Genomic DNA, 115,343 nt, shown 5'->3' with positions numbered 1-115,343 from the left:
CCGGTTCAAAACTCAAATCTGCTCTTGAGTTACGCCAAAAATCATAATGCTCAACCGGGTAGGCATAAACAGCCTTATATTCACCACCATGAACTTCGAGATTAGCTTGCTGATCACCTTCAATATTATGCTTAACCACTCTCACCGGCCCCGAAACCAATTCTTTATAAATGCTTGTGGAAATAATTTTACCATTATAAGGTACGTCTTTAGGCTTTCCGACGAAAATAGAATTGAGTTGCATATCACAGTGGTTTTAATTGAAGATAAATTAAAAGTGACGAAAAGTTACTTTATTTACACAGTTGATCCTCAAATAACTTAAAATACATTAATCCTTAAATCACTGGCTCAAGCGTCTCGCTTGTGCCTTAAAATGTTTCAAATCCGCTCTTCGGGATTTGCAATCCTGATGGTCTATCATAGGATTTGAAATCCGACTATTGGCAGTTTCAATTAACTTAATTGGTTTCTAAGACTCTATCTACATGACAACCACCTACCTCATATTCTTCAATATTTAAAGTCCTTCCTGAGATGTTATAACTTATAACTACTTCACCAATACCATCATTAATTATATTATTTTTATCATAAAAAATCTGATTCCCGTTTTTTTGATATGCATACTGGTAGATTGTCTCTTCACCCATTGAGTTATATTCATAAATATTTAAAACATTATCCCTAAATATGTACTCAGTACAATATTCTTTTTCGCAATCATACTCCTCATAAACAAAATCATCTGGGTTACAATCTCTTCTATAACTAACCATAGTCCACCAAATGCCCTCCAAAGGAACAGCCGGCCCGGGCTTATAACAAGACTGAAAAGTTGATGCAATAGTCACTGCCATTAATACCTTAATTAAAATCTTCATAGTTGTCTCTTTATGCTCTAAAAAATAACCAAATATCGAATCGATACTTCAGTTTTCAAAATTCCGTAGGGTTATTATAATTATTTTAATTTCCCCCCTCCGTTAAATATGCTTACGCAAGCTTCTCGCTTGTGTAAAACAGATGTTTTGCTTTAAAACCACCCTCAAATAGTATTTTCAGGGTAAATATCTGTATTCTTTCCCCATTTTAATAAGCTTAATCCCGTTTTATCGCTTTATTATCTTAAATATACTAGCTTTACTTTTCATCGAATCTTAAATTAAGAATGATGATCCGCCAGCTACTTTTTTATATTATTATACTTGTATCTTTTTCTGTTTCAGGACAAAACAGAATATTTAAGCTTGTTGAAAAAACGGATACACTCAAAGCAACTGAGTATATCCTGAAAATCAATGAAAAGGATCCAAACAATCCGGACACAAAGCTTGCCACTGCTTACTATCTTCAATGGCTTCATCCCAACGACCTCAAGCTTCTCGATAGCGCCGGCTCAATGCTTTCAAAATACCTGAACATTGCTTCTGAAGAGTCTAAGCTCAGCGAATCAGTCCATCCTGACAGTCTGAAAATTCGTGTCGACTCATTGGCTTTTCAACAGCTGGTGCCTCCTCATTCACAAAACAGGTTTATAAGCTTTATAACGATTCATAACACTTCGGAATATTCATCCCAAGCAAGGGTAATGTGGGAAGAGTGGGCTTATAAAACTGCCCTGACAACCAATACCGAAGCTTCCTATAATAATTTTAAGCGTTGGTTCCCGAATAGTAAATACAATAATAAAATCGATGAGCGTTTAGCTGACCTTGAATTCAGGCAGCACTTTACCAACTTCACAGAAAAAGAATATGCCAATTTCTTAAGAAAAAATCCAAGTAGTCCATATGCTAAGGAAGCAGAAGCTAAACTTGCTGAAATTGTAACTCGTTCAGGAACGAAAGAACGATTATCATATTATGCAACAGCCTATCCCCAACTCAAATCCGCACAAAACGCACAGCTGATTGTTGATGCTCATTATGACAGCACCAATGAAATCGAGGCTCTTTTCCCTTTCATGGAAAACTCCAAAATCGGATTGATTGATTCGGCGGGAAACCATATTGTCCCTGCTATTTTCGACAGTCTTGAAGTAAATGACAATTGTGAAGGATATCTGGCAAGATATATCATCGGGTACATCGGAAAAGCAACGGCTGTGGTAAACCGTAAGGGGAATTTCGTATTTCGGGGTCCCGCAGAAAAAATCAATGAGCTTTCGCCGGCATTTATTTCTTTCGTTCAAAATGGTAAATCAGGACTCCTTCTTTCAGACGGAACGATTATATTACCGCCAATTTACGATGAAATAAACCTCCCTCACAAAAATTTTATTTCAGCAAAACGCGATAACAGCATTGAATTCAGGTCGCTTCTAGGTCAAATGTTGTTATCCGTTCAGGATGGAGATCTTTATTCAGAAAATGATTTCATTTTTCTTGAAACTGACGATCAATTAAAAGTCAGTCATGCCTCTCTGCTTTCCAAAAGTAAATCAGATCAATTTCCATGGATAAGGAATGTTTACGATTATGAGGTTATCGACAATTCGAAAATTATTATCGAAAATGAAAACAGGTGGTTTGGAGTGTTAAATAATTCTCTACAATGGCTGCGATCTCCTTCCACAGATAAAATAACTAATTCATCATTCGGAATAATTATTAGCGACACTTCTCAGGTAAGACTAGCCTATGGTGAGGTAAACGACTTATCGGAGCCCTATCGTCGTTTAAATAGCAATACAAAATGGCTTTTAGCTGTAAATGATTCCTCTTCAATAGTTTATAACAAATCCTGGTCTGAGCCATTGACTTTAGATTTAGACACAGGATACATTCTGGGAGAAAGTTTTTTCATAGGAATAAAAAATAACATTCCGACTATATACTTTTCAGATAGAACTGATAAAAAGTTTTACCGAACTACAAATTTCAAATTAGTTTCAAGCAGCAAATCAGGCCTGTTACAGGAAGTAATTATAACTGAAACTGGTAGAAATCATGTGGTATTTAACTCCAAGGGGAATCAGGTATTTGAAGGAGATGGTAAAAGTTATTCTATACTCAGCGATTCTCTTATCTCGATCATGTTCAGGTCAGGAAATTACATGCTAAAAACTCTAAGTGGAAAAACTATCCTACCTGGTGTTTATGATGGTTTTGCAGCTTTAGACAGTAACCATCTGACAATCGTGAGAGATGGAAAGTTTGGCTGGGTAAATACAAAAACATTTAAAACTGTCGCTCCGAGATATTCAAGTCTTCCAAAAATTGATGGGAATAAGATCGTAACCACTTATGGTCGATATCAATATCTATTAAATTTTGATGGATCAACCTTTTTCAGGTCTGTTGCTGATGACATCAAGGCATGGAATGATTCAAGTGTATGGATTAAAAACAACTTCAGGTGGGCACTATGGGATATCCAAAAGAATGATTCTCTAGGTATTGAAGCCAAACTTTTAGAAACCTTTGACATTAATAACACCGAAAGAGTTGCTGTTTATCTAACTGACAAAGGTTATGGGGCTGTTTCATCATCAAAAGGAGAAATTTTAGCTCCGGAATATACAAGCATCGAGTTTAGAGGAAATAGTAAAAATTCAGTTCTGTTTGCATTCAAAGACTTTGAAGAAGCAGGATATCGAACAATCGTCTATATGTCTCCGAAAGGAATTCAACTGATTGAGGAATCCGAAAAAATCACAACCTCTGATAAAATTCTGTGCGATTAAACTCGTTGTAATATTATTCAAATTAAATTCTGAATTTCAGATATTCTGCAAAACTTACTCTGTAAAATCTTGAATTTAACAAAAGATATTACTACCTCGTTTACCTAATTGATTCTTATATAAAGTCAATTTTGATTAAAGTAAAACAACCCTTAAAACTACGGTAGCTTTCAACCTCCACTTCTCAAAAGAAGATACAAATAACTAAAAACCAAATGTTTATATTGACAACAATAATAAACTAATGGCAGTTTTCATGGAAAAATTCAATTCAACACAAATCAATCACTTTTTCTTAGAATTCATACACAATAATCCTACTCGGTAAGTTTTGGCGTATTCCTGACAGGAAAATTTTATTTCATAAGATTATTATTGAATTAAAACCACCTGCCTATGTCTGATATAAAAATCATTACACACAACGGAAAGCTGATTGTTCAGGAGGAGTTAATATTTACTGATCAGAAGCTACCAAACGAACGAGATGCATTCTTAAAATATTGTGATCCGAATTCTGCTCTTGTATTAACAACAATCTCAAGAAAGTCATTGTTAAAAGCATTTTTCAACTTATTAAAAATTAAATACAGATCACATGTCAAAGCTCAAGCTGTTATTGCTCTTAATAGCATTGATGCATATATAATTAATATGATCGCACTGATTACTGGTTCACCGGTTAGAGTTTTCAGGGATACTGAAAAGGCAAAGCATTGGCTTACTACCGAATAGACGGTTTTGTCGATTTTAGTCAATTCTTTTTATGATCCCATCCCGTAGTTTTTGCTTATACGACAGTACTTCTTTCTTCACCTCTGGGAAGAGGAAGTAGAGTCCGATAAGGTTTGGAAATGCCATCAATAATACCAAAGCATCAGCTAATGAAAACATCGCTTTCAGGCTGAGGGATGACCCAACGACTACGGCAATACAAAACAGCACCTTGTAAATGAGGTCTGCTGTTTTGTTTTCTCCAAACAAAAACGTCCATGCTTTAAGTCCATAATACGCCCAAGCAACCATTGTTGATAAGGCAAATAATATCACAGCCACTGAAAGCACATAAGGAAACCAGGTTATAACACTTCCAAAGGCTTTACTTGTCAGACTAATTCCTTCAGTTGCATTTGGATCATAATTATTGGTCACCACAATTACCAGAGCAGTAATTGTACATACGATTACAGTATCAATAAATGGCTCCAATAATGCTACGAGACCTTCGGAAAGCGGCTCATCGGTCTTCACTGCCGAGTGAGCAATTGATGCCGAACCTAACCCCGCCTCATTGCTATAAGCTGATCGGGTTAACCCGACGATCATTATTCCAATAAAGCCACCTAATCCGGCTTTGAAAGTAAATGCTTCAGAGATTATTTGCCAAATAGCAGGTAAAATGCTATCAAAATGTGCCCCCAGAACAATAAATCCTGCAAGCAAGTATATCCCTACCATGAATGGGACAATTCTCTCCGTAACCTTAACAATACTTTTAATTCCACCGATAATTACCAGCGCGACAATTCCAGCCATTAGCAGACCAAACATCCAGCCATTACCAAAGAGAAAACTTTCCTTGCCTCCGGTTATAGCAATCATTTGTTCTGTAGCCTGGTTTACTTGTGCCGGGCCACCACTACCAATTGCTGCACCAGCACAGGCGATGGCAAAAAACACTGCCAGGAATCGACCAAACTTAGGTAAATTTCTTTTTGCAAGTCCTTTCTGCAGGTAATACATTGGGCCACCGGATACAGTACCATCTTCATAAAGATTCCTGTATTTTACACCTAATGTACATTCAACAAATTTTGTTGTCATCCCGAATATACCAGCAAGGATCATCCAGAAAGTAGCTCCGGGACCTCCGGTGGAAACCGCAATAGCGACACCTCCGATGTTACCGATTCCAACGGTGCCTGAAAGAGCCGCTGTCAGCGCCTGAAAGTGACTAACCTCTCCATCATCATCCGGCTTATCATATTTCCCTCTCACTACATCAATGGCATGTCTGAACATACCAATGTTTATAAACCTGAAGGTAACTGTAAAAAAGATAGCCGAAATCAAAAGAAGAGCCACCACAACGGGCATTTCTATTGAATCTGTAAGAGGAATACTAAAAAGGACGATATCGTTTACTTTGTCGGTAATTGGTGCCAAAACATCATTTAACCAACTATCGAAACCTCCTTCAATTAAAAAATCACTCATTCTGAGAATCTATTTCTTGCAACTGTTTATCTAAAATGGCTATCCCTTCATCAAATGACCGAGGGGAATAGCCTAACAATTCTTTTGCTTTGTTAATTATAAAACCTGTTTTTGGCGGACGCTTAGCCGGCTGTGAAAAAGTCGATGCGTCAGCCTTACTAATCAATGACTTATCAAGATTAAAATAATCTGCTGTTTTCATGGCCATATCATATGGAGTAAGCATTTCTTCTCCGCTAATATTAAACACTCCTTCAGCATTATTTTTTGCAATGGCAATGCATCCAACAGCCAAATCTTCAGCCAAAGTTGGTGTACGCCACTGATCTGTAACCACATTGATTTTTTTACCTTCTTCAAGGCTATTTCTAACCCATAAAATAATATTAGACCTGCTCATTGATGGTGTAATTCCATATACAAGAACTGTCCTGGCAATAGCCCATTTTCCTTTATAGGAACGAACAATCGTCTCTGCGTCAAGCTTGGACTGCCCATAAATTGAAATTGGGTTTGGCTCATCAGTCTCTAATAACGGACCATGTGATCCGTCAAAGATAAAATCTGTACTGACAAACACAAAGAAAGCTCCAACCTTATATGCTGCATCTGTCAGGTACCTTACAGAATCAACATTTAATTTTTTGCAGTTTTCAGGTTCCTGCTCACACTGATCAACATTTGTCATTGCCGCTCCATGGATAATCACATCCGGAGCATAAGCTTCAATCGCTTTATCTACTTCACTTTTACTTGTAATATCAAGACTGTGATATGTATAAAGATTCTGGTCAATATGCTCAATACGGTTTTCACCTCTTGATGTAGCAATAAGTTCTGTATCAGGATCATTAGCTAATATCCCTACAAGCTTTTGTCCTAATAATCCATTAGAACCAGTGATCAGTATTTTGGTTGTTGCCATTTTTAATTATTATAAATATCCCCGTAAGTCTTTTCCAGCTTTTTTACCTTCCACTCTTCAATCTCCACTTCTACTTTTATATCTTCTTCAGGTCGGTCGCTATAATTAGTCTTTACTTCACTAATCTTGTCAACCACATCCAGACCATCAATCACTCTTCCAAACACAGTATATTCACCATCAAGGTGTGGTGTACCACCCAACTCTTCATATGTCTTAATGTCCTCAGCAGAATAGCTAACTTCTACATAAGTATCATCCTGGGCAATTAATTGTGGCTTAATGCTTACCAGCCAATTTTCAAACGCCTGATAGTCATTCATATCCCGATACTCCTGATATTTTGCAGCTAATGTATCTCCACCAGGGCTTTTAGCACATTCAGCCATCACGCGAAACAGGTTTTTAACATTCTTATCTTTAGCCATAGTTACAAGTTCAAGAGAATCAACCTCGGTTCCTTTTACAATGTAAAATTGGCTACCACTACTTTTTCTTTTAGGGTTTGCCCTATCGCCCTGTCTAGCTGCTGCCAAAGACCCTTTAAAGTGTTTGTGGCCTGCACCAAATTCAGCATCAATAGTATACCCAGGACCTCCGGCGCCATCATTTTCAGGAATCGAATCCTTAGAATTAGGGTCTCCTCCCTGAATCATAAAATCTTTTATCACACGATGAAAGGTTGTACCATCATAGACTCCCTCTCTAACCAACTTCAAGAAATTTTCTTTATGTTTAGGAGTGTCATCATATAATAAAACCAGCATATCCCCATATACTGTTTTTATTCTGACCAACTCATCTTTTTTCTTCTTCTGTGCATTACCGGCAAAAGCGATAAGCATAAAAAATATAACAAGATAAAATGCTGTTCTGTTATTCATTTGAAGTATTTGATTCGTTATTATTTATCGCTCCTTCCGAGCCAGTAATTTCCATTGTAACAATAATATCCTTTTCAGGCCTGCCATTTGGTCCTTTCTTAGCTTTCATGATTTTTTCAAATGCATCAAAGCCATCTACAAGTTGACCGAATACCGTATACTCTCCATCCCATTGAGGCATACCGCCTGCTGTTTTATATATATTTCTCGCCTCCTCGGAATAAGTAATAGGCTTAAGGTCAAATTTGTTTATGATAACCTTCCTTATTGAGTCTGTAACCTGGTTAAATTCATCTGTCTTTTTTTCATTCGACAGTTTTACCATCCTGTCACGAATCTTACTATTCAATGAATCTCCCAGATATTTGGCTATATAAAAATTTTCAATATCAGAGGTTCTTCTATTTGCCAGGCTATCAATCGATTGATCAGTCCAGGTTTTACCATAAACAATAAAAAACTGAGACCCATGTGCGGTTTTATCAAGTTTATCTTTACCTATAACCCTGGCTGAAACCAATGCTCCTTTTTGATGAATAAGCTCCGGAAAGATTTCAGCAGGCAATTTATACCCAGGTCCACCCATTCCGTCATTAAAGCGATCATCATCTTTAGTATTCGGATCCCCTCCTTGCACCATTTCACCATCAAGAATTCTATGGAAGGTAGTGCTATCATAAAACCCGTCTTCGATCAAGTCATGGAAGTTTTCTGTGTGTTCTTCAGGCTGTTCGTAAAGCTTAAAAGTCAAATCACCATATTCTGTATGAACAACAACCAGTGAATTATCAGTTTCACCTAAAAAATCACAGGAAATGATTAGCAAAAATGATGATATGAATAATAAAAAGTGAAGTTTATGCATAATTAAAGGTTGCTTTTAATCTCTTGTAACAATTCTTTTCCTCCAAGGTCAATCAGTATGTTTCCAAGTTCAGATCCAATTTCTTCTGCCCTGTTTATATTTCCTTTAATTATATCATTTATTATTTTTTTCCCATCAAGACTCACAATCCCTCCACTTAGGTTTATTGTATTATTTTCGAGTTGCGCAAGACCATATACCGGCACACTACAGCCACCTTCAAGCTTTTTCAAAAATGCTCTTTCAGCTACCAGACACGCATGTGTTTCTGCATGATCAACGGCTTTTACAATTCTTGATTTTAATTCCGGGTCTAGTGATGTACTCGCCTCAATTGCAATACTCCCCTGACCTACAGCAGGAGTAAAAATATCAAGGTCAAAATGATGTTGAATCATATCTTCATAACCCATCCGATGAACACCTGCAAAAGCTAAATGCAAAGCATCGCATTGACCATCTTTCATCTTTGCGATTCTTGTTTGCAGGTTACCACGCATATCCACAATATTAAAATGAGGATTAAACCTCTTATGCATTGCCACCCTTCGTGTTGAAGAAGTCCCGATTGTTAAAGGTTTGGTAATATCAATTTCTTTGTTAGCTACAAGGACATCATGCATTCTTTCCCTCTCGGTAAAAGCTATTAATTCTAGTCCCTCAGGTAGCTTACTTGGCATATCTTTAGCAGAGTGAACTGCAATATGTGCTTCACCGGCGTGTAAAGCAGCCTCTAATTCCTCAGTAAACACTCCTTTACTTCCAATCTTATTTATTGCTACATCAAGGATCTTATCACCAATCGTTTCCAGCTGAATAATTTCAGTTTCCATACCAGCATTATTGAGCAAATTCTCAATATGATATGTTTGCCACATTGCCAGCTTACTTTTCCTCGTTACAATCTTAATTACTTCTTTCACCTTAATGCTTTTACCAGATTCAGAGATAAATTTAAAAACATCAACCTTGCATTGACATTACGTTCGATATGATAAAGAGATTCATTTAATAACTCATATACTCTCTCAATCTTCTTAGTGTTTAATACTTTTTGAAAATTCTCGATAAAGTCTCTTTCACTTCCGGATAATCTGTACAAATCTTCTGCCTGGCTAATGCCAATCAAACTTTCACGCATCATATGAATACCATACTCAAGAAGACTTTTCTGATTCATTTTCCCTAGCTTTTGGTATTTATCGGCCCAGTCTACTAATTCAGAATAATCTCTTTTATAACAGGTCCTCATCCATTCCTGAAATAGCTTATGCGTATCCTGATCTGCCTGATCCATGTATGCCAATGCTTTGCTGACATTTCCATCTGACAAACGAGCTAATTGAATAGCCTGAGATTCCTCAACTCCCTTTTCAACCAGAAGGCCTTTTAGTTCTTCCTCAGAAAAGTTACTTACAGTCAGAATTTGTGTTCTTGATAATATCGTTGGAAGAATTGCTTCAAGGTCACATGAAACAAGAATAAATATTGTTTTCCCTGGTGGTTCTTCAAGTATTTTTAATATTGCATTGGCTGCCGATGGATGCAAATATTCCGGCAGCCATATTATCATCACTTTATAACCTGAGCCAAAAGTAGATAATGATAAGCTTCGGACAATATTTCTGGACTCTTCCTTAGAAATACTCAATTGCTTATCCTGACCACCATAAAAAGCAGCCCAGTCATTTATAACCGGATAAGAATATTCTTTAAGAAAAGACCTCCACTCTGTCATTAACGCACTACTAACTGCATCTTTCGAAGCAAGTTTAGAAGTACCTCCTGTTGGAAAAATAAAATGCAAATCCGGATGAGTAAACTGAGTAAATTGCCGGCAACTTGCACAAGTACCACAGCTATCTGTTTCACTTGGGTTTTCACAATTTATAAACTGCCCAAATGCAATTGCCAATGCAAGATTAGCTCCACCTTGTTTGCCTGCAAACATATGGGCATGAGCCAGATGATTATTTTTTACAGCGTTTGTTAACGCCTCTTTCTCTTCTTTAAATCCCGGAATATCTGAAAACTGCATAAATTATACTTCCCAATTTCGATACTTACTTGTTTCTTCAAAAATATGAGTCAAAATCTCTCTTTCGACTTCATCGAGTTCTTTACCTCTCCTCTTCATCACAATTTCTGCCGATTGCAATGCCTTATTAATATGAAAAGTAGTTAACCCTTGAGGGCCTCCCCATGAATAAGATGGAATAAAGTTCCTTGGAAATCCTGCTCCAAAAATATTTGCCGAAACTCCCGTAACTGTTCCGGTATTAAACATTGTGTTTATTCCGCATTTGGTATGATCACCCATCATCAACCCACAAAACTGCTGGCCTGTTCTAATAAATCCTTCCTTTGCATAACTCCAGAGTTTCACCTGATCATAATTATTCTTCAGATTACTATTATTAGAATCAGCACCCATATTGCACCATTCTCCGATTACGGCATTACCAAGAAAACCATCATGAGATTTATTAGAATAACCTATAAACACAGAATTCGAAACCTCTCCACCTACTTTACAATAAGGTCCTATTGTACTATCACCTCTAAATTTTGCTCCCATGCTAACATGAGAGTTATTTAATATTGCACAGGCACCTCTAATTATCGCCCCCTCACCAATTACAACATCTTTACCAATATATATTGGGCCCGACTCTGCATTGATTACTGCAGCCTTTACATCAACACCTTCTTCAATGAATACATTTTCCTTACCATAAATAATAGTATGCGGATCAGAAATTTCAGCTGATTTTCTTCCGGAAGTGATTAATTCAAAATCTGATTCAATTTGAGATCTGTTCTTTTGAAAAATCTCCCATGGAAAATCAATAACATCAACATCGAGATCCATCTGATCGCAACTTGCAGCTTTTGATTCGATAGTCTGAAAATCAGTTATTGATTCTGAAGATCTCCAAACTACCACACGATCATCAATCTTAAATCCTGATTCAGGCTTTAAAGCATTGACTTTCTTTATCAATTCATTTGTAGGACACAATGCCCCATCAATATATAAATTATCATCAGTATGATTGAGTGGGAATTTCTTAGTCAGATATGACTCAGTTATGAATGATACATCACCATTTAATCGCTTACCCCATTTTTCAGATATTGTCAGAATACCGATACGAATTTCAGCTACCGGACGGGTAAATGTGAAAGGCAATAAACTCTTTCGCGTGGAATGATTGTCGAACAATACTATATTCATATAGCAAAAATAAAAATCCTGCTCGCAATCTAGAAGAAATTATAATAAAAGGATAGTTATCCGAGTTAACTTTCGATTACCTGCATTGGAGATCTCACCTTATTATACAGGTAGATCCTAAATATTGCTCCTTCTCCAGGTCTACTTTTTACAGCTACAGACCCACCATAAGACTCAGCAATAGACTTTACAGAGTATAATCCAATACCTGACCCTTCTATTTGTTTATTGAATCTGGTAAATAATCCAAAAAGAGCTTTACCATGCAGATCAAGATCTATTCCCATACCATTATCTTTCACCTCGAGATATTCATTACCCTCGTTGACACCAGTGGTGATTTTAATTCTCAACTTGGCATCAGACCTTCGGTACTTTATAGCGTTGGTAATCAGATTAAGCAAAATACTCCTTAAATGAACCCTGTTATACTTAATATTAATAATTGGATCAAAATCAGTTTCTATTTCTGCTTCTGACTTTTCAATTTGCTCAAAAAGAGACTCTTTAATATCTTCAAAAACATCCTCTACATTAACCTGATTATCTTCGATTTCCACATCTTCCTGATGATCCTTTAACAGGGAAATCATTTCATGAATTGATCGATCAAGCTTATTACTTGCCTTCTTCAATGCATTAAACAACTCAAGTTCGGAGCTATCAAGCTTTCCTTCAATATTCAACAGATCAATTAGAGAAAGAATATTATTTACAGGACTTTTCAAGTCATGAGATGCGATATAAGCAAACTGCCTCAGGTAGTTATTTTGCTTTTCCAACTTGGCATTAACCATTAACAGATTGTTTTGCAACTGCTTATGGCCTGTTATATCAATTATAGTGATTAAGGTAGCGTTCTGCCCTTCATAATTGATATCCATTGTTCTTATTTCTCCAACTCCCAGCTTGCCACCCTTAGTGGTTATCTCCACTTCATGATTTTGATTTGGTTTAAAATCAAAATGAAGATACATATTACTAAGCTCACTCATCTTTACATTCAGAAAGATTGTAGCGGCCTCATTTGCATAAATAACCTGATTATTTTTATTTAATATAAGTATTCCATTGGGGCTTTTAGCACGTTCTCTTACAAGGTAAACTTGTCTTTCAAGCTTGGTTTTTTCCAGTGAATACCAAATAGATCTATAAAGCTGATCTCCTGTGATGTCATTTTTAAGCAAATAGTCTGCTGCACCAGCCTTTAATGCTTCCTGCTCAAGTCGCTCATTTGAGTAACCTGTTAATAAGATTATCGGGCTTAGACAGCCACAATCAATTGCATTTCTCAGCAATTGAAGTCCATTCTCCTCTCCAATTCTATAGTCAAGAAGATAAATATCATAGCTGTTTTCACAAAACGACTCAAGTGCGTCTTGTGAATTATCAATCCATGATAATTCAAAATCTTTTAGTTTTGATGAATTTAGAAGATCCTGAATGATTAGGTAATCTTCGAAATCATCATCTACAAGAAGAATTTTTGTTGACATCTGTTCAATTTGAAATTCGACTCTCAAATTAACTAGATATTATGACTTAAATAATCTTAAAAGTTGAGGTTTTATACCTTTTTTACCTGATGTAAGATTTCAAATATAATTTAGAATTTTACGGACATTCAATATTTCAATGGATCATTTTTAAACGCTAGTTTAACCATTGTACCGCCATTTTCTGCAGGAAATATCTCAATTTCACCATTAAGATCGACCATTATATCTCGGCACGCTGCCAAGCCAATTCCGTACCCTTTTATCCCAGAAACTTCTTTCCCACGGGTAAAAAATTCAAAAAGCAAATTATTGTTACTTTTATCAACCCCAATTCCATTATCCTTAATTAGAATATGAGTCTCTTCACTTACTATCTCATCACTGATTTTGATCTTTAATTTTCTACTATCTTCACGATATTTTATAGAGTTGGAAATGATGTTTTGAAAAAGCCTGTACAATTCTTGCCTGGTGGCATAAACGGATGAATTAAGATCTATTTCGACTTCAGCATCAGCTTCCTTAACTGCAATTTCCAGATCATCTAAAACATCTAAAATAACAGATCGGACAGAGGTGTTTTTTCGGTTATCTTTTGTGCTTTTTTTACTTTCTTCCAGCAGCTTATTAACCAGATCTTGCATCCTTTCTGAAGAATTAACCATTCTTTCCAGAAGTTCCAGATCGTGCCCCTCCATTTTACCCATTAAATTTCTTTTTAGCATATCACCAAAAGCCTTGATTTTCCGAAGAGGTTCTTGAAGGTCATGCCCAATTAATGATGCAAAGTTCTCCAGATCCTCATTACTCTTTTCAAGTTTTTGCGAATACCGGGTTAACTGATCAGCCATTGCAGCAATTTTTAATTCTTTTTCTTTAAGGTTTGTTACATCTTCAGCATAGAGAATTATCCCACCTATTTCTTTATTTGGATAATACCACGGACCAACAGCCCATGATATATATGAAAAGCTTCCATCCGGCCACTGAATAAAATCATTTTCTTTATTCTGACTTTTACCATTTAATGCCTCCTGATGCCTTTGCTTCCAATCCTCTTTAATCCCCGGAACAACATCATAATGTTTTTTCCCAATGATAGAAATATCAAGAGCATAATCAGCCAGCCACCTTTCACTTACCATGATATATCGCATCTCAGTATCAAACATAGCCACAGGAACAGGATTACTTCTTACGAATTCTTCGAGCAATGCTTTATACTGATTTCTTTCTTGTCGCAACTTCCTGTCCTCATCGATATTTTGAATGGTTCCCCTCACAGCAATAAGCTCACCCTGTTCATCATACACCGGCTCACCTTTAATTAGCATCCAAACTTCCTTCTCACCATTTGTCAATCTAAACTCGCATTCATAAGGCTGACCGGTTTCATAAGACTCCTTTCGTTCAGATTCTAATAGTAATGCATCATCCGGATGAACAAATTTTAAAGCTTCATCAAGACTCACAGAATCACCCAAGGCAGGAATGCCGATTGCTTTGACCGCTCCCTTTGAAGTAGTAAGTCTATTTGTTTTAGCATCCCGATACCAAACACCCATTTTATTCAACTGCTCAGAAACAATATATTGCTCCATTTGCTTCTGCAATTCCTCGCGATATTGATTTTGAATTTCTCCCGAAATTTTTAATTCCAATACTTTTTCAAATGAATTAGAGATTAAATAAACCAAATCTTGTAAGTGCTCCTGCAAAAGTGGTGAGTTCAGCTTCTTTGATGACGACCAACTAATAATCCCTCTCTTTTCTCCAAAAATCCACACAGGGATATGAATAAACGACCTGATATTTTGCTTTAAAAAAACTTTATACTTTTCAGGTATATGTTCTAAAGTAAGGTCTTCAAATACCAGTATATCGTCTGAATCCCAAGCATCTTCGGCCATTGACCCATAATATGGCAATTCCTTCATCTGAACCTCAGCTAAACCATTTGCCATGGTACTATAAATAAACCTGACAATAATCTTTTCCCTGACCACTTCCACATAAGAAGCATTATCCATATTAAACAGATCTATCCCTACCCTGAAAAGCTCTTCAATTTGTTTTTCAGGATCATTAAAAAAATGGGTGAATGCAATATGTATTCTTTTTATAGCCTGAGAGTACAGCTCCTGTTTTTCGATTTGCCGGTCTTTCATTTACGGAAGTTGTTTGAGCTCAATATAATAAATACTTCCGGTTTGATAAAAGGGAATAAAAAAAGCCTCCGCTATTTCTAACGAAGGCTTTAATTTCTTTAATTCGAAGACTAGTTCTTCTTGTAACGCTTGTTGAATTTCTCAACACGTCCAGCGGTATCCACAAACAATTTCTTACCAGTGTAGAATGGATGTGAAGCAGAAGAAACTTCCACTTTTACCAACGGATATTCGTTACCGTCTTCCCACTTGATCGTTTCGCTGGTCTTGATTGTTGATTTTGTCATGAACGCAAAGTCACTTGACGTATCTTGAAAAATCACCTCTCTATAGTCCGGATGAATATCTTTTTTCATTATTGTATCAGCTTTAAATTACTTTCCCTTTTTCAAAATGAGGCACAAAGATAACTACATCAATTTTGTTTACCAAATAAAACAAAGATTTAGTATTATTAAATTTTAATTGTGCTATAATTATCTTTTACACACGCAAAAATAATAAATATGAAGCAGGTATCATTCTATTTACTAGCTTTTCTGGGCTTAACATTTTCAATTACTGCTCAGAACATCAGACTAGACCAAAGAGACTATCAACATTATCTTATCGATCGCTTCGAGATCAAAACCGGAAAACAATATCCGGGATTTCACTCAACACTAAAAACATACCGACGAGATAAAATCGATACTGCTTATTATGATATGATCGCAGATGGAACTGATAAAAGCGCTTTGGCGGCCAGCCTCCTCCTAAATAACAATTGGGAGTATATCACTGATGATGCGCCGGAATCAAAAAAACCTTTGTTTAACTTCCTCTATAAAACTCCCGGTGACTTCTGGCATGATAAAGGGAAGAACTTTGATCTTCATGTAAATCCGATAATTCATTTTGCTTACATGAATCAAAATACCGACTCTGACGGCACACTCTTCCAAAATACAAGAGGTGTAAAAGTTAGAGGCCGAATTGGCAATAAAGTAGCTTTTTTCTCCTCAATAACTGAAAATCAAGCGAGATATCCATCCTATATCAGACGATACATTGATGGCACTCTGACTGTTCCAAACCAGGGATTCTGGAAAGGATTTAAAGATACCGGAGTTGATTATTTTGAGGCACGTGGTTACATAAGTTTTGCAGCGGTAAAAGATTTAATCAACATACAGTTTGGGCACGACAGAATTTTTATGGGCAACGGATACCGAAGCCTGATATTATCTGATTTCTCTGCTCCTATGCTTTTCTTAAAAATCGAAACCGAAGTAGGGAAAGTTAATTATACAAATCTTTTTGCCGAGCTAATTGCAGACGTTGAAGGAAATACCAGTGGTCTTACAGGAAGATCGAGATACCCTAAAAAATACCTTGCTCATCATCGTCTTGGAATTGATATTGGTAAATCACTAAACATTGGATTGTTTGAATCAGTAGTTATCTATGAAGACTCTGCAAGTGCCGACATCCAGTTAGGATACCTTAATCCAATCATATTCTATCGGGCTATTGAGCAATCTGAAGGAAGCCAGGACAATGTATTATTGGGACTAGACTGGAAGTGGAATTTCTTGAATCACTTTTCATTTTATGGTCAGTTATCTTTAGACGAATTTGTCTTAAACGAGTACTTGGATAATAATGGATGGTGGGCAAACAAAAATGCCATTCAGGTAGGTTTAAAATATGTTGATGCATTCGGACTACCTTACCTGGACTTGCAGGGTGAATTTAATACTGCACGACCATACATGTATTCACACAAGGATTCTTATGGAAGCTTCAGCCATTACGGACAACCACTTGCTCACCCCCGAGGTGCTAACTTTACTGAAGCGATTGGTATTGCCAGATACAAAATTATCCCACGACTTGACCTGACACTTACTGGTATCGTATCAAAGTATGGATCTGATGAAGACGGTGGAAACTGGGGTGGAGACATCCTGAAACCAAACATTACCAGAGAAGAAGACTACAATAATGAAACCGGACAAGGGGTTGAAAACACTCTCTTCATAGGAGAAGCACTGCTAACCTACATGCCAAAAAATAACCTTTTTGTAGATTTGGGGTATACTATTCGAAACCAGGAAAACGAAATCCTGGGAAAATATAATGAAAACTGGGTTTCGCTGGGTTTACGCTGGAATATTGCAAGACAGAATAACCTGTTTTAGCAAATTAAAAGGCGTAACTTGCAGCCCTGAATTGAAAAATACTAAATGAAGACATTTACACGGTTATTCCAATATGCCAAACCAATTGGGTGGTTGACGCCTATTTATATTGTCAGCACCCTGTTTTTTACTGTTTTTTCTTTATTTAACCTGCTTTCGTTGGTTCCGATAATGGAAGTGCTGTTTGACCAGATTGACGCAGATAAGCTGGCAGCATTAAAACAAAAACCTGTTTGGGGTGAGGTAGGAATGATTGATTATTATAAAAGCTTGTTTTACTATAATCTTACCGGGTACATTCAAAACGTTGGTAAGCTCAGGGCTTTGCAATATATCTGTACACTGCTTGTCGGATCGGTATTTTTCTCTAATCTTTTCAGATACATCTCCCAGCTTTGTGTTGAGAGAATGAAGGTTAATGTTATTCGTAATTTCAGAACTGCAATTTTTGATTCTGTAACAGGACTTCATGTTGGCTTTTTCACTAATGAACACAAAGGCGACATCATGTCAAGAATTACTTCTGATGTTCAGGAGGTTGAAAACAGTATGATGAACTCAGTAAAAGTATTTTTTAAAGAGCCAATCCTCATCATTGTTTACTTTGTTACTCTTTTTGGTATAAGTGCAAAACTAACCTTATACAGCCTTATCCTTCTTCCGGTTTCCGGAGTTATAATAAGTGCAATATCGAAAGCATTAAAAAAACAAGCCATAGGTACTCAGACAACCCTTGGGAAAATGGCTAATATTCTAGAGGAATCCTTATCAGGAATGCGAGTAATCAAAGCTTTCAATGCTCGTGATTATATCAATAGTAAGTTTGAAAAAGAGGTTAATAATTATGCCGGCTATAACTGGAAATTTAGTAAGCGATATAATCTTGCTGGCCCATCGTCTGAATTCATGGGTGTTTCTGTTGTCGCCATCATCATTTTAATTGGCGGTACATTAATTCTTGATGGTGATAATGCACTGGAAGCTTCTGCATTTTTTGGTTTTCTGGCTGTATTTAGTCAGATCCTTAATCCGGCAAAATCCTTTACCAATGCTATTTCATCTATGCAGCGAGGAATAGTTTCTGCTGATAGAATTTTTGAACTCATGGATACTGAAAATGAGGTTAAAAATGATCCAATTGCAAAAAATATCGAGTCTTTTAAAGAAGGTATTGAATATAAAAATGTATCCTTTGCTTACGAAAAAGAAAAAGTAATCAATGATATTTCATTTACACTTGGTAAAGGTAAGACTGTTGCGTTAGTTGGCCCTTCCGGAGGTGGAAAGTCAACTCTTGCCGATCTGCTACCAAGATTTTATGATCCGACTCAAGGAAATATTACCCTTGATGGCATTAATCTAAAAGATATAGATATTGAAAGTCTGAGGGCTCAAATGGGAATTGTTACTCAGGAATCAATTTTGTTTAATGATACAGTGTTTAACAACATTGCTTTCGGAATGAAAAATGTAAATGAGGAAGATGTCATTGCAGCTGCCAAAATTGCTAATGCTCATGAGTTTATAGATAAACTCGAAGAAGGCTATCATTCCAACATAGGCGAGAGAGGAACAAAACTATCAGGAGGACAAAGACAACGTATCAGTATTGCACGAGCCATACTCAAAAACCCTCCGATATTGATTCTTGACGAAGCTACTTCTGCTCTTGATGCTGAAAGTGAGAAACTTGTACAAGAGGCATTAACAAACCTTATGAAAAACAGAACTTCATTAGTAATTGCACATAGACTGAGTACAATTAAGCATGCTGATGAAATTTTGGTTATCGAAAGAGGTCAAATTATTGAAAGAGGTAATCACGAATCATTAGTTGAGCAAGATGGACTTTATGCTAAATTAATCCAGATGCAAAGTCTCCACATGTAATTAACCTATACAAATCTTTTATCCCTTTGTGGAACTTAGCCGATATGATAGTATATTGAGCTATTAACCTTATTTATTAAGAAAATGAAGAAATTTACTATCGGATTTTTTATTGTTTACTTGCTATTTCACATAGTGGTAATTATTGCTGCATCATTGGCAACCGGAGATAGTTTTTTAAACCTTCTAAAATTTGATGCTTTCTTTAAACCCGGCGCATACCTGGGGTTAATATTATTCTTCGTCAATATTTTTCTTTTCTTTAGAATATGGAAAGACCAGCATAAGCAAATCTCCCTTCTTGATAAAGAAAAGACAGAATTAAAGGCAAAGATGTTTGACCTAGCGGAAGAAAATAAACAAGTAAAAAATCAAGGAAACAAAGATTCTGAATTATAATATTAAAATTACCTGCAGTGATTGAAGATATTAAAAAAGAATTAGAAGAAGCACTGATCACCCTCCAAAAGGTGATTGCTGACCCGGCATTATTAAATAAAATTGCTGAGGCAGCTCAAATTATGGCCTCAAGCCTCAAAAATGGAGGCAAAATAATAAGCTGTGGTAACGGTGGTTCACATTGTGATGCGATGCATTTTGCTGAAGAGCTTTCAGGTAGATACCGTGATAACAGACCAGCCATGGCTGCAATAGCCATTTCAGATCCTAGTCACATTAGTTGCGTTGGAAATGACTATGGTTTTGACTTTATCTTTTCCAGATATGTGGAAGGCTTAGGTAATAAAGGAGACGTTCTACTTGGAATATCTACCAGTGGAAACAGCAAAAATGTAATTGAAGCAGCAAAGGCTGCGAGATCAAAAGGCATGAAGGTAATTATCCTTAGTGGTAACACCGGAGGTGTACTTGCTGATGAAGCTGACCTGGAGATCAGGGTCCCACATCAAGGTTATGCAGATAGAATTCAGGAAATACATATTAAAATTATTCACATCTTAATTCAACAGATTGAAAAGAAGATGGCAGTAAATGATTAAACAGTATCGTCATAAAGATTTAATAAAAAGCTTGACTTTGTCAGGCTTTTTTCTTTTTATGAAAAACATCTTTCAACTAGCTTATGGAATCTCAAAACTCAACTTCATTTACTGAATTAATTTCATCTTTTCCAGGTGTAATAATTGAAGCCTCGATTATTATTGGAATAGTATTTTTCATGATCAGGCTTCGAAATAAGCGAAAAAACAATATGAATGACTTTTTGTAATCAACATTATTTTGACTAACCCAAATACATTACATTTTTCACTTTACAACCCTTTTAACCATACCCCCAACCGTTTAGATTTTTTAATTTGAGTTTATCATAGTGATAAACTATTCCTTAAGAATTAACTATCTACAAAAGCGATAATATATGCTATCAAGATGTTATGGCAGTGCCGTTCATAACGAGGAAGCTTTTAATTTTTACTTCTAAACATTAACAAGGTTATTGATGGAATCATTTTTATACCCTTCTAAACTTCACTAACGACTATACTGGCAGAGATTTTCCTGATGATTCTTCAACCAAATACTTTTACTTGTACCACTACATTTTATAATAATTTATTAAACTTTCGAAAATCGATAATCTCGTCAATTCAAAATTTACCGTTATGCTTTTCAGTTAGCTTTTAAATCTTTCCACCCTAAAACACTACCATTAATGAATAAATTTTCAAGCACTTGAATATTAAAGGCTGAATACCTTTCAACCTTTATTCCTAAACAAATTTTTACAAGAGTCTTCTTTGAGAATATTCCGTTCTACTTTATGTTAGAATTTCATATATTATGATAAACACCACTTTTGAAACATCAAAAATGAAAAATTCAGAATTAGTTTCAATTAAGGAAGCTTTCATTCACAAAATGAAAGGTAAAATTAGTTTGGAAACAACTGATAAACTATCGGTAGAAGAACCTCTGGAGATCAGGGTAATTTATGGAAAGCCTAATGATATAATTGAAAAAAATATATCTGTTACAATGCGAACTCCAGGAGAGGATCACTACCTGGCAATAGGCTTTTTGTTTACCGAAGGAGTTATTTCTTCTTATCTCGACATTAAAGACGTCCGTAAAGTTGAAAACTCTTGTAATAGACAGAGTCAAAATATCGTTGTTGTAGAACTTCATGAATCAGTAGTTCCAAATCTGTCTCAATCAGATCGGAATTTTTATACTACCTCAAGCTGTGGTGTGTGTGGTAAAGCCTCTATTGAATCAATAAAAACTGTTAACAGTTACTGCAAAAATGAAAACCCCGTAAAGAATATTTCACTTGAAGTCTTATATTCATTACCAGATAAATTAAAGTCATTTCAGAATAGCTTTTCTCAAACAGGTGGCATTCATGCTACCGGACTCTTTAGTGCCAACGGGGACTTACTTTTAGTACACGAGGATGTAGGGAGACATAATGCGTTAGATAAACTTATAGGTAATGCCCTTAAAGATGATTTATTACCTTTAAATCAACATATTTTGCTTTTAAGCGGAAGGGCTAGTTTTGAACTTATTCAAAAAGCTGCCATGGCAGGTGTATCAATCGTAGCATCGATTGGAGCACCTTCAAGTCTGGCTGTTGAACTAGCAAAGGAGTTCAATATTGTTCTTATTGGATTTTTAAATGAGAATCGATGTAACATCTATAATGGCATTGAGTACATCGTATCACCTGCCCTACAAAATATTTAATATTACAAAAATGAAACATCACGATAAGCCCAAAAGTGAATCAGATAAAAAAAACACAGATATACCTGCAACTCAATCTCCTTTTACACTTTCCAACTTAAAACAAGAGAAAGAGAAAAATTGGGCTGGTGGAGTTCCTGCTGTAATTAAGTCGCTACAGAATTTATCTAAGGAAAAAACCTTAACCAGAGGTGGAAAAGCCCTTTTCAAAATGAATCAGTTTGATGGATTCGATTGCCCCAGTTGTGGATGGCCCGACCCGGATGACGAACGTTCGCCCATTGCAGAATATTGCGAAAACGGCGCAAAGGCTCTTGCAGAAGAAGCTACTACCAAACGGATAACCGCTGACTTTTTTAAGAAGAATTCTGTTTGCGATTTGTCCTTGCTAACAGATTATGAAATAGGGCATTTAGGCAGGCTTTCAGAACCAATGTATTTACCTGAAAACGGCACACACTATCAACCCATAAGTTGGGATGAAGCATTTGAAAAAATAGCTTTTCATCTAAATAAATTAGAATCACCAGATAACGCAGCATTTTATACTTCAGGAAGGACAAGCAATGAAGCTTCATTTGCCTATCAGCTATTTGTTAGGGAATTTGGCACTAACAACTTTCCTGATTGTTCAAATATGTGTCATGAAACCTCCGGCTTTGCCTTAAGGTCTGTACTTGGAGTAGGTAAAGGAACAGTAAAATTAAAAGAATTTTATGATACGGATATTATATTCATTATTGGTCAAAACCCAGGCACCAATTCACCCCGGATGTTGAATGCCCTGGCTAAAGGCAAAAAAAATGGAGCGAAAATAATTGCCGTTAATCCACTACCAGAAGCCGGGTTAATGGGATTTCGTGACCCACAAAAAGTATCGGGGATTTTAGGTATTACCGCTGAACTGGCTGATCTCTATTTACCGGTAAAAATTAATGGCGATCTGGCTTTATTGAAGGCTATAGAAAAATTTTTGCTTGAGTTTGAAGAAGAAGATCCCGGGAAAGTTTTCGATTATGAATTTATTAAAAGTAAAACTACTGGTTTTGATCAGTTTTTAGACCAACTGAAAAAACTGGATGTTAACGAAATTGTTGAAAAATCAGGAGTATCGTTTGATGATTTGAAAAAAGCAGCTGAAATGATCCGTTTTAAAAAGCGTATCATCATCTGTTGGGGAATGGGTGTAACACAGCAGCATAATGGCGTTGATATCTGTCGTGAAATCATCAACTTACTATTATTAAAAGGAAGTATTGGTAAACCCGGAGGTGGGCCAAGTCCGGTGCGCGGACACAGTAATGTTCAGGGTAATCGAACAATGCTGATTGATAATAACCCAACCCAGGATCAACTAGACAAAATACAGGAAGTTTTTGGTTTTAATCCGCCAAGGGAAAGCGGTTACGATGTCGTTGAAACCATTAAAGCAATGAATGAGGGTAAAGTGAAAGTGTTTTTTGGAATGGGAGGAAACTTTCTTTCTGCCGCACCTGACACCACTTTTGTAGCCAACGGAATCCGTAAACTGGATTTGAGTGTTTCAGTATCAACAAAACTGAATAGAAGCCACCTTATTCATGGTAAAGAAGCTTTGATTCTCCCAACAATTTCCAGAAGTGAAAAAGATATTGTTAATGGTGAATGGCAATATGTAAGCACGGAAAATTCTATGGGTGTTGTAGAATGGTCACGAGGAATGCTTGAGCCTGTTTCATCAAAATTAATTAATGAAACTCATATTGTTTGTAGAATGGCTAAGGCAACACTGGGAGACCGTTCGGTGGTTGACTGGGATCGCTATTTAAAAAGTTACGATGCTGTGCGCGAAGATATTGAAAAGTGTATTCCCGGATTTGACAATTATAATGTCCGTGTAAAACAGAAAGGTGGCTTTTATCTTCCTAATGCAGCCCGTGATGGAAAATTCAAATCCGGAGCTAGTGATGACAAAGCCCAATTTTCTGTAGTAGATATTCCGGATAATACCTTAGCTGAAGATGAATACCTGATGGCTACAACCCGGACACACGACCAGTTTAACACAACTATTTATGGACTAGACGACAGATACCGGGGGATTTACAACGAAAGGCGGGTTATTTTAATGAATATCAATGACATTAAAAAAGCCGGACTCAAAGAAGGAGATAAAGTTGACTTATATAATTTTGACGATGGTAAAGAGCGAATAGCTCCCCTTTTCATAGTTGTCAAATATCCGGTTCCGGAGAAAAATACTATAACCTATTTTCCTGAAACAAATGTATTGGTTTCGATAAACAACGTGGTTAAAGAAAGCAATATGCCTGCATCTAAATTTGTAAGGATTAAAATAAGACCACATGATGACAAGGTTTATGAGAGAATCGAGATGATTAAAAATAATAGTCTGGAGTAATATTGTATTTGATCCTAATAAAACTCTAATCTAATACTTGAGATAGCTCAGGAGGGTTTCTTTATTTAATCCGAAACATTTTAAAATATATCATGGTCATCAAAAGCGATATAACCGGAATAATTCTGGCTGGAGGCAACAGCACAAGGATGGGAACAGACAAAGCATTGATGCAACTAAACGGAAAATCATTTTTGACTCATATATTAGATGCTCTCAAACCTATAACAAATGAAATTATACTGGTAAGCAATCATAAAGAACATCAACTGTTCAACTTGAAATGCGTTTCTGATATTTTGCCTGCTGGCCCACTGGCAGGCATTTATACCGGATTATATCATTCTAAAACTGAATATAACCTGGTTCTAAGTTGTGATGTTCCTCTAATAACGACAAATCTGCTTAAAATTTTGGTTGATAATATCACAAATAGTGCTGATGTTATACAACTAGAAGCTAATGGCCAAATAATGCCTTTGGTAGCACTTTACAAAAAGAAATGTGCACCAGTATTTTTAGATTTGCTACAAAATGGAGAACGTCGGGTACAATTTGCCCTTGGAAAATTAAGCGTAAAAACCCTCACACTAAGCAAAAAAGACTGGAACAAGGTGACCAATGTGAATACAAGTGAAGAATGGCAAAACCTGATTAAATAAAATCTATTACACCAGTTTCATGGAAAGCATTTTTTAGACAAACCCCATCAATAACAGGCAGTAAATTAAATCATGATCGACATCACAAATAAAATCAATACCCTAAGGATTGCAACAGCACAGGCAATTGTTAAAGTGAGTAAGCAAGAGACTATCGACTCCATTAATAACAATACGGTTCCCAAAGGTGATGTATTTGAAATAAGCAAAGCAGCAGGATTACTTGGTGTGAAAAAGACCCCGGAACTACTTCCTGATTGTCACCCAATCCCTATTGAATTTGCCGGGATCGAGTATGAAATCAATGGATTGGAAATTACCATCCTGTTTACCGTAAAAACCATTTACAAAACAGGTGTTGAAGTTGAAGCAATGCACGGAGCCAGTGTCGTAGCATTAAACATGTATGACATGCTTAAACCCATTGATAAGGGCGTTGAAATTCATAATATTAAATTGCTCAATAAAAAAGGTGGGAAATCAGATTATGTAGATAATTTCAGAAAAGACCTTAAAGCTGCGGTTATCGTCTGTTCCGATGCAATTTCTGCTGGCAAAAAAGAAGACACAGCGGGTAAAGCCATTATCAAAAAATTAGAAGAGTGTGAGGTTTCGATAATGGACTATACAATTATTCCTGATGAATCAGACCTGATTCAGGATAAAGCGAAAATTTACCAGAATGATGGTGCAGACCTGATAATTTTTACTGGAGGGACAGGCTTATCAAAACGTGATGTGACACCAGAGGCTTTAGAACCTTTACTTGATAGAAAAATCCCGGGAGTTGAAGAAGCTATTAGAAATTACGGGCAAAACCGGATGCCTTATGCAATGCTTTCCAGAAGTATTGTGGGCACCTATGGCAAAAGCCTGATAATGGCTATACCTGGTTCCACCAACGGAGCAAAAGAATCAATGGATGCTATATTTCCATTTATACTACATTTATTCAGAATTTTTAAAGGTGCAAGGCACGATTAATTTTGAGTAAAAAGTTGAGTATACTTTCATAGAAACAAGCCTGCTATCGATATACCCACTGATGTCTGAAGTGTCCAAAGGACAATTAATTTCAAACTTTTTTATGATATACAGAGTCTGTGACCCGATCAAACTAAAGCAATGATACATTCTGAAATTAATAATCAAATAAAGCCCCTGAGTCAGCGGAGGCTTTTGGTTTCTTATCCTAACATCCTTTAATCCTATAAATCCTGGCTCAGACAGGTTAGTCGTATACGTTTTGCAGAAAAAGTAACGCACCCTATCGGGGCTTTGTTATATAATCACTTTATTGTCAGCTATTTATTTTTAAAACGCTAGCCTTTTTTATGTTTTTGTTGGTTTTCTATTTTTGAATAATTGAACTTTTCAAATCGTTTTAGTGAATCAATACTATCATCAAAATCATATGTATCTTCTAAATCCCAATCATTAGGAAATTTTACTCTAAAATATGAACCAATAGCTGATTTAAAAAGATCTTCATCTCCTCCTATATTAATGCTTAACAACGGTTCTTTTTGAATAAAATCTTCAGTATAAAACTGAGCAGATAAAATTACAACTAATCCACATATAGCATCAATAAGGTTATTCAAGTTAGCTTTTTCAAAAGTAGTAATTCGGTTATGTTTTAAATCGTTGTAATCTTGATACCATTTTAAAGGCTTTCCTGATGCCCAATTTAAATAGGGGCGTCTGATTTCTCTTTCACCATGCCAAAAGGGTAAATGAACTTCATAACTAGATAAATGATGTGAAACTTCTATTTTGGAATAGTCCAAAATATTTAGGCGGTCTTTATTGAAGCCATTTTCTAATAAAATCGCTTTACAATTAGCTTCTACTTCAATACAAGTTCTTACTAACAATTCATGGATTCTGAAAGAATAAGTTTTTCTATTCTTTTCTCCAGGTTCTATAAAGTCAAATAAATTTTTAAGATCCTTTTGAATGAGTAAAAAAGGTCTAATGTAGTTCTGTGGGTTTACAGCATACAAGGGATCTTTCACATAATTGACGGTGTTTATATACTGACCTTTATGGTATAACGGTCTATATGTTCTTTTGTATGGATATTTATTAACAGGTATAAGTCCGCTAAGATTATAGTCTTTCATGTAAATATGTTAGTCATTCAAAATCAATCTTATTAATTTCTTTTATCATTATATCTGTTTCTGAAAGTGCCACAATGATTTTTTGAAAGCGTGAATTATTATCCTAGTTATTTTAAACCAAAACCTTTACTATTACAAAAGCATTAATATTGAGGTACACATCACGGTTAAAGCTTAAATGAAATTCTGCCTGTTTTTCATTTATAAATTCTTCGTTCATAAATACCTGGTTCAATGACCCATCGTTGTTGATTGCGAATATTCCATACGTTTTATTCATAATAATAATTCATTTCTTAATTTGATTAAGTTTATTAATATTACTTTGGATTCTCATTAATGGCATTTGAAAACATTTCATTAAAACTTTTAGTTACTTGAGTTTCCTCGCCTTTTGAATTTGCATATGTCATTCCTAAAGTTTTTAACTCCCCAATTAATATACCTTTTTTCATTAGTAGCTTTGAGTCAGGGTTACTTTCTATTTCTTCGACTTTAGTTAACCATTTATTATAAGGTCCTCCTTTACTAAAACCATATTTTTTAAATTTTTCATCATCCTTAAATTCTAATAATTCAAAATATAGACTTTTGAATTGCTGAAATATTTCGTCTTCATTTTGAGGATTAATATTTTGTTGAACGTTAATGTTTTCTTTTCCGTTTGTATCCTCTTTTTCATTTGTACATGATAAAATATTTAGCCCAATCATAAAAATAAATATAAATAACTGCCTAATAGTTCCTTGTTTTCTAATTATAACTTTATTCATAATTTCTCTTATCTAATTCTTGTTTAATGATAATTTTTTAGTTCTTATCTAAAATATTTATTTCAATCCATTCAATAGATTCCTCAAATATTTCATCTAAACTCAATCCAGAAAATAATTTTGTTTGAGGTTGATTGCTTTCTGTATCGTCAGTAACTATTTGAGCAATAGATCTATATTCAATAGAGTTGATTTTATCTCTCCAATATCTTACACAGTATAATTCTCTTCCTTCTGCTTGAAATATTTCTATTGTAAAACGCTCATTTTTATCGCCTAGATTAAAATGACGCTTCTCTATAAAATTCAGTTTATGGTCTGGTTTAAGCATTGTTATTTCATAAATTTTCGTAATAAAGTAGCTGTCCATGCTCCGAATAAAGTGATTCCTAAAAACATTTGAATACTTGAAATAATTTTAGTTCCTAGGGTTGTTGGAAAAGCTTCAACATGACCAAATGTTGTACATGTAACAATACTAAAATAGAGTGATGTTCCAAAATCCTTAAAAACTTGTATCCAATGACTAAAAGAGAAAAGGTCATTGCCAAAGTAAAAATTATAGTTAATTATTTTTGTTTCAGAAATTTTAGATTGTACCTCAATTCCAGAAAACATGTACATAAAAGCAAATCCAACAATTAATAATAATAAAGATCTGATAGCATAACTTGGCTTTTCGCCATATCCAATAGAATACTTGAAAATTAAGTCCATTATTTTAGGGAAAATATTTTTATATGCTTTATCTTGAAAAAAAAGGTAGTCAAAGAACTGAAATTTTTTAATTCCTTTTTCATGTTTATTCCAAAAATAAGGATAGGGTAAAATTTGATATCCTCTAAAGCATTTCTCAAGATAATAATAGTCAGCACTTTTATCGAAATCTCCAATTCTATTACTTTGAATTTTGGCAATTCTATATGCATCTTCACCGAATGAAGCAACACCAAAGCTTTTTCCGAAATTCATATTATTAAGTGTGAAATTCGTATAATTCCCAAATAACATTCATTTAAAATCAAGTTTTTGATTTTCAATATTTTCAAAAATCACTTCATTACCATTAAAAAGCGTTTCATTAAAAATTCCTGATTCTCCAGACGAATTTGAAAAGGTAACATTAATAAAAGAGGCTCGTCTTAAAAATTTAGCCCTGTAAAAACGCACTTCATGTTTAAACACACAATTATTAAAAGATGTATTACCTATAAAGGTATAATTATCAAAAAATATTACTCCTTTAAAAATTGCCTCTGTAAAATCCATCCTTCCAAAACTATTAGTAAAAATCGGGTATTGGTATTTGAAAATTTTTTCATGTGTCGGTGGAAAGACAAACCCTCGAAAGTCAAATAAACTAGAAATAGATACCCATATATTACTGTTCTTTTTTTCTTGAAGCACAGTATTTTTGTAAGATTCAAAATCGCTTCTATTTTGCTCTTTTTCTGAGAAGTTACTCAGTTCACATATTTTCAATTTTTCATTGATAATATTTAGTAAAGGATCATTTTCCCTTAACTCAAATGATCTTCGAATCTCCTCAGGATTCAATCTTGAATAAGTATCCCAGTTAATAATTTTCCAAAAAAGTTCGCTTTCTGTTTCTGTTTTATCAGGTTTATGGTATAAACAATAATCACTATCACCATAAGGGTTTCTTTTACAAGATTGATTACTATCAACCTTGGATTCCCATTTACATTTATTCATAGTTTTATATTATAATTCTGTTAAACAAACCTTATTTTTTTTCATCCTCTAAAGCCCAATCAATATACCTGTAATAGGTTCTTATACTGATTCCTAACTCTTTTTGAATGTTGTGAATTCCCTATTGTCTGGAGTGTTTCGTAGTAAAACTTCAAACTTTTTTATGATTTACAGAGTCTGTGACCCGGTCATTCTAAAGCAATGATACATTGTGAAATTTAATGATCAAAAAAAGCCCCTGAGCTGGTAGAGGCTTTTGGTTTCTTATCCTAACATCCTTTAATCCTATAAATCCTGATTCAGACAATTTAGTCTTATGCGTTTCGCTGAAAAGGCAACACTCCGAATGGAGTCCTTCATCAGTATTTAAAATCAAAACGCCCTTCAGTAATTTCAAGGTTTTCATATCCATCCTTTTCTAAAGTCATTTCAAAAGTGCCGGATATAATAGTCGATTCATGATCAACTTTTGAGAATTTAACATAACCATCAACAATGTTTTCATTATAATAAATAACATCAGGTAATGGATAGGCATTGTTAAATTCTATTTCTATATCTTGGTTATTAATTAATAAGATCGAATCGCCCTGACTTATATCATTATAAAATTGCATAGTGAAATATTGTTTTACATGTCTGCGATTAAAGTCTTCTTTCGAAAAAATCATTAAATAATAAGGCCTTCCATCCATTCGATAATCTGATATAAAATTAGTCCCATTCACGTAGAAAACTTCTTCATTCAACATAAAGGCGATAAAATTTTCACCTGTATCAGATATTGGAGGCAAACCAGTATTTGGCTCCGGAAAAATATCATCACATTGACAACTACCTAACAAAACAATGAATGATATTATTATTCTAATTTTTTTCATGTATTCCAAAAAATTGCTCTTTAATCCATAATAATACGATTTAAGCACTTTAAATAAAAACCTTGATTTAATTACCCTACTATTTGGCTCTTTTCAGGCAACTCAAGGCTTATCACATACACATTCCCCCTGCTGTCTGGAGTGTCGCAGGACAACTTCAAACTTTTTTATGATAAATAGAGTCTGTGACCCGGTCATTCTAAAGCAATGATACATTCTGAAATTTAATAATCAATTAAAGCCCCTGAGCAAGCAGAGGCTTTTGGGTTCTTATCCTAACATCCTTTAATCCTATAAATCCTGGTTCAGACAATTAAGCCTTATGCGTTTTGCTGAAAAAGCAACATGCCCGAGTGGGGGATTTAATTGATTACATGTAAACCAATATAATTTATCATTGAATAAATTATAGCGAACCTATATTCTGCATATTTAAAATCACTTGATTTAGTTCCTTCAATAAGCCAAGTAACAGATTCCTTACTAAAGCCTTCACTAAATAATTCTCCACTGCATGACCATTGATAATGTAATGAAGATTTTAATGACGCTTTATTCTTTATTAAAACTTCTTCCGGGCAGTCATAAAGTAATTCTTGAGATAAAACCATAACTTCATTATGAATGTTCCTGACTTCAAGCACAATATCATCATCTAAAGCCTTATTGATTTCATTCAGTATTTTTAAGTAGTCTTCCTTTTCTAAATAATTCCTATTATAATTATTAAAAAGTTTTTTTTCGAATTGATAAATTTTATCTTCAAAACCAACCAATCCACGTGATTCTATTTTACTTTCTCGACAATTCATCAATTTTTTATTGAGATTTTGAGAATGACAGTTGTTGAAGAATAAAAAAGCGAGTAAAAATATAATATTTCTCATCGGCATTTACTTTCTAATTAAATTTTAGGCAATCTAATTGATTTAATTTCAATTTTTCTTTCCAATAAATCTATTAACTTATTTAAATTCCTTGAATCAACTGATATCCAATAACCTTGACCTCTTTTATGAGTATTTGGGTGAACCATATCAAATGTAATATTGGAAGTATTTATAAAATCTAAACCTTTAGTTTTGTAAATTCACCTAAAGCACATAGCAAACCAATACTCTTTCTTATTAATACAAAACCCAATTATAAATCATTTTATCTCCTCCCCTTTTATTCTGGAGATTAAAAATATTCGCTTGTTCAACCATACCCCTAACCGTTTACGTTTTTTAATTTGAGTTTTTTCCTGTTAATTAGCAGTTACTTAGGAATTAACTATCAACCAAAACGATAATACATGCTATCAAGATGTTATGGCAGTGCCGTTCATGGCGTGGAAGCTGTTACTATTACCATCGAAACTTCAGTGATGAAGGGAAATAAGTTTTTTATGGTTGGACTGCCCGATAATGCTGTCAAAGAAAGTGAACAACGCGTCGAAGCAGCCTTAAAATATAATGGATATTACTTCCCCAGAAAGCGTACTGTGGTAAATCTGGCTCCTGCCGATATCCGCAAGGAAGGTTCTGCGTACGACCTGCCAATTGCCATGGGCATCCTGAAGTCATCTGATCAGATCATGGCCGACAACCTAGAAAAATACCTGATCATGGGTGAACTGGCCCTCGACGGTTCTCTACGGCCAATTAAAGGAGCTCTACCAATTTGTATTCAGGCAAAGAAGGAAGGTTTTAAGTACTTTATGCTACCCGAAGCCAATTCTCATGAAGCTTCAATCGTCGATGGAATTGATGTCTTACCCATCCAATCGCTAAAACAGGCTATTGATCATATCGAAGGTATTGAGAGAATCACACCGCTGACAACCATTGCCAGTGAACTATTCTTCAGTAATAACAATGAATATGAAGTGGACTTCTCTGATGTTCAGGGTCAGGAGAATATCAAGCGAGGAATGGAAATAGCTGCAGCCGGTGGTCATAATGTATTGATGGTAGGCCCTCCAGGCTCAGGTGTCAATTACAAAAGATGATGCTAAATAACAGTAGTATATGCTAAAATTACAATAGTAAATACTAAAGAGGGCAAAAGAAAAAACGCCATCGAAAAAGATAAGAAAAGGCAAATTGGCTATTGATTTTTATATTTGAGATATGGTTAAAAAGAGCTCATTAATATCTGAGGCTGAATTTAAGCCCTACTTGAAGTCCTTACTTAAAAAATATGGGAATGTTGGTTTAGTGTTTAGGAAGTTGGAAGGAACCGGATACACTATTATTGTTTATCAAAAAGCAGAAGATGGAATATATAAAGAAGGGGAAAAACGATCTTTGGATTTTCATAATTTTTTAGTTAAAAACAGGTTTTTAATGGGAGTGTTGTTTAACCAAGCTACTTCAATAATGGATCTTTTGAAAGCAGATGATGGTGAGTTTGTGCTCCAGTATGAAGATCAATATATCATTGTTCAGGAAAATAATGAATTCAAAGTAGTTAATGCAATATAGATATTGATGGAATTAAAATTAACTGAATCCGTTAAGATCAGTATATATGGATAAAACTAAAAATCTATATCGTAGACCTGAATGATATGCTTTTGCTAATAAGGTAAAAAAAAGAGATGGTTATCAATGTACTGAATGTGGAAGGACATCCGAAGAAGTTGTTCTTCAAGCCCATCATACAAACTATGAGCCAGGAAAACTTCCCTGGGAATCTCCTATGAGTGATTGCATCACCCTTTGTAAAGGATGCCATGCACAGGCTCACGGTATAACTCCTCCATCTTCAGGATGGCATTTACTTGCTGTTGAAAACCTTCTACACCCGGAGGGGACTTGTGAACGACCGGGGTGTGGGCATGCTATCCAGTATGAGCATCACATTTATCATCCTGCTTGGGGTCACATGATTGTAGGTAGTCAATGTGTCGAATATTTGACCGATGATGATGTGAACTTTGTCCATCGGCTGCGAAAGTATTCAGAAAAAGTATCAAAGTATATTCATAAAGAGTGTAAACCTTTTATGGATGATAATGATGATATCCTATTTTATTATATCACGATAGGCAGTCAAAAACATCGGGTAGAGATCCGAATAAATGGAGAAAATGAATATCAATATCAGTTATTCAAAAAGCGAAAGTCACCATTATATACTGAGCTTTATGGTCCTCCCACGACACATGATCCTTCAAGACCTTTTTTAGTTATGGGAAAATCGTTTATCCAGGTAAAAGAAATGGCTGTTACTCATTTGTTAAATAAGATTCAAGATGATCCGCTGGACAAAAAGGTATATGCCGAATTATTTAGGGCTTTGCAGTGATGTGATTTATCATAGAAGATGCGAAAAAACTAAAGGCGTTGCGAATTGAAAATGAATATACTCCTTCTAAAAAGGTAAATTATCACTACTATAGATAAATCCTCCATCATATCTATAAATCTTATTTAAAGCTTCTTTAGTCTTTATACAAAAAGAATCAGAGTCATTTAATCTATCAATTATTTTTTGCTCTTCATTCAAGTAAATCCTGACAATTTCCCCATCAATGTCCCAAATCAATTCTAAATATTTACTAACACTTTCTTTTGAAACACTATATGAACTGGCTTCGTATAACGGATCTAATATTTCTTCCAAAAACTCAGGTTTTAATAGTTCAACTTTCCTGTCATTTTTTAAAATATCCACAAAAAAATTATCGCGGTTATTTTTAAAAAACCTTAAATTAGCTTCATGTATTCTATCATATTTTTTCAGGTATTTTTCAAATACATCAGCCTTGATGAATTGTATGCGGTAAAAATCCTCTTTTCTACGAATTATATATTGAGTAACTATTTGTTCTGATTCAATTTCTTCTTGTGTAATTGTTTTATCATCTAACATATTAAGCCTGATTAGATCTGAATCAATAATAGAAATTAAATTAAACTGATATACTGCCTTATCTGAATGAGTAACTCTTTTTCTATCTATTTCATATGCTTGAGCCTTCATTAACGATGTAATTGAGGTAAAAATATTTTTATCATTTTTAGGGGCTCCATTCCTTTTACTCATTTCTTGAAAAGCAAAGACATCATTTTTTGGAGTGTCCATAATATCAATTGAATTTTCTTTACTTAAAAATTCATAATAATCCTTATTTATATCCTTCTCTTTATTAATTAAATCCTTAATAGCGGAATCATTTGTCCGGATATGAAGAGGATTCCAATTAAAATTTGGATTGTTTAGATTTACTTCCCTTGAAACAAGAACCCATGCATTTTCACTATTCTTCTTACAACTTATTAATAAAGTTGTATAGATTCTTATATCATCTACTAATTGAACCTTGTAAGCTAAAATATCTATTTCTCTAACAGTATTTTGCAAATCATCCTCATAGTATTTATTATTAATAATAGTCCAATCATGGTTTTGAAGAATCACATTAATACTATGCTCTAATATAAAACCGGTATTTTTTATTTCTTCATTGTAACTTGGCATAAAAATTTTCATTTAATCATTTAATATCTTCTAATTTAGTTTATATGTGACTTAAACGTTTATTTATTGCATAGTTATAGTCATTGATGTATTATTGAATATTCATAGTTGATAAATCTAGGTTCTTTGTTTTGGTTGAATGAAGAACCTCACTCTCTATTTTATAATCCACCGCCCTGGTGGATTATTTTCTTCACATTAATTTTTATTAAAACTTCAATAATCTACTAAGAGAGAATACTAAAAAAATTTACCAATTATATCGTTATATAATGTTATTTGTGGTGTGTTTTTAGACTTCCTGAATTTTAGTATTTGGTCTTTTATTTTCTTTTCTTTAAACAGTTCTGGGTGATGCTTTTGGAAAGCTTTTAAATAAATCTCAAAGTATTGTGGTCTTCCTCTAATGACTGAATCTAAATCTTGTTTTAAATTTTTGTATCTTCTATATAATACCTTATTTAATTGAAGCCCCAATACTTGGAAAAGAATGGTTTTAAGTTCTTGTCTATTATTAGCACCTTTTCTTAATACTTGTTCTATTTCATATTGATTCAGTTTGCTCAAAATAAGAGCCCAAACTATGTTTAATTCCCACTCATCTTGACTAATGCATTCCCTATCATTAATATGGTAAGAATATAGGTCTTGTAATATATTTATATCTTCTTTCTCTAATGGGTTATCTTTTATAATCATAGCTATTTCGTCCAATCCACCCGTTTTAAGAAGTCTTTGATATAATTCAGACTTTTCAATTCTTTTTTTCTCCTTTGTTATATTTCTATAATAAACCTTGTAAGTTGAATGATCAAATTTCAGTTTTGATACATTTATTAATTTTTCCTTCCATTCGCCTTTATAATCCCCATTCTCCACAATGTGTTTTTTAAAGACACATGTCAGATAGAGTTCATTTTCTTGATTCGATTTTTTAATTGCTTCTTCATTTAAGATAAATGCATTTTCTCCATTGTTATAAAAAACATCACTTTTAGTAAAAGCTCGATCATTATATATTTTATTAAATGAATGAAATACCCAAAAGATAAAGACCTGGTTTTTTTTGTAAAATTCCTGTCGATCAACGATAACACTTAAAAATGTCGTTGATAGCTGTAACTCAAAAGCGATATGTAGCCTCTCGGATTTTATTAATAATTGACACTGAACATCTGGTCTTTTCCACCTTTTAGATGTTTCCTTATCTCTATATACTTTTTCTAACTCTAAATTCGAAACATTCTTTTGCTTCTTCAGGATATTGTAAAGCTTAGTTTTTAATTCAATATGCTTCTCGCCCTCTTTTACACCATTATATTTTATTCTTTCTATCTCCTTCTTAGTGAAATTATTTGATGACTTCAAATAACAGTCTATATTGGAACTCTTAAAGTGTCCAAAATGGACAATTTTCTTATTACTTTCACTTGCAAGTAGATTTAGAGGTTGTTTACAATACGGACAAACGAGCCAGGGATCTTTATTAATAAATGCCTTTTGAAGTTTTTCTCTTAATTGATGTCTTTGATCTTCACCTTTAAGTATAAGACTTACGTCAATCTTTTTTCCAGAATTAATATCTAGAACTTCATCAATGGTTCTTGATTCAACCAATTTGTAGTTAAGAATACTCATAAGATGAATTTAGCTTAACGAAATGACAAAATATGTCAAACAACACGAAGTCAATTACAAATTCATTCCTCCATTTTTATTCTTTTCCATATATTTTTTTAGTTTTTCTAAAAAGGTCAGATCTTCTTTGTCTCTTGATAAATTTCGGTCTCTTCTTGCAGCCTTTTTTAATAAAATCAAATCATCTAAGCTCACTACATTGATATCAACTCCATCTACTTTTTTCTTTATACATCTTTGATATGCATATCTAAAGTCTACAGAATTGAGATGTTTTAAAATTTCGATTCGCAAAGGAGGTGTTCCTATTCCTACCATTTTTGGTACTTGAAACATTTCATCAGATAAAGAATCTTCTGAAATACCATAATCAATACAAGCATTGATCATCTTTTTGCTATTTTCTTGAGTAGCATTTAAAAAAATATCAAGATCTCCTGTCCCTCGAATATGTCCATAGGCACCCATTGCATATCCCCCTATAAGCAAATACTCAACTTTATTTCTGTTGAGGCATAGTATAAAGTCCTTAAAATGTTCAGGAAAAGTATTATTTGGAATTTTCTTCATTAATATAAAAGATAGTTCGTTCTACTGGGTGAGTTCTATAATTAATTCCCTGCATCGCTAATTGTGCAGTCATAACCTCAAAAAACCGGACTAGATTTTCCTCCATTGTTGACTGAGCTGCTAATTTAACTTCTTCATCTATAGAATCTTCAAAAGGATCAATATAATAGATTTTCCTTGTTTCGTTTTTATCCTTCATCTTTAAACTTTCTTAATTGTTTAACATCATAAAGATCCTTATATCTTCCAAAGTGCTCTTTTTCCCAAATTAAGTCTTTTAAGCTGATAATCGTAAGTTGTATATCCTGGAACCTTGAACGTGTTGCTCTTTTATAACATTTCAAAAAATCTTCATTTTTATAAGCTTTGATGTACTCCATAAAATTAACAACAATTTCTTTATCTTTCCCAATTGTTAGAATTGACCTTCCAGATATCAATTTAACATTGAGATAACTATCAATAAAAGGGATATTAGATATTTTCAATGCATTGACCAAAATTGATATATTCGCAGGAACTTCCTTCATCCATATATCAAGATCTTTAGTAGTTCGAATATGACCATAAAATACAGTAGCCAAACCGCCGATTATCATATAGTCAACTTTCAGATCTTCTAGTGTTTTGAAGATCTGCTTTACAGCAATATTTGAAATATCCATAATTTGAATCGGATCATTATCAGAATTTGATTCATATACTCCTTTAGCCAATTGAGTTAGCTTAGCTAAAGAATCAAAATTTGTTGTTCCAATTCCCATAGTGATTATTTATTACCGTCAGTTTCAGAAAAACTATTAAATATGCTCTGAAACCCCTGAGGTATCTGGATGCTATTTAAACTAATAAAAAAAATCGACTTCAAACAAAATAGATTTAGATTCAAGTTTATAGAATTCGACCTAAGAATAAGGTTAACAAGAAAACAGGAAATGAATGACTAAGAATTCCTATCAATAATTGCTGAATATAGATTACAAATTTCTTTTTCCCTTTCGTCCTGAAAATGATATATTTGCATAGCTCTTTATGAATAGCTCTCTATTCATAATATTCATAGTTGATAAATTCCTATAGCCTGGCTCCCCGCCGGGCTTTTTTTATTACTTAATATATATATATTCACAGACTTATTAATAAAGAGCGGACATGATGAAAAGCACCTTGGTTGTCAGGATCAACAATGATCTGGACTGGGATCTTTTTGACCAATCAAAACTAGCTATGGGAACCATTTTTTTAAAAGACATCATATGTTTTCAAATAATAGGAGCTTCTGTATTGGTTAAAAGCCCGAATAGTTATTTTAAAATGGAACGAGGAATTGTTATTTGGCCAGTCGGAGGAAGACCTGTGATGAATAGCACAAAACCGAACCAGAGAATTGAAGTATTAGTAAAAAAAATAATTTTAACAAAACCACAGAGCAAGTATGATGGTCCATCATACTTCATCAATTAAGTAGCATTGAAAAAAATAAATAATAAATTGCAAGTTTAAAAAGGGTGAGGAATAATTCTTAGGTAAAAGATCTTATAACAAACACTTACTCTCCAGAAATAATTTAGATCATCAAATCAAAAATCTTATTCTAATTATTAATCTTTTTTTCTCTAAGGGATCCAACTAATAGTGATGTGGATATTCCAAAATAGTATCTGTCTTTAGTTGCAGTCATTCTACAACCAACACCTAAACCAAAATATCTTGAAAATGGAAATTCCAAACGTGGGTTTAAATATAAAGCAGGAGAAAACGATTCTGAAAATTCCGCATTATCTATAGAAATATTCTCCTTATAGATAGGATCGTAAAGTTTTGTAAATCCAACACCTCCATTAACACTGAACCTGATAGTTTCAATATCATTTAAGTAGAACCCTTTCCCAAAAGATACCCCAATGTTATGATTTTTTTCTTTCGGAACAATATACGGTGTTAGAGCATTAATAGAACTTTTATCAAGCCAATTAGGATACCTTTGATAAAAGGCATAAAAACCACTAAAAACTAAATTATTTTTTGTTATAAAATTCAAAGTAAAAGATGCTCCAGCATAATTACCATGATCCAAACCAAGATCAATATAAAAAGATGGTTTTTTGGCATATTGTCCAAAAGCGCAATATGAAACAATAAATAGAAAAGATATAAAGATTATTTTTCTCATCTTATTAAAAAAATAAATACAAAAAAAATATAGCCTCCCAAAAAGGAGGCTATAAAATAATTTTATTGTCTATCTAAAATAATCTGTTGTTCAGATAATCGTTGACCATCAATAGTAATAATCACCCAATAATTTCCATCAGGTAAATTTTGAAGATTCATTGTAAAATTTGATTCAGAAAATGTATTCTTATACATTAGAACACCATTATAATCAATTACTTCAACATCAAAAATTGTATTATTTATCCTCGAAGTTTGAGAAGTCTTAATATTTGAAGAATTGATAGAAGTGTTTTGAGTCTCTGAGGATGATAATCTTGAACCATAGGTTTCAGGTTCACTACTATCACTCACCGTAACATTAAAATTACCATCGTCTGACGGATTGGGAGAAATTGAAGTAGACATTGAAAACGGTTGAGTATTATCCGAAACAATTACTGGAAGAGAAACACTTTTAGTTCCACATTCATTGGATAATTGAAGAGTAATATTATGATATCCTAAAGTACCTGCCGTGTATGTCAATCCGTTAGGACTACTATTTGAAATCTCATTCCAGCAACGTAACCTACCTGAATTATCAGTAGAACATCCTTGTGGAATTACCCAATCAAAGCTTGTATATTCAGGAAGATTTTGAACTGTAACCGAACTAATTGTTCCTAAATATATATTTTGATTACCATATACTCCTGTTTGAGAAACATCAGGACTTCCTAAGGTGATTTCCTTTACTATTTCCGGCATACTCCCACAGTTATCTGATATCACAACTTTTACATACGTGGGACCAGTTGTTCCATTAGGCACTACAGTCAAACTATTTGTATTCTGCCCTGATATATAATCTAAGGTATTACTATATGACCAGGAATAGTTTAATTGAGCATTTGGAGAAACACCTTCAATAAAATAAGTTTCCTCTCCACATATACTGGACGAACCTGCAATTTGGAAAATATTCGGATCACCACAAGTTGAATAGCAGCTATAAAAACTATTATTAGTAGTTATTTCTTTTAGTATCCAATCAGCAGACTCTTTAGTCATTTTTGTATGAGGTGTGTTACCTGCTGTAATAAAATAATTATCAAAATCTGTGTACTCGCTTAGATCAAGCTCCCTAATTTGACTATATGATTTGAATAAATCAGATTCATCAACAGTTAAATTTCCTTGACCGATATTTAAAGCACTAATTACAGGAACAAAAGAAAATTTCTTTATATCCACTGGGATGTTTCCTGGTAAGGTATCTGCTATTTCAAGTGTACTTAAATCAAAAAGTCCCCCTGAAGCATTATCATATGGCTGGATCTTAATCCCTTCTGGTCTATAATCCTTACTAAAAACCACATCAGTATCATGCCCTAAACCCCATAGAATTTCTCTATAAATTTCAAGTTCTCCTAGATAAACCCGCTCTCCGCTGGTTTTAGCTGATCGTATATCTGTTCGGAAATTTACATCTGTATCTGTTGAAAATACATTTAGAAAAATTCCACCACTCGCCTTATAATAATTTGTAAAAGCAAGTCCAGCAAATGCTAACCCCTGCCAATAGCTTGGATTGTAAACTAAACCTTTTCCATCAGCAAAAGATTCCCCAGCTGTAAACCCAATATCACCACCACATTCTGAACCATTTGAAATTGCTAAATTTCTAGCATTTTGTGGCATACCCAATGTATTATTAAGGTAATTCACAAAGGAATCATGGATACCATTATCAATTTCTAAATTGTCTCCACCACCCACGACTCTATTAATAATCATTTGTTTCGCAGCAGGTAAATCTGCATATGCTAAGCCAACATTTAATTCTTTTAATTCCGGAACAAAGTCAGAAATTTTCCAAGGTGTTTTGACTAATAATAATGGAGGAAGTCCTAGCTTAACTCCAATGCCAGTCAAATGCTTTATTGCCGCTTGTCCTCCAATTGGTACATTAGCTCCTAAATGAGGTGTATCATAACTTATATAATGAGAAACTTGATGATCATCACCTCTCATTTCCATTTCTCTTAGAGCAACCTTTGCTACTAATCCCCCCATACTATAGCCTATCACGACATTCTCCTGTGTACCAACTTTTGTTTGATTTACCCAATTGAGAACTTCCTCAAACATATATGCATTCTGCCTAATATCCGCTGTTCCATCATCGTAATCTACGAAAACCAAATCATAACCTTGATCGGATAATTCCTGAATAAAATTCTTTCCAGATGGTAATTGTACACTTAACCCTCCATCTTTTGACCTCCAAAACATTGATTCATAGTTATTATTAAGATAAGGATTAGTTTCATCCTTAATTTTCCAAATATCGAAACCTTCCACAACAATAAATGGCTTATCAAATATACCATCAGGACTAAAAAGAAGAGTCACAAGGCCTTTTTTCACTTCTCCATTATACGGTCTGGTACCCACAATCTCCATTTCTGGAGGATATTGACTATAGATAGTATAACCTCTATAATTCGTTGGAGAAGCTTTATTTATAACTATTTTACTACTAACAGTTTTAACAGTCCCATCATCATAATGGAATGAAAATATTAATGTTTTTTGTCCATCAGTTGGGTAATTGATCACAATATCCTGATCCATTTGGTAATCACTAAATCCATTCCCATCATTAAAATATGCCGAAATTTTAGTTAGTGTTTTTGTTGTATTCGTTTCATAGAGCTCACTTGAAAATCTAAATATTTGCTGCTTCCCTTCAAAATAATGACGTGTAGGAAAAACTGCAAATGTCTCTCTTAATTCATAAGGTCTAGTTGGTCTTCCATCAACATCATAAATTTGATCATTTTGAACTTCAAACAAAGAATTTAAGAAAGCATCGTTTTTTATAATATCATATTCGTAATATATAGATACTATATTAGTTACATCAGTATTTTCTAACGCTTTGGTTTTTATTTTTTGTTGAAATTCATCTGGGGTAAGCATTCCTATATCATTATAAAACTGCATAGAATACAATGAAGAATAAATTCTCAAACCCTGATCCATACTTACCACATTTGAATCAGATTCCTGGCCATTAAATGTTTCTAAATTGATATGATCTAAACCATATTCTTTTAATAAACCTGTTTGGGTTTCAGATCTATCAACAAATTCAAAAGTATGGTCAATGTTATTTTGAAATAAATCAGAATATTCTATTCCATCTGTAGAATAGATAATTTCAAGCTTTGGATGAATTGAGCTATTTGGGTGGTTGGTACTTGCATAATTTCTCGCCCTGTAATATACCTCATTATCTAATTTAAACTTCAAGCCGAAGTTAGAGGATGGATCCGATAACCACTCATTTACAAATTCGAGAATATTTATTTCTATATTTTCTGTTGTAGTAGAGCTGGGTTGAACCCATACAGATTCCAAAATATCAGAATTAGGTTGATTGTTCCAAGTAACAGTTGTCTCATTCCATGATTCGGTAATTTTTTCGAGATTTACTGCATTTGAACCGCTTAATTGGCTATTACCATTATATGCAGAGCTTGAAGTTACTGCTGGGTCACTATAAAGCTTTAACTTTGCACTTAAAATTGTAGAGCCCGATGGGATTTGAGATAAATCAAACTTCAACAATGTTCGATAAAAATATTTTTGTCCTGATACTGTCCAGGCTGTAGCTTCAATTCGTTGATGTGAACCATATGTAGTATTTGCTCTATATTCATATCCAGATCTTTGATCTTGTAAAATAGAGACATCTATGACTCCACTTCCTGAACTTAATATTAATGTGTCTTGCTGACCATAAACATTAAAAAAAATGAGATAAATTAATCCCAAGTATAAAATTTTATTCATAGTAATTAATTTTGTTGCTCTTTATTTGTATTTAAAATCGAATCGTCCTTCTTTAATTTCTAAAGTTTTAAATCCCTCTTTTTCTAAGGTCATATCAAAAGTGCCAGATATTATAAAAGTTTCATGATCAACTTTTGAGAATTTAACATACCCATCAACAATATTCTCATGTGTATAAATTACCTGAGGTGTTGGATAAACATTGTTAAATTCAAAATCAATGCCTTGGTTTTGGTTTAATAAGATTGAATCACCTTGACTTATTTCATCAAAAAATTTCAAGTTAAAAAATTGTTTTACTTCTCTTCGATTAAAATCTTCTTCCGCATTAATCATAAAATAAAATGGCGTTCCATTATCATTATATTCTGAATATTGATAATAACCATCAGCTATAAATATTTCTTCATTTAACTTAAATGCTATAAAATCTTTACCAGTTTCAGAAATCGGAGGTAACCCAGAACTAGGTTCTTCTATTACATCATCACATTCACATCCAGTTAAAAGAAGCATGAAAAAGAAAATATTTTTAATATTTTTCATACGCTTTAAAAGTTTAATTCAGCATCTTCTTTATTTATTGTCGCTTTATCATCTTTCGACATTTTTTTACTTTTTTCCTTTAAATAATAAGAGTTAGAATTGTGTGTTTTAGCTTTATATTTCTTGAGTTTTAATAGTTGTTCATCTGTTAAAATAGAGTAATATTTATCGTAGAACTCTCTATTAAACAACTCAAGATCAGCAAGAACATATTTTTCCTTACCATCTTCTTTAATCCTCTTTTGTCTATCTTTTAAGATGGTCAACAACTCCTTTTCTTGTTTTTTACTCAGTGATAAAAAATCATCATGTTTAGTTAATAAATACTTCACCTTTTCATCATCCTTTACTTTCACACTATCTTGTCCAAAAGACACATGAATTGTGAAAAATAATAACCCCAAAAAAATCATCTGTTTTAACATAATTAGCTCTTTTAATAGTTTACAACATATATTTAATCATTAATATTCAATACTAAAGGTAAATTTAATTTGAAATAGTTAAATCAAATCTACCATCCTTTATATCCAATGTTTCATTATTCTTTTCAAAATTCACATTAAATATTCCAGACACTATTTTATTTTCTAAATCCCATCTTTTTAATTCTAGCTCACCAGAGACAATATGGTTTGCATCAAAAAAATTACCAGGCTCAGGTAAAATCCATTGATAATATGCAATAGCCTCAGTCGTCGAAGTTATACCAATATTATAAATATTATTTTCAGTAAATGGTGGTAGTAATCTTATAATTATAAATTGATCTATTCCCTCAGATGGCACTTTTAATCCTCCATAAATAATTAATTCTCCTGACTCTTCATCTATTTTTGCATAGATGTCAGAAGTTTCAACTATATTAAATTTCACATCATTAATAGATGCTCCAAATGTACCAAGCCCTGATTGAGTTTCTTCAGGTAGTGTGCCTGTAGAATTAGTAGGTTTTATTTCCTCTTTAGAACAAGCAATTACTAATATGGTTAGACATATCTTAATTACTAAAAAAAAAATTCTCTTCATAGTTAAAACATTTATTATGATAAATTCAATTAATAAATGATAGTTGAAAGCCCGTTCAAAAGTAACAACTTTTTTTATTAATTCTGAAAAAAAGCCACAAATTAATCAACCCACTTTAGTTTAAGAAAAGAATAAAATTTAATAAACTTTAAAAACACATGGATTAATTGTAATTGTAAGTCACTAACAATCACATATTTATAAAAAATAAGCTCTATTATCTTTTGAATTGTTTATAAACAAAAAAAGATCCAAGAATAAAAACGAACTTTAAATTATGTAGAATTGGAAATCTTCTTTACATTTTAACTATAAAATCCATAAGGCAAATATTAATACCAATATCCAAATTAACTTTCCTAAGAACATCTTCTTATAAATCGTCTTATAGCGATCATTAACTTTAACAAAAGGGATGAAAGTATTTAAGATTTGAATAGTCAGAAAATATGCTATAAACTTTTCATACCATCTTTGAAACCCTACCTTTTTGGGGCTGAGTTTATAGTTACAACTTTAATTGATTTTGCAGAGATTTTTAATTTCCATTTGCCCATAAAGAGATTCATAGGATCAACCAAAGAAATAATCATAAATAATTCGGTGAGTAGTTTTACTTGATAAAGTTTCTAAAATATATAAGCATTCAATGTATCATCCCTGGGGGTTCTATTGAAGTGTTCAATAATCCGATTTAAATTGGAGTGTCAAATTTAATATTTTTTATCTTATTAGATAAATTTATATAATTCAAAAAACCTTAAAATACGGCCTCAGGAATTAATAAAATAATATATATCTAATTTAGACACACTAAATAAAACCTGGATAAAAAACCGTATAAATCCTGTTACAATTACTTCAGAAGGATTTGGTATTTTCTATTATCTGATTACGAATAACCTTTTTGTCAATTCCCTTCTGAGTATATGAACTAAAACTTACAATTTTAGCTTGCTTAGTTATATTAATTAGATTTCTAGAAAAATCAAGTGTAAGTTGTGTGTTTTTTTCTTCTTTATTTTCCATCATAAAAACCCATTTGATTTAAAGAATGTACAGATTGTTGCTCAAGAGTGCCTAATGCTTGCAAAGATAACTTGGTTTTAGGTTTAAATCTTGTTAATTCAATTTTATTATATTCATATTGACCCAACTTGTTCTTTCTTTCAATAGTTTTAGTAAAAAATTCTAAATACCTTCTTGGAGCCACACCATCATACATCAAAATTTTAACCTTTTTGCTATTTTCACTGTTTTCATCTTCAGTTATAGCATCCTCATGTAAAGAAGTGCATAAACTTTTAATGTATGGTTCAATGTAGTAAATCTCTGTTATACCTGCAACTATAATATGCCGAGCACAATTATGACATGGATAAGTAGTACAATATAATTTACCATTTTTCATTTTAGAACCAGCTAATTGACTACCATTAATTATTGCATGCATTTCAGCATGAACAGATCTAGAAAATTCAATTAAATCTTTTACTCTAGATGAATTTCTCAATATATTTTTTAATTCCCTTTTTAATTCCTGATTCTTTTCTAAAAAATCACTAATTGCAATATTCTTATCAAAAATTTCAAAAATAGAATCGGCCATTTTAGTTTTTTCAGAATCATTACTACAATAACCTTTAACAAAACACCTATTATCTTCTACATCATTTTCATCATATAAATTCCCTCCATACTTAGGTACATCATTCCAACCTTTGGAAATTAAATTACCTTCAGTATCTACTATAGCAGCTCCTACCTGTCTAGATAAACAAGCTGAATTTCCTGCAGCTGATTGAGCATCATACATTGCTCTTTCTTGTTTCAAAGGTGTTATTATGGAACTATTAAATATTAAATGCAAATATCTTTCTGTTTTTTTATCAATTTCAGCTTTTAATTTATTAGACATTCGAAAGAAAAAATCAGCATGTATGAATGTATTTCTCACATTTTGACCTTCTGTATTATTTTCAAAGCTATCAGTACTTATAAGCTCATCAATTTCAGCTTGAGATAAATCTTTTCTGAGTAAATATTCATTTCGTTCTTGTAATGGAGAAAATATTCCAAACATGTAAAATAAATCTTTATAAATAGAACGAAATAAGTATAACTCCTCCTTATTTTTAATTGAATCAATAATATAACAAATTCGTCTAGTTTTAAATCTTAAAGGATCAGTAACTAATTCCCCATCTATAGTTAATCTTTCTCCATGAATTTTTTCTATCGCTAAATCTGCTAAAATAGAAGGACTAAAATTTTTTCTTAGTTTATTTCCTTGTTGAATTTTAAATTGGATTTCTGAATACATAGCAGTTTTGCCATCTATATTCTTTAGTTCATCCTTTGTATTCTCTAAAATAAATTCACTAAGTTTAATAATTTCCACATCATAATTATACTCTTTCAAACGTCTTTTAAGTGAATCTATAACAATTTCCTTAGACGATCCTATTGTTGAGCAAATTCCAAATATAAGCTCTTCAGTTTCAGTATTTTGAACCTTATCTTTTGTAGTTTTACCCAAAATTTCAAAATCCGTATTTTTCTCGACTCTTAAATTATTCATAGTTGAAGCTTTTCCTTTATTCAAAATTCAATTATAAAATGAAAAAATATAAATCCACTTTATTTATTCTAAATTTACTTTGTAAGTAAAATTTATTTTCAGTTTTTTAAAACTTTAGAAATGATAATAAATTTAAAAAGTATTTCAAAAGTGCCATTTTTTTTAAAAAATTAAAACTCCATTTTTATAAAAAGGGTAATAAAAAAACATTGTGAATGAAAATAAATAAACTATTCAAAACTTTTCCTTTTTCTTTTATACCATTTAATTAAATGGTAATTAAATTCATTTTTACTTTTCTGATAGTATTTGGTGAACATTTACATAGTTTTTGAATTTCACGAGATGAATATCCCTTGGATAAATACTTAATTATATCTTGATGCTTGGTAAGAAATTTTTCCTCAGATTCTTTTGAACCAACTTTTCTTCCAGTAGTTAACCCCCTTGCTTTCCTAGCCCTTATTCCCGATTTTATTCTATAACTCAATTGTTCACTTTCAAGTCTAGCTAAATCAGCCATAATTGTAACAATGAGTTTTGTAAATATATTTCCAGAATGGTCTCCTTTATTAATTGTTGTTCCTAGGTTATGTATGTAGATCGCTATCTCTTGTTGTTTTAAATCTTCAATTATATTTAATACATCAACTGTATTTCTACCTATTCTGGATACTTCAGAAATCATTACACATTTAACATCATTTTCATATGCATACAAGAGAGCTTTTTGGAGAACTGGCCTGTGAAATGAAGATTTATTGAAAGCGGAAATTTTTTCTGAAAAAACTTGGGCAACCTCAAAGCCAGAGATTGACTTCATATCATTTAACTGTCTTTTAGTGGATTGGTCTTTTGAAGATACCCTGGTATAAATTATCGACTTCATGTTACAATTTAATCATTAGTTAAAACAGTAACATTATTTAAATACAAAATCTTAAAGAACTGAGCGCCACATAAAAAGTAGTAACATAGTTTAATTAATAACGATTGTGTGTTTTTAATTTAACATATAAGAAACAGCAATAAATGAAGATGTTCCGAGAACAAACTAACATTTATTGCTGCAATTTTTTACTATTTATTTTGATACCACAAGTCAATCAACCATATCCAAATTATTATTGATGTTTAGATATTGATAGTTATAGTACAATAATAAATTTAAAATCCTCATGTTCCTTTTAATAAAAATTCAAATCAAGAAATGGACTAGTTTTTCCTTTGCCTATTGAATCAGCTAGCATTAAATTTTCGGGAAAAGCATCTTCTTCTTCAATAACATTCTCACAAAAATCTATACAGAAACCTAACTCCTTTTTATATTTAAATCCATGAATCCTATGTAGAAAATCAGTGACTGCTAAAGAAGCAACTGTAGTATTCAAACATATCACTGTAGGACTCCCTTCGTTAACTTCAGCTAAATACCCTGCTTGTTTCTTTATTTTATAATCTTCAGGTGAAAATAATTCAAGTGCCTCAGATTCCAAATCGACTGAATTATACATACCTCTGGTCATTAATGAAGATCCACCTGGTAATAGATAACGAACCCAACCTACCATACTATTAATACCTCCTTCTCCATCTGGCTTTAAGCCAACAGATAGATCAGTATAACCAATAATAAAAAAAGTTGTTAACCTATTGATAATCTCTCTCGGTAGATATTTATCTATGCAACCAAATATATGATCGCATGTACTTAATTGCATCAATGATAATTGAGATTTACATATATTCTCATTGAGACCAGTAACTTTTACATTAAGGCCGAAAGACTCTATCTTTTCCTTAAAAAACTCTACCTTAGTTTTACCAATATCATTTAGTGACGCTCCAAAAATCCTGTTCAAATTTTCTATTTCAATTGTGTCATCATCCACAATTATCAATTCACCTACGCCACTTCTGGCTAACTCCAGAATAGTAGGTGATCCTAACCCACTGCAACCTACAACACCAATTTTCAACTTTCTTAAAGTCTCGGTTGTAGCTTTACCAAATACTTGTTTATTTCTGATTAGAAATTCCGGCAATACAACATTATCATCATCTGAATAATATAGTTGTCTTTCGCCTATTATTGATATTTTATCAATGCTATTAAACTTTCCTTCATTAGAAATTAGTCTTCCAAACATAAAGCCATTAGGAACGACTACCAAACTTGCTGTTGGTCTCCCGTCATTAAAATAAGCATTGAAATAATCAAATAATTGTACATCTGATGAATCATCTGTAGTTGAGAACTGTCTATAATCTGATGGATGACAATGAAACTTCACCAAAGTCATATTATCAGTTAAGGCAGTATCAAGATATTCATCACAAAACTCTGTAGGCCAAGAAATGAAGTTTGGATATCTTTCGCATATCTCATGCGGTACTTTTATTAACCTATGTAACATAATGAAATTTTGTCCCATAAAAGTATTATAGCTACATAAGCCTAGCATTGCACTTTCATTTTCATCTTGGAAAAGAAATTCCATCATTTCATCATGTAACTTTTTTGTTAGTCTAAATGTTGTCATTATCTTTTCAACTCCTCCTTCAGAAAAAATCTAATTAAATCAATATGAGTTTCAACACAATCAACACTTGAATCCCAAGAACAATCTGGTGTCCTATGTCTACTCCATTGTTGATAAGGTTTGCCATCCATTTTCGTGTTTGTAATTCCAATTATATTTTTTTTATCTATCCTTATAAGTCCAGGAGAAAAATATGCCATATCCAGTTGAACAGCGTTATACATAGGTGGAATAATAATAATCAAATCTGATTTATTTTGAACATATCCAGCAGGGAGTACAAAATCTGATATTTTTAATATCTTTCTATTCCTATCTAATGAAATGCTCCATTGACCATCGAATTCTTTATTTAAAAAATCAATATCCTTAGATAAAAGAGGGCTTACGCCCTCAATTAATCCATCCTTTACCTTTTTAGGTCTTATTCTAAATCGCTCAATTCCCGGATCAGAAAGATCAATCTTTTGATCAGATGAAATTAATTCTTGCTGATTCCCTTTCTTTACATAAAAAAGATCTGCCTCCTGTGGATCCATATATCCACCAATTTGAAGAATCTCTTTACCTAAAAGATGTTCCGTCGGAACATCATATACTTTATTATTTATTTGAATCTTATAATTCATTTTTCTTTTTAATTAGTTTTATTAATTATTATTAGACATCTCACCTCTTGTTTTTAGAGATTTATTTTTCTTCTTAATGCCTTTTGCATTTAAGTTTATGCTTTTAAGAAGACATAGGTTTACTTATATCTTTTCGCTTTTGAAAAAATTTTATTTTTTATTAATTCCTCGGAAATGTCTGAAAGTCAAATCGCAAGCAAAGGCAATTGAACAATAAAGGCTTGCATTTTAACGTCTTGAAGTGTATATTTGCAGTACAATCAATCAAATAGATCAAGGGCTGCGAACCCTTGATTTCAAGAATTAAAAGCAAGCCAGGACATTTACACCTGGTTTCTTTTTTTATTTATTTTAACACTTTTACATACGATATTTTTCTAATAATTACCTGAGTAATTTGTTCATAACTAATAATTTCAATATTTTCTTTTTGTGCAATTTTCCGTATTGCTAAGTTTTCTGAAAGCAACCTATTCCCTTGATTTAGGCAAAGTTGAATTGACATAAAGTCAGAAATGGTATATTTTAATAGACTATATTTATCCGATAAAATAAACACCTCTGAAATATTCATCCTATCACATTCATCAATCAAAATAATACCCTTATTGATATAAGGGTCTAAGTACAACTGATCAATTCTATCAGATTTTTCCCATTTATTTTGATGTACTATAAATTTAAAATTATGATCTTCTGAAAGAAATCCTCCCTTTCGAAGTTTTAATAGTAAATCAATATCGTTAACTACAATCTCAATCATCCAAGTGCACTTTCTAAGGTTTGTTTGAACTTTTTATAACCAATCCCCAATAATTCTTTTGCTTTATCTTTTGAAATATGTCCTTCTACAATACCTCTAAACACAAACTGTTCAAATTGTGTTGATTTTTCATTGCCTAGATATTCACCTAAATCAGAAGAATATTCATTCTTCATCTCCTGATATTGAACCCAAGAAATAATATCAGACAAAACTGCCCCCACTAACAATGCTTGAACAGAAATCCCATACTTCTCTTTAATTGTCCTTAACTCAGCTTTTGAAATTCTCGTTCTTTTTTCACCCAGTTCAAGCAATAATAAATTTCTGGGCATCAACATTGTCGCAGCAAATGCATCACAAAAATTTTCTATTTCATTAAAGTCATCGACACCCATATTCAATACTAAATGTCCCAATTCATGCATTGCAGTAAACCTTCTTCTGGTTGTCTCAGACACCGAACTATTCAATACTATGATTGGAATATCATTGACAAAGGCACTCAATCCCTGAAATTCACCTGGTGAATCAAAATCAATCACATGAACACCATGATTCTCTAAAGTAGTTATTACAGAAACAATTGGACTTTGTCCTAAACCCCATTTTTTCCTTACCTTCATTGCTGCCTTTTCAGCATCAACTCTTGATTTAATAGGCTTATCATTTTTTAGTGGATTATTAAATTTTATATCAACATTAAGAATATCATAAAGCTCATTAATCTTCAATAACCGATCAACAGTTGCACTTTTAATACTATCAGTCAACTCACTTGGTAAATCAACTCCACTTCGATAATTAACTCGATTAAGATTGAACTTTGGATTATGATGATATGTATCTACGATCGAAAAATTATTTTCTAACAAATGTTGCTTTAGGTTTTCATTAAAAAAATCTTCGATTTTCACCTTCAATTTTGAAGACAATGATAACACAACTTTCATATTAGGATAAGCTTCCCCACTCTCATATCGTCTAATTGTTTTAGAACTAACTTCGATTTTCTCTGCTAATTGAGCTTGAGTCAAACCAGCATTCCTTCTTAGCAAGCTAAGATTTGAAGCAAATACTACAATATTATCTTTAGTTGTCATGTCTTTCTTTGTTATCACTAATAAGAAGATTGCCAAATATGTCTATTAAACAAAATCTTATTAGCAAACATAATAAAAATGTCCTATATATACAATTATTTTTTTTAATAGGACATATATTTCCTTTACGACATATACCGATAATAGTTTCAATAATTCTAATTTTATTTTCACTTTAAAGCCAAAACTAGAATAAACCATGAAATAATAAGTTTACAAAAAATTGAAAACCAAATAATTACCACATATGTGTTGACTGTAATAATAAAAGCTAAATAAATATTCTACGTTTAGATAATTTTATTTAACACTTTAAATGGACCATTCAATAAATCCTAATTCCAGACTAACCAATTCATTTATTAAAATAAAATATTTCATCTATTGGGATATACCCACACTTTATATCGAATTTGAAGTAAAAACAAAATAATTGATCAAAAAATCTATCCAAAATCAAATTTTTATTTATATTAATGATAATCAAAGGTCAACAGTAAAGTTGAATGGTGATTAAATCGAATTATTATGAACCGGTTTTTTAGCACTTCACAGCGCCATGCGCTACTGTATATCTCTGAGTTTTGTAAAAATTGTGGGCAACCATTAGATAAAATGGAGGCAGATCATATTATCCCATATTCTAAAGGAGGGGAAACAAATATGAATAATGCTCAAGCATTATGCCCAGACTGTAACAAAAGAAAATCAAACTTAATTAATATGAAGGCTAAAGAATTAAAATTAAGAAATTGGCAAAGGGAAGGCTTTGAACGCTTCAAAGAAGTTTATCATAATCAACAAGGCACTGTATTTTTATGTGTTGCCGGCGTTGGAAGTGGAAAAACAATCTATGCATCTTATTTATTTAACTACTTATTACGTCATAATTACTTCGACTCTGTAATAATTGTTAGTCCAACGGAAAATATAAAAAGAAATTGGGCAGCAAAAATGGAACAGATTTTTAAAATAAGGGTTGATCACGATTATAAGTTTAAACATCACTGGCCTAGAGATTGTCAAGGCATAAGTATAACCTATCAAATTCTTACTGAAAGAAATATTGAACTATTAACCCAATTCATTAATGAACGAACATTATTGATAGTGGATGAGGTACATCATGCTGGTAATAGTAAAGCATGGGGAGATGGAATAGAAAGGATTGGTGAATTATGCGGTTTTAAATTGCTATTAACTGGGACTCCGGATCGAAATGATAATAGCCCAATCCCATTCGTAGATTATCAAGAGTTTGAAGAGAATGGCATAAAAAAGTTTAAGCTTGTCGGTATTAATATGTCATATACTTATGGTCAAGCTGTAAATGATAAAGAAGTTTGCCCTACAATTTTCCAACGTCAAAGCGCTTCAGCAATAACTATTGATGGAACATCAATTCTAGATGAAAATACAATTCCAGATATAGATGGTAAAAAATTTTATAATCAAATTATTAGTGTAAAACCCGAAGGAAATTGTTGGGTCTATCAATCCTTTATAAAGGCTAATGCAAAATTAAATGAAATTAATGATTTTAGAAATGAAAACTATGCAGGGTTAATCGTTTGTAATTCAATAATTGATGCAGAAAAACTTTATACTCGTATATATGATGAATTTGGCCCAGGATTTGTTGAGATAGTGACCTCAGATGATCGAGATTCAAGTCGTAAAATAGAAAAATTCACACATTCAACCGTTCCGTGGATAATAAGTATAAACATGGTTTCTGAAGGTGTCGACATTCCTAGAATTAGAGTCATTCTTTATGCCAGTAATACCTTAACAACAGTTAGGTTTATTCAAGTAATGGGAAGAGGTGTTAGAAATCCAAAACACTTTGAAAATAATCACGATGTTTGCTATTTTTATATGGCTGACTACAAACCTCTTCTGGAAAATGCTCAATTAGTAAAAGATGAAATCGCTCATATTTACAAAGAGATTATTGAAGAAACCGAAAAAAGAAATGGAATCGGTGGTGGCTCACCTTTATTTTCAATAGAAGACATTGTTTTAGAAGCAGAAAGTATTGATTCAGGAAATGTCTATGATGCAAGTTTTTGGGATGCAAATGAAGACTTTACTGCTACAAAGGTAGCTGCAAAAATTGGTGCAAGTAAAGATATTATTCTAGCTGCATGGAAGGAGTTGAAAATTATGGAAGGAAAATCAACTCCCGAAGAAAGACCTCATGAATTTAGAAGCATAACCGAAAGGAAACAAGACAATAAAAAACTAATAAAAGATATCGTTGGAAAAATTGCCTATAAACTTAAAAGAGGAAAGCCTACTCCTGATGTAATTAAATTTGTACATAATGAATTAAATAAACGAATAGGTGTAGTTTATAGTAATATGGCTACTGAGGAACAATTAATTAAAAAACTTGAATATGGTAAACAATGGTTTCTTAAATTGAATAAAAAATAATGAGTGAGTTAATTGAAAATATTCAAAAGGCAATAGAATATGTTAGCTATAGTAGACATGAAGTACCTAATATGATTCTTCGAATTCTAAAAGAAGATAAGTGGAGAATAAGAAAACCTAAAAGCGGACTATTGGAAACTAGAGAATATAATTTTTTTCCTGACTTTATCGAAGCTCCACGTCCATGGGGTCTTCAGAGTGAGTGGAAATTCATTAACGATTTATGTAAAGGGTATGAAGAAGTTGAATTAGAATTAGCAAAAGCATTAACAGGAGAAAGCGGTAAATCCCATCAAAGTATGACGGACCATCATACTTCAATTAAAAAAACGGGGAAACAACGCCAATTGATGCGATTAGAAAAAGAACGTCCTGATCTATTACATAAAATTGAAATGAAGGAATTGAGTGTTAATGCTGCAATTATTGAGGCCGGCTTTGTTAAGCCTAGGATAAAAGCAACCAAGCAGCCTAAGAGTGTGGTTAAAATGATTAAAACTCACTTTCAACAAGATGAAATATCTGAAATAATAAAATTACTAAGTGAATTAGAATAAAATCCACCTATAATAATTGTCTCTCATTTTTTTAATCAATACTTCAACCAATCAACATGAATGATATACAATTAAGGTTTCCTAATAGTGAGGGAAAATGGTGGTTTCTATCCTGGATAGGCAAAACGGTTTATAAAGAAAGAGCATATCTGAATGAGTTTTATTTCACTAATTCATTTAAAAATTCAGATAAAATAAGTGATTTCAATTTAGGTCATCAAATCAAGTTATTACTCCCTGTCAACTTTTTACATTTTCTGACAATTGGAACAATCTTTAATGATAATGGAGAATTGGTAACTGTTCCTGCTCAATATGAGAATCCTTATAAACTAAGAATTTATGTCCCAAACAGATATAAAGCTACGTCCAAGCCTTTAGAATTGGATGAAAACACAAAATATCCATTTCCGGATAATACAGAAGGTTTTAAATATTATAAGTTTTATGGGGAGCATCCAGTTTTTAATGAATATACCGCCATTTTACCAATTCATACAATTTGTAAATACTACTTTTTTCTAGATTCACAATTTCCTCAGTACATTATTGAAAATAGAATTTCAGATATAATTGAGTCTACTCCCCCATTAACTGAAAATGAAGAGAAAGTTGGAGAAGTTTTGTATGATAATTCAATTATTCAAAAACATACAATTAAAACATTTGCACCATATTTTTTCTCAAAAGATGATTTAGGAAAACAAGCACTTTCAATGATTGGGTCTAATTTGAGAAAAACGCTTATCAATACCGGTAATTTAAATACCTATTTAAATTCTTTTTTGCCATATAATGAATGTTTGTTAAATGTAAGAGGGAAATTTATAAAACAATCTAACAGAAAGCTATTCCTAGTTTATGATATTATTAGTGATGAAAATGTAGCAAAATCAATTTTAGTTGATAGAATTAATATTCTTCCAAAATATAAATCTCAAACTAAGAGAAAACCTAAAGCTAATTCTGGAGAAAAAAAACAAGGAAACAAAAAGGATCCAGAAAAAATTATCAAAATCACTTCTGAGCCTACAAATAGTAACAGTCTGATTAACTCAAAGAAGGTCAAACTTCAGCAACCGTTACCAGAGCATGAAATCCCAGTTGAATTCATTAAAAATTTGGCTGAAGAAAATAATATATCTACCAAGAAGATTCCGCTAGAAATTGACATTGATAATTTCTCATTAGATATAAATAAAGATTCAAACAATAATTCTCAGCAATTGATAATAGAAAACGATAAAAATATAAGTAGTTATAACAGATATGAATACCTCAAGTTGTTAAACGATAACCTGAATCAAATAAAAGAATATCAAGCTGAATTCGTAAAAATAAAAGAAATTGATCAACCAACTCCAGATCGAATTATAATCGATAACGTTGAATACTCCTTTTACACCATACATATTGTATTTAAAGACAAAAATTTTTATTTGATTGAATTTCAAAAAGGATTTACTGGCATTTTACACAATATCAATTTTTTCCCTATTGACAGCTTAAACATTTATAATATTACAAGGTCAATTGCACAAGATAGAATCAATTGGGTGAATATATACGATAAGAAGGACCCATATTTATATAAACACCAAGTCAAATTTGTCCAATCAATAAAACATCAAACTATGGGGCACTCAACAATTGATGAAATAGTAAATCACACAATAAAAAAAATAGATAAAAAATTAAATAGAGTCTTGAAAACCTAATTCATACCAATACGGTATTGCGTTAACACAACATGATAAATTGATATCTTTGGTTAGGTAGCACCTTCCAATTTGATATTTCTTTCTAAATATTATGAAATTATTTGGCCAATTATCCATTATACGATAAACCCCAATTAATGCTGGCAATCGTTGCTCTAAAGTAGAATTATGGACATTTATACCTTTTTCTAAACACAATTCTTCGTTCATTTCATATCCAATTGCATCTTGATATTTTTTAAAAATACTTGAACTGGAAAAGAGCTTTTGAACTAATGATAAGTATATCGGAAAATACAAAAATGAATATGAACAATATTTATTATATCCAAATTCTATTGTTTGATTAAAAAAGGTTTGATATTTAATTAAGTCCTCACTTTTTACCCAGGTAATATCTTCACATAAACTACTTTTACATTGCCAACAAGAATTAAGTGGGTACCTTAACACATCTTCTTTGTACCCTGATTCTAGCCGATGGAATGCAATACCCGCTCCACATTCTGGACAGTGATCAATTAAATGACATTTACATTTTAAACATATTATTGAAGTAACTAATCTCCATTCCTTCCTATAATAAGGAATATTTTGTCTTAAGCAATTTGGGCAACATACCAACCCTTTATTAATTCGCTTTCGATGATATAAACCCAAATTTAATATTCCAGGAGAATAGCCATTTGCATTAAAATAATAACATAATTTTTCATTATATGAGCTAAGGAACATCTTTTTGACTTGGTTAATTGTCAAAACAGTATGCTTCAAAATTTGATCAATTATTGGTTTTGATGTAAGTGAATCAATATCACGATTCCATATAGGCATATTGCCAAAATAAAACTTACTAAATGTATACGTTTTTGTATGGTGTTCTTTAGCTAAACGCATTAGCCAACTAGAAAATAATTCATTTTCCTCCGGAGGAATAAACCCTGGCCAAATTCTATTTGGATTATTGAAATTCATAACCGGTGAATCATTTTTTTACGATCTGAAGGCCTGATATATATTATGTTATCTAATACATTTGAATTAATCTTTTCAATTTTTGATTCTATGGCTAAAATAGAGGCTAATTCTAGAATAGCTGAAATTTCACCTATTAAGCCCTCACTCATATACAAAATCTTTTGACTTAGGCTTCCTTCTATTAAATTTGAAGGTTTCTTTAATGGTAGAGCTGTTTCAAAACTCAACAGCAACCTTAGAAAATCTTCATCATTAGTCCATTTAGGTAATACTTTAGGAATAAATCTGTTAGCTAACTGTGGGTCAGTTTGAATAGCATTAAATGCATCTTTTGTTCCTGCCCCCACTATTGAAATCCTTAACTCATTGGATAAATATTTTATTACATTTAAAAACGTTCTTTGTTTCCCGATAGTCCCAGCTAGAATATGATGTATCTCATCTATAATTAATAATTTTGTATTTAACTTCCTTAACAAGTGGATGACTCGTTGTTGTCTTCTTTCTGCATTCTCAGAAGTTTTGTAGGGTGCATAAAGTGTTTCTAATATTGAATTATAAAAGCGCTTTTCATCTGGTTCCGGTGGCGATTGAATTAGAACAACAGGTACAATTAACTCACCTGTCTCTTTATTTAAAAATGATTGATGATATTGACCAAATTGATTTAATAAGGCCGTTTTACCATTATTTGAATCACCTACCAATAGCAAATTGGGCATTCGATGCACCTGAGGATAATTTAATAAATCATTTAATCCTTTTAATATCGATTTTGCTACCGGATAACCAATCCAATGACTTTGTCTAATCGACTCAATCCTTTCCTGATCACTTGCCTTTCTTACAAATTCAATTAACTTAGAGTTTAAATGATCCATAATCAATATCGTCAAATGGTTTTATATCACGTTTTTTAGCAAAATTTGATAAACTAATTTTCTCCTCTGGCTCATTCTCTTTTTCTATTTCAGCATTTATTATATCCCGCTTATCAGCATATCGCGAGGTTCTTTTCAATCGTTTGGTTTGCTTTATTGCTTCAAGCTCGATTTCTTCCATTAAAGAATAAGCTTCAAAAATTTTAGCCTCATCAATATCTATTCTTTGCTGATCCAAGGACTTAATAATTGAATTGTATTCCCATACTGATATTGGTGGATTTGAAGTATCCCGATATGGAATATCAAAATATTCCTCAAATTCTGGATCATAAAAATATATGGTACTGATATCACGAGGGTCTCTTTTAAATATAAACTTTCGTTTTAATCCATTTTTTTCAGAATGAATATATCGTCTTAATACTTCATCATAATAATGAATATGGTCAATTACTACCCCGTATTCTTGAATAGTCCGTTCGAAAAATGGCATGAAGTCTAAAATTAGTCTTCTTTCATTTTTTATTCTAGGATAATGACCTACTCCTATTTTATTTTCTGTACCCAATATTCCTTCTTCAAATTTTTCAATTGGAGAGCATCGAATACTACTATGTATTCTCTTATGGTAAATTTCAGTGATATACATTAATAACCACTTTTCCAATTCAGAAATGGTTAATGCAGCATTCTTTTCAGAATTATAATTCTCACGTAACTTAGGGTCTGAAAAAGTTGTGCCTGGTAAATCATGAATCTCTTTAGATAATGTCCCTAATAGTCTTTCAACATGACCTCCCCAATTCGGTCGTTTAACTGGCCGATAACTCACATTAATTCCATAATTTTCACAAGCATTTTTTAGCATTTTTCCTTTAAATTCCTTTGCATTATCCAAATGAATTGTTTTCATTATTCCCCAACATGGCCAAGTTGTTTTAAGGTTATATTTTTGCAACCATTTTTCTTTTGGCAAAATGCTCTTTGCAATGCACATACCTGTACCAATTTCACCAGGTGGATCAAAACTTAAATAAAACCCTAAAACCATTCTACTATACACATCTATAGCAACTGTTATCCAAGGCCTTAAATAGGGCTTCCGATAATGTTCATCTACCAAAATCACATCAAGCTTGGTATGGTCGATTTGAACTATTGATAATGGGAAATCAGCTCCAGGAAAAGAACCTTTTATTGGTTGAAATTTATCTCTATGAGCTGACGCTCCGTGTCTTTTCCTGATTTTTACTTCAGCTGGAACAGACTTTATTCTATTCCTTATCGTATTGGGATGGGGAGGATCATATTCTAATCGTTTGCATTCAGAAATCACTTTTCTAATTACTCTATTTATTGATTTCTTTGAACTTCTCAAATACAATTCTTCAACAGCATCTTTTATTATTTCATCAACATGAATTGCAAGTCTTGATTTTCCTCTCCCCCCACTTCGCACTTTTCCGGCTAATGAAGAAATAGTCTTTGAATTATCATAAATTTTAATCCACCGATATATAGTGGTAAAGTGAACATTATGTTTTTCAGCTATTTCTTTAATCAATGAAAAGTTCTGTCTATCGGATAATATTGGTTCAATTATATTAAACCTTTTTTTAGCCATAATTGACCTTTTTTCTGATAATAAATCAATTGGTGTGGATGATTCACTTATATTATTTTCTTTAGAAATTGAAGCTAATTCAGACAAATGAACGGTCCGGATTACAGAAGAATCAACTTCTTCAATGGTAACTTCTTCTAAATTGATTATCCTTAATATTATGGCAGGCTTATTTCTAAAACTAACTTTGGCACCTTTATATATATTTAGTCTTTCCATATTTTAGTGTCATAATTTATTTTCGAGTGCAAATCGCAAGAAATAAATCTATTTGCAATAAGATACCATAAGTAAAATAATAATTCACCGGGATACTCCTCTAGTAATTTTAACTTAAACAGAAGATTTTTTATCGTCATTTCACCTTCATCCACCAAAAAGTCAAGAATTTTGGACATCTTTCTTTTCATTTTATTCATTTGATCCTGCGAATAAATATCAAACGAGTAGATATTTCGATAATTTATTAGATGCATCAAATTATTAAGATATTCATCATTCAATACTCGTATGTCGACATCTGTATATAAACTGAATCTAAAATCATTCTTTTTGCAGAATTCCCTCATTAAATCTAGTTTTTCCAAATACTTTTTATCCTTTAGCAATGGATCATCACTATATTTAATTTCCACAACCTCAGGAGATTCATCAAAATATTCTATAATAAAATCTGGGGTGTATGATAAATCATTAGCTAGTTTGACTTTAAATGGTTGTTCTAAATAACAAGATACCGCATCATTAAATTCTTGTAGAATTATAAAGTCACGCTCTAAGGAAGATTCAAAAACGACATCCTTATTAATTTTTTCACTTGAAATAAAACCAGATAGAGATCTGTGTCTATTTCCTATCTCGCGAACTCGTTTTTTAAATATTAGCAACATCTTTTGTAATTTTTATATGGAATCCCACCATTTACAAAGGCAGCTTTTGCAACTACTTTTGTAAAAAGTGTTAATGGATTAAGTTTTTTATTATTTACTTTTGAATTTAACAGTGGCGGTGGCCACCCTCAACCAGGAGAAATTTCTCTGGCACATAACGGCGTCCTTTTCCTGGATGAGCTTCCGGAATTTAAAAGAACTGTCCTTGAGGTAATGAGGCAACCACTGGAAGAACGTGCAGTAACAATATCCCGGGCCAAGGCAACTGTTGATTTTCCTGCTAACATCATGTTAATAGCTTCAATGAACCCTAGCCCTTCCGGTGATTTCTACAACCCTGAAGAAAACCACCCGGACTCTGAGATGGCAGTTCAGCGATACCTTAATAAAGTTAGTGGTCCATTGCTCGACCGGATTGATATCCATATTGAAGTAACACCAGTTTCGTTTGACCAGATGACCGCCCGTAGAAAGGCCGAAAGCAGTTCTTCGATCAGGGAAAGAGTCATTAATGCAAGGATGATTCAACTGGAAAGGTTCAAGGATATGGAAGGGATCCATAATAATGCAATGATGCCATCACAGCTGATTAAAAAAATGTGTAATGTTGATGAAGATGGTAAGCAATTACTAAAAACAGCAATGGAGCGACTAGGTCTTTCTGCAAGAGCTTATGATAGGATCTTAAAAGTAGCCAGAACAATAGCTGACCTCGAGGAAAGCAAGGATATTTTACCTACTCACCTTGCCGAGGCTATTCAATACCGTTCTCTTGATAAAATGATGGGAGTAACAACATAAAAAAAGCGGCCTGAGCCGCTTTCAATTTCTTATAATATAATACTTATTCCAGTTCTTAGTGCAAATGCGCTTTGGTCGAAATAATAATCCCCTATGAAATCCCATTTCAGATTGCTTCCAATTGGATGAGCATAACCAAATCCAAGGTTTACATCAGAATAGTCTCCGATTAACCCTCTGAATCTAACATATACAGGCTTAACAGGATAAAACCTTAATCCAAGAGCTACTCTTGTCGAGTTTCTCCACAATTCAACACCACCCGAAACTGTGAAATTCTGACGAAGGAAATAATCGGCTTCAAAACCTAACTGTGCTTTTTCAAATAAGCCATAGTTATCAGTTTTGATAACATCTAGTCCGGCATGAAGAAGCCATGAATTTGTGTTTTGTGCATTAGCTTGTAATCCTAAAAAAATAAGTACACCAAAAAGTAAAATTCTTTTCATGATCGTTTTGATTTTTTGAGCACGCAAAATAATTTTTTAGTTGGTAGAAATCACAATACACGGCACGTTAAAAACCACTATTTTATTACATCATGATCAAAATATAATTCATTCAAAATCATATTGAACTATTCCCTGTTCATTCATCTTGATTGCAAAAAATCCATTTACACAATTCAAATAAAAGATGTATATTAAAGTAAAGCTCTGCCCCAGTTTTTATAAAGCTTACTGAATGAAAATACTCATAACCGGAAACTATCATCCTGATAATGAACGCACAAGAGATTTAATCTGTGGACTTAAGCAAATTGGAGCAAAAATCATCCCGCTACCTTACAAATCCCTAAAGCTGGATACTGCAAAGAAGATCTCCGAAATTTCAAAAACTGTTGACGCTGTATTCCTACCCGGGTTTACTCACAATAATGTTAAACAAATAAAAAAAATCAGCAATGCACCGGTCTTGTTCAATCCGGAAATTTCAAGATACCTATCTAAAGTATATGATGAAAAAGAAACTATAAAATTCACCCCTGGAGCAATAAATAGTTTTTATAAAGACTATCGGGCATTAAAATATGCTGACAGGGTTTTTACCGAGACCAAACAATACAAACACTATTTCATGAATAAAATGGGGGTAAAAGCACAAAAAATCATTGTTATGCCTCCAGCGGTAGATACTTCTAAATACCATCCAATAAAAAACATTGCTCCTGATGAATTTTTTAGAATTGTAACGATTATAGAGAATGCTACTCTGGATAGCATCGAGGTAATTATCAACGCTGCCAACTTACTTCATGGTCAAAACTTCAAATTTGATCTTTTGGGAAGTCACCCGGAACAAGTGAAAATCTTAAAACTCATTAGCTCTAAAAATCTTAAAAATGTAAACATGATGAATTACGAAACTGATGAAGAACTAAATAAATTCATTAATTATTCATCAGCATGTATTGGTATTTTTGGTGATTCAAAAAGGTCTAATATGGGGGTGCCTAAAGAAATATTAAAGTATGCTGCTTGTGGAAAACCTATCATTTCTAAAAATTCAATGGCTATAAAAGAGGTATTTACACCTGGGAAGGATATTATTGCAATCGAAAACTCTGCAGAGAAGATAGCTTCGATGATAAGGGAATTAAAAAACGACCCCGAAATGGGCCTAATGCTCGGAAAAATGGCAGTAAAAACAATTGAAACTAAATTTCAATCTAAAAATTCTGCATCTATTCTTCTCAAGACTATTAAAAGAATAAAAGAAAAACGATTATGAAAGTTTCTGGTTTTACATTCATAAAAAACGCAGTGAAATATGACTATCCGATAGAGGAAGCAATAAGATCTATTCTTCCGCTTTGTGATGAAGTCGTAGTTGCCGTAGGTGATTGTGAAGATGAAACACGTAAATTAATTGAAAATATTGATCCTAAAATCAGAATAGTTGATACAGTATGGGATCCGGACCTGACTGCAGGTGGGAAAGTGCTTGCAGAGGAAACGAATAAGGCTTTTAAGGAAATCTCTCCTGATACTGACTGGTGTTTTTACATTCAGGGTGATGAAATATTACATGAAAAGTATATTCCGGCAGTACGCGAAGCTATGTTAAAATGGAAAGACAACCCTAAAGTTGACGGGCTTCTTTTCAACTACCTTCACTTTTATGCTTCTTATGATTATATCGGAACATCATCAAACTGGTATAGAAGAGAAATTAGAATAATCAAAAACGACTCTTCGATTTATTCATACAGAGACGCACAGGGGTTTAGAAAAAATGATAATGAGAAGCTACGGGTTAAGCTTATCGACGCATACATTTATCATTATGGCTGGGTAAAAGACCCAAAGAAAATGCTTGCCAAAATTGAAAACTTTGTAAAACTATACAAGGGGAAAGAAGCATCTGAAAAACGTATTGTAAATGAAGGATTTGATTATTCAACAATAGATGCACTGGCTAAATTCGAAGGTACTCACCCAAAGGTTATGGAATCCAGAATCAATAGAAAGAACTGGAAATTTGAGCATGATTTAAGTTATAGCCGATTGTCCTTCAAAGAAAAAATCAAACGATTTGTAAGAAAGACAACCGGCTATCATTTATGGGAATATCGCAATTATAAACTGCTTAAATAAGTTATTCCGGCTTATTTACTGATGTCATAAACTGTGGGATCATTCTCTTTTTAGTTAATTGTTCAAAAGCGTATGCCAGTCCAATTAGCTTTTTCTCCGTCCAGGCCTTGCCTACAAATGATAATCCAATCGGCATTCCTTTTACTTCACCGGCAGGAACGGTAATATTCGGATACCCTGACATTGCAGCCACACCTGATGACCCTGCATACCCATGATCACCTAATAACAGGTCAATTGTCCATCCAGGTGCATTAGTAGGCATTATGATTGCATCCAAATCATGTTCATCGATATGCTTATCAATACCATTTTTCTGACTGATTGTCCTGATTTTAGTTAAGGCATCAATATATTCCTGCTCATTAAGGTCTCCCTTTTCTTCTGCCATCACAAATATCTCCTGACCAAACCACTTTAATTCGGAACTCTCATGTTGTTTATTATACTCAATTAGTTCTTTCAATGATTTATAAGGAGCATTATATGTTTGAAGATACTTGTTCAAATCATGCTTAAATTCATATAAAAGTACAGTCATCTCTGCATCTCCAACATCATCACCAAGCACATTTTCTATATCAATAAACTCAGCTCCGGCATTTTTCATTACTTGAATAGCCTTTTCAATTTCTTTATCAGTCTCTCCGTGTCTACCCATATAGTTTCTTGCAATTCCTATCTTAGCACCTTTTAATGAAAGAGGGTCCAGGCCACCAAGAATATCCATATTATCAGGAATTTCAGCCGTTACTGAATCTTTTGAATCTTTACCAATACACGCTGCCAGTAAGGTTGCTGCATCTTTCACCGTTCTGGCCATTGGCCCTGCTGTATCCTGGGTATGTGAAATCGGAATAATACCCTCTCTACTCCATAACCCTACAGTAGGCTTGATGCCAACAATACCATTAATTCCAGACGGACATACAATCGATCCGTTGGTTTCCGTACCAATAGCCACCGCACATAAATTTGCAGCTACCGAAACTCCACTCCCACTACTTGAACCACACGGGCTCCTGTCTAATGAATATGGATTTTTGCACTGGCCTCCAACACCGCTCCAACCTGAAGATGACCGTGTTGATCTGAAGTTTGCCCACTCACTCAGGTTGGCCTTCCCAAGAATAACCGCCCCGGCCTCCTCTAATTTATCTATAATAAAGGCGTTATCAGTTGTATGGTTACTTAAGGCTAATGAACCACCAGTTGTGGCCATTCCTTTACAATTAACATTATCTTTAATGAGTACCGGAATCCCATGCATTGGACCTTTAACCTTACCTGCCACTCTTTCAGCATCACGTTCGCGAGCCTGATCTTCTGCTTTAGGGTTGATAGCAATAACAGCATTTAATGAAGGACCGTCATGGTTAAGTTCTTTTATTCTGTTTATATATGCTGAAGTTAGCTTAATAGAAGTAAGCTCACCGGTTTCCATTGACTTTTTCATCCGGTCGATGTCCCACTCCAGAAATTCAAAATTGTTATACTTATTGATTTGAGATCGATCTCCTTTTTGCGATGATCCAAAGATATTACCGCCCGGTAAAAATGCTAAGGCACCTGCCAGCGCTGAACCTGATAAGGTATTCTTTAAAAAATTTCGTCTTTTCATGGCTAGATTTTCGATTTTCTTCAAAATAACTTAAAAATCGAAGCTAACCAAGATTATTTTTTCTCTGCCAGAAGTTTTTCAAGTTCAATCATTTCATCACGCAAAAGGGCTGCCTCCATGAAATCGAGTTCTTTTGCTGCCTTCTCCATTTTTTTCATTGTTGCATTCTTCTGTTTTTCAAGCTGTTCTTTATTCATGTATTGAATAACAGGGTCTGCTGCAACTGACATCTCCTCAGGACCTGAATAATAGTTTTTGGTTCCCTTCTTGGAATCAGCAACTTTTGTAGAGTTTAGTACTTGCTCTCGCTCACGACCAACTGTTTGAGGAGTGATCCCATGCTTTTTATTATATTCTTCCTGAATGCTTCTTCTTCTGTTTGTTTCTTCTATGGCTAATTGCATGCTTGCTGTTATCTTGTCAGCATACATAATCACCTTACCATTAACGTTTCTTGCAGCACGACCAATGGTCTGCACCAAAGAACGCTGATTTCTTAAAAACCCTTCTTTATCAGCATCTAGAATAGCTACCAAAGAAACTTCCGGTAAGTCTAATCCTTCCCTTAACAGGTTTACTCCAACCAGAACATCGAAAACACCTAAGCGTAATTCCCTGAGAATCTCAACACGATCCAGAGGCTTAACTTCTGAGTGAATATATCTACATTTTATATTGGCACGCTCAAGAAACAATGTCAGCTCTTCAGCCATTCTCTTGGTCAGAGTAGTAACCAAAACCCTGTCTTTCATTTTTATCCGATCAATTATCTCATGCAACAGATCATCAATCTGATCACCACTCGGGCGTACATCAATTTCAGGATCAAGAAGTCCTGTAGGTCTGATAAGCTGTTCAACAATTACTCCTTCTGATTTTTGAAGTTCATAATCACCAGGTGTTGCACTAACATAAATTATCTGGTTGATCATTGATTCAAATTCATTAAAATCAAGAGGCCGGTTATCCATGGCAGACGGTAGTCTAAAGCCATATTCCACAAGATTAATCTTACGTGATCTATCACCTCCCCACATTGCTCTTACCTGCGGAAGAGTAACATGACTTTCATCAATCACCATTAAATAATCATCAGGAAAATAATCAAGCAAGCAGAAAGGCCTTGAACCTGGCTTTCGCTTATCAAAATATCTTGAATAATTCTCAATTCCAGAACAATAACCCAGTTCACGAATCATTTCAAGATCAAACTCTGTTCTTTCCTTTAATCTTTTAGCTTCAAGAAATCGTCCTTCCCTTTCAAAATATGTAACCTGCTTAACCATGTCATCCTGAATCTCATGGATGGCTTGTTGCAAGACATCTTTTCCGGTTACAAACAGGTTTGCTGGAAATATTGTAATTCGGGTTTCCGAAGCTATTTTCTTACCTGTTTGAGGATCAATACGCTGAATTTCTTCAATCTCATCGCCCCAAAACAAAATGCGGTAAGCAAAATCAGCATAGGCAACAAAAATATCTACTGTGTCACCCTTTACTCTAAACTTACCATGAGTAAACTCTGTTTCGGACCTGGCATATAAAATATCGACTAAAGCATATAGGAACTGGCTTCGTGGCACCCTGTCACCAACTGCTATCTTGATTACATTCTTTCCAAACTCATCAGGGTTTCCAATACCATAAATACAGCTTACAGATGCCACTACAATCACATCCCTTCTTCCCGAAAGTAAAGCTGAAGTAGCACTTAATCTAAGTTTTTCGATCTCATCATTAATCGACAGATCTTTTTCTATATAAACATTCGTTCCCGGATTAAATGCTTCCGGTTGGTAATAATCATAATATGAAATAAAATACTCAACAGAATTTTCAGGAAAAAACTGTTTCAACTCTCCATATAGCTGTGCTGCCAGAGTTTTATTATGAGACAGAACCAGGGTAGGTTTATCAACCTGCTGAATCACATTCGCAACAGTAAAAGTTTTTCCTGAACCCGTCACACCTAATAACACTTGTGCCGGTTCATTATTAACTATCCCTTCAGTCAATTGCTTAATAGCAGTAGGCTGATCTCCCGTGGGCTCGTAATGTGATTGAAGATTAAATGACATGGAAATTATTATTTCTTACTGGCGTCAAATAGTTTTTGCTTTTCTTCTTTGGATAATGAACTATATCCTTTTTCACTGATTTTATCTAAAATTCTATCAATTTCATCCTGAGAAGCTTTATCTGCTTTTGATCCTGATGTAGATGTTGATTTTGATGAAGAAGATGATGTAGTATCAGACTTTTTATATGTCACCTTGATTTTAGGTTTTGGCTTGAACAATCCTATAAAAAATGACCTTACAGCAAATACCCATCGGCCCAAATCAGTTCCTTTTTGAAGTTGTACTATATATAACCATCCCATAAATGCCCCACCAAGGTGAGCAATATTTCCTCCCGCATTTCCACCTGTTGATTGTATAAACGACATCACTACTACAAAGGCAGCGATATATTTAATTCTGACCGGCCCGAGTAATAGTAAATGAAAGGTATAATTAGGTAATAAGGTGGCTGCTGCAACAACAATAGCATCTACAGCTGCTGAAGCTCCTATCATTCCCCAACCTGGTGTTCGTTCGATATAAAAAGGAATAAAATTATATGCTAAAAGATATAAAACAGCCCCCGCGATGGCACCATTAATATAGATACTAATTACCCTGTCGCTTCCCAAATATTCTAAAATCAATTTCCCAAACCAGTAGAGGAATAACATATTAAAAAGAATATGGAATATATCCTCCAAGTTATGTGCAAATGCATAAGTTATAATTGTCCAGGGCCTATATATAAATTCCCCAAATGAAGCCGGTATATAAAATAATTGTATCAGAATTTTCTGACCGAAATCTCCAAAACCGGTAATACTAGTCAATACCCAAAGTACTGCCATTACCAAAAAGATAATGACATTAATGAATATCAATTGCATTACCGCATTATTGGGGCGGTTCCATGCATTCTTAAAATCATCTATAAATGAATTGAACATCTCGTCGTTTAATATTATTTACTGATTTTTATACGTATCGGTTCCAATATTTGATCATAATATAGCCAAAAAGCATTCCTCCTATGTGAGCAAAATGGGCTACATTATCATTTGGCGCTGCTTGAAATACTGAATATAGTTCATACGCACCATAAAACATGACAAAATACTTGGCCTTTATTGGTATCGGTGGAAATATCAGCATCAACACCACATTTGGGAATAGCATACCAAAAGCAAGTAATATACCAAAAACAGCTCCGGATGCACCTACTGTTGGAATATTAGCGTATTGTTCATAAACAATTTTTGAAACATCAATAGCTTGTTTCCTAAATTCAAGTTCTTCAGGGTTATCCATCCAGGCATTTTTCAGATCAAATATTCTAACCCTGTCTACCCGAAATCCACGCCCATTGCTTACTTCTTTAAAATATGTATCCAGCGTCACATGCTCTTGAACAAAATAGTCAAAATTCTCAGGTGTAGGTGCACTAATAAAATTTTCATACCCTTTTTCTATTGGTCTGACCTCAGCGTACATTACCCCTGTTTGAATAAGACCGGCTCCAATTCCGCAGACCATATAATAGATCAGGAAGTTTTTAGGCCCCCATGTTCGTTCCAGATTCGGACCAAAAATGAATAATGCAAACATATTACCCAGGATATGCCATAGATAAATACTATTGCCATTCATAAAGGCATGAGCAAACATATATGTAACAAACTGAAAAGGCTTAAAATTATCTGATTTAATATAATAAAGCCCCAGGTAGTCATTTATATCAACTCTGAAGTATGAATTGATCACAATAGCGGCAAAAAATACCAGAACATTGATCAATAATAGGTTCTTAACAACTGGTGTTAATCTTCCGAACATAGTTTTATTTTAGTTTAACAATTGTGCGATCTCCTCAAGGGAAAGTAATCTGAAAACTGTCTTTCCATCAGGAGTGAAGTTAGGATTTTTACATGCAAAAAGCTGGTTTATCAATGATTCACACTCTTCTTTCTGCATCATCTTACCTCTTTTTAAGCAAGATCTTTTTGCCAGTGACCTGGCCAGCTTTTCCCTTACAGGAATATCGAGCTTTGCCTGATAGTTTTTAAATTGCTCAAGAATCCCCTCAAACAAATCTTTTTCATTTCTATCAGCCAGATCTGTTGGCACTCCTCTGATTATTAGTGCATTTTTACCAAAGACATCAATCTGAAACCCAAGTCTGGCTATTTCCTCCTCCAGATCAAGATACAAAGAAAAATCTGCTGGATTCATCTCTATGGTCTGTGGAAAAAGCGATTGCTGACAACCTGAATTTCCAGATTCTGCCAACAATAGATATTTCTCAAATAAAATTCGTTCATGAGCAGCCTGTTGATCAATCAGCATCATTCCGGATTTCACCTGAGTAATTAAATACTGATTATGCAGCTGAAATACTGAAACACTTTCAAACTTCTCATTTTGTTGTTCGATATTTTTACTGACCTTACTTTCAAAAGTTATAGCTTGCGTTTGCTCAATTTGCTCATCACGATCATCAAAGTCATCAAAATTTAATGCTGACCTTCTGATATCTCCCTGTAATTTTCTCTCTTCTTCTGTTAGCTTAGGAATCGCCTCGGATTGGGCAGAGTCAAACAATTTATCCCAATTTTTGAGATTATTACTCTCTCTGGAAGATGTCGACTTTCCGGAGAATGAATTTATACTACTTGAATATATTGATTGACCGGAGCTTCTTCTTTCTGCAGCTGAATCAAAATTAACATCGATATCAAAATCAAGTGATGGAGAAAAATTATGTAGCCCCAAAGCTTGTTTTACTGCCGCATGAATAACAGCATACACTGCTCGCTCATCATCAAACTTAATTTCAGTTTTTGTAGGATGTACATTTATATCAATATGCTTAGGATCGATATCCATGAAAAGCACGAAAAATGGAAAGCTTCCTTCAGGGATAAGCTGCTCAAATGCCCTTGTCACCGCATGGTTTAGGTAAGGGCTTTTGATAAATCGTTTATTAACAAAAAAATACTGGTCTCCTCTGGTCTTTTTTGCACTTTCTGGCCTTCCAACATACCCTTTAACCGAAACAAAGTCAGTTTCTGCCTCACAAGCAGCCAATTGCTCTTGATATTTCTTTCCGAAAATACCAATTATACGCTGAGATAATTTGCCGGCATTTAGGTGAAATAGCTCCATATCATTTTGATACAATACGAAGGTTTTATCCTGATGAGCTAAAGCAACACGCTGAAATTCTTCAATGATATGCTTCATCTCCACTGCATTTGACTTCAGGAAATTCCTTCTCGCCGGAACATTATAAAACAGATTTTTTACCGAAGTTGTCGTTCCTTCACTGCAAGCAGTTGGTTCCTGCTTCTTTATCTCCGACCCTTCAATATTTATGATTGTACCAATTTCCTGGTCAGGAGTTTTGGTTTTTACTTCCACCTGGGCAACAGCAGCAATCGAGGCCATAGCTTCTCCTCTGAACCCCATTGTCTTGATATTAAACAGATCATCAGACTTTCTGATTTTTGAAGTAGCATGTCGTTCAAAGCTCATCCTCGCATCAGTACTAGTCATACCACACCCGTTATCGATAACCTGGATTAAAGCCCTGCCTGCCTCCTTCACATGTAATGTAATATGATCGGCACCGGCATCAATCGAGTTCTCTAACAATTCCTTTACTACTGATGAAGGTCGTTGAACTACTTCTCCAGCTGCAATTTGATTGGCAATTGCATCAGGAAGAAGCTGAATAATATCTGACATGCTTATTCTTTACTTTTAAAAATATTTCTGAACCTATAAATAAGATAAATAGGTATAATTGCCCATCCAATATAAGTAAAAACCTTATTTCCCCATTCAAGCCAGGCCCAACCGATACTAATAACTAATAAAATAATTACCCAACGAATTGTCTGAGCTCTAAGTTCATTTCGTTTATGCCTACGAAGATTTTCTTCTAATTGTAACCTGAAAGCTTTTCTGTCTTCAGGCCTTTTAGAAACCTCGGGGTTATTTATATCAGCAAGATATTGTTTTCGTTTATTTTCTATCCTTTCCTTTACAGGATCATAAATCCGGGGTTGATAGTCAAAACGCTTATATCTTGGCTTTTTCTTACCAAAAAAAGGAATATTTGCCATAATCCTGTCTAAACACTTACGTTAGATAATAAATTTAGGTAAAAGATTTCTCTTCTACGCTGTCAATTGCCTAAATTCACAAAATGCAAATCTAGGTTTAAATTTGTTGAATACATAATTTGTAAAACGCCACCATGAGCAAAAAGTTCCGATTGTATTTTTTACTAAGTCTGTTAACTATTTTTTCTTTAAAAGCCCAGGATCCGCTTGCCGCTGAAGACGTCCAGGCTCAGGATAAATGGGTTGATAGTGTCTTTAATTCGCTAACGCTCGAGCAGCGCATTGGACAACTATTTATGATTGCCGCATACTCAAACAAGGGCGGTGACCATCAAAAATTTCTAGACAAAATGGTTACAGAATATCAAATCGGTGGTCTGATTACAATGCAAGGTGGCCCTGGCAGACAAATTCATATGCTTAACAGGCTTCAAGGCGAAGCCAAAGTCCCGTTATTAATCGGGTCAGATTATGAATGGGGCCTAAGCATGCGACTGGATTCAACTTTTACATTTCCGAAACAAATGACGATCGGGGCATTACGTCAAAATCAACATGTTTACGATATGGGTGCTGAAATAGCCCGTCAATGTAAAGCCGTAGGCGTCCATATAAATTTTGCTCCTGTATCAGACATTAATAATAATCCAGGCAACCCGGTAATCGGAAAAAGAGCTTTTGGTGAAGACAGGGTAAATGTAGCCTTGAAAAGCATGACTTATATGAAAGGTCTGCAGGATAACCATATTATTGCTACTGCAAAGCACTTCCCTGGTCATGGTGACACTGACAAAGACTCACACCTTACTTTACCTGTCATCAAGCATGACATGTTCAGACTCGATAGCGTTGAGTTATTTCCTTTTAAACTACTTATTAATGAAGGTGCCCAGGGCGTGATGGTCGCTCATTTACAAGTACCTGAACTTGAAGCATCGCTCAATACTCCAACAACCTTATCTAAAAACACTGTTACAAATCTGTTAAAAGAAGAACTTAAATTTAACGGACTTATCATTACCGATGCCTTGAATATGCAAGGTGTGGCAAAATTTTATCAGCCTGGTGAGGTTGAAGTAAAAGCGCTTCAGGCAGGAAATGATATTTTATTGTTTGCTGAAGATGTAGCAATTGGAATCAAAAAAATTGTTGAAGCAATAAATTCAGGAGATCTAACCGAAGAAAGAATTAATTACAGTGTTAAAAAGGTTCTAAAAGCTAAATATTTGGTGGGATTAAATAATTATACTCCTGCAACTACAGAAAATCTGGATCAGAAGCTATTCAGTGCTGAAGCCATCAAGGTTAGAAGAAGAATCTACAGTGGAGCCATGACTGTTGCTTCTAACGAAAAAGGTAATATCCCGGTTAAGCAACTTGAAAACACTAAAATAGCATCACTTGTAGTTGGTCCTTCCAGAGAAAATACCTTTCAGAGATATTTATCAAAATACGCAAAAATAGACCATTACCAGCTACCTAAAACCGGCCGTGGAAATACCCTGTTTAATGAGCTGAAGACAGAATTATCAAAATATGACGTAGTTATTGTTGGATACCATGAGGTAAGCGATAGAAAAAATTCTAACTACGGAATTTACGGTGACCACCTTGAATTAATCAAAAGTATAGCTAAAGAAACTAAAGTAATCGTCACAGTTTTTGGTTCTCCATATTCCCTTGGTCAATTTGAAGACTTCGAAAATGTCATCTGTACTTATGAAGACAATAGCATGACTCAGGAAATAGCACCTCAGGTTATTTTTGGAGCAATCGACGCAGAAGGACGACTTCCGGTTACAGCTTCTCCAAAATTTAAACAGGGTACCGGAGTTAAAACAACATCATTAAACAGGCTAGGTTTTGATGTTCCGGAAAATGCCGGTATGGACTCTAAAGTTCTGGCTAAAATTGATGACATAGCTAAAGAAGCAATCCACACCCAGGCTACACCAGGATGCCAGGTTTTAGTAGCAAGGAAGGGAAAGATCATATTTGAAAAAGCTTATGGCTTTATGACCTATGATTCATTAACTCCCGTAACAAATGAAACTGTTTATGACATCGCTTCAGTTACAAAAGTGGTAGCCACTCTTCAAGCAGTAATGCTTCTACATGATTATGGCTTAATTGACATTAATGCCACTCTTGACAACTACTTACCTGAGCTTCAGGGGAAGGACAAAGGTCAGATTGTGATTAAGGACCTGCTTTCTCATCAAGCAGGATTAAAATCATTTATCCCCTACTGGGTAAAAACCATGCAGGATAAAAAGCTCATACCTGAACTCTATTCTGAACGTCCAAGTCAGGATTACCCACTGATGGTTTCAGACAAACTATACGGTCATAAATCACTTCCCGACAGTATCTGGCACTGGACCATTGATTCTGAAATGAGAAAAAAAAAGGATGGAAAGTATGATTACAAATACAGTGATCTGACTTTCATTTTCATGCATAGGCTTGTCGAATCGATTATCAACCAGCCGATTGAAGATTTTTTATATCAGAACTTTTATACACCTATGGGGCTGGGAACGACATGTTATCTTGCTTCAACAACACTTAACAAAGAGATTATAGCTCCTACTGCATTTGATAATAATTTCAGGAATACCCAGATCCATGGTCTTGTTCACGATGAAGGTGCCGCCCTTATGGGAGGAGTTGCAGGTCATGCCGGTCTTTTTTCAACAGCACATGAGCTGGCTGTAATTTTACAAATGAATCTCAATGGAGGTGTATATGGCGGGTACCGCTATTTAAGAAGTAATACAATCAATGAATTTAGTCAGCCACATTTTGAAGATAACAGAAGAGGACTAGGATGGGATAAGCCGGCTGAAGAAGAAAAATATTCTCCGACATCAAGATATTGCTCATTAAAAACATATGGACATAATGGTTTTACAGGAACAACCGTTTGGGTTGATCCTGAATTTGATCTGGTTTACATTTTTTTGAGTAACAGAATTTATCCCGATGCATCTAACTGGACCTTAATGCGTAACGACATTAGAACACGCATTCAAGACGTAATCTATGAATCTATATTTGCATACGAGAAATACAAAAGCTGACAAATTCATGTAACCATTGTGCAGCTTTTAAAGTTTATTCTAAAAAAACAATAAACATGAATATTGGAATAGTTTGTTACCCGACCTACGGAGGTAGTGGAGTAGTTGCTACCGAACTGGGTAAGGCACTGGCACAGGAAGGACATCACGTACACTTCATCACCTATTCGCAACCAACAAGACTGGACTTCTTCAATGAAAACCTATATTATCATGAAGTTGATATCCGGGCTTATCCTTTATTCCAATATCCCCCTTATGAACTTGCATTGGCTAGTAAGCTAGTAAATGTGGTTAAATATGAAAATCTGGACATTCTCCATGTCCATTATGCTATACCACATGCTTCTGCCGCATATATGGCAAAGCAAATTTTGGCAACTGAAGGAATTCACATTCCAGTAATCACCACATTGCACGGAACTGATATAACTTTAGTTGGTAAAGACCCGACATATGAGCCAGTAGTTACCTTCTCTATAAATCAGTCAGATGGAATTACGGCAGTATCTCAGGATCTGAAGGAAGATACTTATGCTCACTTTAAAATAACTAAAGAAATTGAGGTGATTCCTAACTTCATTGATCTTGAAAGGTTTAAAAAGCAGAAAAAAGACCATTTCCGAAAGGCCATTTGCCCTGAAAATGAAGCATTGATAATCCATACTTCCAATTTCAGGAAAGTAAAAAGAGTTCAAGATGTTGTCAAAATCTTTGATAATGTCAGAAAAGTAATTCCTGCAAAACTCTTACTAGTAGGGGATGGCCCTGAACGTACTAGCATCGAAAACCTATGTAGAGAATTAGGTGCTTGTAACGACATCAGATTTTTAGGGAAACTTGATGCTGTTGAAGAAATTCTTTCCGTTGCAGATCTTTTTGTCATGCCTAGCGAAAAAGAAAGTTTTGGCCTGGCAGCTCTTGAAGCTATGGCTTGTGAAGTACCAGTTTTAAGTACAAATGCTGGAGGTCTTCCAGAATTAAATATCAATGGAGTTACGGGATTTACTTGTGATGTTGGTGATATTGAGGGAATGACCAAAAAGGCTCTGGAGATACTTGATCCTAAAAATCTCGGACTTTTCAAGAAAAATGCATTGAAAAGGGCAAAAGAGTTCGAAATAAAAAATATATTACCAAAATATGAATATTTCTATAAACAATTTTTGAATAAGAAGACAGCCGTATAAATTTGTAATACACCAATCAAACCAACCACATGGAGGAAAACTTGAAAGTAAGCAGTAAGTTGGAGGATCAACAACAAACTGCCAAAATGTTTGAGAACCCGATTCTGGAAAGATTACGGAAGTCTCATATTGCAGTGCCAATTTCAATTTTCATCATCACCGCAGCAGGCCTATTAGTTTATGCCGCCAGAACAACGGACATCCCGGTACTTACCACTACTCTGATTTTCCTTACTGGTGTTGTGGTGTTTACCTTGGTGGAATATGTTGTCCATAAGGAAGTATATCATGCTAAGTCTGAATCCATTCTTAAGCAGGGACATACTTTTCATCATGACTACCCAAAGCAAAAATCTTTTCTGGCAATGCCTCCAATTATGAGTATTGTTACTGCGATAATACTATTTCTTTTATTCAGGCTTATCTTAAATGATTATAGTTTTTCCTTTTTGGCAGGTTTCTTAATGTCTTATGCAGGATATTTAATAATTCATGCAATAACTCATATTTATAAACCACCAAAAAATTTCCTAAAAATATGGTGGAAGCACCACCTGGTTCACCATTACAATGATAAAGTGAATTTTGGTGTAACATCTCCTTTTTGGGATCACGTATTTGGAACCGTTGAAAAAAAATAATTTAACCATAGCCATTGCCGGATGTGGATGGATTGGCAAAGCTTTAGGAGCCAGCCTGGCTAAATCAGGTCACATTGTAAAAGGTTCTACCAGAAGCGAATCAAATATTCATTCACTATCCGACTATGGGATCAATGGCTACATCCTAGACCTCCCCGAGGTTGAAAATACTGACTTTCTAACTGGCAATGATTTTCTGATTATTTCTATTCCTGCAGGAACAAAATCAGGTAATGGAGACAATTATATCAGATCTGTTGAGTACCTGACTAAAAACATAAGACCTAGAAGTCCTAAGCTTAAAAGCATTATTTTATTAAGCTCTATTGGTATATATCCGGATGAAAATGGCATTTGGACAGAGGATAGCAAATTCAAATCTGAGAGTAACAAACAAATTATACTCGAAACCGCAGAATCAATAGTCAGCAATGACAATAGCTCCAATTTGATTTTACGCTTAGGTGGATTAATGGGGTATGATAGGTTTCCTGCCAAATATTATGTCAAGAGGGAATCATTAAATATTGATCATTCTCCTGTAAACTATATTCACAGAGACGATGTAGTCAATATCATTTCGTTAGCTATAACAAAAGATCATTCAGGTATTTACAATGCAGTGTCACCACAACATCCTGAAAGAATAGAAGTACTAAAATCCAGCGCCAGGGATAATAACATTACACTTCCACCATTTAATGGCGAAGAAATTTCCGAACACAGAAAAGTATCCGGTAATAAGCTAATTACTGAATGGGGGTATAAGTTTATGTATCCCGACCCGGTTGAATTCTGGAAAAATTAAGCGTCGACTGTCTTTTCCACAGACTTTTCAGTATCCACTTTTGTATAAGTAGGACAAGTATATTGAGTGCAACTCATACTAATAAAAAATAATGCAAATGCTGCACTAAGAGCGACTACTTTCTTTACTCTCTTCATTTTTAACTCTAATTTTGTTGGCTGCTCTTCCTATTGAAAGAGGCTGTAATTAAACAAAAATTTCTAATCGTGTCGTAATTAAAACGCTAAAATGTCAAAAAATATATTCTAATTAAAGGAATATTCTACATTTTCCAAATAGACATAAGGTTTTTATGCATTTCGAACATTTTCTGAATAAAAAGATCCCTCTTGTAACTATTCGATTTTTTATTAGTTTAAATTAAGTAAACTGATTTACTATGCTTGGGTATCGATTTTCTGACTATAAACCTGATCCACTTCAAGGCGGTCAAAAATTTGACCAGCTCCTGAAAATTTTCCTCGAATTGATGGTCTACACCTCGGGAGATGTTTCGGAAGCCTTAAACTGGATGAATAACCTTGATAAACATTATAATTTAACTGATGATGATTATGGAATGGGCGATTTCATCGAAGACCTTAGAAAGAAAGGATACATTTCTGAAGATAATAATACTGGTAGAATTAGCCTAACAAGCAAATCAGAGCAATCTATTAGAAAAAATGCGCTGGAAGAAATTTTCGGAAAGCTCAAAAAGAGAGGACAAGGTAATCACCATACTCCTCATTCCGGACAGGGTGATGAAAGAGGAACTGATAGAAGGGAATTCAGATTTGGAGATACCCCTGATCAAATAGACTTTACCGGATCATTTAGAAATGCCCAAATCAATCACGGTTTCGGTGATATCATGTTAACTGAAGGAGACCTTGAAATTGTAGAAAACGAGTATAAAACTCAGACATCTACAGTTTTGATGATCGATATATCACACTCAATGATATTGTATGGTGAAGACAGAATCACTCCGGCAAAGAAAGTTGCAATGGCTCTTGCAGAACTTATTACTACTAAATACAAAAAGGATACCCTTGATATTATCGTATTTGGAAATGATGCATGGCAAATCGAAATTAAAGATTTACCATACCTGGAGGTTGGTCCTTTCCATACCAATACTGTTGCGGGGCTTGAGCTGGCAATGGACATCCTAAGAAGACGAAAAAATAAGAATAAACAGATCTTCATGATCACTGACGGTAAGCCTACCTGCCTGAAAGTTGGTATCAAATATTACAAAAACAGCTTTGGTTTAGATAAAAAAATACTAAACAAAACGCTCGACCTTGCTGTTCAATGCAGAAAATTAAACATTCCAATTACAACATTTATGATTGCTACTGACCCCTGGTTACAGGAATTTGTCAGGGAATTTACAATGGCAAATCAAGGCAATGCCTATTATTCAAGCTTGAAAGGATTGGGCGACCTCATTTTTGAAGATTACAGACGAAATAAAAGAAAACAGTTTTAAGAAGTATAGATATGGCCTATTTTGACCTTTCTCCTGAAGAACTTATGAAGATCACCACTCTTGGTGAATTAAAAAAATCCGGTTATACGCCGAGATCAATAAAAGATGAACTCAGGTCAAACCTGATTAATAAATTAAATAATAATGAAAATGTATTTGAAGGCATCTGGGGGTATGAAGATACCGTAATTCCTGAGATAGAAAGAGCCATATTATCACGACATAATATAAATCTTCTCGGACTTCGTGGACAGGCTAAAACTAAAATAGCCCGTCAAATGATAAACCTTCTTGATGCAGTGATTCCGGTAGTTGAAGGAAGTGAAATGAATGACGACCCGCTTTCACCGTTAAGTAAAAAGGCCAAAGATATTATCAAAGAAAAAGGAGATGATACTCCTGTAAAGTGGCTCAAAAGGGAGGACAGATATAGTGAAAAACTAGCTACTCCGGATGTATCGGTAGCCGATCTTATTGGTGATGTAGATCCAATTAAAGCAGCTACTCTCAAGCTTCCTTATTCTGATGAGCGAGTCATTCATTTTGGCATCATTCCAAGATCTCACAGAGGTATATTTGTAATCAATGAGCTCCCTGACCTCCAGGCAAGAATTCAGGTTTCATTATTCAACATCCTTCAGGAAGGCGATATTCAAATAAGAGGATTTAAATTAAGACTACCTTTAGACATACAATTTATCTTCACTGCTAACCCAGAAGATTATACAAATAGAGGTAGCATTGTAACACCACTTAAAGATAGAATAGGTAGTCAAATCATAACTCACTATCCTGATTCGATTGAAACAAGTAAACATATTACTGCTCAGGAAGCACGATTGGCAGACGATCAGAAAAATGACATTATAATTCCGGAGTTAATTAAAGATTTGGTAGAACAAGTGGCTGTAGAAGCAAGAAAAAGTGAATATGTGGATGTAAAAAGTGGAGTTTCAGCCCGATTAACTATTACAGCATTTGAAAATCTGGTTAGCACAGCCGAACTCAGAAAAATACGATCAGGAGTATCACAAGCTACCTCCAGAATTAGCGATATTAATGGGATTATCCCTGCTATTACCGGCAAGGTTGAATTAGTTTATGAAGGGGAACAGGAAGGACCAGTAATTGTAGCTCAAAACATGATAGGAAAAGCTATTCGTACACAATTCAGAAATTATTTCCCTGATCCTGAACAAACTCGAAAACTGAAAGAAGGTAACCCTTACAAATCACTGACAGAATGGTTTGGAGGTGGTAATAGTATAGATATTCTTAATGAAGCATCTGAGAGTGATTATAGAGAAAAACTAAACTCAGTACCGGGCTTAAAAAAATTAGTAGATGATAATATAAAAGGACTTTCAGAAGATGAAAAGTTTCTCTTCATGGAATTTGCGCTTCACGGTCTTGCAGAATATAGTATGTTAAGCAAGAAAAAACTGATCAAAGGACACACATTTGGAGATCTGTTAAGCAGTATGTTTAGTATGGATGATCTTGACAAATATGATGACGATGAAGACATCTAATTGAGCTATTTATTTTAGATTTACGCCTGCTTTTTTAAATCAGGTATTTATAAGATGGATATTAAGACCTTAAAAAACCTTGTCCGTCAGGGAGAAGGACAACATATTGAGTTTAAAAAGAAAGTCAATCACCCTGAGAAAATTATCAGAGAGATTGTTGCTTTTGCCAATACCTCAGGTGGGAAATTATTTATTGGCGTTAGCGATGAGAAAGAACTTAGTGGGTTGAAATATCCGGAAGAAGATATATATGAGATGGAAGGGGCGATCGCCAAACTAATTCGCCCCAAGCTCAACTATAGTCTGGAGTCAGTTTCTACTTTTGACAATAAAACCATCTTATGCTATGATATAAAAGAGAGCAAAAGAAAACCCCATTATGCACTAGAAAAACCTGGTCAAAAATTCGGACGTGCATATGTCAGAGTTGAAGACAGAAGCATTCAGGCAAGCAGAGAGGTACTTGAAGTAATTAAACTGCAAAATAGCCAGAGAGATGTATGGTTTGAATACGGTGAAAATGAACGAATACTTATGAATTACCTGGCTGATCATGAAAAAGTAACACTTAGGGAATACATGAGAGAGGCCGGATTACCAAAAGTGCCTGCATCAAAAATTTTAGTCACATTAGTGCTTGCTGGAGTTCTTGAGATCTATCCTTCTGATAAAGAGGATGTTTACAAACTTGCCAACCAAAAGCTAGCCAATGAGAAGGCATTACGATAAAAAAAACATCAATTATTAATATACTTTTACTACCTCTTTTTATAACTTAAAAGGAAAGAATTTTTTTACTAGATCCGTCTTTCCTTATGGCTAAAAAGAAACCTTCTCCAAAAAAAGTTTTTGTTCTTGATACATCAGTAATTTTATATGCCCACGATGCTATAATGCATTTTGAAGAACATGACGTAGCTATTCCTATTACCGTGCTTGAAGAGCTTGACAATTTCAAAAAGGGTAATGATACCTTAAATTTTGAAGCCCGGGAGTTCATTAGACTACTTGATAAACTAGCTAAAGGGCACAAACTTGATGAATGGATACCTCTTCAGCCTGGTAAAGGCTCGAAAAAAGGAAGTTTCAAGGTGTTGATGGATCTGGATAGTAAGGTGAACGCATTAAAAATTTTTAATGACAATAAACACGATCATCAAATCCTTAATGCAGCATTAAAGCTACAGGAAACTGAAAAGGACATGAACGTAATATTCATCACCAAGGATATAAACCTACGACTAAAAGCAAAATCTCTTGAACTGGTTGCTGAAGATTACGAAACAGGAAAGGTATCTAACTTAAACACATTGTATACCGGAAAAAAATCTTACGAAGGAATAGACAATAAAATTATCGATGCCTTACATCAAAATGAAAGCATTCCATGGGAAGACATCTTCGAAAAAAAGCCAATAGATAACGAATATTCAATTTTAAAAAGTGATTCAGGTTCAGTCCTCTCCTATTACAACCCAATAGACAAATGCCTTGAGAGGGTAGAAAAAAGACCTGTCTATGGGATAAAACCCAGAAATGCAGAACAAACTTTTGCTGTCCATGCAATTCTAAATCCGGAAATTAAACTAGTTTCAATTCAAGGAATGGCCGGAACAGGGAAAACTCTTTTAGCTCTTGCTGCTGCATTAGAATCACGCAGAGATTATAAGCAAATATATCTGGCCCGACCTATTGTTCCATTGTCAAACAAGGATATCGGATACCTCCCTGGAGATATAAAAAGTAAGCTAAACCCTTATATGGAACCTCTTTGGGACAACTTAAAATTCATTCAAAATCAATGGAATGAAACAGATAAGGAGTTTATAAGAATCACAGAAATGGTTAATAAAGAAAAGCTAATGATCACACCTCTTGCTTATATTCGAGGCAGGTCATTTTCTAATATAATTTTTATCGTGGATGAAGCTCAAAACCTGACTCCTCATGAAATTAAAACAATTATTACCAGAGCAGGAGAAAACACAAAAATTATATTCACCGGTGACATCAGACAAATTGATACTCCATACCTGGATTCACAAAGTAATGGTATGAGTTACTTGATTGATCGATTAAAAGATCATCCTTTATATGCTCATATTACACTGGAGAAAGGAGAAAGATCAGAATTAGCTAATTTAGCTAATGAGTTACTTTAAATAATGTTGATTTTTAAATAAAAAATTATATTTTAGCAATATTTTTAAACATTTGACAGATGTCTGATCTGCCCAAGATAGCCCTAAACTTTTTTATTAATCTGGTTTTCATATTCATTACCACGATGATTTTGTTGGTAATATTATATTCCAGTGACACTATTTCTACAGTTCCACGCGAGTTAATTGATGAATTCTCGATATGGTCAGGAATATCAAATTATTCCCAGCATGCCGATTCCTGGAACAACCTCGCAATTATTGCCATCGCAAGTGGAATTACATTATTGTGGTCATTGATTTCAATTTTTACTGAATTGTTTTTCAGGCAGCATATTGTTACGAACAAGCAAAGTAAAAGAATTGGATTTTGGCTACTACACAAACTAACTACCTCAGTTCTGACATTTTTCGCTATCCTGATTTTTTGTAACCTGATTCTTATGGCTTACGAGGTTAAGAAAAGTTATGAATATAAGGAATTAAAAAATGGCCGATATCCAACAGTTGTCACCATCAAAAAAGGACTAAATGAATCTGATGAAGAAACATGGCACAATATAAAAGAAATTACAAATGCTGCGATTTCTGTCTATGATAGTAGCCACGTTAAATACTTTTACATTATCAGTGATTCATTAACAGATTCAACTTTCACAGAATTTGTCATTAAAGAAATTTCTCAAAAAACCGGAGTAAAGGAAAAATACATCAAACTAAATCATGAGGACAAAACCCTCTATGATGGGCTGGTAAATTTCATAAAATACAATAGGAATAAACGTGTGATTTTCGTTGGAAGTAAATACCAGATGGACAAACTCATAATTATGGCCAGATATTATGAAATTTTACCATTAAGTGTTTCAGTACAAGGAAAGATAAATACTCGTATATTCTTTAATGAGTTCTTAGACAGAACGAAATTCTTTTTTGATGTATTTATTTTTGATCAGCAACCATTCTTCAAAAGAATAAAGAAAAGAGATGATATCAGATATTATGAGCCAAAACATCAGGCACTAGTAGCTGCATCACTCATATTGTTTTTAACAACAATCTTATTTTTCTTCAGAGCCTGTAAATTTGTATTCCATACCTATAACGACTATGACTAATAACCTGAAAATAGTTGTAACCGACGGTCGAACACTTAATCCTGGAGACCTCTCCTGGGACGATTGGAAAAATTTTGGGCAAATAGAAGTTTATGATAAACTAAAGGATGATCAAATCATTGAAAAATGTAAAGAAGCAAATATCCTTGTTGTAAATAAAACGATATTAAACATAGACGTACTCGACAATCTTCCTAACCTTGAATTTATTGCTGTTACCGCAACTGGCATGAACAATATAGATCTTGATCATTGCCAAAAAAAAGGTATTAAAGTAGCTAATACTCCCGGGTATGGTACTTTTGGTGTAGCGCAGCATTCTATAGCGTTACTGTTAGCCATTACAAATAAAGTTGCAGGTCACCACCTTAGTGTGTTGAGAAATGAATGGGCAAACCAAGATGATTTTTCTTATACTATTGGCACAGTTACCGAGTTAAAAGATAAGGTAATGGGCATCTATGGTTTTGGTAACATTGGAAAACAAACTGCTAAAATAGCGGCTGCCCTTGGAATGAAAGTTTGTTATAATTCAAGAATTCAAAAAGATAGCGAGTTTGAATTTGTGTCTTTTGATACATTAGTAAAAGAGAGTGACGTAATCTCCCTTCACGCACCACTAACTGCAGAAAATGAGAATATTTTTAACTTAGAGGTTTTCAAAAAAATGAAACCCACCTCATTATTAATAAATACAGCCCGAGGTAGTCTAATCAACGAAAAGGACCTTAAACAAGCCCTTGAAGAAAATATTATTTCGGGGGCGGCTCTCGATGTCCTCCAAAATGAGCCACCAGCTAAAAATCACCCTATATTAGACCTCGATAACATTATTATCACCCCTCATATGGCCTGGGCAGCTATTGAATCACGAAAACGAATCATGGAAATGAGCCTTAAAAACCTTGAAACCTATATTTCAGGCAAATAATGGGCATTTTAATCACCAAATACCCCCCGATTTTGGGGATGTATAGGTAGATAAATAATTCTACATTGAGTATAGGTTTAGATTTAACGAGAGCCTTCCGATCCCGATTCGTACCTCATAGACATTGGTAACTTCTCTTCATACTGCAGAATCTTTCGGAAGGCTTTTTTTATTATCCCCCTCCTACTTGTTGGTATTTTTATAATTAAGGGATAACTTCCTGAAAAGGAAAATCTATGATCAAAACTATTGCAGTATTTGGTGCCACTGGAATGCTTGGTGTACCGGTTGTAAAAGAACTTATTAAGGAAGGGTTTAAAATCAGAGCTTTAGTTCGCGATGAAAATAAAGCAAAAAGACTCCTTCCCGATTCTGTGGAATTAATTTCCGGAGACCTGAAAAACGAAAAGGATATAAGTAACACACTTTCCGGAGCAGATGCTGTCTATATGAATCTTAACATTAAAGCTAATGAGAAAAAAGGTAGTTGGATGGCTGAAAGAGAAGGCGTTCAAAGTATTATTCGACAATCAAAGATTCATGAAATAAAAAGAATTGGTTATTGTTCCTCATTGGTTAAAAATTACAATAAAACATCCGGATTCCATTGGTGGGCGTTTGACATCAAAGAAAGTGCCATACAAGCTATAAAGACAAGTGGCATCCCCTACTCAATTTTCTATCCTTCATCCTTTATGGAGAACTTTGACAAGGGAGATTACGTCCAGGACGGAAAAATAATGTTGGTTGGAACCTCCAAATATCCAATGTATTTTGTTGCTGGAGAAGATTATGGTAGACAAGTAGCCTATTCATTTAAAAAGCTACTTAATGAAAATAAACATTATCCGGTCCAGGGCCTGGAAGCTTTTACAATTGATCAGGCAGCAGATATCTATAAAAAAAATTACAAAAAGAAGAATCTGGAAATAAAGAAAACACCTTTATGGATTCTTTGGTTCATGGGAATATTTTCTTCCAAAATGAATTTCGTTCATAAAATTATCAAAGCCTTAAATAACTACCCGGAGAAATTTGAATCAGAAAATACCTGGAAAGAACTAGGTAAACCTGAAATATATTTTGAAGAATACATTAATCGTATAAACTCTAAACAATAGAGGCTTTGAGAGGTTCTCTCAATTATGTCTAAAAGAGCAATAATTATAGGGTCAGGGATTGCCGGATTGGCTGCTGCTATCAGATTTGCCGTTAAAGGGTATGATGTTGATGTTTTTGAGGCTAACTCCACACCAGGCGGAAAGTTGGGACGAGTTCAATCAAATGGGTTCTATTTTGATGCAGGACCTTCCTTATTCACAATGCCCCAGCTAGTAGATGAACTTTTTGAGATATCAGGAGAGAATCCAAGAGACCATTTCAATTATTTAAAGAAAGATGTTCATTGTAAGTATTTTTTTGATGATGGCACCATTTTTACAGCGTGGGATAATAAAAACAAATTTATAGATGAAATAACAGAGGTATTCAGAGTTAATGCTAAAACGGTCCTTGAATATTTGCAGTCCAGCAAACGAAAATATGAAATAACTTCACCTTTATTTATAGAGCGATCTCTTCATAAAGTTGATACTTTTCTAAATTTCAAAACACTTAAAGCACTGGCTTCAACTACTGATTTGGATATATTTCAAACTTTGGATGAGCTAAATAGGTCTTATTTTAGTGACCCTAGATTAGTACAACTATTCAATCGGTATGCAACCTATAATGGGTCATCCCCTTATAAAACTCCGGGTATTATGTCTATGATACCTCATTTAGAATATAATATTGGAACGTTTTATCCAGCTGGTGGTATGTATTCTATAGTTGAGAAACTATATGAACTTGCAAAAAGAAAAGGAGTAAAGTTTCACTTTAATTGTCCGGTTACTAAAATCCTGATAGAAAACAATTCAGCTAAGGGAGTATCAACACATGAAAATGAATACTATGCAGATTCAGTTATCTCAAATATGGATATTGTACCCACATATAGAAAATTACTTAGAGAAGAAAAGGCTCCTGAAAAAACACTATCTCAGGAAAGATCAAGTTCTGCATTGATTTTTTATTGGGGTATAAAAAATCAATTTAAACAGCTCGACCTTCATAATATTTTCTTTTCTGGTGATTATGAAGAGGAGTTTAAGGATATTTTTGATCATCAAAGAGTTCCCTCTGATCCAACAGTCTATGTAAACATTAGCTCTAAAGAAGATGCTGACCATGCTCCCGATGGCTGTGAAAATTGGTTTGTAATGGTTAATGTTCCTCCTAACTCGGGTCAGGATTGGGAAACAATGGTGAAAGATACCAGAAGAGCAGTAATCAATAGGATTAATAAATCATTAAACACTAATATAGAAGAGTATATTGATACCGAAAATCTTTTGACACCTATCAAAATTGAAAAGAAAACCAGTAGTTATAAAGGAGCCCTTTATGGCGCTGGAAGCAATAATAAAAACTCGGCATTTTTAAGGCACCCAAATTTTTCAAATAAAATCAAAAACCTATATTTCTGCGGTGGTAGTGTGCATCCGGGAGGAGGGATTCCTCTATGTCTAAATAGTGCCAAAATTGTTTCATCTATAGTGAAATCATGATAGAAGACTCAAAAGAGACAAAAAAACACACAACAATTAAGTTTCTCATTTACTTCTTGTATGTGATGCACTTCTTTGGTGTAATAGGTATTCTATCTGATTTCAGAGAGACATTTCTGGACCTTACTCCATTGACAATTCTGATCACTTTTATAATTATCATTTATTCTATTCCAAATAGAAACAAGACAACCATTATATGCATATCTACAGCTTTCGTAATCGGCTTTATTGCTGAGTATTTGGGAGTGAATTATGGGTTGATTTTTGGTAAATATACTTATGGAGATAATCTTGGACCAAAGATATTAGGCGTACCTCCACTCATTGGAATTAACTGGGCTATTCTGTCATATTGTACTGCTACAATGACCTCATTTATGAAAATCAACACATTTGTAAAAGCAGTTACTGGCGCATTATTAATGACAAGCATTGATCTATTCATTGAACCAGTTGCGCCAAAAACAGATTATTGGTATTTTGAAGCTGGTATTGCTCCAGTACAAAATTATTTTGGTTGGTTCTTTGTAAGCTTGATTGTTCAAATAGTCTTTCAACGTTCTGATTTTAGTAAAAATTTTTATGTCGCAAATAACGTTCTGGTTGTTCAAACGTTATTTTTTGTGCTCCTAAATATTATTATATGAGCTCCAGGTATGATTACATAATTGCTGGTGGCGGTGCTGCCGGATTCATCCTTGTTGACAGGATTCTTGAGAGTAACTTATTGAAAAATAAATCAATTTTAATAATTGATAAAGATGATAAATGTTCAAACGACAGAACCTGGTGCTTTTGGGAGAATGATAATGGCTATTGGGATGAAATCGTCTTTAAGAAATGGGAGAATGCAATATTCAAGGACAACAATAATACAATTGAATTTCAATTAGACCCTTATAAGTATAAAATGATTAGGGGAATTGACTTTTACACCTATATAAAAAAACGAATTGCAAAGTTTGATAATGTTACTTTACTCAAAGAAGAAGTAGTTTCCATTGAAAAAGAGGGTGATTACAACAGGGTAATAACTTCATCCGATAATTCATATTTATCAAGTTTAGTTTTTAATAGTATACCGGACTTCCAACAATTAACCAACAACAAAAAATACCCACTCGTTCTTCAGCATTTTATTGGTTGGTATATAGAAACAGATAAGAGCGTATTTGATGATTCAGCAGTTACGTTTATGGATTTTTCTGTTAGCCAAAAAGAAAATACCCGATTCATGTATATACTACCGGTATCTAAAACAAAGGCACTGGTAGAATACACCTTGTTTTCTCCTGAATTGTTAGAAGATTCTGAATACGAAAATGAAATTGAAAACTATATAAACAATGTATTAAACATATCAAGTTATAATATTCTTGAAAAAGAAAAAGGGGCTATCCCGATGACATCTTTTCCATTCAAGGTCAAAGAGAAAGATTCAATCATTAACATAGGTACCAGAGGTGGAAGTACTAAGGCATCTACCGGATTTACCTTTAAGCGAATCATGAAAAATACTGAGGATATAATTTCTTTCCTCGAAGGAAAATCAACCCTTAACAACCATAACAATTCCCGTTACAGATATTATGATATGCTTTTAATTGACGTACTTTTTGACAACAATAAAATTGGATCATCAATATTCAGCTCGCTTTTTAGAAAAAACAATCCTGTTGAAATTTTTGAATTTCTTGATGAAAAGACCTCAATACAGAAAGATCTTGAGATCATGTATTCATGTCCTCAAACACCTTTTATATATGCATTCTTTAAGAGGCTATTCTATCGGACCTTTCTTAATTAATAGACTCCCTTTCTTCTAAAATATTACCGCTCAATCTCTTAAGTCTTAACTCCAGGATTTTTGCTGCAAAAGCCGCATCCAGCAATCTCAATTTGGCCTCCTCCGCATTTTTTTGAGCCTCTCTTAACTCAAGAAAAGTAGATCTCCCCAGTTTATATCGATCAAAAGCTATGGCTATATTCTCTTGTGCAATGGCTGTGTTATCAATTTCCAATTCAATCAATGCCAAAGCACGTTGATAAGAGCTGTAGGTACGGTCGAGATCAGCTAAAACCTCCAACTTGACTTGTTCATAAGATAATTCAGCATTATCTAGCTCTATTTTAGCATTCTGTTCCCTTCGGTTTATATTCAATCCATTAAAAATAGGGATTGAAGCCCTCACACCGTAATTAAAACCAGTAGATTGATTGCTGAGAAGAAACCCCGCCTGAGATTCGAAGTTACTGTATCCATAGCTACCAAAACCGACGATTCTTGGAAAGCGTTCTGACTTGATAATTCCAACCCCATATGAAGCTGCGTACTTATTAGATTCAGCTTGTTTCAGGATACTATTTTTAGTTAACACATCTTCTTTTAAAGCTTCATACGAAAAAAATGAAATCGTATTAATTGAATCTGCTGCATAATATTGAACCTCCGTATCCTTTCCTAATAACAAGTTTAAATCTATGGCTGCCTGCTGAAATAGGTTAAGATTTTGAATATAGGCTGAACTATCTGCATTATAGTCAGTTTCTGCAGTTAGTAATTCAGTTTTAGCAGTTTTACCAACCTCATATTTATCTGATGCAATTGTTATTCGGGAACGGCTCAGTGCCAATGTTTCTCTTAACACCTTTAATTGTTCAGCAGTATATCTTAAGTTATAATAGGCTTCTGCTATTTGCAACAAGGTCGTTTCAACACTATTTTTCCAGGCATATCCGGCAGTTTCTTCAACCTGCTGCAGTTGGTCATACCTTTTGAACATTCCAAGTCCATCAAAAACAACCCACTCAGCATCAAGGCTGGCATTTAAAGTATTACTCTTTGCCCCATTTCTGGTTTGACTATCTCCGCTAACAAACTTCTGTTCTACATCTTCATTACTCCAGACCATACTTGCATTAGCATCGAGTGTAGGTAAAAACCCTGCATTACCAAGAGTAACATTCCTAGTTGCTATTTCCTTCAGGTTACTTTCGATTTTTAGATTATAATTATTTTCTAACCCTATCCTGACTGCTTCGGCAAGAGAAAGTTCCTTAAAATCCGTCGAATCGATAGATTCATATCTCTCCTGTGAAAAAGCATTACTATTTATTACCAGCAGGCTTAAAATCCCGAATATTATATTCAATTGATTCATTTTCTTCAATATTACATTCTTGAAACTCTTGCTTCTTTACTTGTCAGGTAAGTGTAAATTGCAGGAATTATATAAAGGGTCAGCACTGTTGAAAAAATCATTCCACCAATTACTGCAATTCCCATAGAAACTCTGCTTTCAGAACCTGCTCCTAAAGCCAGTGCTATTGGTAAAATACCAAGTATAGTGGATAAGGAAGTCATTAAAATTGGCCTGAATCTATCTTCGGCAGCCTCGATAATAGAGTCTTTAACACTCATTCCGGTTGCTTTTTTCTGATTTGCAAATTCAACAATTAATATTCCATTTTTAGTTACCAGACCAATAAGCATAATTATACCAATCTGACTGAAAATATTAAGTGTTTCTCCAAACAACCATAAGGCTCCTAATGCCCCTGCCATCGCTAATGGAACAGTAACAATTATGGTAATTGGATCACTAAAACTCTCAAACTGGGCAGATAATACTAGATAAATTAATATCAGTGCAAACAAGAAAGCAAAATACAGACTGTTTGAACTTTCCATAAACTCTAAAGATTGACCATCGAGACTAGTAGAATATCTCTCGTCTAGTAATTCAGCTTTAATTTCATCCATAGCGGCAATCCCTTTGTCTATGGTAACTCCAGGCGCCAAAGCCGCTGAAATTGTTGCTGAGGCATATCTGTTAAACCTGAAAAGTTGAGGCGGAGTAGCTCCTTCCTTAACACGAATGAGGTTATCTAACAAAATTAATTCACCTCTTTTATTCCTGATATACAAAGTTCTTAAATCAACCGGAGCATTCCTGTTTTGCTCACTCATCTGTCCGATTATCTGATATTGCTTTCCTTCCATAATAAAATATCCAAATCGCTGGCCGGAAAATGCAAGTGAAAGCGTTTGAGCAATATCTCTTACTGATACTCCGAGAACCTGGGCCTTATCCCGATCAATCTCAACAGTAAGCTCAGGCTTGTTAAATTTTAAATTTGTATCAACAAATACGAATTCAGGTCTGTTTTTAGCTTTATCTACAAAGTCAGAAATAACATCTTTAAGCTGGTTTACATCACCTGCCTGGATAACATACTGGATAGGAAGACCACCTCCTCTACCACCAATTGATTGCTCCTGCGATACAAACGGCCGTGCTGCTGTGAGCTTACTTACTTCTGGTGTTATGCCATCAACAATTTCCTGTTGACTTCTTTCCCGGTCTTCAGCATCAACTAAAATAGCTCTCCAAAAAGCTGAGTTTACAGATGATGTTGCTCCAAAACCAGGTGATGTTACTGAAATAATTGCATCCGTTTCCGGAATCTCTTCCTGAATTAAATCAATAACTTCGTCAACATAATTATCCATGTATTCGAAAGTGGTACCTTCAGGGCCACTGGCAAATATCCTAAATCCGTTACGATCTTCATAAGGTGCTAATTCAGAAGGAAGTGAGGTAAATAGAAAATATACAACCCCAACCAACCCAAACAACACCAAAATAGCAATCCATCTATAACCCATGAACCACTCAAGCGACCGATTATATAGTGAGTTTAAGCCTACAAAGAACTTTTCTGTTTTTTTATAGAAGTACCCTTTCTCCTCCCGCTTTTTAAGCAATTTTGTACAAAGCATTGGAGCAAGTGTTAGTGCTACGAAGGAAGAAATAATCACTGATGAGGCAACAACAACTCCAAACTCTCTAAACAATCTACCCGTTAAGCCCTGTAAGAAAATAACAGGCAGGAATACTGCAGCAAGGGCAACTGTTGTTGATATAACTGCAAAAAATATTTCTTTAGCTCCCTCAAAGCCAGCTTCTAATGGTTCTTTCCCATCTTCTATCTTTTTGTAAATATTTTCAAGAACAACAATGGTATCATCAACCACAAGACCAATAGCCAGAACAATCCCTAATAATGTCAATACATTTATAGAGAATCCTGCTGCATACATGATGAAAAAAGTTCCAATCAATGAAATTGGTATTGTTATCACAGGGATAATTGTAGTTCTCCAGTCTCTTAAAAAGAAAAATATTATTGCAAAAACAAGAGTAAAAGCTACTGTAATTGTCTGCTCTACTTCAGTGATTGACTCACGAATATACTTGGTTACATCAAAACCAATTCCAAGCTCAATATCTTCAGGAACATCTTTTCTTAATGACTCAAGACGACTATAAAATTCATCAATTATTTCAATGTTATTTGATCCTGGTTGAGGTCTTAATACCACTCCAACCATTGGAATACCATCACGTTTTAGAATTGTACGTTCATTTTCCGGGCCTAATTCAGCATATCCAATATCTCTGAACTTGACGATGTAATTATCAGTTTCTTTAATAATTAAGTCATTGTAATCTTCAGGAGAAGTTAATCGGCCCAAAGTTCTTACTGACAATTCTGAAAACAACCCCTCGATTCTACCTGAAGGCAATTCAACATTTTGCTCACTGACAGCACTGTAAACATCTAATGGAGTAATCTTAAAGGCAGAGAGTTTATCTGGGTCCATCCAAAGTCGCATTGAGTACTTCTTTTCTCCCCAAATATCCACCTGACTAACCCCTGGGATAGTTTGAAATCTTTCCTTGAATGTATTTTCCGCAATTTGTGATAACTCAAGAAGCGATCGCTCATCACTTTTGAGGTTTAGAAATACGATGGGTTCGCTATCTGCGTCTGCTTTTATAACTGTTGGCGGATCTGCATCAGCAGGTAAATTCCTTCTTGCCCTGGATACCCGGTCACGGACGTCATTTGCAGCGGCCTCCAGATCTTCTCCTAATTCAAACTCAACTGTAACTGTACTACGACCATCTCTACTTACCGAAGTTAACTTTTTAATACCCGAAATACCATTGATTTCCTCTTCTAATGGCTCCGTAATCTGTGATTCAATTACCTCGGCATTCGCACCAATATAATTGGTACTTACAGTAATAATGGGAGGATCAACACTTGGGTATTCTCGTATCCCCAGAAGGTTAAATCCGATAATGCCAAAAATGATAATCATTAGAGACATCACTATAGCTAATACCGGACGATTTATACTTATATTCGATAGACTTGCCATAAAAAATTACTTTTTCAGTTCCAGATTGGTACCCTCATTAATCTGTAATAAACCGGTTGTTATCACACTATCTCCTTCATTTAATCCTGACATGATTTCTATCTCGGTAGGAGTTCTTATTCCTATGTTTACCTTTCTGACTGAAGCTTTTCCATCTTTAACAACATACACCTTGTGCCCTTCTAATTCAGGTATTACAGCCTGATTAGGAACCAGAATAGCATTTTCTCTGGCCTCAAGGTCTATCATTACTTTGGTAAATTGCCCTGGCCTTAATATTTTATTATCATTTCCAGCAATTGCTCTTACAGTAATTGCTCCGGTAGCAGGATCAACACCAGGCTCGATAGCATAAACTTTACCTTGAAATTCTTTATCAACCGCGTCAATATTAAAACTGACCGTCTGGCCGGAATTTAATGTTCCTATATATTTTGCAGGTAGGGCAAACTCAATTTTCGCAGGGTTAAGACTGTACAAATTGGCAATTGGAGTCGTAGGAGCAATATAACTTCCTTCACTCACATATCTCAAACCAATATATCCACTAAATGGTGCTCTAACTTCAGACTTGGCAATCTCCGCTTCAAGAAGCTGAATATCAGCTAATGCAGTATTTAATTCTGTCAAAGCCAGATCATACTCCTCCTGACTTATTGCTTCCCGCTTTAATAATTCATCTTGCCTGTATTCTGTCTGTTCTTTCAGCTTTAAATTATACTTAGCTTTTGACACCTGTGCCTTCAGGTCATCCACATTGGTTGAGAGCAACAATTGACCTTTTTTTACAAAATCACCTTCTTTGAAAAAAATTTTATCAACTTTTCCACCACGTTCGACTCGTAGTTCTACAGACTCATTTGCTAAAACTTTACCTGTTACAGAAATCTGGTTGCTAAAAAGTTTTTCTTCAGCAATTATATAATTTACTGGTATCGCGTTTGAAGCTCTCGATGCTGTTCTTGCAGCCTGTAATTTGGGCTCTTCATTTTTATTACCGGAAATAAAATCTTGTTGAAAAAAGATAAACAATGCTGCAAGGATTAGAATTATGGCCAACGCCAACCCTTTTTTTAGAGTTTTACTCATATTTTTAATGCTATCTCAGCTTTAATTATATATCTATAGTTTCTTGTAACGTTATTTCTTAATAACAGATTCCTGCTATAATAATTTTTGATTTGATTTGTGCCTGTCTTTATCTCTTGAAGTCTTTTTTTCTATATTTTTTCTGAAAGCTGCTTCAAGATCTACACCTGTCTGATTTGCAAGGCATGCCAATACCCATAATACGTCAGCCATTTCATCTCCAAGGTCCTTATTTTTATCACTTTCTTTTTCAGATTGCTCTCCATACCGACGAGCAATAATTCTTGCGAGCTCCCCAACTTCTTCAGTAAGAATGGCCATATTAGTCAGTTCATTAAAGTATCTAACCCCATACTCCTTTATCCAGCCATCTACGGTATTCTGTACTTCTTTAAGCGATATATCTCTATCTTCAGACATATTATTCCTTGTTTTTTGTATCCATATTAATAGTTACAGGACCATCATTTATCAGTGCAACCTTCATATCTGCACCAAATTCTCCGGATTTAACCTTATTTTCTCCAAGTACATTTTTGAATGCCTGGATACTTTCTTCATACAATGGAATTGATTTATCAGGTTTGGCAGCTCGTATATACGAAGGACGGTTGCCTTTCTTATATGATGCATGTAAGGTAAATTGACTTATCAATAATATCTCACCATCCACATCTAACAGGCTTTTGTTCATTACCCCGTTTTCGTCATTAAATATTCTCAGGTTTGTAATTTTGCGAACAAGCCAATCAATATCTTCTGAATTATCTTCTTCCTCAACACCTAATAAAACCATCAGTCCGTTTTCAATCTTACCAATGATTTCACCTTCAACAGTTACGCTTGATTCGCTTACTCTTTGTATTGTTGCTCTCATTTATAACTAATAATTCTGTATTTGTTCTGATTCTATAATTTCAAATCCATTTACTTCTGAATTCGCTCGACTTAACATTGCATTAGCTACTTTTTTTGCCTCAACAGGTTTATATTTTGCTAGTGGACCATTGAAAATCCAACCAAATACTTTTGAAAACCCCTTAAATAGGTCTTCTCCTAACCTTGACTCATTCCTGTCTCCCAATAATAAAGAAGGCTGGAAAACAGACGTTTTAGCATAATTTACACGCTTAAGATCTCTTTCAACTTCTCCTTTCACCCTGTTGTAAAAAATTCTGGAATCAGGGTCAGCACCCAATGCAGTGACAATTAGAAAATGTTGCATTGATCCGGACTTTTTCAATGCATTTGCAGCTACCATCGGGTAATCATAATCCACTTCAATAAACTTCTCCTGAGAGCCTGCCTTTTTTATGGTCGTTCCCAGGCAACAGAAAATATCATCAGCGTAATACTGCTTCAGTTCTTTAGCAAGGTTTTTGAAATCAATGATAACCTCATGCAGTTTTTTGTTTTCCAGATTAGATTTTCGCCTTACTACAGAAATAACTTTACTATAATTATCATCACTTAATAACTGATTAAGTAAATGGTGCCCGACCAATCCTGTCGAACCCAAAATTAAAGCAGTTTTCTTCTTCATAAATCAATATTCTATTATGACCTGTCGGTTGTCCAGATTCTATCCCATAATTTACCCAACTCTGATGTCAATTCACCATCTGGTTCTTCTTCAATCTTTTTAACATCAATAGCATCTCCTTCGTTTTTCACATCGAATGAAAAAATAAAGCCTGAATCAGGATTATACCATCCTAATAGTGGCCCAAATCGAATATCATCGACTGTTAAACTACCAGTGCTATTTTCTTTTACTATTATCCATCCATCCGAAAAATGCTCCAGGCCTTCATATTCCTCACTATCTTTAAGCCATTCAGGAACTTCACTTTTCTTTATTGTTACATCTTTAAAGTCTTGATCAGCTATTAACATACTGTAATAACCTGCTGTATACTGATCACCCTCATCAATTATAACAGTCCACAACCAGTTGCACAGTGGAGATGGAACAGTCATTATTCTTTCATATTTATAATTTTGCTCTTGTAGCTTTTCAACTACTTTCTTATCAACATGATATTTATGATACACAGTAAGCATCAAAAACATTGACGAAATTATGAGTGACCCTAAGGCAATCTTTCTCCTTATAACTGTTGCCTTTTTGTAAAATAATAGGAACACCACTGCCATTACTAACCAGATCGTATACATCGGATCAACTACAAATATTGTCCTGAATGCTATTCTGGTATCCAGGAAAGGCCAAAATATCTCTGTCCCATAATTTGTAAACGCATCCAGCAATGGATGAGTAAAAATCGTCAGCAGGAAAAATATGAACCAATTCTGATAAGAAACTGATTTTTGCTTTTGAAAATAATAGGCTATCCAGCCCAGTAGCAAAGAGGCTATTAATGCAAAAAGTAAACTGTGAGAAGGACCTCTATGAAAAAGTAATCCATCAACTGTGTTTAAACCTGATTGAATAAAAACATCAAGATCGGGTAAAGTACCTGCAAGTGCCCCTAGTATAGAAGCCTTTCTTCCAATCTTTGGTCCTAAAACCGATTCGCCGACTGCGGCACCTAATACTGCTTGTGTTAATGAATCCATAAAAAAAATGACCGCCAATTAATTAATTGCGGCCTGTTAATAATAAATAATATTGTTACTTAATACTTTGCTTTACAAAATCGACTAACTCATCGTTAAGCTCTTTACCTTTGTTTTGAGCATACCATGAATGGGCAGAAATTGCAAACACCTGATAATCGAAATCTCCACTTGCTTTGCCCTCATCTAGCATTCTTTGAACTGATGCAGGACGTGGTCCCCAGATTGCCAATTCATTTAAATCAGAATCGAATGCTACCATTTTTGGGATAGATCTTCCGCCATTTGTAAGGTATTGGTCCATAATATCCAGATTCTCATCCCTTAAAATAAGCTTTAACTGAATATTAGTATTTAGAGAAGCTGCTTTATAAATAAATGCTAAATTTTGTGCGACGTCACCACACCAAGGCTCCACCAGCATTAGCCATGTAACAGGCTTATTTACTTTTGCGATAGTTTCTTCAAGTTGCGATGATATTTGCCCGGTCTTAATCCACTTTTTTAACCTGCTTAAATTAAGCCTGGTAAATTCAATCATTGATTCCGATTGATTATCACCGGTAGTCCTACCTTCATCTACAAGCTTTTGAGATAATTCAAAATATTGTTCAAATGACATCGCATTTTGTATCAATGCGTGATTAATAACTTGCAATTTCTCCATTGTTTAAACAACTGTTTTTACAATGATTATACTTACAACGAAAAAAAAGGTTAGGAAAAAATGCAGTTAATTTGTGGGTTTGACGTATTCATGACCTTTTTCCCACGCTTTAAAATCATCAATATCATTTTTGAAGCGTGCAAAAATCCAGGCTAATAAGGCAATATCATCTGCAAAACCAACCAATGGGATAAAATCAGGCATGAAGTCAATTGGAATAAGAAAATAGACTAGCCCGGCAACAAAAGCTGTCAATGACTTTGATGGGATAGCTTTATATTCTCTTTTAGCAAAAGCCCTAAGCATTCTCAATGCAGCCAGAAGATCATCTTTAATTGCCTTAAATGTATTTTTATTTAATAACCCCTTATCAAGTTTACTAAATGCAAGGCCGGCAATTCGAGCAGTTTTACTTCTGCTTGACGCTATTTTTCTTGCTTGCTTTTGTGCAAGCTTCATTGCTTTCGAATCAAGAATTTCGTTAATATCCATAATACTATTTGGTCATTATTCCGTGAATAATCCTGTGAGCAAGTGCCTTCGACAATTCATGTGGATTTAAAGATCCAGTAGGCTTGTACCAGGTTATTACCCAATTTACTGAAGACAACATTGTTAGCACACTTAATTTCTCATTAAGATCAATAAATTTCCCTTCATTAATTCCCTGACGGTAAATCTCTACCAATTTCGATTCATATTCATCTTTCATCCTATTGAGTTTTGAATAAAATGGTTCGCTAAGGTGCTTCCACTCATTTAGAAAGACCGCACTACTGTCAGTATCAGACAAAAGCACTTCAATATGCCCGATCAAAAATTGCTCTAACTTCTTTTCATAATCATCTTCGACGTTGTCCAGTTCATTTAACTTTTCATTAAATGCATCTGCCTTTTCAAAGCATATCTGCTGAAGGATTTCCTCTTTTGATTTAATGTGTGAGTATAGACTGGCAGCTTCAATACCTAATTTTTTAGCCAAATCACGCATAGAAGCACTTGCATAACCTTTTTCTCTAAAAAGTCTTGTTGCCTGCTTTATTACATTATCTCTTTTTGATATTCCTACGTCTCTGATCATATTGGATCTTCTTTATAAGACAAAATAAACGATAAAAGAAATAAAAATACCAATGAAAATCGACATAATAGTCCTTTGATTTCTATTTTTGTAAAATGGTTAAACACATTATCAGTTTTGTTATAAGAAAGGTGCCTAGAAAATATCTTCAGCTTTTCAGTCATTTTGTATTGAAAGGAATGAAAGTTTTCTACAGTGGAAATAATGTTAAGTGCCCGGTATGTGATTCAAATTTCAGGGAATTTGTTCCTTACGGAAGAAAACCACCACGTAAAAATGCATTATGCCCAAACTGTCTGGCACTTGAAAGACACAGGTTACTTTGGCTTTATCTAAAAAACGAAACTGATTTCTTCACTAAGGAAGCAAAATTACTTCATATCGCACCTGAATTGTGTTTTATTAACAGGTTTGATAAAATTAAAACCCTTGATTATATAACAGGTGACCTCGAGTCTCCTTTAGCCAAGGTTAAAATGGATATTAACGACATCCCTTTTGAAGAAAATTCTTTTGATATGGTTTTTTGTAACCATGTTATGGAACATATTCCGGATGATGTCCACGCCATGAAAGAGGTATATAGAGTGTTAAAACCAGGGGGATGGGCAATTCTTCAGTCTCCTCAAGACATGAACATGGATAGCACTTATGAAGACCCTAACATCACTGATCCCAAAGACAGGGAAGAACATTTCAAACAATCTGACCATTTCAGGATTTATGGTAAAGATTATGGTGAAAGACTTCAACAAGGAGGGTTTGATGTCGAGGAAATTCCTTACCCAAAACAATTACAGTCTGAATTGGTAGCAAAATATGCTTTGCCTGAGGAAGAGATAATTTATTTGTGTAAAAAACTAATTTAATTAGCCACTATATGGTTCTTTAATGAATTTTAACCACTCACTAACGAATCCATGACCATAGGCAAATAATTGGATAAAAGAAGCTATCAATGATTTTGAAGCAATACTCAGGCTTTTACCATTTTTAAAAAACGAATCAAAAAATATCAGCATATAATAGCCCAATAACATTCCTGCACCAAAAATAAATAACCCAGGCATTAACCACGGAAGAATAAGTAACCAGAATAAAAAGCCTAGAAAAAAACACACCGGGAATAAATGAAAAAATTTGATTTCTGAGGAATAGAACCTGCCTATATTGACTCTTGCCCGACCAAAAAAGAAAAGCTGCTTATAAAACTGCCTGAAATCGGTTCTTCTTTTATGATAGACATACGCATCTTCAATTAAACCGACTTTAAATCCTGAGTTTATAATTCGGATACTGAATTCAATATCTTCACCCATTCTGGTGATTACATACCCCTTTGTTTTTTTCCACACTTCAGCCGAAATCCCCATATTAAAACTTCGGGGATGGAATGTACCAGCATGTTTTTTACTACCACGAATTCCACCTGTAGTATATGGAGAAGTCATTGAATATGAAATGGCTTTCTGAACATCGGTAAACGATTCATGAGATTTATCAGGACCCCCAAAAGCATCTAACCATTCAGTATTTAAATGACTATTTACTGTTTCTAGGTAATGAGAAGGAATAATACAATCGGAATCAAAAACAATAAAATAGTCTCCTGATGCTCTTTCATAAGCATAATTACGGGTGAACCCCTGACCTTCATTCTCTTTTGCAAAATACCTAATATCAAGACTTAAAGTATACCTGGAGACAACATCGTCACAAGGCAGGGAAGATCCATCTTCTATTACAAGAACTTCAAAGTTTGTATAGGTTTGTTTTGTAAGGCTTTCAAGAAGCTCATCTACTTCATCAGGCCTATTGTATACGGGAATAATAAGAGAATAGAATCTATTTGTTTCAGGCATTTTCACGCTCTTCAAAACCTTTCTTTTCTGAAATCAAATAATCATTTTTATACCTGTCAGTTTGGGTGATCATCTCACCAAGAAACCCAGCTAAAAACAATTGAACTCCAACTACCAACGCAATAAGCGCAAGAAAAAATAATGGTTGGTCGGTAACTGCTCTGGTTTCAACATTTAAAAACCAGACCTTATATAATTTTTCCAGAATAATCCAGCAGGTAATTATAAACCCGGTCATAAAAGATAACGATCCCAAAGTTCCAAAAAAATGCATTGGTCGTTTCTTGTATTTCATCACAAAGGTTATCGACAGTAAATCAAGAAAACCATTGATAAACCTTTCTAAACCAAATTTTGTTGTTCCATACTTCCGTGCCCTATGCTGCACAACTTTTTCTCCGATCTTGTCAAAGCCTTTCCACTTTGCAATTACAGGGATATATCTATGCATTTCTCCATAAACTTCTACAGACTTGACAACATCTCTATCATAAGCCTTAAGCCCACAGTTAAAGTCATGAAGGTCAATTTTGGAAATTACAGAAGTTACCTTATTAAAAAATTTTGAAGGAATAGTTTTAGTTATCGGATCATGACGCTTCTTCTTCCATCCGGAAACCATGTCATAGCCCTCATCGCGAATCATGGCAACAAGCTCAGGTATTTCATCCGGGCTATCCTGAAGATCGGCATCCATTGTAATAACAACCCTTCCGGAAGATGCTTTAAACCCTGTATCAAGTGCTGCAGATTTTCCGTAGTTTCTATTAAACTTAATGCCTCGAACACATGCATTACCTTCAGCAATATTCTCGATGACAGACCAGGAACCATCGGTTGATCCGTCATCGACAATAATTACTTCATATTCCAGATTGTTTTCTTTATTTACACGGTCGATCCATTGTACTAATTCCGGTAACGAATCGGCCTCATTATAAGCTGGAATAACCAAGGATACATCAATCCCCTCTTTTCCTATCATATATACTCCTCTTGAGGTTTGTTCTTTTTAAATATTGCTGCAAATATAGCACCAAATATGGCATAGGCTATTAAAGCAAAACCAAATCCTTTTAATTGACCAACAGTAGAAAACTGATTTATTGTATTATCATATGTTTCATCTAGTTGATCTTCAATGTCTGAAGGGTCTCCTCCCATCTTCTCTACCATATTTATCGTTGATTCAACAGTATTTTCTGCAATCAACTTAGGCGCTTCCGGATCAATTATGTTAAAAAGTACAATATTTACCACTACGCTTATCAGACCAGCACAAAGTAGAAGTGAAAAATTATACATAAAAGCTTCCTTAAAACTCCAGAAACCACCCAGGCTCTTTCTAAACCTGATGTTAAATACAATAATTAAAATTAGATATATGGCAAAAATCGACAATCCAAATGTCATTCCACCAAACATAGATACATCAATAATGTAGATCACTACTGTGATAAGAGTAAATACTAGGCCCATAATTAAGCCATCTTTTATTCCCTCTGACAAAAAAGTGTTTTTCATTTTAAAATTGGTTTTTGGTTTAACAGATTATTTTCTCATAAAAATAGCGATAACTGGAGTTACCAATAATCCTAAAAGTAATTTCTTAAAGGATTCTTTAATAACTATTCCACTAATAGTTACCTCTTGTATACTTTTAAAATATGCCTCCTGCTGCTCTTTTGGGTGCTTATCAGGATACATTTCTATAGTTCGCTTATAAAATTCAATTGAATCGGATTTATATATAGCTAAACTTTCCGGCTCAATATAACTCATGAAGATAAACAGAAATAATGCAAACCCCAGAGCTGCCATTATATAAATAATCATTCCCATTGACATTCCTTGCCAAAACCTTAATTCGCCGTTCTGTTTATATCGCTTAAACTCATAAACAGCAACACCTATTAAAGCCAGTAACGATAATCCATCAATGAAAATAGTATTAAAATTCAAAAATGGTTTTTGTCCCAAATAGTATAGTGATACAAATGAAATTATCAATACCAGAATGGCAAATCCCCCGTAACGTAAAGCTAACTTAATCATCAAAAATATTATGCTTGATAAATTTGTTTCCCAAAAATAACAGTTCTCACCTTACCTTTCACTAATGTGTTAAATAATGGACTGTTTTTACTTAGGCTCTTGTTTGATGCATCATCAAATTCCCATTCAAAATTGGGATCAAATATTGTCAAATCTGCAACAGCTCCAATTTCCAAACCTGTATTCTCCACTGACATTAAACGTCTTGGCTGAATAGTAATGGCATCAATTAGTCTTTCTTCTCCAATCTCTTCTTTTATTTGCCACAATTGTGAAATAGCAGTCTGAAGTCCGGTAATTCCAAAATCAGCAAGATCATACTCTAAATTCTTGGATTCCGGGTCATGCGGATGATGATCTGTAACAATACAATCTATTGTACCATCTTTTACACCTTCGACTAAAGCTTTTCGATCTTCTTCAGACCTTAATGGAGGATCTACTTTATAATTCGAATCGAATGACACATTCTCTTCATCAGTATATAGAAGATTATGAACAGCTACATCGCAAGAAATATTCAACCCATCTTTTTTAGCCTCACGAATAATCTCTACACTTTCCTTACTCGATATGGTAGAGAAATGTAATTTTCCACCAGCATATCTTAACAATTCAATATCCCGGTTTATCATTAGAGTCTCAGCCAAAACAGGAATTCCTTTCATCCCAAGGCTTGTACTTACTTTCCCCTCATGCATCTGGCCAAATTTAGACAACCATTGATCACAAGGTTTGTTAACGAGAAGGCCATCTACTTTTTGAAGATACTGAAGTGATTTAACCAAAATATCTGTATTCCAAACAGGATGATCTCCATCTCCAAATACTTTTGCTCCGGCATTATTAAGGTCAAGCATTTCAGTTAACTCCTCGCCTTTTAAACCTAATGTCACAGCAACCATTGGATATAATTGCACTAATGAAGATTTATTCCCACTCAATATGTAATTAACATCATTCTTTGACTGAATCGGAGGATTAGTGTCAGGGATAACCATTACATGAGTAAATCCACCGGAGACGGCTGCCTCACGACCTGAAGCAAGTGTTTCTTTATGTTCCAAACCTGGATCACAGAAACTTGATCTTAAATCTGCATATCCCATTGAAAGGATACAATTTTCAGCATTAATAACTTCTGCTTTATCGTCTGATAGATCGGTACCGATATTTTCTATCTTTCCATTTTTAATTTGTACATCTACCTTCTCCCCGTTAAATCCGTGCCCAGGGTTTAATAACAAAGCTGATTTAATTATGAAATTCATGTGGGTAAAGTTAAATCATTCTTATTAATAAGATTTCAATAAGTAAAAATAATAACGCTCCTATCAAAAACCACTGCCAAATATCTGTCCCGTAATCCATTTTGGTAATTGTTGCCTTAACGGAAGCAACATCAGGCTCATTAAGGACCGTAGTTCCGGAAAACACACTCTTTAAGGAATCAACACTTAATTGGGAGGGATCACTTTCTTCCTTTCCAAGATTAAAGGCAATCAAATTTTTATTACTTTCATCCGAATACACTTCATAATGTCCCGCTTCAATATTTGCTTCTATTGGAAGAAAGAGAGTTGTTGCGTTTCCTGCAGCCCGAACCTCCGGAATAATTATGCTGCTTCCATTTGATAACTTAACTACATCTCCCTTAGCAACTTTCTTATCAACAACTACACCCTGAGCAGCCTCTTCTATTCTGAAATATAGTTTTTGCATAGAATTACTACTATAAAATGCAGTTTTATACATTAATGGTAGAAATAACCCATGCTTATGAAGGTTTGTCAAGCTATCGGTCAATCCGGTAGACAAAATATATAAAGGCTTATTAAAGTCTGCTTTCCCAAAGACAGGCATACCATTATTAAGAGTCAAAATTGACTCTGCAGGCCTCCATGTCATTCTTGGTTTAACCCATGGTACATCTAAATTATCTGGAATATTTTCAAAAACGTCATCAAGGTAGGGATTTGAAAATGAAGATTTACTAATTAATATTCGATCATTTACTTGTACCTGACTGAATCCAAACTGAGTTAAAAACTGCCTGATTTGGCTTGATGAGCCAGATAAATTGTCAGCAATAATTAGCACATAGCTCCCGTCATTTAAACGAGACTCAATTAATGACAAAAGTGTAGTGGAAATATCTTTTAGACCATTTACAACAAGTAAATCTGAATTTGTAGCTGATTGATAATCAATGCTCCCATAACCAAAATAATTGTAATCAAATAATGGATTCCCTACAAACAAAGCATCAAAAACTTCTTTATCAGTTGATGACACTATATCAATACCAACCTTTTTTATATTATTTAAAGACCAGAAAAATTCATTATCATAACTCACCGGCATATCTTCTACAATAACCTTACCTCTATTTAATTCCTGGAGGTCAGTTTTGATATCAAAAGAAATCACCTCAGTATCATTAATATTTAAACTTGCTTCAGCTACACCAACCTGACTACCATTAAGTTCTACTCTAATTGGAATATTTTCTTTACTAATAGTTCCTTTATTAGATAATGCAACATTGATACTAACACCATCGGCCAATCCCAATACAGGTTTATCTAAATAAACACTATCAACAGATACATTTGCAACAGGGCCATAAAACATTGGTATCAAAATGTAATTTTGATTGGTATCCGATAGTTTGCTATCAATAAAATTATTTTGAAAGTCAGAAATTAGGTATATATCAGCATCAGATATCCGCTGATCATCAAATGAATCAATCAAACCAGAAAGCTTTATGGAATTATCAGTGACCTGAATACCTGACAGAAAATTCAATGCTGCTTCTTTGCCTAAAGAATTATAAGGGCTAAATTTTTCATCTGCAGTAACAATAAAAAAATTAGTATTTGGTTCATATCGACTAATCACTTCATTGCCTAAACCTACAGCTTTATCCAACAAAGGAATCCCATCATCACCTTCAATAGTCATCGATGGTGAATTATCGATAAATAACACAACCTTATTACTTTTTTTCTTATCAGAGTCAGAAGGAATATAGGGTCCGGCAAAGCAAAAGATCAATAACATCAAAAACATTATTCTCGATGCTAAAACTAGATACTTCTTCAAATTATTACGAGTATCAGAATGCTTCTTAATGAGCTTAAGATTTTTTAAGCTACTGAAATTCAACCTCCTTGCTTTCCGAAAAGAGAACAAATGAATTATTACCGGAATAGCCAGAGCTAACAAAAACCAAAAAACTGATGGATACAAAAATTGCATAAGATAGAATTGAACCCTGAATATTCTGCTATTTGATTGAATACCTTACACTATCTATTGAATAGACAAGATATTCCTTCTTGCAATTTAAATTAAATGTTTACAGCTTGAAATAAAAAGTCCTTTTATGAAAAAGAATATTTTTTTATTAATAGTTTTTGTTGGATTATTCTTTGCCTGCAATACTAAAAATTCAGAGCAACAGATAGCATCGGATGCTAATACTTATGATAGCATCCCTGTAGAATCAAGCGAAAATGAATACTCTACTACAGATTCAATCACAAATCAACTGTCAAAAGAAGCCTCAGATTTAAAAGAGGAATCAAACAAGATTTTAGAAGAACTTAATAACTAATCAAATGAAAAGAAGACTACTTGTTATTGCTTTATTATTCCTGTCATTTTCAGTTTCTGAAGGAATTGCTCAGGGTAAATCAAAAAAAGATAAGGATAAGGATAAGACTGAGAAGAAACACGATCATAAGCATGACCACGATGATCATGACCACGATCATGACCATGATAAGCATAAAAATCATGATCATGACAAGCACAAAGGCAAAGGAAATGCTTATGGAAAAAATAAAGGAGATCTAAGTGGAAGAGAATTCGGTCAAAGAAGATCTTCTGAAGCCAGGAACAAGGCTTTAAAAGAAATTGATGATGCTGAAGTTGAAATTAATGAGACTGAAAGGAATATAAGAGAAGCTCGACAAATTCTTGAAAGAAGACAAAGAGATAGACAAATATCTGATAGAGAGTATAAGGAAAAAGAAGAGGAAATCGAAACTGTATCAAGAAGAATAAATACCCTAAAAGAAAGATTAGAAGAGCGAAGAAAAGTAATTATTGAATCTGAATCAGATCCAACCGCAGATCAGACTAAAGAAACCGATAGAGTTATTGAGGATGTAAGAAGAGAAACTACAGATAGAAGATCAATAAATAAATAGACAATTACAAAAGGAGGGGACACTATCCAGTAATCTGTGTAAATGAGAATTCGAGTTAGGGTATCAGACTTTAACCCTATCTTCAAATATAATTATAAATTGATTAAGGACGATGCCCCAATTATGAATTGGCATCGTCCATTTTTTTGTTGCCTCCATCAATGCCAGATAAACTGATTTTTTAACTGCCTCATCGGTTGGGAAGGACAGTTTATTTTTAGTGTACTTTCTAATTTTCCCATTTAAGTTTTCAATCAGGTTAGTTGTGTAAATGATTTTTCTGATATCAATTGGGAACTCAAAGAAAGCAGTTAAGTCATCCCAATTTGATTCCCAACTTTTGACCGCATAAGCATACTTGCTATTCCATTTTTGCTTAAAAGAATTAAACTCTTGCCATGCCATTTCTTTGTTTGGTGCCGTATAAATTAACTTCATATCAGCAGTAAATGCTTTTTTATCTTTCCAGACAACGTATCTTGACGCATTACGGATTTGATGAACAACACATACCTGAGTGGTGGATTGAGGAAAAACAGACCGAATAGTTTGGGTAAATCCATTTAGGTTATCAGTGCAAGTAATTAAGATGTCTTCTACACCCCTTGCCTGTAAATCAGTGAGTACTGTCATCCAAAAAGAGCTACTCTCATTCTTTCCCAGCCACATGCCTAATACTTCTTTCTTGCCTTGATTATTGAGTCCTACGGCTAGGTAAATGGTTTTATTTATTACTTTACTATTTTCTCTGACTTTGAAGACTATCCCATCCATCCACACAATAAAATATAACTGATCCAATGGATGGTGTTGCCAGGCAATAATATCTTCTGAAACTCTAGCTGTTATTGTTGATATAGTACTGGGAGGTAATCTAAAATCATAAAGTTCTCTGAGTTGTTCTTCAATGTCTGAATTAGACATTCCTTTAGCATAAAGAGATACTACAAGTTTTTCTACTCCTTCAGACATCTTGCTTCGCTTTGGAAGAATCTGTGGATCAAAGCTTGCATCACGATCTCTGGGCACCTTAATGGACAGTTCTCCATGCTCAGTTTTAACAGCTTTTTCAGTAAACCCATTTCGAGAGTTTACTGTGTTTTTTCTTTGCTTGTAATGCTTTTCATAACCTAAATGAGCATCAAGCTCTCCCTCCAACATCTTTTCAACACCACGCTTGTACATTTGATCCATGAAGGGCATGAATTCTTTGCCACCCTTAAACTGCTTAAGAAAAGCATCATTGATAAAATCTTCAGGTTTCATTCCTGTATAAGTTAATAAAAAAAGGTCCGAGTTTAAATTACCCGAACCTCACTTACACAGTTTTTTAGATACTACCCCTCCTTCCTTTTATATGTTAAAAAACAAATCACTTTACATTCCTTAGATTATTCTTCTTTCTTTTAATATTTCTGCTAGCATGTTTTTGCTTTCTATTAATTTCTCTTCTTTCCTGTCTGGTCACCTTTCCATCAGCCTTTGCTTCTTTTTTTGTTCTTTGAATATCCCTTTGCTGACGTCTTAATTGTCTGGTTTCCCCTGGTGTCAAATCTCCATCTTTAACCCCTTCCATTATCCGACCTGTTTGATTTAATTGTCTATCAGAAACCCCGGGAGTTGAGGTCTGAGCATTAACTCCAAAAAACAATAACATTAAAAAACTGAATACAAATAAATTTTTCATCGTGTATAAACTTTAGTTTTTCTAAAAATTCTAATTATACACCTTTGAGTTATTTTAGATCTAAAGGTTTAATCTATATGATAAATTTTATCCCGGTTACTAAACCAATTACAAGAATAAGAATGAGTGAAATAGACTTAAATCTTTCCTGAGGAATATATTTTAAAACATATTTCCCAATATGAGTTCCTAGGTACCCGATAACAAACAGGAAGGGAATATAAATAAATATATCCTTTGTGATATATCCATTATTATAATATACAACAGTTCTTGTACTATCAATCATCATATCAATCATTGCAGAGGTTGCAATGAATACTTCCTTTTTTAAGTTGAATGCATTCATTGTTATCCCCCTGATAGCACCTCCAGTTCCCAATAGTCCGGCAACAAACCCGGAAAGTCCTCCGCCAATAATTGATGAGTTCTTAGTTGGTTCTACCTTTAAGTTTTTTTTAATCAGAAATAATAGCGAAAGGCTAATCAGGAAAACAGAAAGTAGAATTTCAAGAATTTTTGAGTCTAGCTTATCCGATAGAACACCACCAATAATTACAAACAAAACTGATGGCAGCCCAAGGTATAACAATAACTCCTTATCAAGCCCTTTTCTAAATAATGCAATTTTTGAAAGGTTACTAGATAAGTGAAATACTGCAGTCAAACCTAATACAGTATAAAAATCAAAATAAAAATTAGCTATTGGAACAAAGAATACTGATGAACCAAATCCACCAACAGTACCAATAACTTCAGCAATTAATGCAAGAAGTAAGAAAATAAGATTAAGGTCTCTAAACAACTCAATATGATTTTAATGAAATACTTAAAGACTAATTAAGTATTTCATTAAAATAAAAAAAAGGAAATAGCTAAACGCTATTTCCCTTCTTTTAGTTTTATTTCTTGTTGCAATTCAATATTTCATAATCTCTGGTATTCAAAATGAACAATTTCATTCTTATAATCGTAATCACCTTCATATTCAAGCGATGTTTCCATATCCACATCAATTATCATCCTGTCACCAGAAAAGTTCACCTTACCAATCCTTACATAATCTTCCATCCAGAGATGGATCTGGTCATCAACGTAATTCCATTCCCCCCCTGCAATTAAACTTTCATAATGAAGGGTATCTTTTGTTATTACACCATCCTTGTTTTGCCTTGTAATAACATAGGATGCATTTCCAGATTCTATAATAAACTGAGGATTATACTTGAACTCAGCTATTAAATTATTATTAAAAATTTCAATTGTAGATCTTGCCGTATCATTTCTGATCTCACCAAAAAAATCAGTGCGGTTAATCTGGGTCATCTCATATCGATAATCTATCAATTTCCAGTTACCAACAATCCTTAATTCGGCATCTTCAATTACCTCGGTACTCTCACATGAAATAAAAGCAATCAGGGCAGTAAAAAGTAGTAAATATTTTTTCATGTCAGATTATTTAATTTTAGTAAATGTGTAATTCACCTTTGCATTTTCAAAGTAATCATACCCCCATCTAACGGTATGCAAGTCTTCATCTACAGTAAGTTTCATGGAATTTGAATTTAATTCCTCAACAAAAAAAGCAATCCATTGATCACCTGATCTAACTATCAATGAGTCACCATTCATCTGCCATAAAGCGGCATTAAATAGATGAATTCCTTTAATTGTGTAATTTTCATTATCACTTGAATAATCTATACCATAGCTACCCGAAGAAATTAAATCATTTGGATTCTCCTCAATATCAAAATATAGCGATAAATCTATCCCCTCTCCATAAGCTATTTGTTTATCCATAAAAACTCCGTTATAGTAAATATTAAGAGTATTTATTGTATTCACTTCTGTGGCTTTCCACTGTCCTATTAATGGATTTTCAGAATTTACAGTAGTTATTATTTCTTCATGAGTACATGATAATGAGAATAACATTACCACAAGACAAATGAATAATTGATATAAATATTTCATTTCCGTTTCTTTAATTGTCTACTTCTTTATCAATTTCATTTCATGGATAGAATGTACTTCTGAAACTCTGCCATCACTTGAGCCCTTTTTAACCTGTTCCAGTCTAATTTCCAGTTCAGTTTCTGTTATCTTGTCTATTTGATAAACCCCGACAACTTCAGGATCTGAAATAGCAAGCCTATCTCCTTCATGCAGCCACTTTCCTACCTGATCAAATTCAATATTCTCATTGGTATATGTACCCCAGGAAAATGTCGTTGAGTAACTATAAACTCCCCAGTATTCCAAAGTTGCATCTGAGTTAAATTTCATATTGTAATCCAGATCATATGCATAGCCTGTTATTATGTTTTCATAAACTAATACATCATCTTCGTAGGTAGTTTGTACTTCCTCCTGGGTTATGGAAGTCACTGTCCATTCTCCAACAATCGGACTGTTAGACTGAGGTTGTTGCCTGACTATTATTTCTTCTTCTGTGCAAGAACCAAAAACCAGACAAAAAAACATCAGAAAGCCTAATGGCCCTCTTCTAATTAAATTTTTCATTGGTAAATTTTAGATAAATTCCTAAAAATATATTCCTTTTAAGCAGCTACAATTATAGCTATTAATTAAAAAAACTAGATATACCGATGGTATTTTAACACACTCTTTACAAAAAAATCGTTAATCTCCCCTCTTTCAAATATCCACACGAAATAACATTTATTCCTTTAAAATGTCAAATAAATTTTAACTCACTTTACCCAATTCTTAATCCATTTTGCAATTTATGGTCAATATTCAACAAACTCACTCCTTCTTCACTTATAGCTCCCAATACTAAACATTCACTCATTAAATTAGCTATTTGTTTTGAAGGGAAATTAATCACTGCTACTATTTGCTTGCCAACCAGCTGATCCGGAGCATATCTATCGGCAATTTGTGCTGAAGATTTTTTAACACCATAATCCCCGAAATCAATTTCTAATACATAAGCCGGAACCCTGGCCTCTTTAAATACTCTCGCACTAATTATCGTCCCAGTCCTGATTTCCAATTTTCGAAAACATTCAATTAGATTTGTTTCAGCCATTAATGTTCGATTTTTTTTACAAGCTTGAGTTATTTTTTTAAATTCTAATAAACTGCAAGTTAAATCTGACCTCAATATCCTCCTTAACTCTGACAGTCCCCATAAATTTGACAGGAGGTTCTAAACCAAACTCCTTCATATTTATTTTGATTTTACCACTACATTTAAGCTGCCCTTCTTCTGCTTCAGTTGTATAAATATTAACTTTTGCCTTTTTAGTTTTACCTGCAACAGTCAGATTTACCATAAAGTAACCAATCTCCTTCCCATTATTATGCTTCGAATTCAAATACTTGTGGCTATACCAAATTGCTTTTATAAACTCCAGTTGGATATTTGGATACTCTTCTGACTTTAACAATTCTCTAAAATCATTATTCATCATAAACTTCCCACAGTCAAACTTAACTATTGGAAGGTCAATTTCTCCATCTTTAAAAAAGACCTCAGTTCCATTATAAACTTTGCCTTTAAACAATGTTTTCGCATATGTATCTCCATCTTGAAATTCACAAACGAAACTATTCACATTAGTTTCAACAAAAATTCCAAGGTTACTATTTGAAGTTAATTTTATATCAAGTAATGGAGATACACCTTCTTCAGCACCATTATATGTTTGTCCATAGATGGGGTTTATGAAACTTTGCAAAAAAGTGAGCAATACAATAAGTAATGAATATGTTACAATCCTACCAAAGTAAATTTCAATATTTAAAAAGTATATATTCATTTAACAAATTAAATAATAATTTAGCCTATTCACTTCATAAAGCATATATTAAATACCCTTAGATTTTGAAACTGCATTCCAAACTCTCATAAAATTCTTACCACATATTTTATTAATTTCATCATTTGTGTACCCTCTATTCTGTAATCCTTCTATAATTAATGGATAATCAGCAACACTTTGAATTTCCTTTGGTAAATTGGAAACACCATCAAAATCTGAACCAAATCCAACATGATCAATTCCTGCAATTTTCACTACATGGTCAATATGATCTAGAATATCTGATAAAGAACTTTCAACAGGGTATTGATTTAATAATTTTGTCATAAGTAATTCAGCTTCATCTGATCCTACTTCTAATCCTTCATCTTCTATTATGTCATAGATCTTCATGAAATTAGAAGATGAAATGTCATTAAGAAAAATACTACCAAAATTTACCATAATGACACCTCCATTCTTTCTTATACCTACTAAAAGTGAATCAGGTAAATTTCGTGGGAAAGAAGGGGTTAATGACCTACAACCTGAATGAGATGCAATAATCGGAGCTTTAGAAGCCTTTAAAACATCTGAAATAGTTTCATCAGACACATGACTCACATCTATCATAATTCCAAGATCATTCATTTTCTCTACGACCTTAAAACCAAAATTACTTAGCCCTCCATGAGGTTGATCAATATCTGTACTGCTGTCACAAATTTCATTTGATTTAAAATGACATAACGTGATATATCTTATTCCTCTATTATAAAAATGATCCAAATTACTTAAATCATTATTAATTGGAGAACCATTCTCCAGACCTAATGGTAAGGAAATAATCCCACTTTCTCTATTAGAAAGAACCTCTTCTGGTGAAACGACTTTATCAAAATATTCTGGATAATTGACCGAGATACTATCTACAATATCTATAAGTTGATTTGCTGTATTAAATCCTTTTATTCCTTCCTCAGAAGGTGGAGTATAAATAGACATAAAAGCAACATCCAATCCTCCATTTTTAGCCTTAACATAATCAAAATGACCTAGGGGTAAGTCCTTAGTAATATCAACCGGTCCAGATTCGAATGCTAATCTATAAGGTAGATCTATATGTGTATCAACTATCAAAAAATCATGGGCTGATACACCAGGCTTATCTATCTTAACTTCTGAAGTGTCAGAATTTTCTTTTGAACTTGGATTACAACCGAAAAAAAGCAATAAAATAATTGATAAAAAAAAGTTCTTCATAAGAATCGTAATTATTAATAAAACCAGAATAACGCTAAAAAAAATTAAGAAAAAAATGAAATACAATTGTTTATTATAGATATAAGGAAGCCCAATTCAGTTTAATAAATAGGTAATCTATTTAAATGGTTCCATGAAAGTAGTAAAGGAGTAAGAGTGAGAGTGAGTATTGAGGCGATTAGTACTATAAAAATCAGGGCATAAAAAAACCCTCACCGGAATCCGATAAGGGTTTTGATAATAAAATGGCGATGACCTAC

Annotated in this window: 110 protein-coding genes and 1 pseudogene (1 of these 111 running past the window's edge); 37 read left to right on the top strand and 74 right to left on the bottom strand. The window is 33.9% G+C overall.

What is annotated here, in order from left to right; translation table 11 throughout:
• Both HH304_RS18320 and HH304_RS18315 read right to left on the bottom strand, forming a co-directional pair.
• On the bottom strand, positions 1-244 hold the start of the coding sequence (locus tag HH304_RS18320; protein WP_169684734.1) for an MOSC domain-containing protein. Its footprint begins 401 nt before the window's first position; the window shows 244 of its 645 coding nt (coding positions 1-244); its start codon is at positions 242-244; its stop codon lies beyond the left edge, outside the window.
• A 217-nt stretch (positions 245-461) separates the two neighbouring features.
• Positions 462-884: a hypothetical protein gene (locus tag HH304_RS18315; RefSeq protein ID WP_169684733.1), complete on the bottom strand. Its 423-nt coding sequence runs from the start codon at positions 882-884 to the stop codon at positions 462-464.
• Between the two features lie 290 nt (positions 885-1,174).
• Here HH304_RS18315 and HH304_RS18310 point away from each other — a divergent pair, with 290 nt between their 5' ends.
• Positions 1,175-3,688, top strand: coding sequence for a WG repeat-containing protein (locus HH304_RS18310; protein WP_169684732.1), 2,514 nt, complete (start codon positions 1,175-1,177; stop codon positions 3,686-3,688).
• Between the two features lie 396 nt (positions 3,689-4,084).
• Positions 4,085-4,423 carry a hypothetical protein gene (locus tag HH304_RS18305; RefSeq protein WP_169684731.1) on the top strand — a complete coding sequence of 113 codons (339 nt, stop codon included), beginning with the start codon at positions 4,085-4,087 and terminating at the stop codon, positions 4,421-4,423.
• A 15-nt stretch (positions 4,424-4,438) separates the two neighbouring features.
• On the opposite strand, the gene HH304_RS18300 is transcribed toward HH304_RS18305, so the two are convergent.
• From HH304_RS18300 to HH304_RS18255, 10 genes are all read right to left on the bottom strand, one after another.
• Positions 4,439-5,905 carry an alanine/glycine:cation symporter family protein gene (locus HH304_RS18300; RefSeq protein ID WP_169684730.1) on the bottom strand — a complete coding sequence of 489 codons (1,467 nt, stop codon included), beginning with the start codon at positions 5,903-5,905 and terminating at the stop codon, positions 4,439-4,441.
• On the bottom strand, positions 5,898-6,830 hold the full coding sequence (locus HH304_RS18295; RefSeq protein WP_169684729.1) for an SDR family oxidoreductase: 933 nt from the start codon (positions 6,828-6,830) through the stop codon (positions 5,898-5,900). Before HH304_RS18295 ends, HH304_RS18300 begins: the two co-directional genes overlap by 8 nt.
• Before the next feature lie 2 nt (positions 6,831-6,832).
• Positions 6,833-7,714, bottom strand: a complete 882-nt coding sequence (locus HH304_RS18290; protein WP_169684728.1) for a peptidylprolyl isomerase — start codon at positions 7,712-7,714, stop codon at positions 6,833-6,835.
• Positions 7,707-8,579, bottom strand: coding sequence for a peptidylprolyl isomerase (locus tag HH304_RS18285; protein ID WP_169684727.1), 873 nt, complete (start codon positions 8,577-8,579; stop codon positions 7,707-7,709). The genes HH304_RS18290 and HH304_RS18285 overlap by 8 nt, the downstream gene beginning before the upstream one ends.
• Before the next feature lie 2 nt (positions 8,580-8,581).
• Entirely contained in the window at positions 8,582-9,502 is a 921-nt protein-coding gene (gene hemC / locus HH304_RS18280; protein WP_169684726.1) for a hydroxymethylbilane synthase, read from the bottom strand.
• Entirely contained in the window at positions 9,499-10,617 is a 1,119-nt protein-coding gene (locus HH304_RS18275) for a DNA polymerase III subunit (RefSeq protein WP_169684725.1), read from the bottom strand. The genes hemC and HH304_RS18275 overlap by 4 nt, the downstream gene beginning before the upstream one ends.
• A gap of 3 nt (positions 10,618-10,620) precedes the next feature.
• Positions 10,621-11,817: a GlmU family protein gene (locus HH304_RS18270; protein WP_169684724.1), complete on the bottom strand. Its 1,197-nt coding sequence runs from the start codon at positions 11,815-11,817 to the stop codon at positions 10,621-10,623.
• Between the two features lie 65 nt (positions 11,818-11,882).
• Positions 11,883-13,313 carry an ATP-binding response regulator gene (locus HH304_RS18265; protein WP_169684723.1) on the bottom strand — a complete coding sequence of 477 codons (1,431 nt, stop codon included), beginning with the start codon at positions 13,311-13,313 and terminating at the stop codon, positions 11,883-11,885.
• A 128-nt stretch (positions 13,314-13,441) separates the two neighbouring features.
• The gene (locus HH304_RS18260; protein ID WP_169684722.1) at positions 13,442-15,484 is read right to left on the bottom strand and encodes an ATP-binding protein; all 2,043 of its coding nucleotides are present in this window, start codon (positions 15,482-15,484) and stop codon (positions 13,442-13,444) included.
• A gap of 110 nt (positions 15,485-15,594) precedes the next feature.
• Entirely contained in the window at positions 15,595-15,840 is a 246-nt protein-coding gene (locus tag HH304_RS18255; RefSeq protein ID WP_169684721.1) for a type B 50S ribosomal protein L31, read from the bottom strand.
• A gap of 150 nt (positions 15,841-15,990) precedes the next feature.
• Between HH304_RS18255 and HH304_RS18250 the strand changes: the two genes are divergently transcribed.
• The 8 genes from HH304_RS18250 (at position 15,991) to moaCB (ending at position 26,310) form a co-directional block, all read left to right on the top strand.
• Positions 15,991-17,667, top strand: coding sequence for a hypothetical protein (locus tag HH304_RS18250; protein WP_169684720.1), 1,677 nt, complete (start codon positions 15,991-15,993; stop codon positions 17,665-17,667).
• Positions 17,668-17,712: 45 nt separating this feature from the next.
• Positions 17,713-19,557 carry an ABC transporter ATP-binding protein gene (locus tag HH304_RS18245; RefSeq protein WP_169684719.1) on the top strand — a complete coding sequence of 615 codons (1,845 nt, stop codon included), beginning with the start codon at positions 17,713-17,715 and terminating at the stop codon, positions 19,555-19,557.
• Positions 19,558-19,641: 84 nt separating this feature from the next.
• Positions 19,642-19,956 carry a hypothetical protein gene (locus HH304_RS18240; protein ID WP_169684718.1) on the top strand — a complete coding sequence of 105 codons (315 nt, stop codon included), beginning with the start codon at positions 19,642-19,644 and terminating at the stop codon, positions 19,954-19,956.
• A 17-nt stretch (positions 19,957-19,973) separates the two neighbouring features.
• On the top strand, positions 19,974-20,555 hold the full coding sequence (gene lpcA, locus HH304_RS18235) for a D-sedoheptulose 7-phosphate isomerase (RefSeq protein WP_169684717.1): 582 nt from the start codon (positions 19,974-19,976) through the stop codon (positions 20,553-20,555).
• Between the two features lie 832 nt (positions 20,556-21,387).
• Positions 21,388-22,263, top strand: coding sequence for a formate dehydrogenase accessory sulfurtransferase FdhD (fdhD, locus tag HH304_RS18230; RefSeq protein ID WP_169684716.1), 876 nt, complete (start codon positions 21,388-21,390; stop codon positions 22,261-22,263).
• 10 nt (positions 22,264-22,273) lie between these two features.
• On the top strand, positions 22,274-24,664 hold the full coding sequence (locus HH304_RS18225) for an FdhF/YdeP family oxidoreductase (protein WP_169684715.1): 2,391 nt from the start codon (positions 22,274-22,276) through the stop codon (positions 24,662-24,664).
• 92 nt (positions 24,665-24,756) lie between these two features.
• On the top strand, positions 24,757-25,326 hold the full coding sequence (gene mobA / locus HH304_RS18220) for a molybdenum cofactor guanylyltransferase (protein ID WP_169684714.1): 570 nt from the start codon (positions 24,757-24,759) through the stop codon (positions 25,324-25,326).
• 72 nt (positions 25,327-25,398) lie between these two features.
• Positions 25,399-26,310 (top strand): bifunctional molybdenum cofactor biosynthesis protein MoaC/MoaB, encoded by a 912-nt coding sequence (moaCB, locus tag HH304_RS18215; protein ID WP_169684713.1) that lies wholly within the window; start codon positions 25,399-25,401, stop codon positions 26,308-26,310.
• A gap of 338 nt (positions 26,311-26,648) precedes the next feature.
• Here moaCB and HH304_RS18210 read toward each other — a convergent pair whose 3' ends face one another.
• From HH304_RS18210 to HH304_RS18175, 8 genes are all read right to left on the bottom strand, one after another.
• The gene (locus HH304_RS18210) at positions 26,649-27,452 is read right to left on the bottom strand and encodes a hypothetical protein (protein ID WP_169684712.1); all 804 of its coding nucleotides are present in this window, start codon (positions 27,450-27,452) and stop codon (positions 26,649-26,651) included.
• Positions 27,453-27,564: 112 nt separating this feature from the next.
• Positions 27,565-27,732, bottom strand: coding sequence for a hypothetical protein (locus HH304_RS18205; protein ID WP_169684711.1), 168 nt, complete (start codon positions 27,730-27,732; stop codon positions 27,565-27,567).
• 40 nt (positions 27,733-27,772) lie between these two features.
• Positions 27,773-28,225 carry a hypothetical protein gene (locus HH304_RS18200; protein WP_169684710.1) on the bottom strand — a complete coding sequence of 151 codons (453 nt, stop codon included), beginning with the start codon at positions 28,223-28,225 and terminating at the stop codon, positions 27,773-27,775.
• Positions 28,226-28,262: 37 nt separating this feature from the next.
• Positions 28,263-28,556 carry a hypothetical protein gene (locus tag HH304_RS18195; RefSeq protein WP_169684709.1) on the bottom strand — a complete coding sequence of 98 codons (294 nt, stop codon included), beginning with the start codon at positions 28,554-28,556 and terminating at the stop codon, positions 28,263-28,265.
• A 2-nt stretch (positions 28,557-28,558) separates the two neighbouring features.
• Complete coding sequence (locus tag HH304_RS18190; protein ID WP_169684708.1) at positions 28,559-29,197, bottom strand: potassium channel family protein; 639 nt, start codon at positions 29,195-29,197, stop codon at positions 28,559-28,561.
• 39 nt (positions 29,198-29,236) lie between these two features.
• Positions 29,237-29,941 carry a pentapeptide repeat-containing protein gene (locus HH304_RS18185; RefSeq protein ID WP_169684707.1) on the bottom strand — a complete coding sequence of 235 codons (705 nt, stop codon included), beginning with the start codon at positions 29,939-29,941 and terminating at the stop codon, positions 29,237-29,239.
• 359 nt (positions 29,942-30,300) lie between these two features.
• A complete protein-coding gene (locus HH304_RS18180) occupies positions 30,301-30,822 on the bottom strand; it encodes a hypothetical protein (protein ID WP_169684706.1) in 522 nt (173 codons plus the stop codon).
• 362 nt (positions 30,823-31,184) lie between these two features.
• Positions 31,185-31,634 (bottom strand): hypothetical protein, encoded by a 450-nt coding sequence (locus HH304_RS18175; protein ID WP_169684705.1) that lies wholly within the window; start codon positions 31,632-31,634, stop codon positions 31,185-31,187.
• A 485-nt stretch (positions 31,635-32,119) separates the two neighbouring features.
• Between HH304_RS18175 and HH304_RS18170 the strand changes: the two genes are divergently transcribed.
• From HH304_RS18170 to HH304_RS18160, 3 genes are all read left to right on the top strand, one after another.
• Positions 32,120-32,815 carry a magnesium chelatase domain-containing protein gene (locus HH304_RS18170; protein ID WP_169684704.1) on the top strand — a complete coding sequence of 232 codons (696 nt, stop codon included), beginning with the start codon at positions 32,120-32,122 and terminating at the stop codon, positions 32,813-32,815.
• 121 nt (positions 32,816-32,936) lie between these two features.
• Positions 32,937-33,290, top strand: coding sequence for a hypothetical protein (locus HH304_RS18165; RefSeq protein WP_169684703.1), 354 nt, complete (start codon positions 32,937-32,939; stop codon positions 33,288-33,290).
• 217 nt (positions 33,291-33,507) lie between these two features.
• Positions 33,508-34,116 (top strand): hypothetical protein, encoded by a 609-nt coding sequence (locus HH304_RS18160; protein WP_169684702.1) that lies wholly within the window; start codon positions 33,508-33,510, stop codon positions 34,114-34,116.
• A 66-nt stretch (positions 34,117-34,182) separates the two neighbouring features.
• On the opposite strand, the gene HH304_RS18155 is transcribed toward HH304_RS18160, so the two are convergent.
• The 5 genes from HH304_RS18155 to HH304_RS18135 all read right to left on the bottom strand — a co-directional run bounded on the left by HH304_RS18155 (position 34,183) and on the right by HH304_RS18135 (position 38,264).
• The gene (locus HH304_RS18155; RefSeq protein ID WP_169684701.1) at positions 34,183-35,292 is read right to left on the bottom strand and encodes a hypothetical protein; all 1,110 of its coding nucleotides are present in this window, start codon (positions 35,290-35,292) and stop codon (positions 34,183-34,185) included.
• Between the two features lie 240 nt (positions 35,293-35,532).
• Complete coding sequence (locus HH304_RS18150) at positions 35,533-36,930, bottom strand: DUF6035 family protein (protein ID WP_169684700.1); 1,398 nt, start codon at positions 36,928-36,930, stop codon at positions 35,533-35,535.
• A 54-nt stretch (positions 36,931-36,984) separates the two neighbouring features.
• Entirely contained in the window at positions 36,985-37,500 is a 516-nt protein-coding gene (locus HH304_RS18145; RefSeq protein WP_169684699.1) for a nucleotidyltransferase, read from the bottom strand.
• Positions 37,481-37,699, bottom strand: coding sequence for a hypothetical protein (locus HH304_RS18140; RefSeq protein WP_169684698.1), 219 nt, complete (start codon positions 37,697-37,699; stop codon positions 37,481-37,483). The genes HH304_RS18145 and HH304_RS18140 overlap by 20 nt, the downstream gene beginning before the upstream one ends.
• Positions 37,689-38,264 carry a nucleotidyltransferase gene (locus HH304_RS18135; protein WP_169684697.1) on the bottom strand — a complete coding sequence of 192 codons (576 nt, stop codon included), beginning with the start codon at positions 38,262-38,264 and terminating at the stop codon, positions 37,689-37,691. The genes HH304_RS18140 and HH304_RS18135 overlap by 11 nt, the downstream gene beginning before the upstream one ends.
• A gap of 388 nt (positions 38,265-38,652) precedes the next feature.
• Between HH304_RS18135 and HH304_RS18130 the strand changes: the two genes are divergently transcribed.
• Positions 38,653-38,964 (top strand): hypothetical protein, encoded by a 312-nt coding sequence (locus tag HH304_RS18130; protein ID WP_169684696.1) that lies wholly within the window; start codon positions 38,653-38,655, stop codon positions 38,962-38,964.
• Positions 38,965-39,094: 130 nt separating this feature from the next.
• Here the strand turns inward: HH304_RS18130 and HH304_RS18125 are convergent, their stop codons facing one another.
• From HH304_RS18125 to HH304_RS18070, 12 genes are all read right to left on the bottom strand, one after another.
• Positions 39,095-39,673, bottom strand: coding sequence for a hypothetical protein (locus tag HH304_RS18125; RefSeq protein WP_169684695.1), 579 nt, complete (start codon positions 39,671-39,673; stop codon positions 39,095-39,097).
• Between the two features lie 62 nt (positions 39,674-39,735).
• The gene (locus tag HH304_RS18120) at positions 39,736-43,518 is read right to left on the bottom strand and encodes a DNRLRE domain-containing protein (protein ID WP_169684694.1); all 3,783 of its coding nucleotides are present in this window, start codon (positions 43,516-43,518) and stop codon (positions 39,736-39,738) included.
• A gap of 21 nt (positions 43,519-43,539) precedes the next feature.
• Entirely contained in the window at positions 43,540-44,064 is a 525-nt protein-coding gene (locus tag HH304_RS18115) for a hypothetical protein (RefSeq protein WP_169684693.1), read from the bottom strand.
• A gap of 5 nt (positions 44,065-44,069) precedes the next feature.
• Positions 44,070-44,489: a hypothetical protein gene (locus HH304_RS18110; RefSeq protein WP_169684692.1), complete on the bottom strand. Its 420-nt coding sequence runs from the start codon at positions 44,487-44,489 to the stop codon at positions 44,070-44,072.
• Positions 44,490-44,553: 64 nt separating this feature from the next.
• Positions 44,554-45,093 (bottom strand): hypothetical protein, encoded by a 540-nt coding sequence (locus HH304_RS18105; RefSeq protein ID WP_169684691.1) that lies wholly within the window; start codon positions 45,091-45,093, stop codon positions 44,554-44,556.
• An 861-nt stretch (positions 45,094-45,954) separates the two neighbouring features.
• On the bottom strand, positions 45,955-46,125 hold the full coding sequence (locus tag HH304_RS18100) for a hypothetical protein (RefSeq protein WP_169684690.1): 171 nt from the start codon (positions 46,123-46,125) through the stop codon (positions 45,955-45,957).
• Positions 46,112-47,674: an anti-phage dCTP deaminase gene (locus HH304_RS18095; protein ID WP_169684689.1), complete on the bottom strand. Its 1,563-nt coding sequence runs from the start codon at positions 47,672-47,674 to the stop codon at positions 46,112-46,114. Before HH304_RS18095 ends, HH304_RS18100 begins: the two co-directional genes overlap by 14 nt.
• A gap of 268 nt (positions 47,675-47,942) precedes the next feature.
• Entirely contained in the window at positions 47,943-48,563 is a 621-nt protein-coding gene (locus tag HH304_RS18090) for a recombinase family protein (RefSeq protein ID WP_169684688.1), read from the bottom strand.
• A gap of 298 nt (positions 48,564-48,861) precedes the next feature.
• Positions 48,862-50,217 carry a ThiF family adenylyltransferase gene (locus HH304_RS18085; protein ID WP_169684687.1) on the bottom strand — a complete coding sequence of 452 codons (1,356 nt, stop codon included), beginning with the start codon at positions 50,215-50,217 and terminating at the stop codon, positions 48,862-48,864.
• Positions 50,217-50,846 carry a multiubiquitin domain-containing protein gene (locus HH304_RS18080; protein WP_169684686.1) on the bottom strand — a complete coding sequence of 210 codons (630 nt, stop codon included), beginning with the start codon at positions 50,844-50,846 and terminating at the stop codon, positions 50,217-50,219. The genes HH304_RS18085 and HH304_RS18080 overlap by 1 nt, the downstream gene beginning before the upstream one ends.
• Positions 50,847-51,192: 346 nt before the next feature.
• Positions 51,193-51,609, bottom strand: a complete 417-nt coding sequence (locus tag HH304_RS18075) for a hypothetical protein (protein WP_169684685.1) — start codon at positions 51,607-51,609, stop codon at positions 51,193-51,195.
• Positions 51,606-52,712, bottom strand: a complete 1,107-nt coding sequence (locus HH304_RS18070) for an XRE family transcriptional regulator (protein WP_169684684.1) — start codon at positions 52,710-52,712, stop codon at positions 51,606-51,608. The genes HH304_RS18075 and HH304_RS18070 overlap by 4 nt, the downstream gene beginning before the upstream one ends.
• 528 nt (positions 52,713-53,240) lie before the next feature.
• On the opposite strand from HH304_RS18070, the gene HH304_RS18065 reads away from it, so the two are divergent.
• From HH304_RS18065 to HH304_RS18055, 3 genes are read left to right on the top strand one after another with little or no spacing between them, the layout of a single operon-like run.
• Positions 53,241-55,151, top strand: coding sequence for a DEAD/DEAH box helicase family protein (locus tag HH304_RS18065; protein ID WP_169684683.1), 1,911 nt, complete (start codon positions 53,241-53,243; stop codon positions 55,149-55,151).
• Positions 55,151-55,708, top strand: a complete 558-nt coding sequence (locus HH304_RS18060) for a hypothetical protein (RefSeq protein WP_169684682.1) — start codon at positions 55,151-55,153, stop codon at positions 55,706-55,708. The genes HH304_RS18065 and HH304_RS18060 overlap by 1 nt, the downstream gene beginning before the upstream one ends.
• 56 nt (positions 55,709-55,764) lie before the next feature.
• Positions 55,765-57,426, top strand: a complete 1,662-nt coding sequence (locus HH304_RS18055; RefSeq protein WP_169684681.1) for a hypothetical protein — start codon at positions 55,765-55,767, stop codon at positions 57,424-57,426.
• Here the strand turns inward: HH304_RS18055 and HH304_RS18050 are convergent.
• From HH304_RS18050 to HH304_RS18035, 4 genes are read right to left on the bottom strand one after another with little or no spacing between them, the layout of a single operon-like run.
• Positions 57,403-58,404 (bottom strand): TniQ family protein, encoded by a 1,002-nt coding sequence (locus HH304_RS18050; protein ID WP_169684680.1) that lies wholly within the window; start codon positions 58,402-58,404, stop codon positions 57,403-57,405. The two genes, HH304_RS18055 and HH304_RS18050, sit on opposite strands and share 24 nt — an antisense overlap.
• Positions 58,401-59,288 (bottom strand): TniB family NTP-binding protein, encoded by an 888-nt coding sequence (locus HH304_RS18045; RefSeq protein WP_169684679.1) that lies wholly within the window; start codon positions 59,286-59,288, stop codon positions 58,401-58,403. The genes HH304_RS18050 and HH304_RS18045 overlap by 4 nt, the downstream gene beginning before the upstream one ends.
• Positions 59,269-61,134 (bottom strand): Mu transposase C-terminal domain-containing protein, encoded by a 1,866-nt coding sequence (locus HH304_RS18040; protein WP_169684678.1) that lies wholly within the window; start codon positions 61,132-61,134, stop codon positions 59,269-59,271. Before HH304_RS18040 ends, HH304_RS18045 begins: the two co-directional genes overlap by 20 nt.
• Positions 61,122-61,805 carry a TnsA endonuclease N-terminal domain-containing protein gene (locus tag HH304_RS18035; RefSeq protein ID WP_169684677.1) on the bottom strand — a complete coding sequence of 228 codons (684 nt, stop codon included), beginning with the start codon at positions 61,803-61,805 and terminating at the stop codon, positions 61,122-61,124. The genes HH304_RS18040 and HH304_RS18035 overlap by 13 nt, the downstream gene beginning before the upstream one ends.
• Before the next feature lie 21 nt (positions 61,806-61,826).
• Between HH304_RS18035 and HH304_RS18030 the strand changes: the two are divergent.
• Positions 61,827-62,606, top strand: a pseudogene (locus HH304_RS18030) (ATP-binding protein); the annotation flags it as partial.
• 29 nt (positions 62,607-62,635) lie between these two features.
• On the opposite strand, the gene HH304_RS18025 reads toward HH304_RS18030, so the two are convergent.
• Positions 62,636-63,055 carry a hypothetical protein gene (locus HH304_RS18025; protein ID WP_169684676.1) on the bottom strand — a complete coding sequence of 140 codons (420 nt, stop codon included), beginning with the start codon at positions 63,053-63,055 and terminating at the stop codon, positions 62,636-62,638.
• 235 nt (positions 63,056-63,290) lie between these two features.
• Here HH304_RS18025 and HH304_RS18020 point away from each other — a divergent pair, with 235 nt between their 5' ends.
• Both HH304_RS18020 and HH304_RS18015 read left to right on the top strand, forming a co-directional pair.
• Complete coding sequence (locus tag HH304_RS18020) at positions 63,291-64,337, top strand: glycosyltransferase (protein WP_169684675.1); 1,047 nt, start codon at positions 63,291-63,293, stop codon at positions 64,335-64,337.
• A complete protein-coding gene (locus HH304_RS18015) occupies positions 64,334-65,203 on the top strand; it encodes a glycosyltransferase family protein (RefSeq protein ID WP_169684674.1) in 870 nt (289 codons plus the stop codon). The genes HH304_RS18020 and HH304_RS18015 overlap by 4 nt, the downstream gene beginning before the upstream one ends.
• Position 65,204: 1 nt before the next feature.
• Here HH304_RS18015 and HH304_RS18010 read toward each other — a convergent pair whose 3' ends face one another.
• Genes HH304_RS18010 through HH304_RS17985 form a run of 6 tightly spaced genes read right to left on the bottom strand, consistent with a single transcriptional unit; the run spans position 65,205 to position 73,014 of the window.
• Entirely contained in the window at positions 65,205-66,824 is a 1,620-nt protein-coding gene (locus HH304_RS18010) for an amidase (RefSeq protein ID WP_169684673.1), read from the bottom strand.
• Between the two features lie 53 nt (positions 66,825-66,877).
• Positions 66,878-68,902: an excinuclease ABC subunit UvrB gene (gene uvrB, locus HH304_RS18005; protein WP_271711688.1), complete on the bottom strand. Its 2,025-nt coding sequence runs from the start codon at positions 68,900-68,902 to the stop codon at positions 66,878-66,880.
• Positions 68,903-68,910: 8 nt separating this feature from the next.
• Positions 68,911-69,837 carry a rhomboid family intramembrane serine protease gene (locus HH304_RS18000; protein WP_169684672.1) on the bottom strand — a complete coding sequence of 309 codons (927 nt, stop codon included), beginning with the start codon at positions 69,835-69,837 and terminating at the stop codon, positions 68,911-68,913.
• Between the two features lie 28 nt (positions 69,838-69,865).
• Positions 69,866-70,723, bottom strand: a complete 858-nt coding sequence (locus HH304_RS17995) for a rhomboid family intramembrane serine protease (protein WP_169684671.1) — start codon at positions 70,721-70,723, stop codon at positions 69,866-69,868.
• Positions 70,724-70,732: 9 nt separating this feature from the next.
• The gene (gene mutL, locus HH304_RS17990) at positions 70,733-72,634 is read right to left on the bottom strand and encodes a DNA mismatch repair endonuclease MutL (protein ID WP_169684670.1); all 1,902 of its coding nucleotides are present in this window, start codon (positions 72,632-72,634) and stop codon (positions 70,733-70,735) included.
• Between the two features lie 2 nt (positions 72,635-72,636).
• Complete coding sequence (locus HH304_RS17985; protein ID WP_169684669.1) at positions 72,637-73,014, bottom strand: hypothetical protein; 378 nt, start codon at positions 73,012-73,014, stop codon at positions 72,637-72,639.
• A 134-nt stretch (positions 73,015-73,148) separates the two neighbouring features.
• Between HH304_RS17985 and HH304_RS17980 the strand changes: the two genes are divergently transcribed.
• From HH304_RS17980 to HH304_RS17965, 4 genes are read left to right on the top strand one after another with little or no spacing between them, the layout of a single operon-like run.
• On the top strand, positions 73,149-76,097 hold the full coding sequence (locus HH304_RS17980; RefSeq protein WP_169684668.1) for a glycoside hydrolase family 3 N-terminal domain-containing protein: 2,949 nt from the start codon (positions 73,149-73,151) through the stop codon (positions 76,095-76,097).
• 56 nt (positions 76,098-76,153) lie between these two features.
• A complete protein-coding gene (bshA, locus tag HH304_RS17975) occupies positions 76,154-77,287 on the top strand; it encodes an N-acetyl-alpha-D-glucosaminyl L-malate synthase BshA (RefSeq protein WP_169684667.1) in 1,134 nt (377 codons plus the stop codon).
• 29 nt (positions 77,288-77,316) lie between these two features.
• Positions 77,317-77,928: a sterol desaturase family protein gene (locus HH304_RS17970; RefSeq protein ID WP_169684666.1), complete on the top strand. Its 612-nt coding sequence runs from the start codon at positions 77,317-77,319 to the stop codon at positions 77,926-77,928.
• A complete protein-coding gene (locus tag HH304_RS17965) occupies positions 77,915-78,736 on the top strand; it encodes an NAD(P)-binding domain-containing protein (RefSeq protein ID WP_169684665.1) in 822 nt (273 codons plus the stop codon). Before HH304_RS17970 ends, HH304_RS17965 begins: the two co-directional genes overlap by 14 nt.
• On the opposite strand, the gene HH304_RS17960 is transcribed toward HH304_RS17965, so the two are convergent.
• Positions 78,733-78,873 carry a hypothetical protein gene (locus tag HH304_RS17960; protein ID WP_169684664.1) on the bottom strand — a complete coding sequence of 47 codons (141 nt, stop codon included), beginning with the start codon at positions 78,871-78,873 and terminating at the stop codon, positions 78,733-78,735. The genes HH304_RS17965 and HH304_RS17960 overlap by 4 nt on opposite strands.
• Before the next feature lie 242 nt (positions 78,874-79,115).
• On the opposite strand from HH304_RS17960, the gene HH304_RS17955 reads away from it, so the two are divergent.
• The 10 genes from HH304_RS17955 (at position 79,116) to HH304_RS17910 (ending at position 90,378) form a co-directional block, all read left to right on the top strand.
• Positions 79,116-80,213 carry a vWA domain-containing protein gene (locus HH304_RS17955; protein ID WP_169684663.1) on the top strand — a complete coding sequence of 366 codons (1,098 nt, stop codon included), beginning with the start codon at positions 79,116-79,118 and terminating at the stop codon, positions 80,211-80,213.
• 11 nt (positions 80,214-80,224) lie between these two features.
• Entirely contained in the window at positions 80,225-81,745 is a 1,521-nt protein-coding gene (locus HH304_RS17950) for a P-loop NTPase family protein (protein ID WP_169684662.1), read from the top strand.
• A gap of 54 nt (positions 81,746-81,799) precedes the next feature.
• On the top strand, positions 81,800-82,474 hold the full coding sequence (locus HH304_RS17945; protein ID WP_169684661.1) for an AlbA family DNA-binding domain-containing protein: 675 nt from the start codon (positions 81,800-81,802) through the stop codon (positions 82,472-82,474).
• Positions 82,475-82,560: 86 nt separating this feature from the next.
• Complete coding sequence (locus HH304_RS17940) at positions 82,561-83,907, top strand: PhoH family protein (protein WP_169684660.1); 1,347 nt, start codon at positions 82,561-82,563, stop codon at positions 83,905-83,907.
• A 59-nt stretch (positions 83,908-83,966) separates the two neighbouring features.
• Positions 83,967-85,025 (top strand): hypothetical protein, encoded by a 1,059-nt coding sequence (locus tag HH304_RS17935; RefSeq protein ID WP_169684659.1) that lies wholly within the window; start codon positions 83,967-83,969, stop codon positions 85,023-85,025.
• Complete coding sequence (locus tag HH304_RS17930; protein WP_169684658.1) at positions 85,018-85,956, top strand: D-2-hydroxyacid dehydrogenase; 939 nt, start codon at positions 85,018-85,020, stop codon at positions 85,954-85,956. Before HH304_RS17935 ends, HH304_RS17930 begins: the two co-directional genes overlap by 8 nt.
• 236 nt (positions 85,957-86,192) lie before the next feature.
• Positions 86,193-87,077 carry an SDR family oxidoreductase gene (locus HH304_RS17925; protein WP_271711687.1) on the top strand — a complete coding sequence of 295 codons (885 nt, stop codon included), beginning with the start codon at positions 86,193-86,195 and terminating at the stop codon, positions 87,075-87,077.
• Between the two features lie 24 nt (positions 87,078-87,101).
• Positions 87,102-88,568, top strand: coding sequence for a 1-hydroxycarotenoid 3,4-desaturase CrtD (gene crtD / locus HH304_RS17920; RefSeq protein WP_169684657.1), 1,467 nt, complete (start codon positions 87,102-87,104; stop codon positions 88,566-88,568).
• Positions 88,565-89,218, top strand: a complete 654-nt coding sequence (locus HH304_RS17915; RefSeq protein ID WP_169684656.1) for a carotenoid biosynthesis protein — start codon at positions 88,565-88,567, stop codon at positions 89,216-89,218. The genes crtD and HH304_RS17915 overlap by 4 nt, the downstream gene beginning before the upstream one ends.
• On the top strand, positions 89,215-90,378 hold the full coding sequence (locus HH304_RS17910; RefSeq protein WP_169684655.1) for a lycopene cyclase family protein: 1,164 nt from the start codon (positions 89,215-89,217) through the stop codon (positions 90,376-90,378). Before HH304_RS17915 ends, HH304_RS17910 begins: the two co-directional genes overlap by 4 nt.
• On the opposite strand, the gene HH304_RS17905 is transcribed toward HH304_RS17910, so the two are convergent.
• From HH304_RS17905 to HH304_RS17860, 10 genes are all read right to left on the bottom strand, one after another.
• Entirely contained in the window at positions 90,371-91,732 is a 1,362-nt protein-coding gene (locus tag HH304_RS17905; protein WP_169684654.1) for a TolC family protein, read from the bottom strand. The genes HH304_RS17910 and HH304_RS17905 overlap by 8 nt on opposite strands.
• Positions 91,733-91,743: 11 nt before the next feature.
• Positions 91,744-94,803 (bottom strand): efflux RND transporter permease subunit, encoded by a 3,060-nt coding sequence (locus tag HH304_RS17900; protein ID WP_169684653.1) that lies wholly within the window; start codon positions 94,801-94,803, stop codon positions 91,744-91,746.
• A gap of 6 nt (positions 94,804-94,809) precedes the next feature.
• Positions 94,810-95,892, bottom strand: coding sequence for an efflux RND transporter periplasmic adaptor subunit (locus tag HH304_RS17895; RefSeq protein ID WP_169684652.1), 1,083 nt, complete (start codon positions 95,890-95,892; stop codon positions 94,810-94,812).
• A 75-nt stretch (positions 95,893-95,967) separates the two neighbouring features.
• Positions 95,968-96,312: a nucleotide pyrophosphohydrolase gene (locus HH304_RS17890; protein ID WP_169684651.1), complete on the bottom strand. Its 345-nt coding sequence runs from the start codon at positions 96,310-96,312 to the stop codon at positions 95,968-95,970.
• Position 96,313: 1 nt separating this feature from the next.
• A complete protein-coding gene (gene dtd / locus HH304_RS17885; protein WP_169684650.1) occupies positions 96,314-96,769 on the bottom strand; it encodes a D-aminoacyl-tRNA deacylase in 456 nt (151 codons plus the stop codon).
• A 6-nt stretch (positions 96,770-96,775) separates the two neighbouring features.
• Entirely contained in the window at positions 96,776-97,435 is a 660-nt protein-coding gene (locus HH304_RS17880) for an oxidoreductase (RefSeq protein WP_169684649.1), read from the bottom strand.
• 14 nt (positions 97,436-97,449) lie between these two features.
• The gene (locus tag HH304_RS17875; protein ID WP_169684648.1) at positions 97,450-98,472 is read right to left on the bottom strand and encodes a metal-dependent hydrolase; all 1,023 of its coding nucleotides are present in this window, start codon (positions 98,470-98,472) and stop codon (positions 97,450-97,452) included.
• A gap of 55 nt (positions 98,473-98,527) precedes the next feature.
• Positions 98,528-99,139 (bottom strand): thioredoxin family protein, encoded by a 612-nt coding sequence (locus tag HH304_RS17870; protein ID WP_169684647.1) that lies wholly within the window; start codon positions 99,137-99,139, stop codon positions 98,528-98,530.
• A 66-nt stretch (positions 99,140-99,205) separates the two neighbouring features.
• Positions 99,206-99,631 (bottom strand): YkvA family protein, encoded by a 426-nt coding sequence (locus HH304_RS17865; RefSeq protein WP_169684646.1) that lies wholly within the window; start codon positions 99,629-99,631, stop codon positions 99,206-99,208.
• Between the two features lie 4 nt (positions 99,632-99,635).
• On the bottom strand, positions 99,636-100,220 hold the full coding sequence (locus HH304_RS17860) for a TetR/AcrR family transcriptional regulator (protein WP_169684645.1): 585 nt from the start codon (positions 100,218-100,220) through the stop codon (positions 99,636-99,638).
• Between the two features lie 95 nt (positions 100,221-100,315).
• On the opposite strand from HH304_RS17860, the gene HH304_RS17855 reads away from it, so the two are divergent.
• Positions 100,316-101,089 (top strand): class I SAM-dependent methyltransferase, encoded by a 774-nt coding sequence (locus HH304_RS17855; protein ID WP_169684644.1) that lies wholly within the window; start codon positions 100,316-100,318, stop codon positions 101,087-101,089.
• Here HH304_RS17855 and HH304_RS17850 read toward each other — a convergent pair whose 3' ends face one another.
• The 6 genes from HH304_RS17850 to HH304_RS17825 are packed head-to-tail and all read right to left on the bottom strand — an operon-like array spanning position 101,090 to position 107,401.
• Positions 101,090-102,082, bottom strand: a complete 993-nt coding sequence (locus HH304_RS17850; protein ID WP_169684643.1) for a glycosyltransferase — start codon at positions 102,080-102,082, stop codon at positions 101,090-101,092.
• Positions 102,075-103,067 (bottom strand): glycosyltransferase family 2 protein, encoded by a 993-nt coding sequence (locus HH304_RS17845; protein ID WP_169684642.1) that lies wholly within the window; start codon positions 103,065-103,067, stop codon positions 102,075-102,077. The genes HH304_RS17850 and HH304_RS17845 overlap by 8 nt, the downstream gene beginning before the upstream one ends.
• Positions 103,064-103,606, bottom strand: a complete 543-nt coding sequence (locus tag HH304_RS17840; RefSeq protein ID WP_169684641.1) for a DUF4199 domain-containing protein — start codon at positions 103,604-103,606, stop codon at positions 103,064-103,066. Before HH304_RS17840 ends, HH304_RS17845 begins: the two co-directional genes overlap by 4 nt.
• 27 nt (positions 103,607-103,633) lie before the next feature.
• Positions 103,634-104,137, bottom strand: a complete 504-nt coding sequence (locus tag HH304_RS17835) for a DUF4199 domain-containing protein (protein ID WP_169684640.1) — start codon at positions 104,135-104,137, stop codon at positions 103,634-103,636.
• An 8-nt stretch (positions 104,138-104,145) separates the two neighbouring features.
• Positions 104,146-105,408, bottom strand: coding sequence for a dihydroorotase (locus HH304_RS17830; RefSeq protein WP_169684639.1), 1,263 nt, complete (start codon positions 105,406-105,408; stop codon positions 104,146-104,148).
• Between the two features lie 10 nt (positions 105,409-105,418).
• A complete protein-coding gene (locus tag HH304_RS17825; protein WP_169684638.1) occupies positions 105,419-107,401 on the bottom strand; it encodes a BatA domain-containing protein in 1,983 nt (660 codons plus the stop codon).
• 127 nt (positions 107,402-107,528) lie between these two features.
• Between HH304_RS17825 and HH304_RS17820 the strand changes: the two genes are divergently transcribed.
• Both HH304_RS17820 and HH304_RS21300 read left to right on the top strand, forming a co-directional pair.
• Positions 107,529-107,759 carry a hypothetical protein gene (locus tag HH304_RS17820; RefSeq protein WP_169684637.1) on the top strand — a complete coding sequence of 77 codons (231 nt, stop codon included), beginning with the start codon at positions 107,529-107,531 and terminating at the stop codon, positions 107,757-107,759.
• Positions 107,760-107,763: 4 nt separating this feature from the next.
• On the top strand, positions 107,764-108,357 hold the full coding sequence (locus tag HH304_RS21300) for a hypothetical protein (RefSeq protein ID WP_271711686.1): 594 nt from the start codon (positions 107,764-107,766) through the stop codon (positions 108,355-108,357).
• A 63-nt stretch (positions 108,358-108,420) separates the two neighbouring features.
• Here HH304_RS21300 and HH304_RS17810 read toward each other — a convergent pair whose 3' ends face one another.
• From HH304_RS17810 to HH304_RS17770, 9 genes are all read right to left on the bottom strand, one after another.
• The gene (locus HH304_RS17810) at positions 108,421-109,623 is read right to left on the bottom strand and encodes an IS256 family transposase (protein ID WP_169684636.1); all 1,203 of its coding nucleotides are present in this window, start codon (positions 109,621-109,623) and stop codon (positions 108,421-108,423) included.
• A 106-nt stretch (positions 109,624-109,729) separates the two neighbouring features.
• Positions 109,730-110,044: a hypothetical protein gene (locus HH304_RS17805; RefSeq protein WP_271711685.1), complete on the bottom strand. Its 315-nt coding sequence runs from the start codon at positions 110,042-110,044 to the stop codon at positions 109,730-109,732.
• A gap of 73 nt (positions 110,045-110,117) precedes the next feature.
• A complete protein-coding gene (locus HH304_RS17800) occupies positions 110,118-110,849 on the bottom strand; it encodes a sulfite exporter TauE/SafE family protein (RefSeq protein WP_169684635.1) in 732 nt (243 codons plus the stop codon).
• A gap of 122 nt (positions 110,850-110,971) precedes the next feature.
• On the bottom strand, positions 110,972-111,496 hold the full coding sequence (locus tag HH304_RS17795) for a hypothetical protein (RefSeq protein ID WP_169684634.1): 525 nt from the start codon (positions 111,494-111,496) through the stop codon (positions 110,972-110,974).
• 6 nt (positions 111,497-111,502) lie between these two features.
• Entirely contained in the window at positions 111,503-112,024 is a 522-nt protein-coding gene (locus tag HH304_RS17790) for a hypothetical protein (protein ID WP_169684633.1), read from the bottom strand.
• Positions 112,025-112,042: 18 nt separating this feature from the next.
• Positions 112,043-112,573, bottom strand: coding sequence for a DUF5004 domain-containing protein (locus tag HH304_RS17785; RefSeq protein WP_169684632.1), 531 nt, complete (start codon positions 112,571-112,573; stop codon positions 112,043-112,045).
• A gap of 196 nt (positions 112,574-112,769) precedes the next feature.
• Entirely contained in the window at positions 112,770-113,105 is a 336-nt protein-coding gene (locus HH304_RS17780) for a tRNA-binding protein (RefSeq protein WP_169684631.1), read from the bottom strand.
• 37 nt (positions 113,106-113,142) lie between these two features.
• Positions 113,143-113,838 (bottom strand): YceI family protein, encoded by a 696-nt coding sequence (locus HH304_RS17775; protein WP_169684630.1) that lies wholly within the window; start codon positions 113,836-113,838, stop codon positions 113,143-113,145.
• 48 nt (positions 113,839-113,886) lie between these two features.
• Entirely contained in the window at positions 113,887-115,083 is a 1,197-nt protein-coding gene (locus HH304_RS17770) for a dipeptidase (RefSeq protein ID WP_169684629.1), read from the bottom strand.
• Positions 115,084-115,343: the final 260 nt, after the last annotated feature.

The organism is Marinigracilibium pacificum, from assembly GCF_012926615.1.
GTDB classification, from domain to species: Bacteria; Bacteroidota; Bacteroidia; order Cytophagales; family Cyclobacteriaceae; genus Mangrovivirga; species Mangrovivirga pacifica.
This window is presented reverse-complemented; position numbering and strand designations above follow the sequence as displayed.

What these genes read in the sequence shown, in the direction of transcription:
- HH304_RS18315 (WP_169684733.1), bottom strand. Translation starts at nt 884, where the DNA reads ATGAAGATTTTAATTAAGGTATTAATGGCAGTGACTATTGCATCAACT.
- HH304_RS18310 (WP_169684732.1), top strand. Translation starts at nt 1,175, where the DNA reads ATGATCCGCCAGCTACTTTTTTATATTATTATACTTGTATCTTTTTCT.
- HH304_RS18305 (WP_169684731.1), top strand. Translation starts at nt 4,085, where the DNA reads ATGTCTGATATAAAAATCATTACACACAACGGAAAGCTGATTGTTCAG.
- HH304_RS18300 (WP_169684730.1), bottom strand. Translation starts at nt 5,905, where the DNA reads ATGAGTGATTTTTTAATTGAAGGAGGTTTCGATAGTTGGTTAAATGAT.
- HH304_RS18295 (WP_169684729.1), bottom strand. Translation starts at nt 6,830, where the DNA reads ATGGCAACAACCAAAATACTGATCACTGGTTCTAATGGATTATTAGGA.
- HH304_RS18290 (WP_169684728.1), bottom strand. Translation starts at nt 7,714, where the DNA reads ATGAATAACAGAACAGCATTTTATCTTGTTATATTTTTTATGCTTATC.
- HH304_RS18285 (WP_169684727.1), bottom strand. Translation starts at nt 8,579, where the DNA reads ATGCATAAACTTCACTTTTTATTATTCATATCATCATTTTTGCTAATC.
- HH304_RS18275 (WP_169684725.1), bottom strand. Translation starts at nt 10,617, where the DNA reads ATGCAGTTTTCAGATATTCCGGGATTTAAAGAAGAGAAAGAGGCGTTA.
- HH304_RS18270 (WP_169684724.1), bottom strand. Translation starts at nt 11,817, where the DNA reads ATGAATATAGTATTGTTCGACAATCATTCCACGCGAAAGAGTTTATTG.
- HH304_RS18265 (WP_169684723.1), bottom strand. Translation starts at nt 13,313, where the DNA reads ATGTCAACAAAAATTCTTCTTGTAGATGATGATTTCGAAGATTACCTA.
- HH304_RS18260 (WP_169684722.1), bottom strand. Translation starts at nt 15,484, where the DNA reads ATGAAAGACCGGCAAATCGAAAAACAGGAGCTGTACTCTCAGGCTATA.
- HH304_RS18255 (WP_169684721.1), bottom strand. Translation starts at nt 15,840, where the DNA reads ATGAAAAAAGATATTCATCCGGACTATAGAGAGGTGATTTTTCAAGAT.
- HH304_RS18250 (WP_169684720.1), top strand. Translation starts at nt 15,991, where the DNA reads ATGAAGCAGGTATCATTCTATTTACTAGCTTTTCTGGGCTTAACATTT.
- HH304_RS18245 (WP_169684719.1), top strand. Translation starts at nt 17,713, where the DNA reads ATGAAGACATTTACACGGTTATTCCAATATGCCAAACCAATTGGGTGG.
- HH304_RS18240 (WP_169684718.1), top strand. Translation starts at nt 19,642, where the DNA reads ATGAAGAAATTTACTATCGGATTTTTTATTGTTTACTTGCTATTTCAC.
- fdhD (WP_169684716.1), top strand. Translation starts at nt 21,388, where the DNA reads ATGAAAAATTCAGAATTAGTTTCAATTAAGGAAGCTTTCATTCACAAA.
- HH304_RS18225 (WP_169684715.1), top strand. Translation starts at nt 22,274, where the DNA reads ATGAAACATCACGATAAGCCCAAAAGTGAATCAGATAAAAAAAACACA.
- mobA (WP_169684714.1), top strand. Translation starts at nt 24,757, where the DNA reads ATGGTCATCAAAAGCGATATAACCGGAATAATTCTGGCTGGAGGCAAC.
- moaCB (WP_169684713.1), top strand. Translation starts at nt 25,399, where the DNA reads ATGATCGACATCACAAATAAAATCAATACCCTAAGGATTGCAACAGCA.
- HH304_RS18210 (WP_169684712.1), bottom strand. Translation starts at nt 27,452, where the DNA reads ATGAAAGACTATAATCTTAGCGGACTTATACCTGTTAATAAATATCCA.
- HH304_RS18205 (WP_169684711.1), bottom strand. Translation starts at nt 27,732, where the DNA reads ATGAATAAAACGTATGGAATATTCGCAATCAACAACGATGGGTCATTG.
- HH304_RS18200 (WP_169684710.1), bottom strand. Translation starts at nt 28,225, where the DNA reads ATGAATAAAGTTATAATTAGAAAACAAGGAACTATTAGGCAGTTATTT.
- HH304_RS18195 (WP_169684709.1), bottom strand. Translation starts at nt 28,556, where the DNA reads ATGCTTAAACCAGACCATAAACTGAATTTTATAGAGAAGCGTCATTTT.
- HH304_RS18190 (WP_169684708.1), bottom strand. Translation starts at nt 29,197, where the DNA reads ATGAATTTCGGAAAAAGCTTTGGTGTTGCTTCATTCGGTGAAGATGCA.
- HH304_RS18185 (WP_169684707.1), bottom strand. Translation starts at nt 29,941, where the DNA reads ATGAATAAATGTAAATGGGAATCCAAGGTTGATAGTAATCAATCTTGT.
- HH304_RS18180 (WP_169684706.1), bottom strand. Translation starts at nt 30,822, where the DNA reads ATGAAAAAAATTAGAATAATAATATCATTCATTGTTTTGTTAGGTAGT.
- HH304_RS18175 (WP_169684705.1), bottom strand. Translation starts at nt 31,634, where the DNA reads ATGAATTGTCGAGAAAGTAAAATAGAATCACGTGGATTGGTTGGTTTT.
- HH304_RS18170 (WP_169684704.1), top strand. Translation starts at nt 32,120, where the DNA reads ATGCTATCAAGATGTTATGGCAGTGCCGTTCATGGCGTGGAAGCTGTT.
- HH304_RS18165 (WP_169684703.1), top strand. Translation starts at nt 32,937, where the DNA reads ATGGTTAAAAAGAGCTCATTAATATCTGAGGCTGAATTTAAGCCCTAC.
- HH304_RS18160 (WP_169684702.1), top strand. Translation starts at nt 33,508, where the DNA reads ATGAGTGATTGCATCACCCTTTGTAAAGGATGCCATGCACAGGCTCAC.
- HH304_RS18155 (WP_169684701.1), bottom strand. Translation starts at nt 35,292, where the DNA reads ATGCCAAGTTACAATGAAGAAATAAAAAATACCGGTTTTATATTAGAG.
- HH304_RS18150 (WP_169684700.1), bottom strand. Translation starts at nt 36,930, where the DNA reads ATGAGTATTCTTAACTACAAATTGGTTGAATCAAGAACCATTGATGAA.
- HH304_RS18145 (WP_169684699.1), bottom strand. Translation starts at nt 37,500, where the DNA reads ATGAAGAAAATTCCAAATAATACTTTTCCTGAACATTTTAAGGACTTT.
- HH304_RS18140 (WP_169684698.1), bottom strand. Translation starts at nt 37,699, where the DNA reads ATGAAGGATAAAAACGAAACAAGGAAAATCTATTATATTGATCCTTTT.
- HH304_RS18135 (WP_169684697.1), bottom strand. Translation starts at nt 38,264, where the DNA reads ATGGGAATTGGAACAACAAATTTTGATTCTTTAGCTAAGCTAACTCAA.
- HH304_RS18130 (WP_169684696.1), top strand. Translation starts at nt 38,653, where the DNA reads ATGATGAAAAGCACCTTGGTTGTCAGGATCAACAATGATCTGGACTGG.
- HH304_RS18125 (WP_169684695.1), bottom strand. Translation starts at nt 39,673, where the DNA reads ATGAGAAAAATAATCTTTATATCTTTTCTATTTATTGTTTCATATTGC.
- HH304_RS18120 (WP_169684694.1), bottom strand. Translation starts at nt 43,518, where the DNA reads ATGAATAAAATTTTATACTTGGGATTAATTTATCTCATTTTTTTTAAT.
- HH304_RS18115 (WP_169684693.1), bottom strand. Translation starts at nt 44,064, where the DNA reads ATGAAAAATATTAAAAATATTTTCTTTTTCATGCTTCTTTTAACTGGA.
- HH304_RS18110 (WP_169684692.1), bottom strand. Translation starts at nt 44,489, where the DNA reads ATGTTAAAACAGATGATTTTTTTGGGGTTATTATTTTTCACAATTCAT.
- HH304_RS18105 (WP_169684691.1), bottom strand. Translation starts at nt 45,093, where the DNA reads ATGAAGAGAATTTTTTTTTTAGTAATTAAGATATGTCTAACCATATTA.
- HH304_RS18100 (WP_169684690.1), bottom strand. Translation starts at nt 46,125, where the DNA reads ATGATGGAAAATAAAGAAGAAAAAAACACACAACTTACACTTGATTTT.
- HH304_RS18095 (WP_169684689.1), bottom strand. Translation starts at nt 47,674, where the DNA reads ATGAATAATTTAAGAGTCGAGAAAAATACGGATTTTGAAATTTTGGGT.
- HH304_RS18090 (WP_169684688.1), bottom strand. Translation starts at nt 48,563, where the DNA reads ATGAAGTCGATAATTTATACCAGGGTATCTTCAAAAGACCAATCCACT.
- HH304_RS18085 (WP_169684687.1), bottom strand. Translation starts at nt 50,217, where the DNA reads ATGACAACATTTAGACTAACAAAAAAGTTACATGATGAAATGATGGAA.
- HH304_RS18080 (WP_169684686.1), bottom strand. Translation starts at nt 50,846, where the DNA reads ATGAATTATAAGATTCAAATAAATAATAAAGTATATGATGTTCCGACG.
- HH304_RS18075 (WP_169684685.1), bottom strand. Translation starts at nt 51,609, where the DNA reads ATGATTGAGATTGTAGTTAACGATATTGATTTACTATTAAAACTTCGA.
- HH304_RS18070 (WP_169684684.1), bottom strand. Translation starts at nt 52,712, where the DNA reads ATGACAACTAAAGATAATATTGTAGTATTTGCTTCAAATCTTAGCTTG.
- HH304_RS18065 (WP_169684683.1), top strand. Translation starts at nt 53,241, where the DNA reads ATGAACCGGTTTTTTAGCACTTCACAGCGCCATGCGCTACTGTATATC.
- HH304_RS18060 (WP_169684682.1), top strand. Translation starts at nt 55,151, where the DNA reads ATGAGTGAGTTAATTGAAAATATTCAAAAGGCAATAGAATATGTTAGC.
- HH304_RS18055 (WP_169684681.1), top strand. Translation starts at nt 55,765, where the DNA reads ATGAATGATATACAATTAAGGTTTCCTAATAGTGAGGGAAAATGGTGG.
- HH304_RS18050 (WP_169684680.1), bottom strand. Translation starts at nt 58,404, where the DNA reads ATGAATTTCAATAATCCAAATAGAATTTGGCCAGGGTTTATTCCTCCG.
- HH304_RS18045 (WP_169684679.1), bottom strand. Translation starts at nt 59,288, where the DNA reads ATGGATCATTTAAACTCTAAGTTAATTGAATTTGTAAGAAAGGCAAGT.
- HH304_RS18040 (WP_169684678.1), bottom strand. Translation starts at nt 61,134, where the DNA reads ATGGAAAGACTAAATATATATAAAGGTGCCAAAGTTAGTTTTAGAAAT.
- HH304_RS18035 (WP_169684677.1), bottom strand. Translation starts at nt 61,805, where the DNA reads ATGTTGCTAATATTTAAAAAACGAGTTCGCGAGATAGGAAATAGACAC.
- HH304_RS18025 (WP_169684676.1), bottom strand. Translation starts at nt 63,055, where the DNA reads ATGAAAAGAATTTTACTTTTTGGTGTACTTATTTTTTTAGGATTACAA.
- HH304_RS18020 (WP_169684675.1), top strand. Translation starts at nt 63,291, where the DNA reads ATGAAAATACTCATAACCGGAAACTATCATCCTGATAATGAACGCACA.
- HH304_RS18015 (WP_169684674.1), top strand. Translation starts at nt 64,334, where the DNA reads ATGAAAGTTTCTGGTTTTACATTCATAAAAAACGCAGTGAAATATGAC.
- HH304_RS18010 (WP_169684673.1), bottom strand. Translation starts at nt 66,824, where the DNA reads ATGAAAAGACGAAATTTTTTAAAGAATACCTTATCAGGTTCAGCGCTG.
- uvrB (WP_271711688.1), bottom strand. Translation starts at nt 68,902, where the DNA reads ATGTCATTTAATCTTCAATCACATTACGAGCCCACGGGAGATCAGCCT.
- HH304_RS18000 (WP_169684672.1), bottom strand. Translation starts at nt 69,837, where the DNA reads ATGTTCAATTCATTTATAGATGATTTTAAGAATGCATGGAACCGCCCC.
- HH304_RS17995 (WP_169684671.1), bottom strand. Translation starts at nt 70,723, where the DNA reads ATGTTCGGAAGATTAACACCAGTTGTTAAGAACCTATTATTGATCAAT.
- mutL (WP_169684670.1), bottom strand. Translation starts at nt 72,634, where the DNA reads ATGTCAGATATTATTCAGCTTCTTCCTGATGCAATTGCCAATCAAATT.
- HH304_RS17985 (WP_169684669.1), bottom strand. Translation starts at nt 73,014, where the DNA reads ATGGCAAATATTCCTTTTTTTGGTAAGAAAAAGCCAAGATATAAGCGT.
- HH304_RS17980 (WP_169684668.1), top strand. Translation starts at nt 73,149, where the DNA reads ATGAGCAAAAAGTTCCGATTGTATTTTTTACTAAGTCTGTTAACTATT.
- bshA (WP_169684667.1), top strand. Translation starts at nt 76,154, where the DNA reads ATGAATATTGGAATAGTTTGTTACCCGACCTACGGAGGTAGTGGAGTA.
- HH304_RS17970 (WP_169684666.1), top strand. Translation starts at nt 77,317, where the DNA reads ATGGAGGAAAACTTGAAAGTAAGCAGTAAGTTGGAGGATCAACAACAA.
- HH304_RS17960 (WP_169684664.1), bottom strand. Translation starts at nt 78,873, where the DNA reads ATGAAGAGAGTAAAGAAAGTAGTCGCTCTTAGTGCAGCATTTGCATTA.
- HH304_RS17955 (WP_169684663.1), top strand. Translation starts at nt 79,116, where the DNA reads ATGCTTGGGTATCGATTTTCTGACTATAAACCTGATCCACTTCAAGGC.
- HH304_RS17950 (WP_169684662.1), top strand. Translation starts at nt 80,225, where the DNA reads ATGGCCTATTTTGACCTTTCTCCTGAAGAACTTATGAAGATCACCACT.
- HH304_RS17945 (WP_169684661.1), top strand. Translation starts at nt 81,800, where the DNA reads ATGGATATTAAGACCTTAAAAAACCTTGTCCGTCAGGGAGAAGGACAA.
- HH304_RS17940 (WP_169684660.1), top strand. Translation starts at nt 82,561, where the DNA reads ATGGCTAAAAAGAAACCTTCTCCAAAAAAAGTTTTTGTTCTTGATACA.
- HH304_RS17935 (WP_169684659.1), top strand. Translation starts at nt 83,967, where the DNA reads ATGTCTGATCTGCCCAAGATAGCCCTAAACTTTTTTATTAATCTGGTT.
- HH304_RS17930 (WP_169684658.1), top strand. Translation starts at nt 85,018, where the DNA reads ATGACTAATAACCTGAAAATAGTTGTAACCGACGGTCGAACACTTAAT.
- HH304_RS17925 (WP_271711687.1), top strand. Translation starts at nt 86,193, where the DNA reads ATGATCAAAACTATTGCAGTATTTGGTGCCACTGGAATGCTTGGTGTA.
- crtD (WP_169684657.1), top strand. Translation starts at nt 87,102, where the DNA reads ATGTCTAAAAGAGCAATAATTATAGGGTCAGGGATTGCCGGATTGGCT.
- HH304_RS17915 (WP_169684656.1), top strand. Translation starts at nt 88,565, where the DNA reads ATGATAGAAGACTCAAAAGAGACAAAAAAACACACAACAATTAAGTTT.
- HH304_RS17910 (WP_169684655.1), top strand. Translation starts at nt 89,215, where the DNA reads ATGAGCTCCAGGTATGATTACATAATTGCTGGTGGCGGTGCTGCCGGA.
- HH304_RS17905 (WP_169684654.1), bottom strand. Translation starts at nt 91,732, where the DNA reads ATGAATCAATTGAATATAATATTCGGGATTTTAAGCCTGCTGGTAATA.
- HH304_RS17900 (WP_169684653.1), bottom strand. Translation starts at nt 94,803, where the DNA reads ATGGCAAGTCTATCGAATATAAGTATAAATCGTCCGGTATTAGCTATA.
- HH304_RS17895 (WP_169684652.1), bottom strand. Translation starts at nt 95,892, where the DNA reads ATGAGTAAAACTCTAAAAAAAGGGTTGGCGTTGGCCATAATTCTAATC.
- HH304_RS17890 (WP_169684651.1), bottom strand. Translation starts at nt 96,312, where the DNA reads ATGTCTGAAGATAGAGATATATCGCTTAAAGAAGTACAGAATACCGTA.
- dtd (WP_169684650.1), bottom strand. Translation starts at nt 96,769, where the DNA reads ATGAGAGCAACAATACAAAGAGTAAGCGAATCAAGCGTAACTGTTGAA.
- HH304_RS17880 (WP_169684649.1), bottom strand. Translation starts at nt 97,435, where the DNA reads ATGAAGAAGAAAACTGCTTTAATTTTGGGTTCGACAGGATTGGTCGGG.
- HH304_RS17875 (WP_169684648.1), bottom strand. Translation starts at nt 98,472, where the DNA reads ATGGATTCATTAACACAAGCAGTATTAGGTGCCGCAGTCGGCGAATCG.
- HH304_RS17870 (WP_169684647.1), bottom strand. Translation starts at nt 99,139, where the DNA reads ATGGAGAAATTGCAAGTTATTAATCACGCATTGATACAAAATGCGATG.
- HH304_RS17865 (WP_169684646.1), bottom strand. Translation starts at nt 99,631, where the DNA reads ATGGATATTAACGAAATTCTTGATTCGAAAGCAATGAAGCTTGCACAA.
- HH304_RS17860 (WP_169684645.1), bottom strand. Translation starts at nt 100,220, where the DNA reads ATGATCAGAGACGTAGGAATATCAAAAAGAGATAATGTAATAAAGCAG.
- HH304_RS17855 (WP_169684644.1), top strand. Translation starts at nt 100,316, where the DNA reads ATGGTTAAACACATTATCAGTTTTGTTATAAGAAAGGTGCCTAGAAAA.
- HH304_RS17850 (WP_169684643.1), bottom strand. Translation starts at nt 102,082, where the DNA reads ATGCCTGAAACAAATAGATTCTATTCTCTTATTATTCCCGTATACAAT.
- HH304_RS17845 (WP_169684642.1), bottom strand. Translation starts at nt 103,067, where the DNA reads ATGATAGGAAAAGAGGGGATTGATGTATCCTTGGTTATTCCAGCTTAT.
- HH304_RS17840 (WP_169684641.1), bottom strand. Translation starts at nt 103,606, where the DNA reads ATGAAAAACACTTTTTTGTCAGAGGGAATAAAAGATGGCTTAATTATG.
- HH304_RS17835 (WP_169684640.1), bottom strand. Translation starts at nt 104,137, where the DNA reads ATGATTAAGTTAGCTTTACGTTACGGGGGATTTGCCATTCTGGTATTG.
- HH304_RS17830 (WP_169684639.1), bottom strand. Translation starts at nt 105,408, where the DNA reads ATGAATTTCATAATTAAATCAGCTTTGTTATTAAACCCTGGGCACGGA.
- HH304_RS17825 (WP_169684638.1), bottom strand. Translation starts at nt 107,401, where the DNA reads ATGCAATTTTTGTATCCATCAGTTTTTTGGTTTTTGTTAGCTCTGGCT.
- HH304_RS17820 (WP_169684637.1), top strand. Translation starts at nt 107,529, where the DNA reads ATGAAAAAGAATATTTTTTTATTAATAGTTTTTGTTGGATTATTCTTT.
- HH304_RS21300 (WP_271711686.1), top strand. Translation starts at nt 107,764, where the DNA reads ATGAAAAGAAGACTACTTGTTATTGCTTTATTATTCCTGTCATTTTCA.
- HH304_RS17810 (WP_169684636.1), bottom strand. Translation starts at nt 109,623, where the DNA reads ATGAAACCTGAAGATTTTATCAATGATGCTTTTCTTAAGCAGTTTAAG.
- HH304_RS17805 (WP_271711685.1), bottom strand. Translation starts at nt 110,044, where the DNA reads ATGAAAAATTTATTTGTATTCAGTTTTTTAATGTTATTGTTTTTTGGA.
- HH304_RS17795 (WP_169684634.1), bottom strand. Translation starts at nt 111,496, where the DNA reads ATGAAAAAATATTTACTACTTTTTACTGCCCTGATTGCTTTTATTTCA.
- HH304_RS17790 (WP_169684633.1), bottom strand. Translation starts at nt 112,024, where the DNA reads ATGAAATATTTATATCAATTATTCATTTGTCTTGTGGTAATGTTATTC.
- HH304_RS17785 (WP_169684632.1), bottom strand. Translation starts at nt 112,573, where the DNA reads ATGAAAAATTTAATTAGAAGAGGGCCATTAGGCTTTCTGATGTTTTTT.
- HH304_RS17780 (WP_169684631.1), bottom strand. Translation starts at nt 113,105, where the DNA reads ATGGCTGAAACAAATCTAATTGAATGTTTTCGAAAATTGGAAATCAGG.
- HH304_RS17775 (WP_169684630.1), bottom strand. Translation starts at nt 113,838, where the DNA reads ATGAATATATACTTTTTAAATATTGAAATTTACTTTGGTAGGATTGTA.
- HH304_RS17770 (WP_169684629.1), bottom strand. Translation starts at nt 115,083, where the DNA reads ATGAAGAACTTTTTTTTATCAATTATTTTATTGCTTTTTTTCGGTTGT.